Source organism: Streptomyces sp. NRRL S-920, from assembly GCF_000717945.1.
Taxonomy (GTDB): domain Bacteria; phylum Actinomycetota; class Actinomycetes; order Streptomycetales; family Streptomycetaceae; genus Streptomyces; species Streptomyces alboniger.
Genome location: NZ_JODF01000010.1, coordinates 57,672 through 170,658, shown reverse-complemented (window position 1 = coordinate 170,658; position 112,987 = coordinate 57,672). Strand labels below are relative to the sequence as shown.

The following is a 112,987-nucleotide window of genomic DNA, read 5'->3' as shown; positions in this document are numbered from 1 at the left end:
CGCGTCGGCGACCCGGTCTCGTCTCATCGCAGCATGGAAGCACAGCGGGGCTTACGGGGAGGGGCGAACAGACGAGTCGAACAGGCGAGCCGAGCAGGCGGAGTCCCGCGCCCCCGAAAATCCCGCCCGCGCCCAGCCCCGCGCCCCCGAAAGCCCCGCCCCTCAGGCCAGCCCCACCAACCCCCGATAATCGGCGCTCCACAAGTCCTCGGCCCCGTCGGGGAGCAGCAGGACGCGGTCCGGCCGGAGCGCGTCGATCGCGCCCTCGTCGTGCGTGACCATCACGATGGCCCCGGGATACGTGCCGACCGCCGCGAGCACCTCGTCCCGGGACGCCGGGTCGAGGTTGTTGGTGGGCTCGTCGAGCAGCAGGACGTTCGCGCCCGAGTGCACGAGCCCGGCCAGCGCCAGCCGCGTCTTCTCGCCGCCCGAGAGGACCGCGGCGGGTTTGTCCGCGTCGTCCCCGCCGAACAGGAACGACCCCAGGACGCGCCGCACCTCGCCGTCGGTCAGGTGCGGGGCCGCGCCCGCGAGGTTCTCGCGGACGGTCTTCGCGGCCTCCAGGGTGTCGTGCTCCTGCGCGAAGTAGCCGAGCCGCAGCCCGGGCCCCGCCACGACGCACCCCGCATCGGGCTGCTCACGCCCGGCGAGCAGGCGCAGCAGTGTCGTCTTCCCCGCGCCGTTGAGCCCGAGGACGACCAGGCGGCTGCCCCGGTCGACGGCCAGGTCGACGCCCGTGAGGACGGGCTGGGACCCGTACGCCTTGCTGAGGCTGATCGCGCCGAGCGGCATCCGGCCGCACGGCGCGGGCTCGGGCAGCCTGATCCGCGCGACCTTCTCGCCCTGCCGCACCGGCTCCGTCCCGGCGAGCATGCGCTCGGCACGCCGGTCCATGTTCTTCGCGGCGGTGGCGGTGGAGACGTGCGAGCGCATCTTGTCGGCCTGGGCGCGCAGCGAGGCGGCCTTGCGCTCGGCGTTGGCGCGTTCGCGGGTACGCCGTCGCTCGTCCGCCGCGCGCTGGGCGAGGTAGGTGTGCCAGCCGGTGTTGTGTACGTCGATGGCCGCGCGCCGCGGGTCGAGGTGGAAGACGCGGTTCACGGTGTCGGCGAGGAGCCCGGTGTCGTGGCTGATGAGTACGAGACCGCCGGGATACGACGACAGGTACCCGCGCAGCCAGCCGACCGAGTCGGCGTCGAGGTGGTTGGTCGGCTCGTCGAGCAGCAGCGTGTCGTGCTGCGAGAACAGGATCCGGGCCAGCTCGACGCGGCGCCGCTGGCCGCCCGACAGTTCGCCGACGGGCCGGTGCAGGGCCCGCTCGGGCAGCCCGAGCCCGGCGGCGACACGGGCGGCCTCCGCCTCGGCGGCGTAACCGCCGCGCGCTTGGAAACGGTCGTCCGCGCGCGCGTAGGCGGCCATGGCCCGCTCCTGCGCGGCCGGACTCGTGGCGCCCGCCATGGCGGCCTCGGCGGCGCGCAGCGCGGTGACGGCCTCGTCCAGGCCGCGGGCGGAGAGGATGCGGTCGGTGACGGTGAGGGCGGGGTCGGCGGCGCCGGGGTCCTGGGCGAGGTGGCCGACGGAGCCGGACCGGGTGACGGTGCCGGCGGCGGGGGCCGCGGCGCCCGCCAGGATCTTCATCAGGGTGGTCTTGCCGGCGCCGTTGCGGCCGACCAGGCCGATGCGGTCGCCGGGGGCGATGTGGAAGTCGACGCCGGACAGCAGGAGCCGGGCGCCGACGCGTACGTCGATGCCTCGTACGGTGATCATGGGGTAACGCTCCGCAATAGCGAATGGACACACGGGTGACGTGAGAGCGGGTGTCCTGGCTAGGAGATGCGGGGCGTAGACATGCGGGCGAGGTTACCGGCGCGGCCCCGCCCGACGCACGGCCTTTTCCTCGCACCCGGCGCCGCCGAGTTGCCCGCCGCCCCTCCAGCTCCTGGGGCGGCTGCGGCTGCGGCACCCCCGAGGACGCGAGACCATCGGCCCATGAACGACATGGACGACCACGTCACCCTCCACCTCGCCCAGCACCCCGAGGCCGACGAACTGCTGGGGCGCAGTCCGCTGGCCGCGCTGGTCGGGATGCTGCTCGACCAGCAGGTGCCGATGGAGTGGGCGTTCGCCGGTCCGTACACGATCGCCCAGCGGCTGAACGCGGCCGACCTCGACGCGCACGAGATCGCGGCGTACGACCCCGAGGACTTCGCCACGCTCCTCTCGACCAAGCCGGCGGTCCACCGCTACCCCGGCTCGATGGCCAAGCGCATCCAGCAGCTCTGCCAGTACCTGGTGGACCACTACGAGGGTGACGCCACCGCCCTCTGGCAGGACGCCGACACCGGCGAGGAACTCCTCCAGCGCCTCAACGACCTGCCCGGGTTCGGCAAACAGAAGGCCCAGATCTTCCTGGCCCTCCTCGGCAAACAACTCGGCGTACGCCCCAGGGGCTGGCAGGAGGCCGCGGGCGACTACGGGGCGCCCGAGGCGTACCGCTCCGTCGCGGACATCACGGGCCCGGACTCCCTCCACAAGGTCCGCGCCCACAAACAGGAACTCAAGGCCAAGGCCAAGGCGGCCGAGCCAGGCAAGACAGCCAAGGCAGCCAAGGACCCGAAGCCCGAATAGGGCCCGCCGACACCCCGGAACCCACTCGTTCGGGCGTTTCCCGCCCCCCGGCGTGGACGGCATCGACCGACTCACGCTCGCCTCGGCCCCTGCTCCCAGCGCGCGCGTTTCCGGTTTGCCCCGTTTTCCGGTGGCATTTCCCAGGGGCGTACTCCGTCGCCATGGCTGCGCCCGGAGAGTCTTGACCGGTAGGCTTTCCGTGTGATCTTCAAGCGCATCGGAAACGGCCGGCCGTACCCCGACCACGGCCGGGAAAGCACCCGGCAGTGGGCGGACGTCGCGCCGCGCCCGGTCCGCCTCGATCAGCTCGTGACGACCAAGGGGCAGCTCGACCTCGAGACCCTGCTCGCCGAGGACTCGACGTTCTACGGCGACCTCTTCGCGCACGTCGTGAAGTGGCAGGGCGACCTCTACCTGGAAGACGGGCTGCACCGCGCGGTCCGCGCCGCGCTCCAGCAGCGCCAGGTGCTCCACGCGCGCGTACTCGAACTGGACTGACGGCGGCGGGCCCCCGTTGGCCCTTTCGGGTTGGACTGGGCCCCGGTCAATGATCATTTAGTAGGCATCGCCGCCACGCCGCACTACGCTGCGCCCATGAGCATGCTCACTCCCCCCGGCATGGGCGGCGAATACCGCATCACGGGGGACAAATATCCGCGCATGCGCCGCACCGGCGGCCGCCGCAGGCTCGTGCTCGCGATCATCGCGTCCGCCGCGGCCGTGGGTCTGATCGGGTGGGGCACGTTGCAGCTCATCCACGTCTTCTCGGGCGGTGACAAGGCGTCGGCCACGGGCCCGGTCACTCCGGACTGCGCCGACGAGCCGGACAAGCCCGCGGCGGAGGACAAGACGAAGGCCGGCACCAAGGCCGCGGCCAAACCGCTGCCCAAGCCCGGCCAGATCACCGTCAACGTCTTCAACGCCACGCCCCGTGGCGGCCTCGCCAAGAAAACCGCCGACGAGCTGAAGAAGCGCGGCTTCGCCATCGGCGAGGTGGGCAACGCGACGAAGCAGTTCGACAAGAAGGTCAAGGGCACCGGGATACTGCTCGGCGCCAAGGCGGCCGCCGGCACCGCGCTTCCCGTACTCGGCACGCAGCTCGTGGGCGCCGAGCACAGGACCGACACCCGCGAGGGCGGCGAGGTCGACCTGATCCTCGGCACGCGGTTCAAGGACCTGGCCAAAAAAGAGGACGCCGACAAGGCCCTGGCGGAACTCACCAAGCCCGAGCCGGCGCCCAAGCCGTCCAGCGGCGCGAAGAACTGCTGACCGCTACCACTACCGATCCGGCGGAAGCCGGAAACGGGCAGGCTTCGCTACTCCGCCGCCCCGTACATCCGGTCCCCCGCGTCGCCGAGCCCGGGCACGATGTAGCCCTGCTCGTTGAGCCGCTCGTCGACCGAGGCCGTCACGACCGTCACCGGCGTGCCCGCCAGCTCGCGCTCCATGACCTCGACGCCCTCGGGGGCGGCGAGCAGCACCACGGCGGTCACATCGTCGGCGCCGCGCTTGATCAGCTCCCGGATCGCCGCGACGAGCGTGCCGCCCGTGGCGAGCATCGGGTCCAGGACGTACACCTGGCGCCCGGAGAGGTCCTCGGGCATGCGCGTCGCGTACGTGGAGGCCTCCAGGGTCTCCTCGTTGCGGATCATGCCGAGGAAGCCGACCTCGGCGGTCGGGAGCAGCCGCACCATGCCGTCGAGCATGCCGAGGCCCGCCCGCAGGATCGGCACGACCAGCGGACGCGGGTACGAGAGCTTGACGCCCGTCGTCCTCGTCACCGGGGTTTCGATGTCGACCTGCTCGGTGCGCACGTCCCGGGTGGCCTCGTACGCGAGCAGGGTGACCAGCTCGTCGGCGAGGCGCCGGAAGGTCGGGGAGTCGGTGCGCTTGTCGCGCAGCGTGGTGAGTTTGTGCGCCACCAGCGGGTGGTCGACGACGTGGATCCGCATGACGTCAACAGTAACCGGGCCCGGACCCTGTACGGCGCTGGCATCAACACCGCCGACCGGGGGAAGGTGGGGACGTACGAACCGAGGTGGTGTGGCTCATGGCGGAACGCAAGCCGGACGACGAGACCGATGCCGAGCGCCGCAGGCGGCGTGCCCAGTTCCTGCGGGAGCGTGCCGAGGCCATCGAGCTCCGCGACCGCGTGAAGCCGCGCCGCGCCCGGGCGGCACGGATGCGTCAGCAGATGCGTATGCGTACGTTCCGCTGGTGACCGCCCCGGCGTGCGGCGGGCCCCACGGGGGCACCGGATGAACGCGACGCGGACACAGCGGCCCGAAGACCTCTCCTGACGGCGCGGTTTCTGCCACGATTCCGAATGGGCGGGGCTCGACACAGCACTCCCCGCTCCCCGACCTCGCCGGGGGGACCCCAAACCGCCAACCGGCACTGCCTATGACCAGTGGGAGAGTCACGGTGTACTTCGCCGCACTGCTCGCGCGCACCGAAGACGGGTGGGAAGCGAGCGACACGGAGCTCGACGATGTGGAGACCCTGGCGGATCTGGCCGATCTGGCCCGTGAAGCCACGGCCGACTACGACGACGACACAGTGCTCGTCTTCATCGAACAGGAAGAAGCGTGGTTCGGCGTCGTCCGTGTGGACGGCGAGGAGGACCCGCGTATCTACGTCTCGGACGCGGCCGCGGCCGCCCGCAGCTCGTACGGGGAGATCCTGCTCACCGACGAGATGCTCGGCCGCGACCCGGGGGCCGACGACACGGTCGCCGACCTCGACGCACTCGACCTCGACGGTACGGAGGACGGAGAACCGGAGGATTCCGCCGACGACGGGGACGAGGGGCCCGTCGAATCCGGTGACGCGGTGCCCGCGGGCCCGCTCGGCGACACGGAACTCCTCGCCGACCTCGGTGTACCGCGCAAGGACCTGCTCGGCCTGGAGGCCGGGGACGCCCTGAACTCGATCGCCGACATCCTCGGCGCGGCGGAGGTGCTGGAGGCCGTCCGCTAGCTTCCGGGGGGTGGACTAGGTTCCGGGTGTGGACCACCTCACCGAACACGACCCCGTACGCGACCGCTGGCGGGCGCCCATGCGGCTGGCTCTGGCCGAGGCCGAGCTGGCCGGCAGGGGCGGTGACGTACCCGTCGGCGCCGTCGTGCTGTCCCCGGACGGCACGACGGTGCTCGGCGCGGGGCACAACGAACGCGAACTGACCGGCGACCCCACCGCGCACGCGGAGGTGCTCGCCCTGCGCAGGGCCGCCGCCGAACTGGGGCAGTGGCGACTGACCGGCTGCACGCTCGTCGTGACGCTGGAGCCCTGCACGATGTGCGCGGGCGCGCTCGTCCAGTCCCGCGTCGACCGGGTCGTCTACGGCGCGCGGGACGACAAGGCCGGAGCCGCGGGCTCACTCTGGGACGTCGTACGCGACCGGAGGCTCAACCACCGCCCCGAGGTCGTCCAGGGGGTCCTCGCGGAGGAGTGCGCCACCCCGCTGACGGACTTCTTCCGGAACCGGTGATACAGAGACCTGCCCAACGGATTTCAGAACACGGGCCACCTTGGGCTAGAGTTCCTCTCGGTAGCGTGTCCGAGCGGCCGAAGGAGCTCGCCTCGAAAGCGAGTGAAGGGTAACCCCCTTCCGTGGGTTCAAATCCCACCGCTACCGCTTCTCAGCACGAAGGGCCCGTCCATTGGACGGGCCCTTCGTCGTGCAGCCAGAGGCCTGGGGAAGAGGCTGAGGGAAGAGGACGGGGGAAGCGGCATCGGGGGGACAAGCCGCTTCCCCCGATGGGGGCCGGCCCTCAAGTCCGCGCCGTCGTCGGGGGGAAGCGCACGGCGCGGACCCCGCAGTGGGGTCGGTCCCTCGCCCGTGGATTCCTGCCAGATCCGCCGGGCTCACTCTCCATCCTGCGCCCCGCGCGGGCCGGGCAGGGCAGGCAAAGGGCCTCTGCCGTCGGGCCGTTGGTCCCTAAAAGCCCGGTGAATACGGGCCGGGTTAGACTCACCGCGGTCACAGGGGTCACACGGGGCGCGGGTAAGGGGAGGCCAGATCGTGGCGGTGCAGTGGAAGAAGATCGGCCTCTTCGTGGTGGTCGTCTTCGTGCTCTACGTGATCATCACCGACCCCGCCAAGGCCGCCGACTACGTGCAGATAGGGTTCGAAGGCATTTCGAGCGCCGCTCAGAGCATCGGTGACTTCATGACCTGGGTCGCCAACGGAGGCAAGGACTGAGCGGCCGCCCAGGCCGCCGGCGCCGCCCGGCCCCAGCCCTCTCCAAGGAGTGCCCGTGATCCGCCATCTGGTCCTCTTCAAGCTCAACGACGGTGTGCGGCGCGACGAGCCGCGCGTGGTCGAGGGCGTCAAGGCCTTCCGCGCCCTCGGCGAGCAGATCCCGGAGCTGACGTTCTGGGAGTGCGACTGGAACATCACCGACCGCCCCATCGCCTACGACTTCGCCATCAACTCGGCGGTCGAGGACACCGATGCGCTGAAGCGGTACATCGAGCACCCGGCCCACCAGGCGGGCGTCGCGCTGTGGCGGGAGTTCGCCACGTGGGTGATCGCCGACTACGAGTTCTGAACCACCGGGCGGACCCTGTACCCGAGGCTTCCCGAACGGCCCCGCACCACGATGGTGCGGGGCCGTTCGGCATCCCCGGCCCCAACTTCGCCCTCAACACGTAGTTATCGGGTGCTTGCACACAGTGCACATGTCTTGTGATGCTATGACCGCTTTTGACGGATGAGTTGACCGAGGTCGATCGACGAAGTGGCCAAGGTCGATCGAGCTTGACTGGGCTTGACTGAGAAGGGGTGGCGTTGACCGTGCCGGCCAGTACTGCGCCTGAGGCTCCACCCGCGAAGACGGCTCCGCCCACCACGTCCGCCGCGACCGCCACGCCCGCCGCGACCAGTCCCCCCGCCAAGGCCGCCCCGAGCACCGGAAGCACCGGAAGCACCCGTGGAGCCGACACCCGGGCCCTCACCCAGGTCCTCTTCGGCCAGCTCAAGGAGCTGGAGCCGGGCAGCCCCGAGCACGGCCGGGTGCGCGGCGCCCTCATCGAGGCCAACCTGCCGCTCGTGCGGTACGCGGCGGCCCGCTTCCGCAGCCGCAACGAGCCGATGGAGGACGTCGTCCAGGTCGGCACCATCGGGCTCATCAACGCCATCGACCGGTTCGACCCGGACCGCGGGGTGCAGTTCCCCACCTTCGCGATGCCGACGGTCGTCGGCGAGATCAAGCGGTACTTCCGCGACAACGTACGTACGGTCCACGTGCCGCGGCGGCTGCACGAGCTGTGGGTCCAGGTGACCGGGGCGACCGAGGACCTCACCACCGCCTTCGGGCGCTCCCCGACGACCGCGGAGATCGCCGAGCGGCTGCGCATCACCGAGGAGGAGGTGCTCGCCTGCATCGAGGCGGGGCGGTCGTACCACGCGACCTCACTGGAGGCCGCCCAGGAGGGCGACGGGCTGCCCGGCCTGCTCGACCGGCTCGGCTACGAGGACCCCGCGCTCGACGGCGTCGAGCACCGCGATCTCGTACGCCACCTCCTCGTCCAACTGCCCGAGCGGGAGCAGCGGATCCTGCTGCTCCGCTACTACAGCAATCTGACGCAATCACAGATCAGCGCCGAATTGGGCGTTTCCCAGATGCATGTGTCGAGACTGCTGGCCAGGAGCTTCGCACGACTTCGATCCGCAAATCGGATCGAGGCGTAACCGTATCGAGTGGAGTGCCGTCGGGGCTGTTCCCGACGGCACTGCTTGCTGAAAAGCCCCAGACCCCCTCTTTCCTGCACGGATGTCACCCTTGTTTGTCGACAAGTAACTACAGCGTGTTGCCGACATGTGACATTCTGCTGGAACCGCGTTTGCCGTAGCCCCACCTCCGGTATTCAGGTGGAGGCTGCGTTCCTCCGACGGGAGCGTCCGCCGCGACCGTCCGCGACCTCAAGGGGGTGGCATGTCCGCAGACCAGGGCAGCTCGAAGGTGCTCACGCTCACGCTCACGAAGAGCCCGAGCGAATCCGCACCCGCCGACGCGCTTCCGAGCGCACCCGACGCTCTCCAGAGCGCACCCGAAGCTCTCCAGAGCGCAACGGCCCCGGAAGCCATCGACACCCGGACCCTGTCCCGCTCCCTGTTCCTGCGGCTCGCCACGCTCGACCAGGACAGCCCGGAGCGTGTCTACGTACGCGACACGCTCATCGAGCTGAACCTCCCGCTCGTGCGGTACGCGGCGGCCCGCTTCCGCAGCCGCAACGAACCGATGGAGGACATCGTCCAGGTCGGCACGATCGGCCTGATCAAGGCGATCGACCGTTTCGACTGCGAACGGGGCGTGGAATTCCCGACGTTCGCGATGCCGACGGTCGTCGGTGAGATCAAGCGCTTCTTCCGCGACACCAGTTGGTCGGTGCGCGTCCCGCGCCGCCTCCAGGAGCTGCGGCTCGCCCTGACGAAGACGAGCGACGAGCTGGCCCAGCGGCTCGACCGCTCGCCGACCGTGCCCGAACTGGCCCTGGCGCTCGGGGTGTCGGAGGAGGACGTCGTCGACGGCCTCGCGGTGGGCAACGCCTACACCGCCTCCTCACTCGACTCCCCCGCCCCCGAGGACGACGGCGGCGAGGGCTCCCTCGCGGACCGCCTCGGGTACGAGGACACGGCCCTGGAGGGCGTCGAGTACCGCGAGTCGCTCAAGCCGCTGCTCGCCAAGCTGCCGCCGCGCGAGCGCCGCATCATCATGCTGCGCTTCTTCGCCAACATGACGCAGTCGCAGATCGGCGAGGAGGTCGGCATCTCGCAGATGCACGTTTCGCGGCTGCTCACGCGGACGCTGGCGCAGCTGCGCGACGGCCTCATCTCGGACTGACGCGGTCCCTCAACCCGCCGTGTCGTGACCGGAGTTGCTGACGGGGTTCCTAAGTGACGGGCCGTCAGCCACACTGACCCGATGCGACGTGGTGTTCGGAACGTGCTGCTCGGTGCGTCCGTGGCCGTGACGTGCCTCGGTGGGTTCCTCGCGGAGTGCGGGGGCGAGAGCGACGGCGGCTATGCGGCGTCCGGAGTGCCGGATTCCTCGCCGGACCGGGCTGCGGGCCCGACGGGTGGCGTCAGGCTGATCCCGCTCGACGGAAGTGGCGGCAAGGGTGACTCGGAGGGGAAGTCACCTGCCGACAGCGGCAGTTCAGCTCCTTCTGCCGGGGGCGGCCGTCCGGACGGGGCCCCTGGGGCTTCTGCCACTCCCGAAGCTTCCCGATCCCCTGAGACCGCCGAAGCTCCTCGAACTCCTGAAGCCCCGGAGACTTCTGAAGGCCCTGAGGCCGGCCCCTCTGGCGAACCGTCCCCGTCGGAGCCGGGCCCGGCAGGCCCCGCCGAGCTGCGCGTCGGCGACCCGGAGCGCGCGCCCGCGGACAGGCGCTGGTGCGAGAAAGTGACGGTCACCTTCCGCAACACCGGGGGCTCCCCGGTCCGTTCGGGGACGGTCACCTTCGGTACGCACATCATCGGCGCGCTGGGTATCGACTGGGGCACGGTCGAGTCGACCGTGCCATTGCCGGTGCCGGTCGCCTCCGGCGGGGAGAGGCGGAGGACCTGGCTGGTGTGCGTGGACGCGTGGCGCGTGCCGCTGGGCATGCGGGTGGAGACGCGTGACGTCTCCACGAAGTGGACCTAGCGCCTGCCCTCCGGGGGCCGGTTCTTTGTGTGCGGGCGCGTCGTGCCCGCTCGCGCAGTTCCCCGCGCCCCTATCGGGGCGCTCCTCATGACGGGCGTGGCGGGATGCGCCCCGTCAGGGGCGCGGGGAACTGCGCGCCCAGCCACAGCGAGCCCGCAGGCAGAAGACGCCCCACCCCCGCCAAAGCGCCGCCACCGCGACCGCGAGGACCGCCGACCCGCGGGTCGGAACAAGCGTGACGGGACGCGCCCCGTCAGGGGCGCGAGGAACTGCGCGACCGGCCACAGCGGACCCGCAGACAACAGAAGCCCTACCCCCGCCAAAGCGCCGCCGCTACTTAAGCGCGAGCCACGCCACCGCCGCCACCACCGCGACCGCGAGGACCACGCCGAGGATCAGGCCGACCCGCGGGCCGGAGGAAGAAGCCGCCGCCTGCTGGCGGCCCCGCGGCGCCTCGTCGACGAAGGCGCGGAACATCTGCGTGCTGCCGGCGGGATCGGGGTTGCCCTGGGATCCCTGGGGGTTGTGTGCCATGGGTCAGGACCCTAGCGAATGCACTGCTCCCGGCCCAACCCCTGCCCGCCTGGGACTTTACGACCGTACCCCCAGACCTTTGCCGACTCTTTAGGGCGTTGGTCCGATTTTAGTTTGCCTGCGGCAACCAACTGCTTCTATCGTTGCCCTAAGCAACAAATACCCAGGAGGTGCCGTGGCCGCGCAGCGTCAGTACGAGGAGCTGGCCCGACAGCTCAGCGCCATCGGTGCCGTCAAGCGGGGCCTCGGGCGGGGTCTGCCCCACGACTGCCCCGGCGGGTCCGCCGCCGTCCTCGTGCTGCTGGAGCGCCACGGCGCCGTGCGGATGAGCCGGCTCGCGGAGCTGCTCGCCGTCGACATGTCGGTCACCAGCCGCCACGTCGCGCACGTCGCGGAGCGGCAGTGGATCGTCCGCGACCCCGACCCCGCCGACAAGCGCTCCCGCATCCTGCGGCTCACGCCCGAGGGCAAGGCCAAGGTCGACGAGCTGTCCGAGCTGTCCATCCGGACGCTCACCCACTACTTGCACGACTGGACCGACGACGAGGTCGTCCAGCTCAGCACGCTGCTCGCGCGTCTGCGCGACAGCTTCGGGGACTGCCGCGCGGCTTCGGCCCGGCTGCCCGACGCACAGACCACCCCAGAGACCACCCGTACACCCGCGTAAGAAAAGGAAACCCATGGCAACAACCACACCAGCCGGTGTGCGGGGCAGCCATGCCAAGCACGGAGCCCACCACGGTCACACCGACGCGAACGCTCCGATGACGCACCGGCAGATCATGGAAGCGCTGTCCGGGCTGCTGCTCGGCATGTTCGTGGCGATCCTGTCGTCCACGATCGTCTCCAACGCCCTGCCCGAAATCATCGGCGACCTCGGCGGCGGCCAGTCCGCCTACACCTGGGTCGTCACCGCCTCGCTCCTCGCGATGACGGCGACCACCCCGCTGTGGGGCAAGCTGTCGGACCTCTTCAGCAAGAAGGCCCTGGTCCAGATAGCCCTGATCATCTACGTCGGCGGGTCGATCGTCGCCGGTCTCTCGCAGAGCGCGGGCATGCTGATCGCCTGCCGCGTCGTGCAGGGCATCGGCGTCGGCGGTCTCTCCGCCCTGGCGCAGATCGTCATGGCCGCGATGATCTCCCCGCGTGAGCGCGGGCGTTACTCCGGTTACCTCGGCGCGACCTTCGCCGTCGCCACCGTGGGCGGGCCGCTGCTCGGCGGCGTCATCACCGACACCTCGTGGCTCGGCTGGCGCTGGTGCTTCTACGTCGGCGTACCCTTCGCGATCATCGCGCTGATCGTCCTCCAGAAGACCCTGAAGCTCCCCGTCGTCAAGCGCGACGTGAAGGTCGACTGGGCCGGTGCCTTCTTCATCAGCGCCGCCGTCTGCCTGCTGCTCGTCTGGGTCACCTTCGCCGGTGACAAGTACGACTGGATGTCGTGGCAGACCGGCGCCATGGTCGGCGGTTCGATCGTCCTCGGGCTGCTCTTCGTCCTCGTCGAGTCCAAGGCCAGCGAGCCGATCATTCCGCTGCGGCTCTTCCGCAACCGCACCATCACGCTCGCCTCGCTCGCCTCGCTCTTCGTGGGCGTCGCGATGTTCGTGGGCACGGTCTTCTTCAGCCAGTACTTCCAGCTGGCGCGGGGGGAGTCCCCGACGATGTCCGGCGTCATGACGATCCCGATGATCGGTGGTCTGTTCATCTCGTCCACCGTCTCGGGCCAGGTCATCACCAAGACGGGCAAGTGGAAGGCCTGGCTGGTCAGCGGTGGTCTGCTGGTGACGGCGGGCCTCGGTCTGCTCGGCACCATCCGGTACGACACCGAGTACTGGCACATCGCGATCTACATGGCCCTGATGGGTCTCGGCATCGGCATGATGATGCAGAACCTGGTGCTCTGCACGCAGAACCAGGTCGAGCCGCAGGACCTCGGTGCCGCCTCCTCCGTCGTCACCTTCTTCCGCTCGCTGGGCGGTGCGATGGGTGTCTCGGCGCTCGGCGCCGTCATGGCCACGCGCATCACCGACTATGTGAAGGACGGCATCACCGACCTCGGCCCGAAGGCCGCCGCGCAGTTCGGCCACGGCGGCACCGGTGGCGGTGGCATCCCCGACCTGGACAAGATCCCCGAGCCGTTCCGCACGGTGATGGAGAGCGCGTACGGGCACGGCATCGCCGATGTCTTCCTGATCGCCGCGCCGATGGCACTGATCGCCTTCCTGATCACGCTGTTCATCAAGGAGGTCCCGCTGCGGACGTCGGGCGCGCTCGCCCAGGCCGCGTCGGGCCCCGCGGACTCCACGGCCTCCGCTAGCTCCCCGAGCGGCGCCGCACCGGCTGCCGCGGCCGTCGCCGACGAGCCCGTGCTCGCCTCCGTCGCCGCGCGCACCGAGACCGGGCCCGAGGGCACGCAGCGGCTCACCGCCGTGGCGTCCGCCGCCGAGGCATCGGCCGGGGGGCTTCCGCCGGTCACCAACGGCATCGCGGTGCACGGTTACGTCCGCGGCGCCGAGAGCGCGCCCGTGCCGCAGGCCGCGGTCACGCTGATCTCCCTCGGCGGACGTCAGCTGGGCCGCGCGGTCGCCCAGGGCGACGGGGCCTACGCCCTCGACGCCCCCGGCGCCGGTTCGTACGTGCTCATCGCCTCCGCCGACGGGTTCCAGCCGCAGGCGTCGACCGTCGTCGTCGGCGAGGACGCCCTCGCGTACGACATCCTGCTCAGCGGCACCAGCGGGCTGAGCGGGCTCGTGCGGGACGCGGACAGCAAGCTGCCGGTCTCCGGGGCCATGGTCATCGTGACCGATGTGCGCGGTGACGTCCTGGCCACCGGACTCTCCGGCGAGCAGGGCGAGTTCACCTTCGCCGAGCTGGTGCCCGGCAGTGTGACCATCGCGGTGAACGCCGCCGGTCACCGGCCCGTCGCGCTGCCGGTCGAGGTCGGCGGGACCGGGGTAACCCGGGTCGAGGTCGAGCTGAACTCCGGTGCGCGGGTGCTCGGCACGGTGCGCGCGGGCGGCTCGGCGCTGAACGACGCCCGCGTCACGCTGGTGGACGCCGCCGGAAACGTCGTCGCCACTGCGACCACCGGGGCGGACGGGGCGTACGCCTTCACCGACCTCGACAGCGGCGAGTACACGGTCATCGCGAACGGATACCCGCCGGTGGCGACCGGCCTGACGGTGACCGGCAGCGGCATCGACGGCCACGACATCGAACTGGCCCACCCGGGCGAGTGACGACCCCGGCCCGTGGCCGCGCCCCGAGCGGAGGCGCCGCCACGGGCCGGTTGCGGAAAAGGGGACCCGGGCGGCGGTGACGTTCACGGCAAGGGACGGCCGGTCACCGCGGCCCGGGGCTCTCTACACGGGCGTCGGCGCCCGACGCAGTACGAACTTTTTGAGGCCTTCCGCGCGGGAGGCCCGGCTAGGAGTAAACGGGATGGGACTCAACGCTCGGATCCGCACGCGTGACGGGTGGGCCGTGCCGCACGCCGTCGTCACGGTGACCGACATGACCGGGACGCAGGTGCTGCGGGCGGCCACGGACGGGGAGGGCGTCGTACGCGACGACACGGTGCTCGCCGCGGGGCCGTACACCGTCATCGTCACCGCCGTCGGCTACGCGCCGGTCGCCTCCACCGCGCTGGTCACCGCCAGCGGGCGGGCCGAGGTCGGCAACGTGGTCCTCGCCCGGCAGGGCGGCACCGAGCTGCCGCCGCCCGGCCCGTGGACCATCGACCCCGCGCACTCCACGGTGGGCGCCGTCGCGCAGCACCTCGGGATCACGAGCGTGCACGGGCGGTTCCTGGAGTTCGGAGGCCGGGTCGAGATCGCCGAGGACGTGGCGAAGTCGCGGGTCGAGGCGGTCATCCGGGCGGCGTCGATCGACACCGGCAACGGCATGCGGGACGGGCACCTCAAGTCGCCGGACTTCCTGGACGTCGACCAGTACCCCGAGATCACCTACCGGTCGAACGGGCTCACGCCCGCGGGCCCGGACCGCTGGACGGTGCACGGGGAGCTGGGCATGCACGGTGTCGTACGCCCCGTCGACCTGGAGCTGAGCTACCTCGGCACCGGGGCGGACCCCTGGGGCGGGACCCGGGCGGCGTTCCGGGCCACGGCCGAGCTGCGCCGGGAGGACTTCGCGATGAACTACAACCAGGTGGTGCAGGCGGGGATCTCGGCGATCGGCACGACACTGCGGGTGGAGCTGGACGTGCAGGCCGTGCAGGGGGAGACGCTGCCGGGGGTGTGACGCCGCCGCCGCGCGCGGGGCCGGCGCCGCCCGGCTACTCCCGGGTGAGGAGGGACTCGATGCCCGCGATCAGGAGGTCGAGGGCGATCGTGAAGTCCCGCTCCCACATCTTCTCGACCGTGTCCGAGCCCCGCGCCGCCAGCAGCTCACTGGCGCTCTCCATGATCCCGTGCGACGCCAGTTCGATCTGGACGCTCCCGGTCGCCTCCCGGTAGTACTCGTCCTGGGTCATCCCCGCCTCCGCGCACCGCGCCATGTAGTGGCCCTCGATGGTCCCGAAGCCGTACACGAACTGGAAGACCGCCGCGATCGCGCCGTGCCGCGTATGCACGGGAAGGCCCGTCCTCCCCACCGTGCGCTGGACCGCGAGCGCGAACTCCAGCCAGTTCGGCCCGATGTTGAGGAAGCGGCCGACCAGCGGCGACACCCACGGGTGGCGGATCAGCAGCGCGCGGTACTCATCGGCGAGGGACCGGAGCTGATCGCGCCAGGCCCCGTCGGGCGCCTCGTCGCCGGGCAGGCTCATCTCGCCGCAGACCGCGTCGAGGGCCAGCTCCAGGAGGTCGTCCTTGGTGTCCACGTACCAATAGACGGACATCGCCGTCACGTTCAGCTCCGCGGCCAGCCTGCGCATGGAGAACTTGGCGAGGCCCTCCGCGTCCAGGAGCCGGACCGAGGCCTCGGTGATGCGGTCCCGGTCGAGGCCGCTCGGCTGGTCGCCCTTGCGGCCGCCGCCGCGGGGTGCCTTGCCCTCCAGCCACACGCTCGTCCGCGCCAGGTTCTTCGTGCGGCCGGCTGCCTTGACCATGGCGCACCTTCCTCGTTGGTACTGGGGCTGAAGTGGTACTGGGCCTGAATTGGTACTGGGCCTGAAGTGGAGTGATCCGCGCGCCTCGATGCTATGCCGACGCCTTCCCCACCGAGTCTGCCCTCTCCGCCCTGCGCAGCAACGCCGCCGCGAGAACACCTCCGAGGAACACCGCGGCCGCGCCGACCAGCTGACTCGTCTCAAGGCCGGAGGCGAACGCGTCGGCGATCCGCTCCCGCTCGCCCGGCGACTCGGCCGCGGCCACGGCGGCCGGGAAGGACGCCGCGGAGACCGCCACGAGCGAGGCGAAGCGGGAGTTGAGGACCGCGCCGAGGACGGCGACGCCGAGGCCGTTGCCGAACTCCGCGAGCGTGCCGTTGACGCCCGCGCCGACGCCCGCCTTCTCCACCGGAATCGCGCTCATGATGGCGTTGGCCATGGCCGGCATGGCGAACGCGATGCCCGCGCCCATGACGACGAGCCCGGCCAGCATGCCGTTGTAGTCGTCGCCGCCGAGCAGCGCGATCACCGCGAGGCCCGCGGCCAAGGCGCTCATGCCGGACAGGATCGTCGCCGGGGTGCCCAGCTTGGCGTGCAGCTTCGCGCCGACGCCCGTGAGGTTCAGGGCGACGATGGTCACCGCGAGCGGCGCCGTCCGCAGGCCCGCCTCCAACGGCTCGTACCCGAGGACGAACTGGAGGTGCTGGGTGAGGAGGAAGAGGGAGCCGGCGAGGCCGAACGCGACGAGGATCGCGCCCGCCACCGCGCCGATGAACCGCTGGTTGCGGAAGAAGTGCATGTCCAGCATCGGGTACGGGATGCGCAGCTCCCAGCGCACGAATACGCCGAGGACCAGCACACCGGCGACCGCGGCACCCAGCACCCGCGCGGACGTCCAGCCGTGTTCGGGCCCGGAGATGATCGCGTAGACCACGGCGGCCATACCGATCGTCGACAACAGCGCGCCGAGCAGGTCGGGCCGGTCGCCCCGCCGGTTCTTGGACTCGGGCACCAGCTTGGCGACCGCGACGAGACCGACCAGCGCCACGGGCAGGTTGATGAGGAAGATCGAGCCCCACCAGAAGTGGTTCAGCATGAAGCCGCCGAGCAGCGGACCGGCGGCGAATCCGAGGGAGTTGATGGTCGACCAGAGGCCGATCGCCTTGACGCGCTCGGTGTCGTCGAAGATCTGCACGACGACCGCGAGGGTGGTGGTCATCAGGAGCGCGCCGCCTATCCCCATGCCCGCGCGGGCGGCGATGAGCTGCGCGGAGGACTGCGCGAACGCCGCGACGAGCGAGCCGGTGCCGAAGAGGGCGAGGCCCGCCATGAGCATCTTCTTGCGGCCGTAGCGGTCGGCGGAGCTGCCCGCGGTGAGCAGCAGCCCGGACTGCACGAGCGAGTACGCGTTGATCATCCACTGGATGTCGGACGTGGACGCGTCCAGCTCCCGGGTGAGGGAGGGGATCGCCACGCTCAGGACGGTGTTGTCGAGCAGCACCACGAGCTGGGCGAGGCAGATGACGCCGAGGATCAGCCAGCGCTGCGGATGCCGGGGTGGGGCGGCTGATGTCTCCGCGGTCGTCGCCGTCATGCGGGCTCCTTCAGGGCGATGCCCGGCCGTGGCCGGTGGCTGGTTATACGGTGTACGAGGCTGACGTCACGTACACCGTAGAACAAACCCCATACGCCGTACAAGGCAATGGGCACGGGCCCCTCAGGCGCCCTCTCACGAGGGCGAGGCGACTCACGAAGAAGCGGCTCCCGAAGGCGAGGCGACGGGCGCGGTCAGCGCGGCCTTGATCAGGTACCCGGCCCCGCGCCGCGTGTGGATCATCGGCTCCCGCCCGGCATCGATCTTCCGGCGCAGATACGAGATGTACAGCTCGACGACGTTGGCCTGGCCGCCGAAGTCGTAGTTCCACACCCGGTCGAGGATCTGCGCCTTGCTGAGCACGCGCCGCGGATTGCGCATGAGGTAGCGCAGCAGCTCGAACTCGGTGGCGGTCAGATGGATCGAGTCCCCGCCGCGCGTCACCTCGTGGCTGTCCTCGTCCAGCGTCAGGTCCCCCACCACCAGGGTGGACGCGCCGCGCTTGTCGGCGGCCCCGGCCCGCCGGATGAGCCCGCGCAGCCGCGCCACCACCTCCTCCAGGCCGAAGGGCTTGGTCACGTAGTCGTCGCCGCCCGCGGTGAGCCCCGCGATGCGGTCCTCCAGCGCGTCCTTCGCGGTCAGGAACAGCACGGGCACGTCCGGCAGTTCCCGGCGCAGCCTGCCGAGCAGGGAGAGGCCGTCCATGTCGGGCAGCATCATGTCCAGCACCACGGCGTCGGGCCGGAACGCGCGCGCCACCCGCACCGCGCCCGCGCCGTCACCCGCGCTGCGGATCTGCCAGCCCTCGTACCGCAGGGCCAGGGACATCAACTCGGTGAGCGACTCCTCGTCGTCCACCACGAGTACACGGACGGGACTCCCGTCCGGCCGGAGCGGTTCGGTACGCGCCTGGGGCGTGGTCGTGGTCATACCCCAGAGGTTGGGCGGTGCCCCTGAGAGCACTCTTGCGCGAAGCTGTGAATTCCCTGAGAAACGGTCCCCCGCCCATCTGATCGGTTGAAGAGGGGCGTTCTTCCGAGTGAACGCGCGCCGTTTGCCCTGGTGGTCCGGGTCCGCGTTGGGACCCTCAAGTCAAGATCCGCGCAGCCCAGCTCCGCGGACCGACTCTGTGACGCAGTCCTCCCACCTCCGACCCGATCAAGGAGCCTTCGTGGCCTTCGCACGTATCCGACGCCTGGCGACCACCGCCCTCTCCGCCACCGCCCTCGCCCTCACGTCCCTGGGCGCGGTGACCGCCACCGCGGCTCCCGCGGCCGCCGACCCGTGCGGCTTCTACGAGACCCACTCCGACGCCTACTACAACCACTGCACGTCGGACGGCTCCCGGGTCGTCATCGAGGTCAGGGTCGCCCTGGCCCCCGACTACGAGCGCTGCGTCGCCCCCGGCAGGACCTGGCTGGGCTCGGCAAGCAAGATCCAGGGCGCGCACTACGTCGGCCGCACCTGCTGACGGACGACCGCCGGTGAGGGGGCGGGGCCACCCGCGGCTCGGGCGCGCGAACTCTCAGCGCACCCCGAAGACCCGGGCCCCGTTCCCGTACAGCACTCCCCGCAGCCACGCGTCCCCCAGGCCGAGCCGCTCCAGCGCCTCCAGCTGATGGACGTACGGGTACGGGATGTTGGGAAAGTCGCTCCCCAGCAGGATCCGCTCGCCCAACTCCACCAGCCGCCCCGACTCCGCCTTCGGAAACGGCATCAGCCCCTCGCTGAAGTCGGTGAACGCCATGGTCGTGTCGAGGCGCACCTCCTCGTACCGCTCGGCGAGGTCGAGGAAGTCGGCGTACTCGGGCATCCCCATGTGCGCCACGACGAGCCGCAGCCGCGGATGCCGCGCGAGCAGCCGCGCCATCACGCCGGGACCGGTGTGCTTACCGGGTTCGGGCCCGGACCCGCAGTGCGTCACCACGGGGATCCCGGCCTCGGCGAGCAGCCCCCACACGGGATCGAGCAGGACGTCATTGGGGTCGTAACCCCCCACCTGCACATGCGCCTTGAAGACCCGGGCCCCCGCCTCGACGGCGTCCCGCACGTACTCCTCGACTCCCGGCTCCGGGAAGAAGGTCGCGGTCTGGAGGCACCCGGGCGTGCGCCGCGCGAAGTCGACGGCCCAGCCGTTGAGCCACTTCGCCATCCCCGCCTTGTGCGGATAGATCATCGAGGTGAAGGCCCGCACCCCGAACTCCCCGAGCAGCTCGACCCGGCGCTCCTCCTCGTGCCGGTAGCTGATGGGCCACTCCACCCCGCCGCCGGCCGCGTAGGCGTCGAAGTAGGCCCAGACCTTCCGCAGCACCCGGTCCGGCATGAAGTGCGTGTGTACGTCGATGAGCCCGGGCAGCCCGAGCCGCCCCCAGAACTCCCGCACCCCGGCGGCCTCCGGGCCGCTCACGCCGTCCCGGCCTCCGCTACCCCCGCACATGGCCGTAACTCCGCTCGACCTTGGCGACGTGCACGGCGTACGACTCGTACCACTCCTCGCGCCCGCGCCGCTGTGCCGCACGGTGCTCGGGATCGCCCTGCCAGGCCTTGATGGCGTCCTCGTCCCGGAAGTACCCGACGGTGATGCCGACCCCGCCGGGCGTCCGCGCGGACTCGGCCCCGAGGAACCCGGGCACGGCGGCGACCAGCTCATCCATACGCTCGCCCGTCTCCTCGTACCCCTCGCCGCCCTCGGCGAGGACCGAGGTGAAGACGACGGCGTAGTAAGGCGGTTCAAAGGGCCCGACCGGCCCCACTGTATCACTCATGCCCCCACCCTCAGAGCCCCGGCTCCCCGTGTCCACCCTCCCCGGCCACTCCTTGCCCTCCGGTCACCGAGCCTTGACCTTCCGGTCAGCGAAGCCTGCGGGGCACAACGGGCCGCAAGGCCCGCGAGGCACAGCCCGGTCAGCGAAGCTGCGAGGTACAGCCCGGTCAGCGAGGCCCCGCGGGGCACAACAGGCCCCCAAGGCCCGCGGAGCACAACCCGGTCAGCGAAGCCCACGGAGCACAGCCCAGTCAGCGAGGCCCCGCGAGGCACAACAGGCCCCCAAGGCCCACGGAGCACAACCCGGTCAGCGAAGCCCGCGCAGCACAGCCCGGTCAGCGAAGCCGCGAGGCACAACAGGCCCCCAAGGCCCACGGAGCACAACCCGGTCAGCGAAGCCCACGGAGCACAGCCCAGTCAGCGAAGCCGCGAGGCACAACAGGCCCGCAAGCCCCGCGGAGCACAACCCGGTCAGCGAAGCCCACGGAGCACAACCCGGGCAGCGAAGCCCCCCCCCCCTCAGAACAGCCCGCCCTGCTCCCCCGCGCCCCTCGTCACCGGCCCCAGCCCCTCAACCGGCACGGTCACCCCCGCCTCCGCGTCGGCCCCCGCCAGCTCCCACCCCACGAGCGCCCGCGTATCGACGACAAGCAGGCCCCCGCCCCCGCTCCCGTCCTCGCCCGCGCCCGCGATCTCCAGATACAGGTCAGGTCCGGCCGCCGCGACAAGCCGCCCCGCGACCGCCCCGCCGTCGGCGACCTCCCGCACCACACCCCGCGCCGCCCCGGCACCGCCCGGCCCCAGACCGAACGCCGCCGCGTGATCGACCGCCTCGAAGGCGACCCGCTCCAACGCCTCGGCCCACCCCTCCAGTACGACGGCCCGCCGGTAAAGCTCCGCCAACTCCGCCGCCCGTTCGTCCCACCCGGGCAGCGCCCCCCGCACCGCCCGCTTGCGCGCGTACGGCACCCGGTCCGGCACCCCGAGCGCCGCCCGCAGCAGCTCCTCCGTACGCCGGGCCGCCATCAACGGCCCCCGCCCCAGCCAGCAGAACGCCACGGCCCCCTGCTCAAGCAGGCGCACGGCACCCCGCTCCTCCGCGGTGATCCCGACCTTGACGAGACCGCTCCCGAACCACGCGAGATACACCCGGTACGTCCGCGGATCGTCCGGCACCCCGTCCGCCGCCACGGAGAACACCCGGTCGAGCCGCGCGCACTCGGGACACCGCGCCTGCGCGGCCCGCGCCGGCACCACGGCCCGCAGCGGACACGGATTCCCCCGCGCCCCCACACACCGCCGCTCACCGACGGCCCGGAACCCGAGCGCCCTCCCATAGGCGAGGGCGCTGGTCCTCCCGCCCTCCCACCGCAGCACAGGCCCCCCACCCGGCCACCCGAGCCCCGCGCAACGCCACTCCATCGCCGTACCCCTCCCGGAAGGAAGCCCGCACAAACGACCAGAGGCCCTCAGGATTTCTCCTGAGGGCCTCTGGTCTGCTGTGCACTCGGCAGGATTCGAACCTGCAACCTTCTGATCCGTAGTCAGATGCTCTATCCGTTAAGCTACGAGTGCTTGTGCTTCCGGGGTTTTTTCTGCCCCGTCGGCGTTGCGAGAACAACATTACATGACCTGCGCCGTGAGGCGAAATCCGTTTCCCAAACCGGCTCTGAGCTGGGCAAACGCCCTTGGGCAGCCCCGGCCGAAGCCCGGAGACGACCGAAGCCCCGGTCGCGTACGACCGGGGCTTCGGGCTCACAGCGCGGAGGCGGAGGGATTTGAACCCTCGATGGGCTTTAAGGCCCAAACCGCATTAGCAGTGCGGCGCCATAGACCGGACTAGGCGACGCCTCCAGCTTGCACACCTGCGCGAGCGCGGGGGTGCGTGCAGATGATGACACAGCCAGGCGGGGTGTCACCAATCGCGTCCTCCACGGTACTAGTCGCGCGGCCCGCAGGGCAAAGCGATACGCGCCCCCGCAACCGCACGGGGCGGACCGCGTTAAAGGGTGTGGATCCGCCCCTGGATCCACCGGCCTCGACGCGACCATCCGCGTTGCCACCACCCGCGAGGCCACCATCCGTACCGCTGTGCCCGACCCCGTGGAGTCCTCATGCTGCGCCGTCTCGTTCTCACCGCCGCCGCCTCCGCCGCGGCGCTCTCCGCCGCCCCCTTCACCGCGCACGCCGTCACGCCCGCCGAGACCCCGACCGACCGGCTCACGATCACCGTCTCCGACTCGGAAGGTGACGGAGAGGGAACGTACGAACTGAGGTGCCACCCCACGGGTGGCAACCACCCCAAGAAGGAGGAGGCGTGCGCGCGGCTGGACGAGGTCACTGTTTATGGGAGGGACCCGTTCGCTCCGGTCCGGCCCGACGCGATGTGCACGATGCAGCACGGCGGGGACGCCACCGCGCACATCAGGGGAACCTGGCAGGGGCGGCCCGTCGACGCCACGTACTCACGCCGCAACGGCTGCGAGATCGCGCGCTGGGACGGCATGGCACCGGTGCTTCCCCGCACCTCGTAGCGACCGATGGCCCGACCTGTCACCGGTCGGCGGCCGCTACCCTCCCGTGACCAGGCGGTACTGAAAACTCACACCATCTGCGTGCGACCTCCCTCTCATCCGGCGTCGCGCGGGCAACCACTCCCCGTAGACTCCCTCCCGTGACACGCCACGGGCCGAGGGGCAAGATGGCCTGGGCGAGTCGGCAAGCAGCGGTAACCAGGGAGGAAGCGTCGTCGTGAGCAGCAGGCCATCCCGAGGCGCTGCTCGCCTCGCAGCCATACTCGACGCGCTCCCGGACGCGCTGGTGCTCGTCAACGCCAACGGCACCGTCGTGAACGCGAACGCGATCGCGCTGGAGGCGTTCGAGACACCGGGCACCGCACTCGTGGGGCGCGGTCTCCTCGATCTGCTGCCGGAGTTCGACTCCCGGCTCATCCCCGGCTCCATGCGGCGCCCGGACACCATCGACGAGCGCGGCCGCACCAAGCCCACGCGCATGACGGCGCGGCGCACGGACGGCACCGAGTTCCCCGTCGAGGTCACCAGCTCCCCGCTGGAAGACGGCAGGCACGCGTACGACAACCACGGCTACACCGGCGACGAGCTGCTGATGCTCGTCGTGCGGGACCTGTCGGGCACCGTCGACACCGAGGCCGAACTGGCCCGTTCGCAGCGGCAGACCGAGATGATCCTGCGCGCCGCGGCCGAGGGCGTCGTCGGTACGGACACCGACGGACGCGTCGTCCTCGTCAACCCCGCCGCCGCCCAGATACTGGGTTTCCGGGCGAGCGACCTCGGCGGGCAGGAGCTGCACCCGCTGGTCCTGCACTCGCGCGCCGACGGCGAACCCTTCCCCTACGAGGAGTCCCCGCTCGCCGACACCCTCCGCTCCGGGCGCAAGCACCGGGTGCGCGGACAGGTGCTGTGGTCCAAGAGCGGCGCCAAGGTACCGGTCGACCTGACGACGTCCCCGGTGCGCGACGGCGACCAACTGGTCGGCGCGGTGATGACGTTCACCGACCGCAGGCCCTACGACGAGCTGGCCGAGAAGCACGAGGCCGCCCTCGCCCGGCACGCGGAGGAGATCCGCGCCGCCGCCGAGCGGCACGCCGAGGAGATCAAGGCGGCGGAGGAGCGGCGCGCCGAGGAGATCAAGGCCGCCGAGGAGCAGCGCGCCGAGGAACTCGCCGCCGAACAGGAGCGTTACGCGGCGCTCGCCGAGCGCGAGAAGGACCGCTTCGAAGAGCTGGCCGAGCGCGAGAAGTCGCGGTACGAGACGCTGGCCGCCCGGCACGAGCAGCTGCTCGCCGTCCTCGGCTCGTCCCTGCGCGGGCCCCTCGACGAACTGCGCCGCGAACTGGCCGCGCTCGCCGCGGACGACGCGGGCCAGCTGTGGCCCGAGGCCAACCAGGTCCTGCACCATCTGTCCGCCGGGTACGCCCGGATGACCACGCTCGTCGACAACGTCCTCGGCTTCCAGCGGCTCGACGCGGGCGAGGAGCAGCTGGCCCTCACCCCGGCCCTGCTCGACGCGGTCGTCGCCGCCGGCGTGGAGGGCGCGGTCGAGCTGATCGGGCCCGGCCGGGCGCAGTTCGCCGTGCACGCGCCGCCGATAGAGATCGTGGTCGACGCGGGACGGCTCGCCACCGCGGTGGCCCATCTCGTCGCGGACGTGGCCGGGATCGACGCGACGGGCAACACGCGCGCGGGTGCCGGTTCCGGCGCCGTCGCGACGGGGGCTTACGTCGACTCGACGATCGTGGTGGCCGCTGCCCAGCGCGGCGAGGTCGTCCGCATCGAGGTCCGGGGACCCTACGCGGGCGGGGACCCGGTGCACGAGCCGATCGTGCGCGGCATCGTGCGGGCCCACGGAGGGGTGCTCCAGACGCACGAGGTGCCGGGTATGAGCGGCAGTGCGTACGTACTTGAAGTGCCGATCGTGGCGGTCGGCGAGGTTGCCACGGCAGGCGCGGTCGGGGGGGCCGGGGCGGTCGGGGCGGGTTCCTCGGCGGGTTCTACGGAGAGCGGCGGTTCGGGGACGGTCTCTACGGAGAGGGCCGGTTCGGCTGTGCCCGCGGCTGCGGGTGGCGTGGTCGCGGTGCCCGAGCAGGCGTCGCCCGCCACGGGCGGCGGGCGTCGACGGGCTCGGCGCCCCTCGGTGGACTCCTTCCTGGAGAGCGGCGTTCCGGCGGACCCTTCCGGCGGCACGGAGACGGGGACGGCCGCCGCGCCGACCGGCACGGGTCGGCGCAGGGGGCGGCGCGCGGCGGAGGCCGCCGCTGTCCCGGGAAGCCCGGACACCCTCGGCGGCGGCACGGTGGCGACCGAGCAGGGGGCGAGCCCTGCGGCCGGGCCGGCGAGCGGGCCCGGGGGCGGGCCCGCGGTCGGGCCCATGGGTGTTCCTGTGGGTGGTCCTGTGGGTGGTCCTGCGGGTGGGCCTGCGGGTGGGCCTGCGGGTGGGCCTGTGGGCGGTTCCGTGTCGGAGGCGTCGCAGGCTTCGGAGACGGCCGGTGGCGCGTCGGGGCTCCCCTCCGGTGGTACCTCGGGCGGTACCGGACGGCGGCGCGGGCGGCCGAGTGCCGCCGAGGGCGCCGTGCTGACGGCGGCCGAACACGCGGCCGGATCGGCGGCGTTGGGCCAGACCGTGCCGCCGCAGGGCGTGCCGGTCCCGGCGAGTGGAACCGGCCGTCGTGCACGGCGGGCCGGTGAGCAGCACGCGCTGCCCGCGCTGGCCTCGGGCCCTTCGGAGACTTCAGACGGCACACCGGGCACGGAACTCGCCGCGGTGGAGGCCGGTGGCGACGCCGCGCGGCCCACGGGCCGCCGGGCGCGGCGCGCGCTGGCCGCCGCCAAGGAGCGGGCCGCGGCGGAAGGGGCCAACAGCGGACGCGTCTTCGCGCTTCCCCCGGCCACGGCCGACCGTGACACGCCGGACCGCGACACGCCGGACCGCGACATGCCGGACCAGGAGATCGCGGCCCAGGGGGCCGTGGGTCCCGTAGGACCCGTAGGGCACGCAGTGGTGAATCAGGGTGCGGTCGCGGTGGGCCAAGGCGTCGTGGATCAGGGCGTCGGTGTGCCGGGGGCCTTGGGGCAGGACGTCGTGGGTCACACCCCCGCCGGGTCGGCTCCCGTAGGCCACGCCGTAGTGAATCAAGCCGCTGTGAGCCGGGGCTTCGGCGCGGGCGCGCCCGTGCCCGGGTACCCGGGCGTCCAGGGTGACACCGGGCAGCACGCCGCGGCCCCGCACGGCCCTGGCGACGACCACACCCCGCCGCAGCCGCACCCCGCGCACGCTCCGACGGGCCCCGCGCAGGCTCCGACGGGCCGCCGCCGCTCCCGGCGGCCGGTCACCGCGGACCCTGCGGCTCCGCAGAGCCCGCTGACTCCGCAGAGCCCGGTGGCTCCCACTGAGGGCCCGACGGCTGGCCCGGCTGGCCCGACCGCACCGGGCGCCCGGGTGGCCCCGCAGCCCCCAGGCGTACCGACCGCCCCCGGCGCCCCGACCGCACCGACCGCACCGACCGCACCGGGTCAGGGAACGCTCCCGCCCGGCGCCCAGCAGGGCCGTCGCGCCGCCGAGGCCGGGCAGCCGCTGCCCGCGCCGCGGCCGTGGCCGGACGGCACCACCCCCGCCGACGGCGTGCCCGCGCAGGGCAACGCGCACTCGGCGGGCGCCCCCGCACAGGGCGCTCCGACGCCCGCCCGCGGCGCGGCGCTCCCGCCCGAGCGCGGCACGCAGGCGTCGCGCGCGGCGCAGCCGCTGCCCGCCGAGGCCCCCGGTGACCCGAACTCGACGCAGGGGCGCGCGTTCAGCGTGCGTACGCTCGGCCAGGGCGTCCCGTTCGGCCAGCAGGTCTCCGAGCAGCAGGGCCGCCAGGCCGCCGCGCCCTCGCCCGACCAGGGCGGTCGTCCGACGGGCAACGTCCGGCCCCCGCGGTCCCCGATGCCGCCCCAGGGCGCGCAGCCACCGTCGGCCACGCTCCCCCAGGAAGGCACGCCCGAGCCGCAGCAGGGCCAGGCCGCCGCCCCGCAGTCGCAGACCCTCGGCGGCTCCGGACGTCGGCGCAGGCTGGGCACGCCTCCGGCACCCACGGCCGAGGAGCGCCCCGAGGCCTCAGGGCGCCCGCACCCGCAGGCCCCGCCCCCGGCGCACCCCCAGTCGCGTATCGCGGCGGCCACCGAGGGCGCCGGACGTTCGTACGCGATCGGCGCCCCGGACGAGAACGCGGCCGAGGGACCCGAGCCGCTGGACGGCCCCGGTGGCGCGGTCGAGGTCGACAACCGGCCCCAGCCCCGGCCGATGGACGACGAGCTGCCGCCCGAGCCGCTCGACAACCCGCGCCGCCTCCTGGTGTGGCCCGCGCCCGACGTCACCACGCAGCAGGCGCTCAGCGAACGCGGCTACCGTCCCGTGATCGTGCACTCGCGCGAGGAGGTCGACGCCCAGATCGCGGCGTTCCCCGCGGCCCTCTTCGTGGACCCGCTGACCGGACCGATCACGCGCACGGCGCTTCAATCGCTGCGGCAGGCCGCCGTGGCGGCCGAGGTGCCCGTGCTCGTGACGGCGGGACTCGGCCAGGCGACGCGCGAGGCGGCGTACGGCGCCGACCCCGCCGTCCTGCTGAAGGCGCTCGCGCCGCGCGACAGCGAGCAGCATCCGCCGCGCGTCCTGCTCATCGAGGAGCACGAGGAGATCGCGCTCGCCCTGACCGCGACGCTGGAGCGGCGGGGCATGCAGGTCGCGCGGGCCGAGAGCGACGCGGACGCGGTGACGCTCGCGGCGCAGATGCGGCCGAACCTCGTGGTGATGGACCTGCTCCAGGTGCGCCGCCGCCGGGCCGGAATCATCGACTGGCTGCGCGCGAACGGGCAGTTGAACCGCACTCCGCTGGTCGTCTACACCGCCGCCGTCGACGAGACGGAACTGCCGCGCCTCGCGGCGGGCGAGACGGTGCTGTTCCTCGCGGAGCGCTCCACGAGCAACGAGGTGCAGAGCCGCATCGTGGATCTGCTGGCGAAGATCGGCACCAACTGACGTACCTCGGCAGGCCTACGTCCGTGGATCGGGGTCGGTGAGGCGGCGGACGGCCGCCTTCACCGAGGCCCTGAGCTGTTCCTTGTCGGCGTCCTCGTCGCCGACGAGGATCCGCCGCATCTGCGGCACGGCCGTGGACCAGCCGGCCAGCGCGACCACCATGAAGAGCAGGTGGGGTGCGGGGATCTCGTCGCTGATCACACCGCGGGCCTGCGCGTCGGCGAGTACGGCGACCTTGCGGTCGTAGTGGTCCCGGCGCTCGCGCTCGTCGGGCAGGTCCTCCGTGCCGTACTCGATGCCCTCCCAGAAGAGCAGGCGCAGCAGTTCGGGGTGGGCGGCGTGGTAGTCGATCAGCCGGTCCATCCAGCCGTCCATGTCGTCCGCGTCGACGGGGTGGGAGACGGCCATCTCCAGCATCCGCTTCTCCAGGACCTGGGTGAACAACTCCGCCTTGTTGCCGAAATAGGCGTAGATGAGCTGCTTGTTGGCCTTGGCCTGGCTCGCGATGCGGTCGATGCGGGCGCCCGCGATGCCGTACCGCGCGAACTCGGCGACCGCCGCCTCGAAAATCCGCGCCTTGGTGGCCTCGGGGTCTCTGACTGCCATGGGGACAGAGTAGGTGAACCCGTTCGGGTAACCAACCGGTTGGTTGCTTGACAGGGCGGTTGCGACGAGCGCAGACTTTTTCCAACCAACTAGTTGGTTGCCGCGTTTTCGCGTTCCGTTGTTCTGCCGTCCTGTCGTCCTGCCGTTCATTCGTTCTCGTACTTCTGTCGTCCAGAGGAGAGACCCGCATGGCCTCAGCCCCGCCACCCCAAGCGACCTCGACCGCCTCCGCGGGCCCGGGCGCCACGGTCCGGGCACCGCGGCGGCCATCCGCGCCCGCGCTGCCCCCGCTCCCCCCGCTCCCTGTCCCGCACGGCCTCTTCCTCGTCCTCATCGCGGTCTGTACGGCCGTGACGGCCGCCAATATCTACGTCGCCGCGCCCCTGCTCCCGCTGATAGCCCGCGACTTCGGCTCGACGCCGTCGGCCGTCGCGTGGATCGCCTCGGTCGCCCAGTTCGGGTACGCGGCGGGGCTGTTGTTCTTCGCCCCGCTCGGGGACAGCGTGAACCGCCGCAGACTCGTCGCGGTGCTCTCCGTGGTCACGGCGGGAGCGCTCGCTCTGGGCGCGGCCGCCTCGGGTGCCACCGCGCTGGCCGCCGCCGTCCTGGTGGCGTCCGCCGCGACAGTCGTCCCGCAGCTGCTCGTGCCGCTGGTCGCCGAACGGGCGCCCGCGCACCGCAGGGCCAGTCATGTCGCGGCCCTCATCGCCGGGCTCTTCACGGGCATCGTCGCGGCCCGCGTGCTCGGCGGGCTCGTCGGCCAGGCCCTCGGCTGGCGTTACGTCTTCCTGGGCGCCGCCGCGCTCACCGCCCTGCTCGGCCTGGCCTCGGCCGCCGTACTGCCCGCCGAGAACCGCAAGCGGACAGGGCCGCTCTTCGCGGGCCTCGCGCGACTTCCCGGCGTGGTGCGCGGTTCCGCCGAGTTGCGCCGCGCGTGCATACGCCAGGCCGGGATGTACGGCGCGTGGAGCGCGCTGTGGACCTCGCTCGCCCTGCTCCTCACCGGCCGGGGCGGCGACGGCTATGGGATGACGACCGCGACGGCGGGCCTGTTCGGGCTCTTCGGCCTCGCCGCGAGCCTCGTCGCGCCGCTCGCGGGCGGCCTCGTGGACCGCTTCGGCGCCGCGAAGGTCGTCGCGTACGGCTACGGCCTCGCGGCGGTGTCGGTGCCGCTGTTCTGGCTGGGCGGCGAGGCTCTGTGGGCCCTGTGCGCGGCGGCGGCCGCCATCCATATGGCACTGGTGGCCAACCACGTCGCCAACCAGACCCTGGCGCTGACGACCACCAGGACCCCGGCGGTCGCCAACACCGCCTATGTGGTGGCCGGTTTCGCGGGTGGTGCGCTGGCCTCCGCGCTCGCGGGCGGCGCGTTCACCCACTGGGGCTGGACGGGCGTGTGCGCGGTCGCCGCCCTGTGGCTGGCGCTCGGGTGGGCGACGACCGCGATACCGGCCCGGTACCGGCAGGTCAGAGCCGCGTGACGACCAGCTCGCCGTCGGCGTACTGCCTGCGCAGGACCTTCTTGTCGAACTTGCCGACGCTGGTCTTCGGCACCGCGGGGATGATCGCCCAGCGCTCGGGCAGCTGCCACTTGGCGATGCTGTCCGCGAGGAAGTCGCGCAGGGTCACGTAGTCGGCGGTCGCGTTCTCCTTCAACACGACCGTGGCGAGCGGGCGTTCGCCCCACTTCTCGTCGGGGACGGCGACGACCGCGGCCTCGGCGACGTCCGGGTGGGCCATCAGGGCGTTCTCCAGCTCGACCGACGAGATCCACTCGCCGCCCGACTTGATGACGTCCTTCGCCCGGTCGGTGAGGGTCAGGAAGCCGTCGGGGCTGATCACACCGACATCGCCGGTCTTCAGCCAGCCGTCCTCGCTGAACTTGTCCTCGGGCCTGAGGGTCTCGCCGCCCGCGCCGCCGTAGTAGGCGCCCGCGATCCAGGGTCCGCGCACCTCCAGCTCACCGGCGGACTCACCGTCCCAGGGCAGGTGTTCACCGCCGGGGCCGACCAGCCGGGCCTCGACGGCGGCCGGGAAGCGGCCCTGCGTGAGCCGGTAGCCGAACTCCTCGTCGGTGCCGATCGCGTGGGCCGGCGGGCGGGCGACCGTGCCCAGCGGGGACGTCTCCGTCATGCCCCAGGCGTGGCAGACCCGCATGCCGAGGCGGTCGAACGCCTCCATCAGGGACGGCGGACACGCCGAACCGCCGATGGTGACCTGCCTGAGCGAGCTGACGTCACGCGGCTTCGCGGTGAGTTCGGCGAGCAGGCCCTGCCAGATGGTGGGGACGGCGGCCGCGTGAGTGGGCCGCTCCGCCTCGATCATCTCGGCGAGCGGGCCGGGCTGGAGAAAGCGGTCCGGCATCAGCATGTTCACGCCGGTCATCAGGGCAGCATGCGGCAAACCCCACGCATTTACATGAAATTGGGGCACAACAACCAAGGAGGTGTCCGCGTCGCTCAGGCCCATCGACTGGGCCATGTTGACCTGCATGGAGTGCAGATAGATGGAGCGGTGGGAGTAGGTGACGCCCTTGGGGTCACCGGTGGTGCCGGAGGTGTAGCACATGGCGGCAGCGGCGCGCTCGTCCAGCTCGGGCCAGTCGTAGGAGGTGGGCTTACCGGCGAGCAGTTCCTCGTACTCATGCACCCGCGCCCGCGCGTCCGCCAGGAGGGAGCGGTCGCCGGGGCCCGAGACCACGATGTGCTCGACGGTCGCCATGTGGGGGAGCAGCGGTGCGAGGAGGCCGAGGAGGGAGCCGTTGACGATGATGACGCGGTCGGCGGCGTGGTTGACGATCCACGTCAGCTGGTCGGCGGGCAGCCGCAGATTGAGGGTGTGGAGGATGGCGCCCATGCAGGGCACGGCGTAATAAGCCTCGACGTGCTCCGAGTTATTCCACATAAAGGTGGCAATTCGGTCATCGTTCGAGACACCGCAGTCCTCGCGCAGGGCGTGGGCGAGCTGCGCGGCGCGCTCACCGATCTCACGGAAGCTGCGGCGCTGCGGGGCACCCTCTCCGGTCCAGGTGATGACCTGGGACGTGCCGTACACGGTCGAGCCGTGCCGGAGGATCCGGGTGACAGTCAGCGGTACGTCCTGCATCGTGCTCAGCACGGCGTCCTCCTGGGGCGACATCGCCTACGCGGCGGTAAGGGGTGCGCTGATTCTGCGCGCATACCGCGCGGTATGTCACTACTCCAGGAGATGATCGATCATCGGACGGGCGTCAGCTCCGGGTCCTCGCGGAGTTTGCCGAGCGCCCGCGACACCGCGCTCTTCACCGTGCCGACCGAGACCCCGAGCACCTCGGCGGTCTGGACCTCGCTGAGATCCTCGTAGTACCTGAGGACGACCATCGCCCGCTGCCGGTCCGGCAGCTTCATGATCGCGCGCCACATCGCGTCGCGGAGCACCTGATGCTCGGCCGGGTCCCCGGCCGGCGTCACCTCCGGTTCCGGCAGCTCGTCGCAGGCGAACTCGTCGACCTTGCGCTTGCGCCACTGCGACGTACGCGTGTTCAGCAGGGCGCGGCGCACATAGCCGTCGAGCGCGCGATGGTCCTCGATCCGGTCCCACGCGACGTACGTCTTGGTCAGCGCGGTCTGCAACAGATCCTCGGCATCGCTCGGATTCGCGGTCAGCGAGCGGGCGGTGCGCAGCAGTACGGGCTGGCGTGCCCGTACGTAGGACGCGAACGACGGGTACGCGAAGGGCCCCGTGCCCCGCGTCGGACCCGTGCCCCGCGTCGCGGCCTTCGATGCGCTGGTGCACACGGACACCATGGATGCGGTCATGGCTCCACGCTAGGAGCACCCCCTACTTGCGCGGATCGGCCCCAAGTCCCGAAGCCGTGTCCGCCTCAGGTTGTACGAGGGGTGCCGGCCCCACCTCCTACAGGTGGAGGAGGCGGAGCGCACCCCCGAGTGGTCATCCCTGAGAACCGCCTCGGCGCACGGCCCCCGGTGGCCGGATTCCGCTAGCCGATGCGTGCCACGGGGGCGTGCATCAGATTGCGGTCGATCACCATCGTGCGTCCGCCGTGCCGCTCCTTCACATTCCCCGCGTACTGGTGGATGCGGCGTCCCGGGCTCCACGCGTCCTGCCGCAGTGAGGGCTCGCGGTACAGGTGCGGCGGGGTGTTCCAGCGCGCGAACCACATCACCGCCGGAAGGTCCCGCACGCCCGCCCGCCTGGCCAGCTCCATGTGCCGCACACCGGAGTCGGCGCTGCTGTAGAAGCCGGGGACGTAGCCGAGTCTGCGTACCTCGCGGTCCCAGGCCCGTACGAAGGACAGCGTGGTGTGGGCGCACGCCTTCTTCCGGTGGGCGTACGCCTCCATGTCCAGATAGAGCGGGCTGCCCGTCCGGATACCCATGGACTCGGCCCTGCGGACCGCGTCGCGTGCCTCCCGCGTCCCCTGGCCCCAGGGGTACCGCCCGATACGCACACCCTTCTTGTTCTTCGCGATGACGCAGGGCGACTGCGACCCCACGTACACCGGCAGCACCCGCCACCCCATGCCGTCCACCGATCGCATCCAGCTCCGGCTCAGGTTCGGCTGTTTCTTGCAGGCCCGGCCGCGTCCTCCGTAGTAGACGCCCACGGCGCCGTACTGGGAGGCCTGCCAGCGGCGCATGGTGTCGGCGGACGGCGCGATGCAGGTGTCGAACGCCCGACCACGGAAGGCCGGCGCCCTGACCGCCAGATCGGCGGCCTCCGTGAAGGTCGCCGGGACACCGGGGACGCCACCGACTGCGGGGAGTCCGGGGACGGTCGCGAGGTCGGCGGGCGAGGGGTCGGCGGAGGCGGCCGCGGCACCCGGTGGGGACGCGGTCATATCGAGGGTCAGGACCGCCAGCGCGAGGACCAGTCCAATGATCAGCTTTTGGAGACGCATACGGCGAGTGAACGTCCCCGTGGCTCGTACCCGGCCGGGACACGCACCACGTTCATCCGTCCGACCCCAGAATCAACCCCGATGTGGGAACGCCCGTGCCCGCCGTCACCAGAGTGTGGGTGACGCCCGGTATGCGGTTCACCGAGGTGCCCCGTATCTGTCGGACGGCCTCCGCCACGCCGTTCATCCCGTGCAGATACGCCTCCCCGAGCTGTCCGCCGTGGGTGTTCAGGGGCAGCCGCTCCTCGGCGACGAACCCCGCGGCCTCGCCCGGCCCGCAGAACCCGAACTCCTCCAGCTGCATCAGCACGAACGGCGTGAAGTGGTCGTAGAGGATGCCGACGTCGATATCGGCCGGTGCCAGCCCCGACGTGCGCCACAGCTGCCGGGCCACGACGTTCATCTCGGGCAGCCCGCTCAGATCGTCGCGGTAGAAGCTGGTCATCTGCTCCTGCGCCTGCCCCGCCCCCTGGGCCGCCGCCGTGATCACGGCGGGGGGACGCGGGAGGTCGCGGGCGCGCTCCCGGCTCGTGACGACCACGGCCTGCCCGCCGTCCGTCTCCTGACAACAGTCCAGGAGCCTCAGCGGTTCGACGATCCAGCGCGAGGCCGCGTGGTCCGCGAGCGTGATCGGCTTGCCGTGGAAGTACGCCGCGGGATTGGTGGCCGCGTACTTCCGGTCCGTCACGGCCACATGACCGAAGGCCTCCGGTGTCAGCCCGTACGCGTGGAGGTAGCGCCGGGCCGCCATCGCCACCCAGGAGGCGGGGGTCAGGAGGCCGAACGGCAGGGCCCAGCCGAGCGCCGCGCCCTCCGCGGACGGTTCGCGCCGCTGCACGCCGGAGCCGAATCTGCGGCCCGAACGTTCGTTGAAGGCGCGGTAGCAGACGACGACCTCGGCCACTCCGCTCGCCACCGCGAGGGCCGCCTGCTGGACGGTGGCGCAGGCCGCTCCGCCGCCGTAGTGGACGCGGGAGAAGAAGGACAGTTCGCCGATGCCGGCCGCCTGGGCGACCGTGATCTCCGGGTTGGTGTCCATGGTGAAGGTGACCATGCCGTCGACATCGGCGGGGGTGAGCCCGGCGTCCTCCAGCGCCGCCCGCACCGCCTCCACCGCCAGCTTCAGCTCACTGCGCCCGGAGTCCTTGGAGAACTCCGTCGCCCCGATCCCGACGATCGCGGCCTTCCCGCCGAGGACGTCGCGCGTACGAACGCTCATGCGAGGCCCCCCGCGGGCACGGTCACGGTCACGGTGCCCGTGACGTGCCTGCCGATGCCGTTGGCCCCGATGACCTTGACGGTGACCGTCTCGCCGCCGGGGGACGCGCCGACCTCTTCGACCGTGCCGGTCAGCACCATGGTGTCCCCGGGGTAGTTGGGCGCGCCGAGCCGTATGGCCATCTTGCGCAGGACCGCCGCGGGGCCGAAGTGGTCGGTGATGTACCGGCCGACGAGGCCGTTGGTCGTCAGGATGTTCATGAAGATGTCGGGGGAGCCCTTGGCCGCGGCCAGCTCCGCGTCGTGGTGGACGTCCTGGTAGTCGCGGGAGGCGATGGCACCGGCGACGATCAGGGTGCGGGTGATCGGGATCTCCAGCGCCGGCAGTTCCTCACCCGGCCTCATGCCCGCGCCCCCCGCGTGCTCTCCCCGGTCCCGTCATCCAGCGCCCTGAACAGCGGCAGCTCCAACTCCTCGTCCACCCGCCGGAACACGAGCCGCACCGGCATCCCGATCCGCGCCTTGTCGTACGGCACCCCGATGACGTTGCTGACGATCCGCACCCCCTCCGCCAGCTCGACGAGCCCCACCGCGTAGGGAGGGTCGAAGGCCGGGAAGGGCGGGTGGTGGATCACGACGTACGAATAGACCGTGCCCTCCCCGCTCGCCTCGACCGTGTCCCACTCGGGCGAACCGCAGGCGTTGCAGCCGGGCAGCCAGGGGAAGCGGAGTTCGCCACAGCCGACGCAGCGCTGGATCAGCAGCCGCGCGTCCTTCGCGGGCGCGTCCTTCGCGGGCGCGTCCTTCGCGGGCGCGTCCTTCGCGGGCGCGTCCTTCGCGGGCGCGTCCTTCGCGGGCGCGTACTTGAGGATCCGGAAGCGGTGCGTCCCGGCCGGTTCGCCGTCCGCCCTGACGTCCATCCGCGTAGTGATGAAGTGGCCCGTGCCGAGCTTGGTGGTCTTGCGCTCCGACACCGACTCGATCACCGCGTCGAAGGTGATCGAGTCGCCGGGGCGCAGCGCCCGCGCGTACTCCTGCTCGCAGTCGGTGGCGACCACCGCGGTGTATCCCGCGCCGTCGAGCAGCGCGAACAGAGCGTCGTACGCCTCGGAGCGCCCCTCGTGCCCGGAGAGGCCGCCCATCGTCCAGGCCTGCAACATCGTGGGCGGAGCGATGGGGTCCGCGCCCGCGTACGCGGGGTTGGTGTCGCCCATCGCCTCGCACCAGTGCCTGATCATGGGTTCGTTGACCGGGTCCTTGCCGCGCCCAGCCTCCGCCGCCACCAGCCCCTCGAACGCCTTCAACTCCGCGTACGGGATGTCTCGTACGGCACCCGCACGGCCCTCGGGGCCGCTCCCGCTCCCCCCACCACCCGCCGCACGGCTCACCCCGCCGCCCCCTCCGCCCTCGCACCTGAAAGACTTTCTGACTGTCCGTCAGAAAGCGGGCCGGTGTCAAGAGATGGCATGGACCGCACCTGCGACCGACGAAGCGGCCCCCTCCCCCCTCCCCCGGACACGACTGTGCGGCGACGCCGAAGCGCCGCCGCACAGGACCCCGTCACACCCCACTCACGAACCCCGCGGAGCCGTCCCGAGCGGCTCCAGGGGTTCTCGGCTCACCAGAGTTCGGTGAAGTTCACCGCGATGTTCTCGTTGGACTGGTCGAGCGCCGTGAACGCCGAGCCGTTCACCTGAGCGGTGTTGTTCTGGTTCGAGGCACCGCTGCCGACGGCCTGCTGCTGGGTAGTGGTCGAGTTGCCGTGGTTGTTGCCGCCGACACCGCTGCCGTTCACGGTCGCCACTCCCGCGTTCGATCCGTTGTTCGCGAAGGCGCCGTTGTCGGCCATCGCCACACCTGAGAAGAGCGCGGCGGCCAGCGGCAGGGCCGCGGCGGCAGCGATGACGCGAGCGGTGCGAGTGCTTGCCATGTCTATTCCTCCAGAACGGGAGGTACGCGCCGGCGATGAGCCGGAGGTACCAGGAAAAACGGTTTGTCCCAGGGCGGTTGGCCGACCGCTCCCGGGTGCTGCACGACGTCGCGGCCTCAGAGTTGCCCACCGAATCCCCGGCGAACCACCCCGGAAGCCCCGATTCCCTCGCAAGCGTGAGGACATATCGATAAACATTCCTCGCCCCGCGAACACCCGGATCAGCCTCACGCGACGCACTGCCGCCACGTCCCTCGCCGGGGGCGAACCCGGCCGCCACCGGCGGCGAAGCGTTTCGGCCGACGGTCAGCGACATCCTTAAGAAGGGGGCGCTTTTTCTCTTCAGGCCCTCTCCGATCACCCCATTCGGGACTCGACCCCTCTTCCCTTCTTCGAACGTGTGTACGAACATGAAGGCATGGCCACCATCGACCGCCATGCCTCCACCCTCGCGCTCGCCCACGCCCTGTCCGCCGCCGAGCGGGGCCTCGCGGTGATCCCGCTCGCCCGCACCAAGCTGCCCGCCCTGCGTTCCCCCCATCACGACGACCCCGGCACGGCGGCGCCCTGCCACGGCGCGTGCGGCCGCCTCGGCCACGGGGTGTACGACGCGTCGACCGACCCGCGCCGCATCCGCGAACTCTTCGCCGCCGCTCCCTGGGCCACCGGTTACGGCATCGCCTGCGGGCTGCCCCCGCACCACCTGATCGGCGTCGACCTGGACACCAAGTCCGGCGCGGACGCCTCCGCGGCCCTGCGCGAACTGGCGCTGCGCCACCTCTTCACGATCCCCGAGACCGTCGTCGTGACCACGCCCAGCGGCGGCCGGCACATCTGGCTGGCGGGCCCGCCCGACACCGTGGTCCCCAACTCGGCGGGCCGACTCGCCCCCGGCATCGACATCCGGGGCGCGGGCGGCTACCTCGTCGGCCCCGGCTCCCGCACCGAACACGGCGTCTACGGCACGGTCCCCGGCACCGCCCAGCTACCGCCCGCCCCCTGCCCGCCCGCGCTGCTGCGCCTGCTCACGCCCCCACCCCGCGCCCGCCACGCGGCGCCCTCGCAGACGGCGCCCGAACCGGCCCGACAGGGCCACGGCCTCGTACAGTTCGTCCTCGCGGCGCACGAGGGCCAGCGCAACACCCGCCTCTTCTGGGCAGCTTGCCGCGCCTACGAGAACGGCATCGGCGAGACCCTGGCCCCCCACCTCACGGACGCCGCCCTCCAAGTGGGCCTCACCCACCGCGAGGCCCACTCCACCATCGCCTCGGCGGCACGCCTCACGGGCCACGCGTAAGCACCTCAGGGCCCACAGCCCACAGCCCTTGCTCCCCCGGTCCGTGCACTACCTGATCGCTCAGGAGAACAGGGAGCCCACGACTATCGCCCCGTAGTGCACGCATTGGTGCCACCGCTTGCAGTACCGCTTCGCCCGCCACAACGAACGCCGCGTGAACTGTTTCTCACACCAAACACACTTGCGAGTCGCCCTATCCCCCATGACCACGACCCTATCGGCCAACGCCGATGCCCCGAACAGGAGCCAGCCGACCGTGTTCCGTGGCGGAGCTTGCTCGCAGAGTCCGAAGCGGACTCGTCCCTGGCCGGCGTGCCGTACTCGCTGTGGCACGCGGGCGTCTACCTCTGGCTGAGGTCGCTCGGCGTGCGGGCCACAGCGTCGCGGTGATCTTCAGCTTCTACGCGAAGGCGATCCACCGCAGCCAACAACGCTCTGATCCAGACGGATTCAGCCAAGGTCACTGCCGCCACCTCGCTCGCCATGCCGAGTGAACCTTGGCATCGCAAGCTTCCCAGCCTTCTGGTATGCGCTCACATGCTTGTAAATGCGCCAACATCGGTGCCTTGAGGGTGATCTGAGGCGGAATCATGGCTTCCGTCACAGCTCGCCCGTTTGAGGCGTGATGAAGTCGATCTTGTCACCGAGGTCGGTTAACAACCCTTTCCCCCAAAAAAAGTTGGGTTGCAAGCCATGCCCTCAAGCAAACACTGCATGTATTCAAAGGAGTACGGCGCGTGCAGAACAGCACTCAGCGACGCAGGCTCAGCACGGCAGTTGCCGGTCTTGTCGCCGTAGCAATTGTTGGCACGGGACTGTCTGGAGCGGCAGTTGCTGCCGACCGCGGCCACGAGGACGCGGCACGGCCCTCGATATCCACTGTCACCATGCAGGCTCCGGCCGGCGCCTCGCCCGCTGAGGCCGACCCCAGGCTGGCCGGGGTCAGTGATGAGGAAGGCGAAGCCGCGGTCAAGCGCGCTTTCGATCTCATCGGTTCGATCCCCGAGCCGCTGATCAAGAGAGTCGAAGCTGGCGACCAGGACGCACTCCGTGAGGTCAGCGACTTCCTGAACCAGAAGCAGCATGCCCAGGGCGCGGTAGTGGCGTTTGGTTGGTTCGGATGTGCGGCCGGGGTGGCGAAGTTCGCCGCCGAGAACGGAATCGGTATCGCCAAGGCATGGAAGCTCGTCAAGAATGGCAAGAAGGTGTGGAAAGCCGTCTGGTCGTTCATCAAGCACCGCACCTACCCGAAGGGCATTGACGAGGAAATCGTGAACCTCATCGTCAATTCCACGGGGCTCCCCGGCCTGGCCCACGCATGCATGTAGGCACCACAGGGAAGGGGACCGCCCGTGAAGCAGAACCTGGACTCAGCCGCGCAGGATTCGACTGACGACGAACTCGGCAACTTGGGCAGCGGTGTTCTCAGCACCCTTACGTTCCTGCTCATTGCGTACATCCCGGCCACCTTCATCGGCGAACTCTTCGGCAACCGCGGCATGCCCGCGTCGCCCTGGTTGATCGCTCCGGCCGTGGCGTTCGTAGTAGCCGTGATGATGGCGGTTCAGTCATATCTTGAGAACCGTTCGTGGTGGGAGCGGGTTGACGACGCATGGGGCGCGCTCTTGATCGGCGTGACCGTCGTGGCTCCGATCGTCGTCGCTGTGGTGTGGCCCATACCGATGTGGTCGGGACTGCCGCCACTGGTTCCCACGGTGCTGTCCTTCGTACCCCTCGTGTTCGCCTGGTGGTGCGTCAGGCAGTGGCATCGACATCTGGCGAAGCAACAGCGGCCCCAGTTTGGTCCGTTCAAGTCCGTCCCGCGGATCAACAAGCCGGATTCCGGAGAGCAGGACTAACAGGTCTGCCAGGAGCGAACCTCGTCCACAACCCAGGCGTCACCTCAACCCCCATCGGGGAAGGGGTGGCGCCTCTTCGCGCCGCCCGGAACCTGGCCGGCCCTGGTCAACGGCGTGACAGGGGCGGATCAAGATGAGACCACGACCATGTAGAAGGGGCGCCCCTGAACGGAGCGCCCCTTCTGACCAGCCAATACGCTGACCTGCTGCGGTGGGTGTGGGATTTGAACCCACGGTGACATCGCTGCCACGACGGTTTTCAAGACCGTAGAGCTTTCACCCCATGCGCCCAGGTCAGAGGCCATATAAGCCGCGCGCGCGGGCCCGCTGGCCCGCGTGTGGCCCATACGCTGCGAAAACGCGGGTACCACAGGCTCGCTCGGGTGGTGTGTCACCCTGACAATGTGGCGTTGACGGACACGCTTCAGCGTCTCCCGTATGGCGGTACGGGATGCCCTCGCCCAGCTCCAGGGGCGTGGGCTCCTGGAGTCCCAGGCGGGCGCTCCGCGAGTGGTCGAGTGCTCTACCTGCGGCGGAGCGGGGAGGTCGCGGCCGGCATTCCGTCGTCATTTGTCGTCTGTGGCCGTCGCTGGTGGTCCTCTACCGGCCCACAACCGGCCCCGAGGCGGGGCCGCATCCCTCTGCCGACCACCGCCCCGCTACGGCCCATTCGCTGCGAAGGGGCCGTCATTCAATAGATCCACGATGCCCTGCTTCGACCAGTGTCCAGACGCGCCGGGGCAGGCTGCGACATACGAAGCGACCGCTTCCAGGTCCCACGCGTCGGCCGACAGGAGTCCTGAAGCCAGAAAGCGTACATAGGCAGGAGACGGTGGTACCCATTGGACCTCGTCCATGTCCCAGGGGGCCGTGAAGGTCAGAACGGGCGTGCGGTCAACTTGGCCAGCGCACACCAGCGTTTCGTACCGGCCGTCTCCCAGGACATCACGTCCTCGCGTGAGCGCGTTCGTTAGGTCCAGGTCGGCCCCCGGCTCCCGGTACATCTCTTGAGCGGCGATATCGGCGAACTGCTCAGCAGTCACCAGGTGGGCCCTGGCCAAGACGCGCCCGCTCGCGCCGGGATCGTAGAAGGCCCTCCCACCTCCCCATACGGGTGACTCGGTCGCAAAGTAGAGCGCTCCGGTCAGTTCCACGGGGATGGACTGAGCGGGCATGGCGGGGTTGCGGCACCCCGGATAGTGCTTCGCTGCACCCGCGGGCCGACCGCCTTGGATATAGGCGGCGAGCCGATCTAGATGCATGTTCGAGCCGTAGGACGTGTACCAAACCCGCTCAGGGTGCCGATCACTCGGCAGCGTCGAGTCGATACTCCGCAGGGCCTTCAAGCTGACTCTCTCCTGTGTGGCGCGCTCACTCTGCCGAAACGTCGTAGCTGATGACATGGCGGTCTCCTGGGAGGATGGTGACCATGACCCGGAGGGGCTTGTCGTTCTCGTCGTAACCCGTGCGCATATGCACAGCGACGGGCGTAGCCGAGGGCAGAGACAACTTCTCGATCTCGGCTCGCGTCGGCATCCGTACTGTGATCTCGTCTCGATAGCGGGCTTGAACAAGGCCGACGCTGGCGAGTACCCCACCGGGCGCGGACACATCTTCCGGCAGCATGAGAGGCGTGCCGCGGACCAGTTCCTCTGGGAAGTAGGAGTCAGCCAGCGCGTACGGATCCTGGTCCACTATGCGCACTCGCTCCCGAACCACGGTCAGTGCCGTCTCAGGGTCCAGCTCCAACCGTTCAGCGATCTCAGCGGACGGGCGGCGGATGGAGACCCGAACTTCCTGCCGGGGTTCACGACCACTTTCGGCCACGATGCTGGCCCATTGGTCACCTTGCTCGTCTGACTTGTGACGAGCCCGGGACTCCAGAACGGACCAGTCCCAGACTGCTGGTGTCAAGCGGCGGCGAACGAAGCTGCCCCGCCCCTGACCAGCAATGATTAGCCCCTCCTCCGTCAGGCGCCGCAGGGCTAGGCGGACCGTGTTGCGGCTCGCTTGGTAGCGATCTACCAGCTCGTACTCCGTCGGGAGTTGCTCACCGGCCTGTAGCTCACCCCGCTCGATCTGTCCTCGCAGGTCATCAGCGATTCGGTGGTACCTCGGGCGCTGCTCCCTCACGGTGCCTCCTGCCAGTTGGCCGACTTGTGCCAACAAGATACGCCGCTTCTCTTGACGGCCCCAACGCCGTGGTGCAATCTCATGGCATCGAGTTGTTGGTACAACACCACCAACACCGATGAGTCAGTCTTTATGCCGGGCTGAGTGACTGCGGTTTTGCCGTAAGCCTCTGAACTGGTGGTTCTTTGAAAACTCCATAGGTGGGCCCCGTCTCCCCGAGTCGAAAAGACGGACCGCGCGGCCACGGGTCGCGCACTCATCGCCCCCGCCTGGCCGAACCCGGGCCTACGCCTCGAACGCAGGCAGGGGCACGCACCACCGACCCGCTTCATCAACGGCGCGAGCCCCCGGTGCGCGAACACCGGGGGCTCTGTCAGGGCCGCTGCCACCTACTAGGGAGAGACACGACCCATGAACCACATCGTCACTGTTCAAGACGCTGTTACCGCCTTCGAGCCGTGGATGGAGCCCACGGCCGCTGAACTGGACGCGATCGAGCACGAGATGCCCGTCATTCTGGCGGACGTTGAGCTGCTGGACGCGCAGATCATCACGTTGGACCGCACGGCGAATGAGCTGGACGCACGGCGCCTGCGCCGGGCCCGCCGCAAGGCCCTCGCGGCCCGAATGATGCTCGCCAACACCAACACCGCCATCGGTGTCTCGGGGGTGGGCGCGTGAGTGCCATCGAGTCGAACCTGGCGGCCGCGCACGCTGAGGTGAAGGCGGAGATTGCCCGCACCGACACCAAGACCAGCCTGCTGCTCGCCTTCATCGGCGCGCTGCTCGCCGGTACCTGGACGGTCGCCAAGGACACGCCCCTTCCGCTGCCCGCCTACGTGGTCGGTGGCCTGGGGACGGCCCTGCTGATCGCTGCGGCCGGTCTGCTGCTGTCCTCGGTCCGCCCGAACCTGAGCGGCCGGCACGGTTTCCCGCTGTGGGCGACGCTGAGCGCCGAGGAGATCACCGCTCACCTCTCCGAGGACCGGCGGGCGCAGGACATCGCTGGACTGGCCCGCATCGCGGTGGCCAAGTTCACCGCCCTGAAGCGGGCGGTCGACCTGACCCGCGCGGGCGGGGCCCTGCTCATCGTCGCCGCGCTCATCGCGGTCGGAGGTGGGCTGGTATGAACGAGCAGCCTTGGTGCGGCCTGAACTGGGTTCTGTTCGTGGTCGGCTCGCTCTTGGCCATCGCCACTTCGATCGGCTCCCTGGTGTGGGACCTGCCGTGGCTTGCGGCACTGGCCTCTGTCGGCTTTGCCGCGCAGTTCCTCGGCTGGCGTCGCCATGCCCGCCGGACGGGCGGTGGGGCATGAGCGCGCTGCCGGAGGACTGGGACCGTGACAACCAGGGCAACCCCAAACGCCTCGCATCTTGGGGTTCGCGGCTGGACTGCGATCAGATCGCCTACCTGGCGGCCGTGCACGAAGCGGCGCACGTGCTGGTGGGTTGGCAGCATGGCATGCGGGTCCAGCGGGTGTGGAGCCGCGAAGTACCTGCCGAGACGGGCCGATCGTGGACCGGCTGCGTGACCTGGGATCTGAGCAACACCACAAATCTTGGGTTTGCCACGATGTGCGCGGCCGGTGAGCGGGCCTCTGCCCGCTACGTCAAGGAATTGGGCCTGTGGGAGCCCGAGGACGTCGACCTTGTCCGGGCAGACCATGACCGCCTGTCGGCCGTGGAGGGTTGCGGACAGTTCGGTTTCGTCGTCGCCGTGGACGGCCCCGTCCCGCACGGCGCTTTTGGCATGCGCTGGTCGCAGATCATTGAGCATGCCGATGTGGCCGTGGACGCTCTGTGGGCGGACATCACGACCCTCAGCGCCGTTCTCCTGGAACGCGAGGACATGACGGGTCAGGAGGTGGCCGACCTGTTCGGCCGCATCCTTCCGCCCATGGCAGTCGCAGAGCAGGGGGCGGAAGCATGAACCGCGTCGGCAAGACCCTGCTCGTGCTCGCTCTGGTCGCGGTCGTCGGTATGGCCTTCCGCGTCTCGTGGAACGCGTTGCGGGACATCGCGAACGCGGTCGGCGCGGACGCCACCGCGGCGACGCTGTACCCGTTCGTCGTCGACGGCCTGATGGCGCTCGCCCTGGTCGCCACCCTCGTCCTCGCCGGAAACAACCGGACCTTTGCCCTGCGGGTGCTGGGCACCTACACCGGCGCCTCGCTGATCCTCAACTACGTCCACGGCCTGGTTCCCGAGCTGCACGGCCGCACGGTCGACTGGGGACGGCTGGCCGACTGGGACCCCGCCAACTGGGCCCTCGTGCTGCTCGCCACGAGCCTGCCGGTCGGCTCGATCTACTTCGGGTCCGATCTGGTCGCCAAGGTGCTCCACCACCGCGCCCCGGTCGAGCAGTCGACCACACAGGCAAATACGGAGGAATCTACCGAGACCATCATGAAACGGTCTACGGCTGACCTGCCGGTATCGACCCCGGCGCCCGTGCCTGCGAACGTGGTGGCGCTGCCCCGGCCGGTGCCGGTCGGCTTCCTGAAGTCGACCCTCCCAACGAAGCCACTCCCCTCGATCGATCCGGCCCCGGCCGTGCCGATCGAGCAGCGCACGGCGGCGGCCGAGTCGACCCGACCGCGCCGCGCCACCGGCCGTGTCCCGGACGTGGCGAAGTCGACCCGCCCCAAGCGCACTCCGCAACAGTTGCTGGCCGAAGCACGGGCGGCCACGGCCGATTGGCCGGATGCGAAGGTGACCGGCGAAGGCATCCGCCGCGCCATCCATACCTCACCGGCCAACGCCCGGACACTGCGAGACACGATCCTCGCCGAACGCACCGCATCAGCGGCTGAGGCCGCCTGATGGCCGCGCTGCCGGTCTTCCGGTGGCGCCTGGCCCCGGACGGCTACGCCACTCGTCGCCAGCTCCGTGCGCGCGGTCTGCGCCCTGGCGGTCAGGGTGTGGCCGCGCAGCTCGAACGGCCGCGCCGCCGCCGGGGCCCGCTGGTCGCCTACCTCTACCGCGTCGAACTCGCCAAGCCGGTGCGACCGATGACCCAGGCTCGCTGGCGGGCGCTGGCCAAGGCCAACGCCGCCCGCCGCCGCTGCCCCGCCTGCCGCTGCGATGCCGGTTACGTCATCCCCACCTCGCTCGGCACGTGCGTGCCCTGCGCCTACCCCGAACCTTCCGAATCCGTGAGGAGTGCTTGCCATGGGTAAGCCCGACACGCGTCGACTCGATCGCGAGATCCAGCAGACGGCCCGCAAGCTGGCCGCCGTGCAGAACCGCGAGATGTGGCCGCTGGACGGCCGCGAACGCCGCGCCATCCTCTCCGCGGTCGCCAGCAGCTCCGTCAAGGTCGTGCGCCACAGGAGCACCACCCGTGACGAGAGCAGGGCAGACACCGCCTGGGGTGCTGCCGAGATGCGGCTGAACGCGGAGATCCTCGCCTTGCAGGCCGAGCGGCAGCGCATCGTCAACGAGAACGCCAAGGTCAAGGCCGCCAAGAAGTCCTCTGGCTGGTGGTGAGCGCATGGGTGATCGCGTTTGAGGTCCTCAAACGCGATCACTGTCCGTCCGCGTGATCACCGGCGAGGTCCTGAACCGCGATCACCTGCACTTGTCACACCGCGTCGGGACGGCCATTCCCTGGCCGGACTGCCGTCCCGACGCTCCACATCCCTTCCGCCCCGCGGGGGCAGTCAGGAGCCCTGCCAGCATGACGGAGAACGTCGTTCACCTCCATAAGGCCACCGACCCGCCCGCCGCCCCGTCGGTGACCACGCTGACCGTGGTCCCCGACGCGCCACCGGCGCCGCCCGTGCCGTTGTGGGTGCGCTCCGGGCACGCCGTGCGCCGTATCGCCACCGATGAGCGGACCCGTGAGGCGGGCCGGTTGGCCGTGCGTCACAGCATGTACGTCATCGGCGGGACCCGGATCGTGGCCCGCCGCACCTGGGACGGCCGCACCGGCTCCCGCTACGAACGCATGCTCCGCGCCGCCGAAGCGGCCGGCAACTACGAGGTTGCCGAGGAATGGGAGGAACGCCTCCAGCGCTTCCGCGACGCCCGCCACCGCCGCCGCATGGACCTGCTCCACTCCCCCGTCGACGCCGCCAAAAGCGCCGTGGTCGGCACCGGGATGGGCATCGGCACTCTGGTCGCGCTCGGTGTGGCGATGGCCATCAACAACGGCGACGTGAAGGACGTCATCACCCCGCTCTCCGCGGTCATCGACTTCATCGCCCTGCTGATGAGGATCGTGCAAGTCGTCTGGGGGCCCGCCCTCACCATCGGCCCCTTCCTCGCCCTGCTCGCCCTGTGGGGCGTGGGCCGCAAGCAGCAAGCGGCACCGAATTGGGCGCTGCCCGCCAGCGTCTGCTCCGGTGAGGGTGAGCCCATCACACCCTCGATCGTGGTCAAGGCCCTGCGCGACCTCGGGGTACCCGCACTGCGCAACGCCATCAAGGAGATGGGCGATGCCGGTGCTGCCATGCTCGGCCCGATCCGCATCGCCGGATGCGGCGTCGAGGTCGACGTCACCCTGCCCTCCGGGGTCTCCACGGTCGAAGTCCAGCAGCGGCGCCGCAAGCTCGCGGAGAACCTGACCCGCCATGAGCACGAGGTGTTCATCACCATCCCCCAGGCCGCCCGCACCGTGCGGCTGTGGGTCGCGGACTCGGGTGCGTTGGACGAGCCGATCGGCCCGTCCCCGCTGGTCACCGACGAGACGATGACCGCCGACTACGCCAAGGGCCGCGCTCCCTGGGGTCAGGACCTGCGCGGCGACGCGGCGGCGCTGAGCCTCTACCAGCGGCACCTGTTGGTGACGGGTCTGTCCAATCAGGGCAAGACCGCCGCGCTGCGGGCGCTGGCGCTGTGGCTGGCGCTGGACCGGTCGGTGCAGTTCTGGATCGCCGATCTGAAGGGTATCGGCGACTGGGCCATGTTCGACGGGATCGCCAGCGTGCTGATCGAGGGCCCCTCCGACGACCACGTCATCCAGGCCACCGAGATGGTTGAAGACGCGGTAGAGGAGATGAACCGCCGCATCGAGGCACGCCGCAACGATCCGACCATCGTGTTCTCTCCGCTCATCGTGACGGTGGATGAGGCGCAATTGGCGTTCATGTGCCCGGTCATCGGCGACGACAGGCGCCCCTACGGCGGGGCCAAGGCCACCTCCCGGTACTTCATGGCCGTCCGCAAAATCCACAACCAAGGCCGCGCGGTCGACGTGCTTATGTGGCAGGGCACCCAGGACCCCACCGACCAGAACCTCCCCAAGCTGGTCCGCGAGGGCGCCCACACCCGTGCCTCCCTCGTGCTGGGCACCGAGTCCCAAGCCCGCATGGCGCTGGGGGACAAGGCCGTGGACGGCGGCGCGGCCCCGCACCTGCTGCGGCAGGGCCTGGACAAGGGCACCCTCGTGGTCGCCTCCGACGGCATCGCGATCCCCGCCGGTCAGGCATCCATCACGGTGCGCACGCACTTCATCGACGACGAGGCGGCCGCCGAGATCGCCGCGCGGGCCAAGGCCCTGCGCGACGGCGTCACCACCCTGAAAGTCGTTGACCGCGGCGAGGAGCGCGACGCGCTTGCCGATGTCGCCGCGGTCCTTGGCGACGCGGCCAAGCTGCGCACCACCGAAGTGCTGAAGCGGCTGCATGCACTGGACTCCAAGGTCTACTGCAACCAGTGGACCAACGACCGGTTGAAGCGGCTGCTGGAGGAGCACGGCGAGGAGCCGAAGAAGTCCCACGGGGTCATGGTCGTCCACCGCGATCACGTCCTGCGGGCCCTCGCCAACCGCGACAACAACGGTTCCGCTTCCACCGCTGGATAGCGGGGAGCGACCACCGGCCGGTCCGGGGAGGCGGGGAGAACTCCCCAAACGCCTCCCCGGACCGCCTCCCCCACTCTGATCAGCGAAAACAACCTTTCGGGGAGGCGGGGAGGCGCGCAGGTCAGCGCCCCTGACACCCCCTCCACAGCGCCCCCGGAAGGGGGTGCATCTGCCTCCCCCACCACTGCCGTGAAGGGATTCCGTATGTACCCCGACACCACCCGCGAGACGGGCGCCACGGGCGCGGGTCTGAGCGAGGCGCAGGCCGAAACGGAGGCGCGGCGGATCATCGCCGACGCCTACCGCGACCCCTCCCCCGTCGCTCAGCCCGGACGCCCGCCGATGAGTCAGGGCGCCACCGACGCCAGCGTGCTCCTGCTCGCCGGTGGCACCACCACCGTCATGGTCGGCGGCACGGCGAGCGTGCTCATGTACGTCTCGCAATTCGCCGACCCCATCGTCTGCGGCCTCGTCTTCGGCGCCCCCACCGCCCTCCTGCTCGCCCTCGCCCGACTCGCCAAGCGCGCCAAGCCCGCCCCGGACATCCACCACCACTACCAAGGCCCCGTGCACCAGGACCGGCGCACCGTCCACAGCCGCACCACCGGCATGTGGGCCAAGACGAACAACGAGCAGTAACGCCAAGGGCGGCCCCCGTCTCGGCAAAGTCCGGGGCCGCCCTTGTCTCCAGTCCTCAACAGACTTGATGGAGGTCTCCAGCATGACGCAACACACCCTCGTTCGGCGAGACGGCCTAAGTGAGCACCTGCGCACCGCGCTCGACCTCGCGGCCTCACGCATCCCGGTCCTGCCGCTGCGAGCGGGCAAGGTGCCGTTCGCCAACTGCCGACGCTGCACGGACAACGCCTGTGGCGGGCGGCCCAACATGAAGACCCCTGGGCCATGCACCTGCCCTGCTCCCTGCCACGCATGGGCCGCTGCGACCACCGACCCGGACGTCATCACCTCCGGTGTCTGGCGCCGCGCATGGCTGCGCGCGGGCGCGGTCGCCTACCACCCGGGCGGGGCGGGGCTGACGGTCGTGGACCTGGACAACGATGACGCCATCACGTGGGCCCGCAAGAACCTGCCCGCCACACAGACCGTGCCCACCACACGCGGTGAGCACTGGCTCTACCTCGGCCGGATGCAGTCCGCCAACGGGGTCCGCCCCGGCGTGGACATCAAGTCCACCATGTCCTACGCCCGTTGGCTCGGGTTCGGCACCGGCACCATGGCGGCCCTGCCCGATGCCGTGCGCGAGCTGGCCGCGAGCAAGCCCGCGGCGGCCCGGCCCGTCCCGCACGCGGTCGCCGCGTCGGCACTGGCCGCGGGCGGGGAGTGCCCCCACCGCACGCCCGCCTACCTGGAACGCGGTATCGCCATGGCCGAGCAGCGCATCACCGAGGCCACCACCGGCGTGCACCACGCCGTCTACCGCACCTTCCTGGCGGTGCTCTCCACGCACGGCCGGTGCGGCTGCCTGACCGACGCCCACATCGGGCGGCTGTTCACCGCCGCGCAGGCCAAGGGCGAGTCCCCGCGGCACTGCGCCGACGCGTGGACCAACGCCCGCACCGCCTTGGGGCTGTGACATGGCCGAGGACGACAAGAACCCTGCCCGCGAGGTCATCACCGACTACGCGCAGTCCCACTTCCGGTACTTCCGTACCGCCGACGGGACCGTGTACGCGCAGAAGAACGGCCACCCCGTGGCCCGCCCCATCCGCTCGCAGGGCACCACCGGCAGCCACCGCCAGGAACTCATGGTCGGTCTCTACCGGGACGGCTGCGGCGTGTTCAACGGGAGTGCGCTCAAGGAGGCGTTGGACTTGATCGAAGCACTCGCACTGACCGAGGACGTACAGGCCGTGCACATCCGCGTCGCCCCCGGATTCGACGGGGCGACGTGGTTGGACCTGGGACGCGATGACGGGCAGTCCGTCCGCATCCACCCCACCGGGTGGGACATCACCGTCCCCGACCCGCGCGAGGTGTCGTGGCGGCGCACCCAGCTCACCGGGGAACTGCCGCTGCCCGCCAAGGACACCAACGGCAAGGGCCTCGATTTGTTGATGCGGTTGTGCAACTTCGCCACCGCTGAAACCGAATGCCTGGCCCTCGCCTGGCTGATCGGATGCCTCGGCCCGACCGTGCCCGTCCCCGCCCCGTTCCTCACCGGACCGCAGGGCGCCGGCAAATCCACTGCGGGCCGCATGCTCATGCGGATCGTCGAGGGCATGAGCGGGGACCTGCGCCGCGCCCCGAAGGACGAGGAGAACCTGCTCGCGGCAGTGGCGGCCGGTTGGGTCACCGCCCTGGACAATCTCTCCTACATGACGCCGGACCTGTCGGATGCGATGTGCTGCATCGTCACCGGGGCCGAGAACGTCAAGCGGGCCCTGTTCACCGACGGGGACGTGTTCCGCGTCGGCTACCGCCGCCCCCTGCTCATGACGGGCATCGATGTGGGCGTCATCCGGCCCGACCTCGCCGAACGGCTCCTGCCGCTGCGGCTGGTGCGGCCCCGGGTGCGGCGCACCGAGGCGGAGCTGTGGGCGGAGTACGCCGAAGTCCTGCCCGTCGTCCTGGGCTCGCTCCTGGACCTCACCGTCAAAGTCCGGGCTGCCGAGGCGGAGACGCCCACCGATCTGCGGATGGCGGACTTCGCGCACCTGTGCGCACAGCTCGACGCCGCCACCGGCCTCGGAGCGCTCCCCGCCTACCGGGCCAGCCTGGACGACCTGAACGACGACGTCATCGAGGGTGACCTGCTCGCGCAGACCGTCCTGAAGCACGCCGAGAGCATCGAGCCGGGCGCGGCGCAGCGGATGACTTCCACCGAGTGGCTGCACTGCCTCAGCGGCCTCTACAGCGGCGAGGACTTCCGCCCCCTGCCTAAAGGGTGGCCGACCACCGGAAAGGTGCTCTCCGACCGCCTCAAGCGCCTCCAGCCGACCCTGGCCGCCCGTGGCGTCCTCATCGACTCCGGGCGCACCAGCGAAGGCCGCTACCTCGAAATGACCCGCACGGCAGCCGCGGTGCCCCACGAGCAGCAGCGGGCCTTCTGACCCGCCGCGCGACTCGCTCGGACAAGCAAGAAGAGCAACCGTCGCCCCTGGGTGTGCTCCTCTTGCTGTTCGGCGGCCTGCCGCCGCTCAAAGGACGCGCCGCGAAGCGGCCCCTTCTTCACGCTCGAAGCGGCACCGCAGCACCACAACAGACACCACCCCCTCTTTGACCTAAGAGGGAAACGCTGCGTCATCTGCGTCATGCCAGCGCAAAAACGGCCCCCGAGCTGCGCATACAGCCATGACGCAGACGGCCGCCTCTGCGTCATCCCGCGTCATCTGCGTCATGGACCGCGTCACGCATGACGCAGCCCATGACGCGCCGATGACGCACCCCCACACCACTGCGTCACCCAAAACCGCAGGTCAGCGGCCCGAATGACGCTGATGACGCAATGACGCAGAAATCCGCACCTCGGACAGACTGCGCCCGCCCCCGTTCGGCCACCCACCTGAAGGTGCGGTGAAGCCTGGAAGCCAAAGACGAGGAGTCGAAACGATGGCTCGCCCGAAGATGCTGAAGCTCCCCGAAGTCCTCGAAGAGATCGCCATGAGCCGCGCCGCCTTCTACCGCATGCGCGCTCGCGGCCAGGCCCCGCGCCTCCGCAAGCTCCCCAACGGCCAGCTCCGAGTCAGCCGCGCCGACTTGGACCACTGGTGGGAGTCCTGCGAGCAGAACGCTGCCTGACCGCCACACGCGCCCATGCCCGCCCCCGGCCTCCGGGGGCGGGCATGGCTTCACCTGGAGAGACATGCTCACGTACGACGTCGTCTTTTGGTCCATCCGTAAGCGCTCTGGTCGGCCGAAGCCGTGGGAACTCCGGTGGCGGGTCGGGACCGAGGGGCATTCCAAGAGCTTTTTGCTAAAGCCCCAAGCTGACGGGCGCCTTTCTGAGCTGATGACGGCCCTGCGGGAAGGGCAGCAGTTCGACGTGGAAACGGGTTTGCCTGCCCGGGAGTTGGCTGCCCGCGCCATGCCCACATGGTTCGAGCACGCCAAGGATTACGCCGTCATGAAGTGGCCTGGCGCTGCGGCAAAGCACCGGGCAAGCATCGCGGAATCCCTCGCCGTCGTGACTCCGGTCTTCGTCAGCACGACCAAGGGACGCCCGGACCCCAGAGTTCTACGCGCCGCCCTCTACCGGTGGGCGTTCAGGGCAGCTCTGTCCGATGAGGGCGAGCACGTCGCACGCTTCGAGGCCAAGGACGCTCCTGAGGAGATCGAGCGCGCCCTGGACTGGGTCGCGAAGAACTCATTGAAGGTCGACGAGGCAGCTCAGCCCGAGCGCGTGCGCGCTGCCTTCGCGGCGCTCTCGAAGCTGCTCAACGGGAAACCGGCGGCGGAGAACACCTTCAAACGCAAGCGCATGGTCCTGAGCAACGCCTTTCGATACGCCGTCGAAGAGCGTGCCCTCCTGACCCGTCACCCGTTCCTTGCCGTCGACTGGTCTGCTCCCACTTCCTCGGACGAGGTGGACTTCCGCTATGTCCCGGGGCCCAAGCTCGCTCGCAAACTGCTCGATGCAGTTGCGCAACAAGGGGCGCGTGGACGGCACCTACTGGCGTTCTTCGGCAGCATCTACTACGTGGCCACGCGCCCCGGGGAGGCTGTGACGCTCCGGGAAAAGGACTTCGTCCTTCCTCCCGAAAGCGAGCCGGATGCCTGGGGTGAAGTCCTCGTCTCAGAGAGCCACCCGGAGGTGGGCTCAGGCTGGACGGACGCCGGGAAGTCGCACGACGAGCGCGGCCTCAAGCACCGCGCCCGCAATTCCGTTCGCTCGGTTCCGATGCCTCCGGTGTACGTGCGCATGATCCGGGACCACATCGAGGAGTTCGGCGTCGCTGATGATGGCCGCCTCTTCCGCGCCGCCCGCGCCGGGCGCGTGACCTCGAACGAGTACTGCGAGGTGTGGAGCAAGGCACGCGAGCAGGTCCTCAGCGCTGAAGAGGTCAAGGCAGGCATGGCCGATGTGCCGTACTGCCTGAGGCACGCGGCGGTCTCGTTCTGGATCAAGAGTGGCGTGGACCCGGTAGAGGTCGCCTACCGCGCCGGTCACAGCGTCGCCGTGCTCTACCGCTTCTACGCCAAGATCCTCAAGGGCGCTTCGGAGCACGCGAACCGGTTGATCCAGAAGGCGTTCGATGCGGAGGAGAGTGGGTGATCCTGGCCCGCAGATGGCCCACACGCACTGGTCAAAGGCGGTACACCCCCGACTCGGGGTGAGACAGGATGAACAGAGAGAGCGCGACCCCGACGGGATTCGCGCTCTCTGACCTGCTCGTTCTCTGACCTGGCGGTGGGTGTGGGATTTGAACCCACGGTGACATCGCTGCCACGACGGTTTTCAAGACCGTTCCCTTAGGCCGCTCGGGCAACCCACCCCGCGCCGGCCACCGGAAACCGGTACGGCGCGGGGACAAGACTAGCGGGTGGGGACGGCGGCGGAGCAGGGGATCAGCTGTCGCCCTTGCGCTGGCCCAGGGTTACGTCGACCGTGTGCTCCTCGCCGTCGCGCTCGTAGGTGATCTTGACGGTGTCGCCCGGCTTGTGGGTCCAGATCTGGCCGATCAGGGTGGGGCCGCTGTCGATCACCGTGTCGTCCAGCTTCGTGATGACGTCGCCGGGCTTGAGGCCCGCCTTGTCCGCGGGGCCGTTCGGAGTGACCGGTTCCGAACCGCCCACGCCCTCTCGGGAAATCGTCGCGCCGTCCGAGGAGTCCTGCTGGAGCGAGACCGAGGCGCCGATCACGGGGTAGACCGGCTTACCGGTCTTGATCAGCTGCTGCGCGACGTACTTCGCCTGGTTCACCGGGATCGCGAAGCCGAGGCCGATGGAGCCCGACTGGCCCGAACCGCCGAGGCCGCCGCTGTCGGCGGGCTTGATCGCGGAGTTGATGCCGATGACCGCGCCGCGCCCGTCCAGGAGCGGGCCACCGGAGTTGCCGGGGTTGATGGACGCGTCGGTCTGGAGGGCACTCATGTACGAACTCTTGCCGCTCTGCCCGCCGTCGCTGGAGGTCACCGGGCGGTTCTTGGCGCTGATGATGCCCGTCGTGACGGTGTTCGAGAGGCCGAAGGGGGCGCCGATCGCGATCGTCGAGTCACCGACGGCCACGCGGTCGGAGTTGCCGAGGGGGAGCGGCTTCAGGTCGCCCGGGGGGTTCTTGAGCTTCAGGACGGCCACGTCGTAGCCCTCGGCGCGGCCGATGACCTCGGCGGCGTACTTCTTGCCGTTGGAGAACGTCACCTGGAGCTTCCCGCCCTCGGCCGCCGACGCCACCACGTGGTTGTTGGTGAGGATGTGGCCCTGCTTGTCGTAGACGAAGCCGGTGCCCGTGCCGCCCTCGCCGCTGCCGCTCTGCGCCTCGATGGTGACCACGCTCGGCAGCGCGTCGTTCGCGATCTTGGCGACCGAGCCCGGCTCGCGCTTCAGATCGGCGGGCGTGTCGGCCGCGGAGACCGTGGTCGAGCCGGTGTCGTTGTCGTTCCGCTCGGCTGCCCAGTAGCCGACGCCGCCGCCGACGCCGCCCGCGATCAGGGCGGCCGCGAGCATCCCGGCGAGGAGACCACCGCGCCGGCGGCCGGGCTTCGGGTCCTGCGACTGGTACGAGGCGCCCCAGCCGGAGCCCGCGCCCCCACCGGAGGCGTACGACGGCACGGCGGGCGGCGGCGGAGGCGGCCACGCGCCGGATCCGGTGGCGGTGGCGGTGGTCGTAGTGGCAGTGGTGGCGGCATCAGGACCGGCGCCAGGACCGGCGCCCGTGCCCGGACCGACACCCGCACCGGCACCCGTACCGGCCGAAGCGTGCTGGGACGTGGCAGAAGGGACGGAGTGCGCGGCGTCGGCGGAAACAGCGGGAGCGTCCACCGGCACGGGAGGTGCGGACGGGGCCTTGGGTACCTCGTTGCCCTCGTTCTCGGTGCTCACAGCTCTTCTCCTCGGTCCATGCTGTCGTGGGTGGCGTTCTCGGTCACGGCCTGGCTGCGCCGACTGTGCATCTGTCCGCAGTCAGCTTTTCCCATCGGCTGTCAGGGCACCATAAGCCGAGCCTGTGCGTCCGGCGCTCTGGGACGCGACCCTCCGGCGAGCCTTCGGGTACCCCGTGATGGCACCATGACGCGGTGACCCTCGCACGACAGCACCAGATCCAGGTCGTCGCCCACCGCGGAGCCTCCGAGGACGCCCCCGAGCACACGCTGGCCGCCTACCAGAAGGCGGTCGACGACGGGGCCGACGCCCTCGAATGCGATGTGCGGCTCACCGCGGACGGCCACCTCGTCTGCGTCCACGACCGCCGCGTCAACCGCACCTCGAACGGCCGCGGAGCCGTCTCGGCCCTCGAACTGGCCGATCTGGCCGCCCTCGACTTCGGCTCCTGGAAGCGGCACCACAACGAAGCCGAGGAGGGGGAGGGCCCGGACTGGGAGGGCTCGGAGGGCTTGGAGGGCTCGGTCGGCTCACCGGGCTCGGGCCTCAGCGCGGACACCTCCGTGCTGACCCTGGAGCGGCTCCTCGAACTGGTCGCCGACAGCAACGCCTCGGGCCGCCAGGTACGGCTGGCCATCGAGACCAAGCACCCGACGCGCTGGGCGGGCCAGGTGGAGGAGCGTCTGCTCATGCTCCTCAAGCGCTTCGGTCTGGACGCGCCGCCCGCCGACGGGCCCTCCCCGGTGCGGGTCATGAGCTTCTCGGCGCGTTCGCTGCACCGCGTGCGGGCCGCGTCCCCGACGCTGCCGACCGTCTATCTGATGCAGTTCGTCCTGCCCCGCCACCGCGACGGGCGCCTCCCGGGGGGCGTGCGCATCGCGGGCCCCGCGCTGCGGATCGTACGCAACCACCCCGGCTACGTGGCCAAACTGAAACGCGCGGGGCACCAGGTGCACGTCTGGACCGTGAACGAACCCGAGGACGTCGAACTGTGCGCCGAACTCGGCGTCGACGCGATCATCACCAACCGCCCCAAGCAGGTGCTGACCCAACTGGACCAGCTGGGACTCCGGTAACTCCCGTTACAGGGAGTGCACCGGCGCGTTCGGTCCGTATTCGATCGTGACGAGTGCGTCACCGGAGGGGGATTGGCCGGTTTCCGGTCCAGTCCATTGGGGCATCCACACCGTGGCGTGGGGCGAAGGAGGTCTCGGGGGTGGCGTTGGTGGTGGCACGGGAGGTGCCCACGTCGTCGAGCATGGCCGTTCCCCATGGCCCTGCGGGCGTGGGGGAAGCAAGGCACCGGATGCGTGATCAGTTGCGCGTCGGCGGAGTGTCCGAGTCGGTCATCGACGATGCCGTACTGATCCTGTCCGAGTTGCTCAGCAATGCCTGCCGGCACGGCAGGCCGCTGGGGCGCGGGATGGTCGGCGACGGTGACGTGCGAGCGGCATGGCACGTCGACAAGACAGGGCGGCTGACGGTCGAGGTGACGGACGGCGGCGGCCCGACCCGCCCGACTCCGGCCACGCCGTCGGTGACGGCGCACGGCGGCCGCGGGCTCAACATCATCTCGGCGCTCGCCGACACCTGGGGCGTGCGCGACGACGTGCACGGCGAGGTCACGGTCTGGGTCGTCGTCCAAGCGGGGCACCGCCACGAGGATTTCGCTACGCGCGTCGCCGCCCCGTCGGCGGCCGCCCTGTCGGACCTCGCCTTCGCGGACCCCTTCGACGATATGGACTGACGACTCCGGCTGATGACATCGGTTGCCGACACCGGCTGACGGCCTCGGCTGACGGCCTTGACTGCCGACACCGGCTGCCGACACCGGCTGCCGAGACCGGCTGATGACATTGGCTGACGGCCTCGGCTGACCACAGGCTGACCACACCGGCTGACGTGCCTCAGCTGACGGCCTCGACTGACGACGTCGGCTGAGCACATCCGCTGGCCACCACATCGGCTGTCGGCCTCCGCTGACGACGTCAGCTGACCCTAGGCCGACACATCGCCTGACCACCCCATCGACCGACCACATCGGCTGTCGACTGAGGCGCGGCCCCGCCGCGGGCGGCACGCCACCACCCGGCGGGGAGAAGGCCGCCCGCCGCGGGCGGCACGGCGCCACCCCGCGAGGAGAAGGCCGCCGCATGTGAATCCCGGCGGCCCTGCCGCCAACGGCTAGGCTCGCGCCCGTACGCAAGTGAGCACGAGAGCCGCAGCCGGGAGACACCCAAGATGGCCAAGAAGCGCCCCCAGACCAAGGGCAAGCAGCAGCCGCAGCTCAAGGGCGGAGCCGACGAGAACTATCCGGCCGTCGGCGCCCGCGAACCCTGCCCCTGCGGCTCGGGCCGCCGCTACAAGGCCTGTCACGGCCGGGCCGCGTCGCACGCGGTGTCCGAGCTGGTGCAGCGCCCCTTCGAGGGGCTGCCCGGCGAGTGCGACTGGGTCGCGCTGCGCGAGCTGGTGCCCGCCGCCACCGTCGAGTTGACGCTCAAGGACGGCCTGCCCGAGGGCGTCCCCTCGGTCACGCTGGCGACCGTGCTGCCGATGGCGTGGCCCGCGCTGCGCCGCGACGACGGCTCGGTCCTGCTCGGCCTCCAGAACGACACCTCGTCCGGCGACATCAGCCGCGACCTGGCCGACACCCTGCGCCGCGCTCTGGAGGCCGAGCCCGGCACGCCGGTACAGGGCCGCCGCGCCCCCGCGGACGGGCCGCGCCTCCAGGACCTGCTCGCCCCCGAGGCGCCGTTCGAGCCGGAGGTGCACGCCGGCTTCGAGTTCTGGGTGCCGGACTCGGAGAACGCGACCCCGGAGGTCGCCGCCTCCCTGGAGCGGGCGAACGCCGCCGCCGTCCCGACCGTGAAGCTCACCGGCGTGGACGCCGCGTACTGGTGCGAGACCCCGGAGAAGAACCACCTGCGCTGGGTCATGCCGCACCCCGAGGAGCAGCTGCTCGACGCGCTGGCCCGGCTGCACGCGGCCGGCACGTCGAGTCTCGGCGAGGGCACCCGCCTCGTCGGCTCCTTCCGGGCCCACGGTGTGATCGTGCCGGTGTGGGACCTGCCGAGCGGTGTCGGCGCCGACGACGTCGAGAAGCCCGCGGCCGAGTTCGCCGAGCGGCTCGCGGCGGCGCTCGCCTCGGACGCCCCGCTGACCGCGGACGAGCGTCGGGCGCGCGGTGGCCTCACCAACCGCCAGGTCACGCTCAGCTGAGGCGATCGGGCCACGAACGGCTGACCCACCAGTCAGTCGGAAGGGACGCGTGACTCCTGTCACAACTCCCCGTACCCGCAGGTAAATCCCTGTCCGGATAACTGAGATCGAATTTGCCATGAGCCGATCTCTTGTTACCGTTCAGATAGCCCGGTTGCTGGTGCATCCCCCGTCGCCAGCAACCGGGCCCTTCCATGTCCGGGCCCAGCCCGGGGCTCAACTGCCTTGCGTGGGCGCCGAGTTGCTCCCCGAGCGCAGCAGCAGTCCCTCGGACTCCCGCGCCGCGAACTCCGCCACCGCCGAGTACGCGGCCGCCTCGCCCGCAGACCGCTCGCGCGGCGTCTCGCACACCCCCGGCTCGTCCCCCGCGTCCACCGCGCAGTGCATCTGTACGGTGCGTCCTCGCGGCCCCATCTGGGTCAGTACGCCCTTCAGGTCCTCGCCGGTGGCGTTGCGGTAGTAGGTACGGGCCCAGGTCTCGCGGCCCTGGGTGAGGACACAGGTCTGGGCTTCGATGCCCTCGGGGGAGGAGAGTTCGGGACCGCACAGCTGCCGCTCCGCCTGCGGATCCGCTTGCGACTTCGCGCCCGAGCCCGAGCGCGCGTCCGGAGAACTGTTCGAAGGGGTGCCCGCGGGGGCGGGTAGGGGCGACTTCGCGTCACCGTCGCCGACCGGCCCCGCGGATGCGCCGGCGAGCGGCAGAACTACCGTGGCGGCCACGACGCCCACGAGCACGATCAGGCGGGGTTGCATGGGCCGAACATAACGACAGTTGGCGCGCGGCCCGTTCGCCGCGCGCCCATTTCCCCTACAACTCGGGCGCGCTCACACCCGTACGAGTGAGAGCGTCGACGACGGCGTCCACGACCGCCTCGACGTCGGGCACCCAGGGGGCCGCCGAACCGGGCAGCGGGGCACGCTCCCAGCGGACAGGACCCTCGCCCGTCCCGGAGGGGGGCAGCGCGAGATAGCCGCCCTCTCCGTGGAAGCGGAGCGAGCCGGGGACATAGTCCTTGGCGTACAGAAGCTCGCCCAACTGGGCGAGGGAGTAAGGGGCGACGAGCACGTAGAAGCGGCTTGCGGTGGCGACCACGGGGCCGAGCCTGATGCCCGCCTCGTCGAGTGCGGCCAGCGCGCGCCCGCCCGCGTCGACGGGGAGGCTGACGGCGCACGGGGCGCGGCCTCCGGTGGCGAGCACCACGGGGGCGCCCGGGCGGTTGCCCCACCACCAGCGGATCATCCGCTCGTCGGTGGTCGCCGCGAGGAGTCCGGGGTCGAGGGGGTGCGCGCCGGGCACCACGCAGTCGGGGTCCGGGCAGGCGCACCGGCTGCCGTCGCGCCGGTCGAGGCCGACTCCTGGCAGTACGGGCCACCGCCACTCGGTCGCGAAGGTCAGGGCCGCGCCGAGCTGTCCGGTACCCCGGCCGGGCTTCCTCCCCATTCGCCAGGACAGGAGCCTGCGTCGCCTTCCGAGGATCTCGCGCATGAGCGCTCGTTCCTTTCCGTTGCACGCCGGCGTTTGACGCCGGGGAGACTGCGGGCCACATCACACCATGCGTGGATCTCTTCACCCAGGTGTGGATCACTTCGCTGTACGTACGAGCTGGCACATCCGACCCCAGCTTGCGGCATGGGGAACCACTCTGAACCGAGCGTTGACGTGGCGTGGGGTGGCGGCGCCTGGCGTTTGCCGTCCCGCGATATTGCTTGCCGCCTCCCCCACGGGAGGATGGGGCACGGTCGTCGTGAGGTAGGACGCCCGGGTCCTCCGCGAGGTTCCGGGCGGGCCCCAACTGCCCCTGGTCATCACTGAGTACGTACCCAGGACGACCACTGCAACGCTCTACCGAACAACGTCAGTCGACCGCAATATGCCCTAACCCTGCACGGTTTTAGGCCAACTTATCAAGATCGTTAATGGTGCTCGGAATGCACACGGACACCAGGAATCCCCGCAGGACAATGCTGGACATCCCCTCACCAGGGCGTGTACATCTGGAGACATTGCTAGCGGCGCATAATGACATGGGGGTTTGCGATGCTATTGAGCATTACGCACCGGCCGGAAAGCCGTCAGCCATGAACGCCCCGCACCTTCCGAAAGTGGCCGGAATCGATTCCACTGTTCCGCCACCAGCCCACACTGTCGCGCCCACCGCGCCCGCCCCGCCCGCATCCACGGGCTCCTGCGTCCCCGGCGCCCCCGGCGCCGTGCTCCAGGACCGCCTCGCGGGCTGGGTCTCCGACCTCACCACGCTGCACGAACTCACCGAGCGGCTCGCCCGCACGCAGACCGTCGACGAGGCCCTGCGGGAGCTGCTGCGAGCCGGTGCCGCCCTCGTCGGCGCCCGGCGAGGGCTCGCCGTCCTCGAGCCGTCCGACGGGCTCGGCCCCGACAGCACGACCGGTCTGGGGCTCACCCGCGCGGAACTGGGACACCTCGAGACCGTGCCGCGCGGCGCCACGTCGTACGGCCAGCTCCTCGACGCGCCGGCGGTCGGCGCCCCGGGACCCGGCACCGAGATCGTCCGGCCCGACCTGCTCGCCGACGACGGCCTCGACCCGCGCCACCGCGAGGTCGCCACCCGCATCGGCTACGCCGCGAGCTACGCCCTGCCCCTGGCCAGCGACGGGGCGGGCCGCGTCGGCGCCGCCGTCTGGCTGTACGACGAGCCCGCCGAGCCGACCGAGCGCAGACGCCACCTCGCCGGGCTCTACGCGGCCTACGCCACCGAACACCTCGCACGGCTGCTCGAACTGGACCGCGCCCGCACGACCGCCGCGACCCTCCGCGAAGAACTCATGCCCTCGCGGCTGCCGCGGGTCGCCGGGGTGCAGCTCGCCGCACGGCAGCGCACCGGGCCGCGCGGCGGAGGCGACTGGCACGACGCGCTGCCGCTGCCGGACGCCGCCCTCGGCCTCGCGGTCGGGTCCGTCACCGGATCGGGGCCCAGCGCGGTGGCCGCGATGGGTCGGCTGCGGGCCTCCTTGCGGGCGTACGCCGTGATGGAGGGCGAGGACCCCGTCGCCGTACTCTCCGATCTGGAGCTGCTGCTGCGCCTCACCGAACCGGCACGGTCCGCCACGGCCCTCTTCGCCTATTGCGAGCCCGCCCTGCGCAAGATCGTGCTCGCCGGGGCAGGACACAGCCCCCCGCTCATCGTCGGCGAGCGGCGCACGGAGTTCGTCGAGACCTCCCTGTCCGCGCCGCTCGGGATGCTCGCCTGCTGGGAGGCGCCGAGCGTGGAGATCTCCCCGGAGCCCGGAGAAACGGTGCTTCTCTATACGGACGGCCTGCTGCACCGCACCGGGGACCCGATGGACCGGGCGTTCGCGCGCCTGCACGCGGCGGCGGCGAGCGTACCCAAGACCATCAGGGGCGACCCCGGGGCGATCGCCGACCACGTCCTGCGGACCGTCCTGCCGGACGGGCTCGACACGGTGGACAGCGACGAGGACGTGGTGCTTCTGGCGGCCCGCTTCGAGTGAGGGCGCCGATGCGCCTCCACGCGCGCGTGGCCGACGTTTTCGCGTGAGGCCACGGGCACGCGCGGTAAGCGGTCCAAGGGCCCTGTGCCCCCTTCCGTACGCCCGTACGATGGAGGGTGGCCCAGTGTCGTACCTAGGAGGCAGACCGTGTCGGACGCTCTCAACCCGGAGACTTCGGAAGAGACCGAAGAAGAGCCGATCAAGCAGCGCAAGAACGGCCTGTACCCGGGCGTTTCCGACGAGCTTGCCGAGAGCATGAAGTCCGGCTGGGCCGATACGGAGCTGCACGAACTGGAGCCGATCGCGCAGGCCGCGAACACCGCGGCACGCCGCGCCGCGCTCTCCGCGCGCTTCCCGGGCGAGCGCCTGGTCATCCCCGCGGGCAACCTCAAGACCCGCTCGAACGACACCGAGTACGCCTTCCGGGCCTCCGTCGAGTACGCCTACCTCACCGGCAACCAGACCGAGGACGGCGTCCTGGTCCTGGAGCCCACCAAGAGCGGCCACGACGCGACGATCTACCTGCTGCCGCGCTCCAACCGTGAGAACGGCGAGTTCTGGCTGGACGGCCAGGGCGAGCTGTGGGTCGGCCGCCGCCACTCCCTCACCGAGGCCGAGAAGCTGTACGGCATCCCGGCCTCCGACGTGCGAGAGCTGGCCGAGGCGCTGCGCGAGGCGACCGGGCCCGTGCGGGTCGTCCGCGGTTACGACGCCGGCATCGAGGCCGCGCTGACCGACAAGGTCACCGCCGAGCGCGACGAGGAGCTGCGCGTCTTCCTCTCCGAGGCCCGCCTGGTCAAGGACGAGTTCGAGATCGGCGAACTCCAGAAGGCGTGCGACTCGACCGCGCGCGGCTTCGAGGACGTCGTGAAGATCCTCGACAAGGCCGAGGCGACGAGCGAGCGCTACATCGAAGGCACGTTCTTCCTGCGCGCCCGCGTCGAGGGCAACGACATCGGCTACGGATCCATCTGCGCCGCGGGCCCGCACGCCACCACCCTGCACTGGGTGCGCAACGACGGGCCCGTGCGCTCCGGAGAGCTGCTGCTGCTCGACGCGGGCGTGGAGACGCACACGTACTACACCGCGGACATCACCCGCACCCTGCCGATCAACGGCCGCTTCAACGAGTTGCAGAAGAAGATCTACGACGCCGTGTACGAGGCCCAGGAGGCCGGCATCGCGGCCGTGAAGCCGGGCGCCAAGTACCGCGACTTCCACGACGCCTCGCAGCGCGTGCTCGCCGAGAAGCTGGTCGAGTGGGGCCTCGTCGAGGGTCCCGTCGAGCGCGTCCTGGAGCTGGGTCTCCAGCGCCGCTGGACGCTGCACGGCACCGGTCACATGCTCGGCATGGACGTCCACGACTGCGCCGCCGCGCGCCGTGAGTCGTACGTCGACGGCACGCTGGAGCCCGGCATGTGCCTGACCGTCGAGCCCGGCCTGTACTTCCAGGCGGACGACCTGACCGTGCCCGAGGAGTACCGCGGCATCGGCGTCCGGATCGAGGACGACATCCTCGTGACGGAGGACGGCAACAGGAACCTCTCGGACTCGCTGCCGCGGCGTTCGGACGAGGTCGAGGCGTGGATGGCTCGGCTCAAGGGCTGAGCGGTCCTGTCAGGGGGCTGAGCGGCTCCGTCAGGGAGTCGCCTCCCGCTCGTCCTCGCCCGCGACCTTGGACGTGCTCAGGGCGATGCGGTTCCAGGTGTTGATGGTGAAGATCAGGGCGAGGACGCGGGCCAGCTCCGCCTCGTCGAAGTGCTCGGCGGCGCGCGCGTAGACGTCGTCGGGCACGCCGCCCTGGGCGACCAGCGTGACCGCCTCGGTCAGGGCGAGGGCCGCCTGCTCCTTCTCGGTGAAGAAGTTCCTGGCCTCGCGCCACACGCCGATCATGTGCAGACGGGCCTCGTCCTCGCCCGCCTTGCGGGCGTCCGAGGTGTGCATGTGGAGGCAGTAGGCGCAGCCGTTGAGGAGCGAGGCGCGGATCTGGATCAGCTCGACCAGCGCCGGGTCGAGACCGTCGCGGGCGGCGGCGTCGAACCCGATGAGGGCCTTGAAGGCCTTGGGGGCGGCCTTGGCGAAGTTGAGGCGGGGGGTCTGGGTCTCCTGGGCGGGGGTGGTCGCGGCCGTCGGGCTCGTCTGGTTCATCTCGCTCCTCTGGTTCATCTGGCTCGTCTGCTTGATCTGCTTCGGGTGCGCTTCAGTCGTCATGGCTTTGAATCTAGGCGTGTGAAAGACCTCGGTTAAGGTGCATTCCCATGGCTGAACCATGGGTCAATTCCGCGGAGCGCATCGGCAGTGACCTGCATCTGGACCTGTCGGGCGCGGGCAGCCGCCGCGCCGTCCTCATCCGGGCCCTGCGGGACGCCGTACGCGACGGAAGGCTCGCCCCCGGCACCCGGCTGCCGCCCTACCGCTCGCTCGCCGCGGACCTCGGCCTCGCCCGCAACACGGTCGCCGACGCCTATGCCGAGTTGGTCGCCGAGGGGTGGCTGACCGCCCGGCAGGGCTCGGGGACGCGGGTCGCCGAGCGGGCGGCGCCGCCCTCACCCACCCGCACCCCGAAGCCCGCTCCCGCGCGGCACGCCGCTCCCGCCCACGACCTCCGCCAGGGCCGGCCCGACCCCGCCTCCTTTCCCCGCACGGCCTGGCTCGCGGCGGCCCGACGCGCCGTCAACTCCGCGCCGGGCGACGCCTTCGGGCCCGGTGACCCGCGCGGCCGCGTCGAGCTGCGGCAGGCGCTCACCGACTATCTGCGGCGGGCCCGCGGGGTACGCGTCGACCCCGACCGGCTCATCGTCTGCTCCGGCTTCGCGCACGCGCTGCGGCTGCTGTACGGGGGCTCCCACGGCGCGGGCGGCGCGGTGCTGCGCGGCCCGCTCGCCGTGGAGTCGTACGGCCTGGACTTCCACCGCGAGATCCTGGAGAGCGCAGGCGTACGGACGGTCCCGCTGGAGCTGGACGAGCAGGGCGCCCGGGTCGAGGAACTGACCGGCAGTCAAGGCGTACGAGGTGTGCTGCTCACGCCCGCACACCAGTTCCCGACCGGCGGGCCGCTGCACCCGGCCCGGCGCGCGGCGGTGGTCGACTGGGCCCGCACGAGCGGCGGGCTGGTCCTGGAGGACGACTACGACGGGGAGTTCCGCTACGACCGCGAGCCCATCGGCGCACTGCAAGGCCTGGGCCCCGAACGGGTCGTCTACCTCGGCTCGGTCAGCAAGAGCCTGTCCCCCGCGGTGCGCCTCGGCTGGATGGTGCTGCCGGCACACCTCGTCGACAGCGTGCTCGCGGCGAAGGGGGAGCGGGAGGCGTGGGCGGGCGTACTCGACCAGCTCACGCTCGCCGACTTCATCGCCTCCGGGCAGTACGACCGCCACATCCGCCGGATGCGTCAGCGCTATCGGCGCCGCCGCGACCGGCTGGTGTCCGCCCTCGCCGAGCACGCCCCGCACATCACGGCCACCGGTGTCGCGGCCGGGCTGCACGCGGTGCTGCGGCTGCCGCCGGGGACGGAGGTCTCCGCGGCCAAGGCGGCGGCCTGGCAGGGGATCGCCCTGGACGGCCTGGCGGCGTTCCGCCATCCGCGGGCCACGGGAGCGGAGGCGGAGGGCCTCGTCGTCGGCTACTCCACGCCGTCGGAGCATGCCTATGGGGCGGCGGTGGAGGCGCTGCTGCGGGCGCTGCCGCCGGCCGGGGCGGAGGGGGGTCCGGGGGCTTGAGGAGGTGGATGCGGGGTCCGGGATCAACCGCGTGAGCGGCGGGCTGCTCCGGACGGCTCCAGCGGTCCGAGCCCCGCACGTGATCCCGGTGATCCCGGTGATCGTACTGACGCGCGAACGCGTCAGGCCGTCATGAGCGGCGCCCCCTCACGCCACTTCAGCTTCCGGTCGAAGCTGATCACCGCTCCGCCCCGGCCCGGCTTGTTGCCGAGGTGGACGTGGTCGGCCAGCTCCCTGATCAGGCACAGGCCGCGGCCGTGCTCGTCGCTCTCCGCGGCGGACGGCCGGGGCGCCTGCGCCGGGCAGCCGCGCGAGGCGCCGGGGAAGCCGGGGCCCGAGTCGGCCACCTCGATGCGGCACTTCTCGCCGTCCAGATAGGCCGTCACCCGATACGCGCCGGCGGTACCGCCGGGAGCGCTCGCGCCCCCGTGCTCCACGGCGTTGGCACAGGCTTCGCTGAGAGCGACCGACAAGTCGAAGGAGACGTCGGGATCCACACCCGCGGTCTCCATGGTGCCGATCAACAGGCGGCGGGCGAGCGGAACGCTCGCAGCTTCGCGCCGCAAATGGAGAGACCACCAGATGCTCATGCTCCAGCCTCCTGGCTGCGGCTCGACATACCGATACGTATTGCCGCAAGCGCGCGCGGATAAGCACACGGGCCGCGTGAAGCCGCCCATACGGCGGACGCGCGCCCCGCGCGGCTCGTGTAGGGCGCACAGTCGCCTCCTCCGGCGCAGTCACCCCCTGCGGCGCAGCCGCCCCCTCCGGCGCAGTCGCCCACCCCTCCTCTGGAACCGGACCTTCCGGACCTGCCGCACGCGCCGGACGGGCCCAGTGCGATGATGACCCCGCCATGACTGCCCCCCACCAGCGCCAGCCGCGTGACGGAGTCGATCTCCGGCTGCTCAGGGCCGCGGTGTTCGCCGCGGTCTGCGTCGTGCTGTCCGCCGGGGGCCATGTGCTCGCTTCCTGCGTCGCCGTCCCGCTGTGGACCCTCGGCGCGGGCTTCCTCGCCGTCCTCGCGGTCGCGCTGCCGCTCGCCGGGCGGGCGCGTTCGCTGCCCGGCATCGCCGCGCTCCTCGCGGTGGGCCAGCTCGGGCTGCACGCCCTGTTCGGCCTCGGCCAGCACGGCACGACGGCCGCCGCCCAGGTGAGCGCCGACGCGTCCCTGGTGGAGCGGGCCGCGCGCCTGGTCTGCGGGGCGGGCGCCGCGACGATCACTCCCGCCCAGGCCCATCGCATCCTCGCCACGGCCGGGCTCGGCCCCGGCGGGGGCGCGGACCACCCGGCCGCGCACCACCACAGTCAGTCCGCCGCCGCCGCGGACTCCGCGCTGGATTCCATGTCCACGGCGGGTGCCACGGGATCGGCGGGCCCGATGGGCGCCATGGGGCTCATGCCGTCCCTGCCCATGCTCGTCGCCCACGTCCTCGCGGCCCTCGCCGCGGGGTGGCTGCTGCGCCGCGGGGACCTCGCGCTGCTACGGCTCGTCCGGCTCGCGCACGGGGCGCAGGGGGTCGCCGAAGGGGCGCTCGTACGTTCGTTGCGCTCGGCCCTCACGCTCGTACGCGCTCTGCGGGCCGGTCTGCCCGGGGCGCCCGAGACGACAGGACCCCGGGTTCCGCGCGCCGCGCTGCCCGCGCCGCCTCGGCCGCGCACCGTCGCGCTGGAGGACGCGGTGATCCGGCGCGGGCCGCCGCTCCGCGCCCCCCACGTCGGACTCGCTGCCTGACGCGACGCACTCCATTAGCCGTACGGAGGGGTCGCTCGGCACGCACGCGCGCGTGTCCGCCAACCAGACCGCGCGCATCCCCCTCGTACTGAGTAGTGAACGGTGAGTACGGAGCACCGCGCCACGCGTATCGCATCGTGCACCGCACGCCGCCTTGTGTTGCCGCACCCCCCGTGCAGCGCACGCCGCTCGCGCGTACCGCTCGCCGCGCCACTGCTCGCCCCTGCCATAAGTGGAGTGTTCCTTCATGAAGAAGTCCCGTATCGCCGCCGTCGGTACCGTCGCCGCATCCGCCGTTCTCGTCCTCTCCGCGCCCGCGTTCGCGCACGTCAGCGTCTCGCCGGAAGGCGCGGCCGCCAAGGGCGGATACGCGACGGTCAACTTCAAGGTGCCGAACGAGATGGACGACGCCGCGACCACCAAGCTCGAGGTCTCCTTCCCCGGCGACCACCCCCTCGCCTCCGTGATGACGCAGCCCGTCCCCGGCTGGACCGCGAAGGTCACCAAGTCCAAGCTCGACAAGCCGCTCGAGATCCACGGCAAGAAGATCGACGAGGCCGTCACCAAGGTCACCTGGACCGCCGACGGCAAGGGCATCCAGCCCGGCACCTTCCAGAAGTTCCCGGTCTCCATGGGCCAGCTGCCGACGGACACCGACGCGCTCGTCTTCAAGGCGGTCCAGACGTACGACAACAAGGAAGTCGTCCGCTGGATCGAGCCGCAGCAGAAGGGCCAGGAGGAGCCGGAGCACCCGGCGCCCACCCTCCAGCTGACCGCGGCCTCCGACGACCACCACGGCGGTGCCGCGTCCGACGACGCGAAGTCGGACGCGAAGTCGGACGCCAAGGCCGAGAGCGCGGCCGCGGACTCCTCCGACAGCAGTGACACCACCGCCCGTGTCCTCGGCGTCGTCGGCATCGTCGTGGGCGCCGCGGGCGTCGCGTTCGGCGTCGTCGCCACGCGCCGCCGCGTCACCGGCTGAGCCGTCGCCGGGCCATCCCTCGGGGTGCGCCGCGGCGGCGAAACGCCTGCCCCGGTGCACCCCGGCCTCCTCACATCTGGGACATTTTCATATGCGCACGAAGAGCATGAACAGCACGAAAAGTACGAAGAGCACGGCGAGCACGCAGAGCACGCACAAGAAGCTCGCCGCCGCTGCCCTGCTGGCCGCGGCCGCACTCACCCTGACCGCCTGCGGCGGCGATGACGGCAAGAAGCCCGTCGCCGACGTCTCCGTGGAGAGCGACTCGGGCAAGGCGGCGACCGTCCTCGACAAGTCGTTCGAGAAGCCGGACCTCGTCCTGACCGACACCCGCGGCAAGAAGTACGACCTGCGCGAGGAGACCAAGGGCAAGCCGACGCTGATCTACTTCGGCTACACGCACTGCCCCGACGTCTGCCCGCTGACGATGAACAACATCGCGGTCGCCAAGAAGGCCCTGCCCAAGGCCGACCAGGACAAGCTGAAGGTCGTGTTCGTCACCACCGACCCCCAGCGCGACACCCCCGGTGAACTGGGCAAGTGGCTCAAGGGCGTGGACGCCGACTTCACCGGCCTGACCGGCGACTTCGCGACCATCCAGGCCGGGGCCCGCCAGATGGGCATCACCGTCGTGCCGCCCAAGAAGGACAAGAACGGCAAGATCGTCTCGATGCACGGCAAGCAGGTCATGGCGTTCTCGCCGAAGACCGACGGCGGATACGTCCTGTACAACGAGGACGCCACCGCCGCCGACTACACCAAGGACCTCCCCAAGCTCGTCAAGGGAGAGACCCCGTGACCCACCGCACCGCCACCCGCCGCCGCGCGCTCGCGGGCGGGGCCCTCGCGCTGGCCGCCGCGCTCACCCTGGCGGGCTGCGGCGACGACTCGGGGCCCGACGCCGAGAAGACCGCGCAGAAGCCCGACCTCAAGGTCGGCGGGGCCTATATCCCCGAGCCCACCATGGACGACATGGCGGCGGGCTTCTTCACCGTCACCAACAGGGGCGGCGCCGACAAGCTCACCTCCGCCACCAGTGACATCGCGGGATCCGTCACGCTGCACAGCTCGAAGGGGGGCGTGATGAAGGAGCAGAAGTCCTTCGACGTGCCCGCGGGCGGCAAGCTCGAACTCGCGAGCGGCGGCAACCACCTGATGCTCGAAAAGCTCAAGCGCAAGCCGAAGCGGGGCGAGAAGGTCGCCGTGACGCTGCACTTCCGGACGGCGGACCCGATCACGATCGAGGTGCCGGTCAAGGAGGCGACGTACAGCCCGAAGAAGGGCCACGCCACCTCGGACGCCTCCCACGCCTCCCACGCCTCGCACGCTTCGCACACCTCGAACGCTTCGCACACGCCGCAGACGTCGCACTCGTCGCACTGAGGGACGGACCGTTGATGCAGACCATCGCTCCCCGCCTCTGGCGGCTCCTCCTCGTGCTCGTCGCCGCGAGCGCCGCCTTTCTCGGCGGCGCCGCGCCGGCCTCCGCGCACGCCGCGCTGACCGGCAGCGACCCGAAGCAGGGAGCGGTGGTCGACAAGGCCCCCGCCCAGGTGAAGCTCACCTTCTCGGAGAAGGTCGCCATGTCGGACGGCTCGGTACGGGTCCTCGACCCGTCCGGCAAGCGGGCCGACACCAACAGGACCACCGACCTGGGCGCCAACACGTACGGCGTCAAACTCCGCAAGAACCTGCCCGACGGCACCTTCACCGTCGCCTACCAAGTGGTCTCCGCCGACAGCCACCCGGTCGCCGGCGCCTTCACCTTCTCCATCGGCGCACCCTCCGACACCAAGGCCGTCCTGCCCGCCCAGGAGGCGGGCGGCGGCCTCGTCGGCGTGCTCTACGACATCGCGCGCTATCTGTCCTACGCCGGGTTCATCCTGGTCGTCGGCGGCGGCGCCTTCGTACTCGGCTGCTGGCCGCGCGGCGCGGGGGTGCGGCCCGTGCAGCGGCTCGTGACGTACGGCTGGGTCACGCTCACCGGATCCACGCTCGCCCTGCTCATGCTGCGCGCCCCCTACACCGGCTCCGGGAAGCTCGCCGACGCCTTCGACATGGGCAAGCTCGGCGATGTCCTCAACACCAAGACGGGCGCGGCCCTGGTCTCCCGGCTGCTGCTGCTCGCCGCGGCCGCGCTGTTCATCGCGGTGCTCTTCGGGGCGTACGACAAGCGCGAGGACCCGAAGGAGAAGAAGGACCTCACCTTCGGGCTCGCGATCGGCGGCACGGTCGTCGCCATCGGCATCGCGGCGACCTGGGCGATGGCCGAGCACGCCTCGACCGGCATCCAGGCGGGCATCGCGATGCCCGTCGACGTGCTGCACCTGCTGGCCGTCGCCGCCTGGCTGGGCGGCCTCGCCGCGCTGGTCGTCGCGCTGTACCGCACCTCTTCAGTAGAAGCGGTAGCCGTACGCCGCTTCTCACGGGTGGCGTTCGCGAGCGTCGTCGTCCTGGCCGCGACGGGGCTCTACCAGTCGTGGCGGCAGGTCGGTTCGTGGTCGGCGCTGACCGGTACGTCGTACGGGCAGCTGCTCCTCGTCAAGATCGGCCTGGTCGTCGTCCTGGTGGGCGTCGCCTCCATCTCGCGGCGCTGGACCGGCCGCATCGCCTCCGGAGCGGGCGAGGCCCCCGCGGAGACCGCCGCCGTGATCGGCGAGCAGCGCGCGGAGAAGACGTCGACGACCGCCGGGAAGGCATCGGGGAACGCGGAGAAGGCATCGGCGAACGCCGAGAAGAAGGCGGCGAACAAGACCGCGGGTGTCAGGAAGCCGGTCACCGTGCCGGCTCCCTCCGGAGGCGCGGACGACACCGAGCGCTCCGCGCAGCTCGCGCGCCAGCGGGTCGCCATGGCCACCGCGCGCGAGAAGCGCGTCCGCGACGCCGACCCACACCGCGCCGGGCTGCGCCGCTCGGTGCTCACCGAGGCGGGCATCGCCGTCGTCCTGCTCGCCGTCACCACGGCCCTGACGACCACCGAGCCGGGCCGCACCGAGGAGGAGGCCGCCAGGGCCACCTCCGCCGCGGCCGCCGCCCAGCGCTCGGGCCCGCTCGCCCTCAAGGTGCCCTTCGACACGGGCAGCCAGGACGGCAAGGGCACCGTGCGCATCGAACTGGACCCGGGGCGCACCGGCAGCAACGACCTGCACGTCTACGTGAAGCGGCCCAACGGCAGCGCCTTCGACGTCCCCGAGGTGAAGGTCTCCTTCACCCTCAAGGCGAAGGACGTGGGCCCGCTGCCCGTCGCCCCGGACCACATCGCCACCGGACACTGGACGGCGAGCGGGGTGCAGATCCCGATGGCCGGGAACTGGAAGATCGCGGTCACGGTCCGGACCTCCGACATCGACCAAGTGACCGTGAACAAGAACACGCAGATCGGCTGAACGAGCATGACGGACCACGGGATTTCCAGGCGGCGGCTGCTCGGCACCGCCGGCGTGACCGGCCTCGCGCTGGGGGCGGCGGGCGGTGCGGCCGGGTACGCCGCGGCGTCCTCGTCGGGCGCGTCCGACCCCTCCGGCACGTCCGGCGCGGCGAAGGACGCCCTGGCCTCCCTCGGCACGGGCGAGGTGATGTTTCACGGGAAACATCAGCCCGGCATCACCACGCCCATGCAGTCCCGCGGCCATCTGATCGCCTTCGACCTGACGGCGGGTACGAGCCGCAAGGAGGCGGCCGCCCTGCTGCGCCGCTGGTCGACCACGGCCGCGCGGCTGATGGCGGGCGAGCCGGTCGGTGGCGACGACACGGCGGTCGCCCGCGACGCGGGTCCCTCCTCGCTCTCCGTCACCTTCGGCTTCGGTGCCTCCTTCTTCTCCCGCACGGGCCTGGAGAAGCAGCGCCCGAGCGCGCTGGAACCGCTGCCCGACTTCTCCTCGGACCGCCTCGACAAGGCGCGCAGCAACGGCGACCTGTGGGTGCAGATCGGCGCGAACGACCCGCTCGTCGCCTTCCACGCGCTGCGCGCCCTCCAGAAGGAGGCGGCCGGGACCGCGCGCGTGCGCTGGCAGATGAACGGCTTCAACCGTTCGCCGGGCGCCACGGCCCGCCCGATGACGACCCGCAACCTCATGGGCCAGATCGACGGGACGAACAACCCGAAGCCGTCGGAGAAGGACTTCGACGAGCGGATCTTCGTGCCCGCCGACGGTGACCCGGCGTGGATGGCGGGCGGTTCCTACGTCGTCGTACGCCGCATCCGGATGCTCCTCGACGACTGGGAGAAGCTCGGTCTGAAGGCGCAGGAAGCGGTGATCGGGCGGCACAAGTCGGACGGCTCGCCACTGACCGGCGGCACGGAGACGACCGAACCCAAGCTGGAGGAGATGGGGGCGGACGGCAAGGTCGTGATCCCCGTCAACGCGCACGCCCGCATCACACGGCCCGACCAGAACGGCGGCGCCGCGATGCTGCGCAGGCCGTTCTCGTACCACGACGGCTTCGACGCGCACGGCGAGCCGGACGCGGGGCTGCTCTTCGTCTGCTGGCAGGCGGACCCGATGCGCGGCTTCGTACCGGTACAGCGCAAGCTCGACCGGGGCGACGCGCTCTCGGAGTTCATCCGCCACGAGGCGAGCGGGCTCTACGCGGTGCCGGGTGGGGCGGCGAAGGGCGAGTACGTGGGGCAGCGGCTGCTGGAGGGGTAGTCCCCCGGGGCAGGCCCCCGGGGTGCGGTCTTCGCGGGGGCAGTCCCGGGGGGCGTGAGAGGCGGGTGCCGCTCTGTGAGATGCGACAGCCATGCCACCTCGGCCCCATTAGGGTGACGGTATGTCGGCGACGCGCTACACCTATCTCGGCCCCGAGGGCACCTTCACCGAGGCCGCCCTCCGCACGCTGCCCGAAGCGGCCGCCCGTGAACTGGTCCCGATGGTGTCCGTACCGGCCGCGCTGGACGCGGTCCGCAGCGGCCAGGCGGCGGCGGCGCTCGTGCCGATCGAGAACTCGGTCGAGGGCGGTGTCACCACCACCGTCGACGAACTCGCCAAGGGCGAGCCGCTGATGATCTACCGCGAGGTGGTCCTGCCGATCACCTTCGCCCTGCTCGTGCGCCCCGGCACGAAGCTGAAGGACATCAAGACGGTGACCGGTCACCCCGTGGCCCAGCCCCAGGTGCGCAACTGGCTGGCCGCCCATCTCCCGGACGCCGTGTGGGAGTCGGCGGCGTCGAACGCCGACGGCGCGCGCCTGGTCCAGGAGGGCCGCTTCGACGCCGCCTTCGCGGGCGAGTTCGCGGCGGCCACCTACGGCCTCGAACCGCTGGTCACCGAGATCCACGACGCGGCGAACGCCGCGACCCGCTTCGTCCTGGTGGGCCGCCCGGCCCGCCCGGCCGCGCCGACCGGCGCCGACAAGACCTCCGTCGTCATCTGGCTGGGCGACGACCACCCCGGCGCCCTGCTCGAACTGCTCCAGGAGTTCGCCGTACGCGGCGTCAACCTCATGCGGATCGAATCGCGCCCGACCGGCCAGGGCATCGGCAACTACTGCTTCTCGGTCGACGCCGAGGGCCACATCACGGACCGCCGGGTCGGCGAGGCCCTGATGGGGCTCAAGCGGATCTGCCCGCAGGTGCGCTTCCTCGGCTCGTATCCGCGCGCCGGGGTGGCCCTGGACGAGGTACGGGAGCTGCGGCCCGGCACGTCGGACGGCGAGTTCGCGGCGGCCTCGGACTGGTTGGCGCGCTGCCAGGACGGCCGTTTCTAGCCACTGATGGCCATCAGGCGCCCTGGGAGACCCTCCGGGCGCCATTCCTACCTGCACATTTACGTTGTCCACAGAAGTTATCCACAGGCTCGCATCTCGACCTGGGGACAAGTCGACAACGAAGCGTGACATGGTCGACAAATCGGCCCACAGCCCCCAACTCCGTCCACAGTCCCGCACGTCACCCCTCGTCCACCCTTTTCCATTGATCAACTCTTTGGAGCGAACCATTTCCACTCGAAAGTGGGTGACGGGATGGTTTGGGAAGGGAATCCTTCGCGCGTCTCGCGGCTTTCGGAACGACTACTTCCGGCATCCACAGATCTTTCGCACACCCTGTGGATAACTTTTCGGAAGTGCCCATTCCTGTGGACAACCGGCGCGGACGAAGCCCTCAAGTCCCGCTCCCCGCAAGGGGTTCGGGTCAAGGCCATGCGCACACTCTGCCCCATTTCGGGGAGGGGCGCCCCATTTATTGACCGGGCGTCACCGTGAACGTGAGCGGACTTTTCCGGCCGCGCGAGCCTTCTTCGATCTTCACCCCGGCCCCTTGAATTCATTCCGGCAAAACGGTCATAACGTGCTCAATGGAATACGAGTCGTAGGCCGGAACCGCTCGACGGTAGCCTTGAGGGGTGATTGACCTTCGCCTGCTCCGTGAGGACCCCGACCGTGTTCGCGCCTCCCAGCGCGCCCGTGGAGAGGACGTCGCGCTCGTCGACGCCCTGCTCTCCGCCGATGAGCGGCGCAGGTCGTCCGGCGCCCGCTTCGACGAGCTGCGCTCCGAGCAGAAGGCGCTCGGCAAGCTGATCCCTAAGGCGTCGCCCGAGGAGAAGCAGGACCTCCTGAAGAAGGCGGGCGAGCTGTCCGCCGCGGTCAAGGCGGCCGACGCCGAGCAGGACGAGGCCGACGACGAGGCCAAGCGCCTCCTCCAGCAGCTCGGGAACATCGTCCACCCCGACGTCCCGGTCGGCGGCGAGGAGGACTTCGTCGTCCTCGACACGATCGGCACCCCGCGCGACTTCGCGGCCGAGGGCTTCGAGCCGAAGGACCACCTGGAGCTGGGCGAGATGCTCGGCGCCATCGACGTCGAGCGCGGCGCGAAGGTCTCGGGCTCGCGCTTCTACTACCTGACCGGCGTCGGCGCGCTCCTCGAACTGGCCCTGGTGAACGCGGCGATCGCCCAGGCGACGGAGGCCGGGTTCATCCCGATGCTGACGCCCGCCCTGGTCCGCCCGCGTGCCATGGAGGGCACGGGCTTCCTCGGCCAGGCCGCGGAGAACGTGTACCACCTGGAGAAGGACGACTACTACCTGGTCGGCACCTCCGAGGTCGCGCTCGCCGGTTACCACATGGACGAGATCATCGACGCCGACAAGCTGCCCCTGCGGTACGCGGGCTTCTCGCCCTGCTTCCGCCGCGAGGCGGGCACGTACGGCAAGGACACCCGCGGCATCTTCCGCGTGCACCAGTTCGACAAGGTCGAGATGTTCTCGTACGTCGACCCGGCCGACGCGGAGAACGAGCACAAGCGCCTCCTGGAGTGGGAGAAGCAGTGGCTGACCGGCCTCGGCCTGCCCTTCCAGGTGATCGACGTGGCGACCGGTGACCTCGGCGCCTCGGCCTCGCGCAAGTTCGACTGCGAGGCGTGGATCCCCACCCAGGGCAAGTACCGCGAGCTGACCTCCGCCTCGAACTGCGACGGCTTCCAGGCCCGCCGCCTGTCGATCCGGATGCGCGACAACCGCGACGGCAAGAAGGTCATGCAGCCGCTCGCGACGCTGAACGGCACGCTGTGCGCCGTCCCGCGCACGATCGTGGCCCTCCTGGAGAACCACCAGCAGGCGGACGGCTCCGTGTGGGTGCCCGAGGTGCTGCGCCCCTACCTCGGGGGACGAGAGATTCTGGAGCCCATCGCCAAGTGAGCCACCCAGCTCCGGTCACGCCGTCCTTCCCTTACAAGCTGGTCGCGACCGACCTCGACGGGACGCTGCTGCGCCCCGACGGCACGGTCTCGGGACGTACGCGCGACGCGCTCACCGCGGCCACCGCGGCGGGCGCCGCGCACATCATCGTCACCGGCCGTGCCGTGCCGTGGACCCGGCACATCCTCGACGACCTCGGTTACGACGGGATAGCCGTCTGCGGGCAGGGCGCGCAGGTCTACCACGCGGGGGAACACCGGCTGCTCACCTCGGTGACGCTCGACCGGCAGCTCGCGGGGCTGGCACTGGCGAAGATCGAGGCGGAGATCGGCCCGCTCGCGCTGGCCGCGAGCCGTGACGGGCTGGACGGCGAGATCCTGGTCGGCCCCGGGTACGCGGTCCAGGACGGGCCGCTGCCGACCGTTCCGTTCACGGACGTGTCCGACCTGTGGGCCGCGCCGCTGAACAAGGTGTACATCCAGCACCCCGGCTTCGGGGACGACGCGCTGACGGACGTGGCGCGCCGGGTGGCGGGCGATCTGGTCGGCGTGACCATGGCGGGCGAGGGCGTCGTCGAGCTGCTCCCGCTCGGCCTCTCCAAGGCCACGGGCCTCTCGCTGGCGGCCCGCCGCCTGGGCGCGAAGGCCGTGGACACGATCGCCTTCGGCGATATGCCGAACGACATCCCCATGTTCGGCTGGGCGGCCCACGGCGTGGCCATGGCCAACGCACACGAGGAACTCAAGGCGGTCGCGGACGAGGTGACCACGTCGAACGAGGCGGACGGCATCGCGGTGGTCCTTGAGCGGTTGCTGGGCTGAGCGGATCCCTACTCCTCCCCGGCCAGCTTCAGGGAGCGGAGCTTCTGTCCCGCGTACCAGGTCGTGATCACTGTGACGGCGACCAGCAGGATCGTCGCCGTCGGCAGACCGACGTCCGAGGTGATCAGGTCGCCGTCGCCGACCTTCTGGGCCACGGCGAGGGACCACTGCTGGACGCTGAGCGTGCGCGCCCCCGCGACGAGCGACCCGAAGAGGGCCTCCCACACCAGGGCGTAGACGAGCCCGAAGACCACGGCGTGCCGGGTGATCGTGCCGAGGAGCAGGAAGATCGCGGCGTACGTGATGGAGGCGACCAGGGCCGCGATCGTGTACGCGATGGCGATCTGCTGGCCGTTGCCATTGAGGATCATGCCCGCGATGAAGGTGGGGATCGCGGAGAAGGCCATGGTGACGGCGATGGCGACGATCAGCTTGGTGAATATGATCGTGGGCCGCTTCACCGGCTTGGAGAGGAGATACACGACCGAGCCGTCGTCGATCTCGGGGCCGATGGCGCCCGTGCCCGCGATGACGCCGATGATCGGCACCATCGTGGCGAGCGCGAAGCCGCCGAGGAGGTCGACGGCCACTTGGTCGTCGGCGCCGGTGAGGCCGCGTACCGCACCGGCGATGACGATCAGCAGGACGGGCAGGGCGAAGAGGATGAGGGCCCGGCGGCGGCCGAGCAGGGCCCGGTAGGTGAGCCGGGCGACTGTGGGGTCGTACATGATGCTCCCTTTCAGGCCGCGACGAGGTAGGAGAAGACCGACTCGAGGGACTCGTCCGAGGGCGAGACCGTCAGCAGCCGGATGCCGTGCTCACGGGCGACCCGGGGCAGCAGTGTCGTGAACCGGCCGAAGTCGACCGCCTGAATGCGCAACGCGCCCTCCTTGAGGTCGACTTCGATACCGGCCGTCGAGGGGTCGGCGATCAGCGCGGCGGCCAGGGCGCGGTCGTCGCTGGAGCGGATCAGATAGCGGTGGGGCCGGTCGGTCATCAGGCGGCGGATCTTGCGGAAGTCACCGCTCGCCGCGTGCCGCCCGGCGACGATGACCTCGATGTGCGAGGCCAACTGCTCGACCTCTTCGAGGATGTGGGACGAGAAGAGAACCGTGCGGCCCTGGGCGCCCATGGTCCGCAGAAGCTCCATCAGCTGCATGCGCTGGCGCGGGTCCATGCCGTTGAACGGCTCGTCGAGCAGGAGCACCGACGGGTCGTGGACCAGGGCGGATGCCATCTTCACGCGCTGGCGCATGCCCTTGCTGTACGTGGAGATCTTCCGGTCCTGCGCGTACTCCATCTCGACCGTGGCGAGGGCCTTCTTGGCTGCCCGCTCGTCCAGGCCGTGCAACTCGGCGTTGGCGACGACGAATTCACGCCCGGTGAGGAAGTCGTACATCGCCTCGCGCTCGGGGACGATGCCGATGTCCTTGTAGATCTGTTCGTTGCGCCAGATCGGCTTGCCGTCGAGCGTGACACTGCCCGTGGAGGGGGCGAGGAATCCGCCCATCATGTTGATGAGCGTGGACTTGCCCGCGCCGTTCGGACCGAGGAGCCCCGTGACTCCCGGGCCGATGTTCATGGTGATGTCGTTGACGGCCACGACGTTGCCGAACCAGCGGGACGTGTGGTCGATGTTGATCGTGGTCATCAGAGGCCGACCTTTCGGTAGCGGCGCATCATCGCGCCGTAGCAGCCCGCGATGAGGCCGAGGACGACGAGTACGTAGATGGCGCCGATGCCGGACGAGGGGCCCTCGCCGCCGGGGAAGGCGGATGTCGCGCCGAGGAAGGCGGTCTGTACTCCGTCGATGAGCGTGATCGGCGAGAAGAGGCCGAGCCAGGCGATGGCTTCGGTGCTGCCCTGTTCGTAGGCGATGGCCTGGACCGTGGACACCGCGCCGTACGTGATGGTCATGACGGCGATGACGGCGGCGATGCCGAAGCCGCGGCGGGGTGTGATCGCGGAGATCACCAGCGCGATGCCGGAGAAGAACAGGGAGAGCAGTGCCACGGAGACCAGGCCCTGGGCGAAGCCCTTCGTCTGGTCGGCGAAGTCGAGCTTGGCGAGCAGGGCTCCTCCGTAGAGCACCAGCAGCGGCGCGGCCGTCAGGACGAAGAGGGCGGAGGACATCGCGGCGAGCTTCGCGAGGACGTAGTCACCGCGCTCGATGGGCCGGGAGAAGTAGAGCGGCACGGTCTTGAAGCGCAGGTCGCGGGAGACGGTCTGCGGGGCCTGGGCGGCCAGGAACAGGCTGATGACGGCTTGCAGGAAGATCGCGTAGCGCGTGTAGTCGACGGGGAGGTCCTTGGCCTTGGTGGTCACGGCGACCGCCACCATGATCGCGGCGGGCACGCACATCACCGCGAAGAGGATCATCGGCAGGACCTTGGACTTGGCGGAGCGCCCGAGGCCGTACGCGCCGCGCAGGCTTTGGGAGAAGAGCGAGCGGCGGGCGTAGGCACGGCCGAGGCGCGGGCCGTCGTAATTCCTGTACCCGATGTTGTGGATCTGGGTGGACTCAGCGCTCATCGCGTCCGCCTCCCGTCTGCTGTGCGGTGGCGGCCCCCGCGGCGGCGCGCTCGGGGACGGGCGCCGGCCGGGCCTCGCCCTGGTCCTCGAAGACCTCGGCGATGTGGTGCCTGCGCTGCTCCATCCTGATCAGGCCGAGGCCGAGGTCGGCGACGAGATCCCGCACGAGGTCGTATGTCTCCTCGCCCTCGGCGGTGAGCAGGATCGTGTGGCCCGCGCCGGGCAGTTCGCCGCCGGTCTCCGTCTCGATGCCGCGCCCGCGCAGCGCGTCGCGCAGCGCGTGCGTGCCGTCGGGGTGTTCGTCGGTGTCGGTGACCTCGACGGCCAGGGTCGTGGTGATCTGGGTGAAGTCCGTGGTGGAGCTGGACCGCAGGAGCTTGCCGCCGTCGATGACGACGACGTGGTCGCAGGTGCGCTCCAGCTCGCCCAGGAGGTGTGAGGTGACGAGGACGGAGATGCCGAAGTCGGTGTGGACGCGCCGGATCAGGCCGAGCATCTCGTCGCGGCCGACGGGGTCCAGGCCGTTCGTCGGCTCGTCCAGGAAGACCAGCTGAGGGTCGTGGACGAGGGCCTGGGCGAGCTTCACGCGCTGCTTCATGCCTGTCGAATAGCCACCGATGGGGCGGTACCGCTCCTCGTAGAGCCCGACGTGCCGCAGGGTGTCCGCGGTGCGCTCGCGGGCCGCTGTGGGCGGGAGTCCGGACATGCGCGCCATGTGGACGACGAACTCGGTGGCCGAGACGTCGGGTGGCAGGCAGTCGTGCTCGGGCATGTACCCCACGCGCTCGCGGATCTGGCCGCCGCTGGTGGCGACGTCGAGGCCGAGCACGGCGGCGCGGCCCTCCGTGGCGGGGGACAGACCCAGCAGGATCTTGATCAGTGTGGACTTGCCGGCTCCATTGGACCCGACGAGTCCGGTCACACCGGGCCCGATATCCATGGAGAGCCGGTCAAGCGCGGTCACCCTCGGGAACCGCTTGCTCAGGCTTTCGGTCGCGATCACAGTCACGCTTCGAAGGTAGTGGCGCAGACCACACGAGTCGTCAGACCACGGGCTTGGCCTTGACTCACTCTGGAGTATTACGGGCCCGTAGGGGTCGTTCGGAAGTCTTCCCCTGGGGGATCTCCCGGACCTGTCCCGCGGGGTTGGGCAGAACTATTGACGCAGCCGCCAGGCATTGTCACATTCGTCAGTGTCAAGTTACGACCGCGTACGGCGATCAGCCGGACACGGGATGGACCGGACTCGGGACGGACGGTGGCATGACCTCAGCAGGTGCAGACGAACTCTCCGCGGAACTGCGGGGGTTCAGGGAAGTGCAGACCCTCGCGTATGAATGCGCGGAGGCGGTCGCGGCGCAGCTCAAGCCGGGTGTGACGGAGCGCGAGGCCGCGAGGATGCAGCGCGAGTGGCTGCGGGAGCGGGGTGTGCGGGACTGGTTCCACCTCCCCTTCGCCTGGTTCGGCGACCGCACGGCGTTCGTGAACTTCCGCATACCGCTGGAGTTCTTCCCCACTCAGCGCAGGCTGGAGCCGGGGATGCCTTTCATCCTCGACATGGCCCCGATCTACAAGGGCTTTACGGCCGACATCGGCTACTCGGGCTGCCTGGGCCTCAATCCCGTGCACGACAAGCTGCTCGCCGACCTGGAGGCCCACCGCGAGCTGATCCTGCGCGAGGTGCGCGAGCGCCGTCCGCTGCGCGAGATATACGAGGACGTGGACCGCCTCATGGTCCGCCAGGGCTACGCCAACCGCCATCGCGCGTACCCCTTCGGCGTCATCGCGCACAAGGTCGGCCGGGTCAAGGAGCGCCGGCTGACACCGCACCTCTTCGGGTTCGGCACGCAGTCGCTCAAGGGCCTGGTGAGCGACGCGATCCACGGCCATCGGGACGGCTGGTCACCGCTGTGGTCCCCCTACAAATTCTCCGACCACCCGCCCCGGAAGGGGCTCTGGGCGGTCGAACCGCACCTCGGATTCAGGGGTACGGGCGCGAAGTTCGAGGAGATCCTGGTCGTCACCGACTCCAAGGATCCCGAACAGAGCGCGTTCTGGCTGGACGACGACCTGCCGCATGTGCGGCGCTGGGCTGAGGAGAGGGCCGCCGTATGACGACCGGAGCAGTCGCCGTGAGGATGAAGGACGCGCGCGAGCGCTGGGTGCGCACGGGCGGGGTGGAGCTGTGCGTCGCCGAGCTGGGCGATCCCGAGCGGCCGACGGTCCTGCTCGTGCACGGCTACCCGGACTCCAAGGAGGTGTGGTCCGAGGTCGCCGAGCGTCTCGCGGACCGCTTCCACGTCGTGCTGTACGACGTGCGCGGGCACGGCAGGTCGACGGCCCCGCGGCCGCTTCGGGGCGGCTTCACCCTGGAGAAGCTGACCGACGACTTCGTGGCGGTGATCGACGCGGTCAGCCCGGACGAGCCGGTGCACGTGGTGGGGCACGACTGGGGCTCGGTGCAGTCCTGGGAGTTCGTCACGGTGAAGCGGACCGAGGGGCGGATCGCGTCCTTCACCTCGATGTCGGGGCCCTCGCTCGACCACTTCGGACACTGGATCAAGAAGCGGGTGTCCCGGCCCACGCCCCGCAAGGTCGGCCAGCTCCTCGGCCAGGGCGCCAAGTCCTGGTACGTGTACATGCTGCATACCCCCGTCCTCCCCGAGCTGGCCTGGCGCGGCCCGCTCGGCAAGCGCTGGCCGAGCATCCTCCAGCGCGTGGAGAAAGTCCCCGCCGGGGACTACCCGACGCCCTCACTGCCCCAGGACGCCGCGCACGGAGCCTGGCTCTACCGCGACAACATCCGGGCGAGGCTGCGCAGGCCCCGCGCGGACGCTTACGCCCACGCGCCCGTGCAGCTCATCACGCCCTCCGGTGACGCCTTTCTGTCCGAGCGGCTCTACGACGACCTGGAGTTGTGGGCGCCGCAGCTGGTCCGGCGCACCCTGCCGGCCAAGCACTGGGTCCCGCGCACCCGCCCCGACCAGCTGGCCGCGTGGATCGGCGAGTTCGTGACGAGCAACGAGGACGGCAGGCCGGCGAAGGAGAGCGTGGCCACGGGGAGGTACGCCGACCGGTTCGGCGGCCAGCTCGTGCTGGTCACCGGCGCGGGCAGCGGCATCGGGCGGGCCACCGCCTTCGCGTTCGCCGAGGCGGGCGCGCGCGTGGTGGCCGTCGACAGGGACGCGGAGAGCGCGGCGCGTACGGCGGAGATGTCCCGCCTGATCGGCGCCCCCGAGGCCTGGGGCGAGACGGTCGACGTCGCCGACGAGCAGGCCATGGAGAAGCTCGCCGAGAAGGTCGCCAGGGAGTACGGCGTCGTGGACGTCCTGGTGAACAACGCGGGCATCGGCCTCTCCGGTTCCTTCCTCGACACCAGCTCCGAGGACTGGAAGAAGGTCCTCGACGTCAATCTGTGGGGCGTGATCCACGGCTGCCGTCTCTTCGGCGGGCAGATGGCCGAGCGCGGACAAGGCGGCCACATCGTCAACACCGCGTCGGCGGCGGCATACCAGCCCTCCAAGGCGCTGCCCGCCTACAGCACCTCCAAGGCCGCGGTCCTGATGCTCAGCGAGTGCCTGCGCGCGGAGCTGGCGGGCCGGGGCATCGGGGTCTCCGCGATCTGCCCGGGCTTCGTGAACACCAACATCACATCGACGTCCCGTTTCGTCGGGGTCGACGCCGCCGAGGAGCAGCGCCGCCAGAAGCGCACCTCCCGGCTCTACGGCCTGCGCAACTACCCGCCGGAAAAGGTCGCCGACGCTGTCCTGCGCGCGGTCGTCAGGAATCAGGCGGTCGTCCCGGTCACCCCCGAGGCCCGCGGCGCCCACCTCATGTCCCGCTTCACGCCCAGGGCACTGCGCGCGATCGCCCGATTGGAGCCGCCGCTGTGAGCGAGGAGAAAAGCCCCGGCACGGGCGTCGAGGAGCGCCCGGCCGCCGAGGGGCACTACGCGATCGTGCCACGCCGGGTCTCGTTCGACTGGGACGAGACGCCGCTGCACTGGATACCGGACGAGCCGACCGCCACCCATGTCATCAACGTCCTGCATCTGCTGCTCCCTGCGGGGGAGCGGTGGTTCGTGAAGGTCTTCAAGGAAGGTCTGCCGCTCGTCACCGATCCGGTGCTGCGCGGGGACGTCAAGGGGTTCATGGGCCAGGAGGCCACGCACAGCGTGCAGCACGCGCATGTGCTCGACCACCTGGCGGCGCAGCGGCTCGACACCGCCGCGTTCACCCAGTACGTCGACTTCCTCTTCGAGAAACTCCTCGGCGAGAAGCCGCCGTGGGGAGCCCCCGTGCCGACGCAGGAGTGGCTGCGCTTCCGGCTGTCGATCGTCGCCGCGATAGAGCAGTTCACGGCGGTCCTCGGGAACTGGGTGCTGCACGCCGACGGCCTCGACCGCGCCGGTGCCGACGAGGTGATGCTCGACCTGCTGCGCTGGCACGGCGCGGAGGAGGTCGAGCACCGCGCGGTCGCCTTCGACATGTACCAGCACTGCGGCGGCGAGGGCCTGCCCCGGTACGCCCGCCGCATCGCCGGCATGACGGTCACGGCCCCCGTGATGCTGTACCTGTGGGTGTGGGGCACGGCCTATCTGATGCGCCACGATCCCCAACTGGCGGGCCGCTTGCGGTACTCACTGGCGGAGCACAACAGGGCGGTCGCCAAGGGCCTGCTGCCCACCTGGCGTGAGATCGGCACGGCGATACCCCGCTATCTGCGGCGGTCGTACCATCCCTCGCAGGAGGGCTCGCTGCGCAAGGCCGTCGAGTACCTGGCGCAGTCGCCCGCGGCACGGGCCGCGGCGGGCGCGGTGGGCCGCGCCGCCCTCGCCTAGCCGCGAGTCGATCCAGGCGGCCACCCGCCCAAGCACGAGGGCACACGCACAAGGCAACACGCACGAGGCAACACGGAGGTCGGTCAGCGTGGAGTACCGCATCGAGGACCTGGCGCACCACAGCGGCGCGACGGTGCGCACGATCCGCGCCTATCAGGACCGCGGGCTGCTCCCCCGCCCGGAGCGGCGCGGCCGGTCCAACGTATACGGGGAGGCGCATCTGGCCCGGCTGCGGCAGATCGCCGACCTGCTGGACCGTGGCTACACCCTGGCCTCCATCAAGGAACTCCTGGAGGCCTGGGACGCCGGCCGGGGCCTCGGCGGGGTACTCGGTCTGGCCGCCGAGGTCGACGGCCCCTGGACGGACGAGAAGGCGGACCGGATCACCCGGGCGGAGCTGGACGCCGCGTTCGGGGGCGTGCAGGACGAGGCGGCGGTGGCCGACGCGATCGCGCTCGGCGTGCTGGAGCCGCTGCCGGGACGTGACGACGAGTTTCTGGTGCCGAGCCCTCAAGAGCTATCCGTGGCTGTCGAGTTGCATGCGGCGGGCGTCCCACTGTCGGCAATATCAGGCCATTTGCGGGAGTTGAGGGGGCAGGTCGAGCACATAGCGTCGCGTTTCCTGGAGTTCACCACGGAGCACGTCTTTGGCCGTTATCTCGGGAACAGTCCGCCGACCGAGGCGGATGCCGCCGAGGCCGCTTCTCTCGTACGCAGGCTCAGGCCGCTCGCGCAGCAGTCCGTCGACGCTGAACTGGCGCGTGCCATGCGCATCTTCGCAACCCGGCACCTCCGTCAGCGCCTCGATCCGGAGCAGGCGAGTCGACGCACAGAGGAGCCGCAGATGGTGGCTGTCCCGGCGTCCACAATGCGCGCTGTGCAGGCGTTGGTTGGCGAGGCGGGTGCTGGGGCGTTCATCGTGGCGGCCGCCGAACGCGAGGTGCAGGCACGGACATTGGACTCACTAACAGCAACCCATAAGAAAGAGACCATAGTTACACAAATGCCCTCCGATCCCTAGGAGTTGTCCACAGAATCGCCAACTAGCCTGTGGATAACTCGACTTGGCTGTGGATCAAACCTGTGGACACCCACGGGTCGATGAAAAGTGGGTGGACGAAAATCGAGTGCGCGAAGAACGGATCACCCCGACGCTGAAAGCATGCCCAACACTGAAAACAAGCCCGCCGCTGAAAACATGAAAGAAGGACCCTCTGAACAACGCACCGTGAAGGTCTCCAAATACCTGTCGAAACACCTACGGCATCAACCGGACCGGATCGGCCTCGCCCTCGACGAGAACGGCTGGGTGGAGATCGACGCGCTGCTCGCCGCGGCCGCCGCGCACCGCTTCGGCATCACCCGGGCCGAACTCGACCACGTGGTCGCCGTCAACGACAAACGGCGCTTCGCCATCGAGGGCGGCCGGATCCGCGCCAACCAGGGCCACTCCGTGGACGTCGACCTGGACCTGCCCCCTGCGTCCCCGCCCGCGTACCTCTTCCACGGCACCGTGGCCGCTCACCTGGCCGCGATCCGCGCCGAAGGGCTGCGCCCCATGAACCGGCACGCCGTGCATCTCTCGCCCGACCGCGAGACCGCGACGCGTGTCGGCGCGCGCCGGGGGCGGCCTGTCGTCCTGTCCGTCGACGCGGGCGCGATGCACCGCGACGGCCACGTCTTCCAGGTCAGCGCCAACGGCGTCTGGCTCACGACCGCGGTCCCGCCCGGCTACATTCGCTTCCCCGGCCCCCGCTGAGCGGGCCCCGCACGGAGCCGGGCTCCCAATGGAACCGGGCCCGCGTCTGGACGATCAGTTCAGCTGGGAGAGCGTCTCGGTCGCGATCTGCTCGAAAACGGCCTGGTCGGTGGCGAAGGCCGAGTCCGGGATCGGGGCGTGGACGACGATCTCGGTGAAGCCCAGTTCGATGTGCTTGCCCGCGAAGTCCACAAAGGCGTCGAGGGACTCCAGGGGGCGGTTGCGGTCCGGGGTGAAGCCGGTCAGCAGGATCTTGTCCAGCTCGTCCGCGTCCCGGCCGACGTCCGCGCACGCCTTGCCAAGCTTCTCGATCTGCCCCCGGAGCGCCTCGCGGGACTCCTCGGGCGTGCCCTTCTCGAAGAGCTTCGGGTCTCCCGTGGTCACCCACGCCTGGCCGTGCCGGGCCGCGAGCCGCAGACCGCGCGGGCCGGTCGCCGCCACCGCGAAGGGGAGCCTCGGCCGCTGCACGCACCCGGGGATGTTGCGCGCCTCGGTCGCCGAGTAGAAAGCCCCCTCGTACGTCACCGAGTCCTCGGTCAGCAGCCGGTCGAGCAGCGGTACGAACTCGCCGAACCGGTCGGCGCGCTCTCGCGGGGTCCAGGGTTCCTGGTCCGCCTTCAGCAGCGTCGTGGCGTCGAAGCCGTTGCCGCCCGCGCCGATACCGAGCGTGATCCGCCCGCCGGAGATGTCGTCGAGCGAGATGAGTTCCTTGGCGAGCGTCACGGGGTGGCGGAAGTTGGGTGACGTCACGAGCGTGCCGAGACGCAGCCGCTCGGTGGCGGCCGCGGCGGCCGTCAGCGTCGGCACCGCCCCGAACCACGGGCCGTCGCGGAAGGAGCGCCAGGCGAGGTGGTCGTACGTGTACGCGGTGTGGAAGCCCAGTTCCTCGGCGCGCAGCCACTGGTCGCGGCCGCCTTCGTGCCAGCGGCGGACAGGAAGAATCACAGTGCTCAGACGCAGGCTCATGCCTCAGAGCTTACGACCGTCCCCTTCAGCCCCAGGAGTCACGCTGGGTGCTCTGCGAGCGCACTCAGATGTGCGCCCCAGCGCACGGTCGTGCGGGCATATGCGGGACAATCGATGACGTGACCTCCGCTACCCCGGGGCATCAGACCCCGGCCGCCGCCCCAGCCGCCACCGCCCCGGCCACCCTCGCCAAGACCGGTTCGCGCCCGCGGCCCCGGCTGATCGCGACGGACCTGGACGGCACGCTGCTGCGCGACGACAAGTCGGTCTCCGCCCGCACGGTCGCCGCGCTCGCCGCGGCCGAGGAGGCCGGGATCGAGGTCTTCTTCGTGACCGGCCGCCCGGCCCGCTGGATGGATGTCGTCAGCGCCCACGTCCACGGTCACGGCCTGGCCATCTGCGGGAACGGCGCGGCGGTGGTCGATCTGCACGGCGGCCCCGGCACGCACAGCTTCGTGAAGATCCGCGAGCTGGAGAGGGCGTGCGCGCTCGACGTCGTCCGCAGATTGCGCGCGGCCTCGCCGGGTACGTCCTTCGCGGTCGAGCGGACCGGGGGACTGCACCACGAGGAAACGTATCCGCCGCTCCACATGGAGCCCGGCGAGAGCGTCGCGCCCGCCGAGAAGCTCCTCGCCGAGGACCCCGGTGACCCCGCCGTCGCCGAGCAGCCCGTTCTGAAGGTCCTCGCCTTCCACCCCGAGGTCGCGCCCGACGACTTCCTGGTGACGGCCCGCGCGGCCATCGGCGACCGCGCCACGGTCACCCGCTCCAGTCCCAGCGCCCTTCTGGAGATCAGCGGCCCCGGCATCTCCAAGGCCAGCACCCTGGAGCTGTGCTGCGCCGAGCGCGGGATCACCCCCGACCAGGTCGTCGCCTTCGGAGACATGCCCAACGACATCGAGATGCTGACCTGGGCGGGTACGTCGTACGCGATGGGCAATGCCCACCCGGACGTCATCGCCGCCGCCTCCGGGCGCACGGTGGCGAACAACGAGGACGGTGTCGCGGTCGTGATCGAGCGGATCCTGGCAGAACACGCGGACGACGACCGGACTTCGTAGACCTGAGCCGCGCCTGATCGCAGCCCTGAGGCGTACTTAGAGCTTGACGCCGCGCTCCGCCAGCCACTTCCTCGGGTCGACCCCCGACCCGAGATCGGGCGTGAGCCGCGTCTCGAAGTGCAGGTGCGGCCCGGTCGAGTTGCCCGTGGTGCCTGCCTGACCGATCCATTGGCCCGTGCGCACCTTGTCGCCCTGGTCCACGGTGACGGCCGCGAGATGCGCGTACTGCGTGAAGTAACCGCCGCGGTGGCGCACCACGACCTCGATGCCGAAGCCGCCGCCGCACGACACGCTCTCCACCCGGCCCGCGCCGACCGACCGCACCGGCGCCCCGATGTCGACCGCGAAGTCCTGTCCGGTGTGCCGCCGCGCCCAGCGCTCACCGACGCTGTCGAAGCCCGCGGAGAGTTCGTACGTCTTGACGGGCGTGACCCACGCGCGCGTGGAGGACGATTTCGGCTGCTTCAGGCGCACCGCGCCCCGGCACTTGCCCGCGGCGACCGAGCGGTCGGCCTCGCCCTGCAAGGCCCACTGTGCCGTTTCCAGCTTCCGTTCGATGCCGCGCTTCAGCTTCGCGAGGCGTGCGTTGCGGCGGTCCAGGCCGCGCTTGGCCCGGTCCGCGTCGCGCTGGGCGACCGCGAGCCGGGCCGCCGCCCGCTGCGTCTTGGCGACAGCGCTGTTGACGGCCAGGTCGGCCTGCCACATGGCCTGCTTGCCCCGCACCAGGTCCTCGGGGTCGTCGGCCAGGAGCAGCTGCGCGGTATAGGGGAGCCCGCCGCCGGTGCGGTACTGCGCACTGGCCAGACGGCCGAGGTCGTCGTGCAGGACGGCCACGTGGCGCCGCTTCTTGGAGAGGAGTCGGTCCAGTTTCCGGACCTTCACCTTCTGGAGACGTGCCGCCCGCCGCCCCTCTTCGTATCGGGCGGTCGCAAGAGAGGCCTCTTCGTAGAGACGCGCTACGGCGGCGCTCGCACTCGGCCCCTCGGAGGCCCCGGCGGGAGTCGTGAGCCCGAGCAGCGCGCACAGCAGCACCGGCACGGTCAGGAGCGGGCACGGACGACGGAGGCTCAGGCGCATGTCACGGATGGTTGCCCCGCGCGGCGGCACGGTCCCTCCGGAACTCCTGCACTCGGGGGGCACCATGCCCCCGTACAGACCAGGCACGTACCGCCGAACAGGGCTCCCCGGCTGTCAGTACGACACCTGCCACGCAGACACCTGCCACACCACGGCCTCGGTCCGGCGCCCGTCACGCCACCGCCTCAGTAAGGCGCCTGCCACACCACCCTCGTGCCGCCGCCGTCCTCGCCGATTCCGGGCCCGTACCAGCTGTCGCCGCCCAGCGACTCGGCCCGCCGCTTGAGGTTCTTCAGGCCGCTGCGCCGACCGCCCTCCGCGATGCCCACGCCGTCGTCGGCGACGGTCAGGCGTACGCCCCGCTGTCCATCGGGCAACGACACCGTCGCGTCGACGACGACGTCGATACGGGCGGCGTGCGCGTGCCGGAAGGCGTTGGAGAGGGCCTCGCGCAGAGCCGCGATGAGGTTCTTCCCCGCCAGCTCACCGACCACGGTGTCGACGGGCCCCACGAAGTGGTGGGTGGGCTTGAAGCCGAGCGGGACAGCGGCCATGTTGATCTCCCGGAGCACGCGTGTGCGCAGCCCCGAGGGGGCCTCGGCCGGGCCCTGCTGGAGAGCGAAGATCGCCGTGCGGATCTCCTGGATCGTCACGTCCAGCTCGTCGACGGCCTTGCCGACACCGTCCTGCACCTCCGGTACGACGGACCTGCGCTGGGCGCTCTCCAGCATCATCCCGGTGGCGAAGAGCCGCTGGATGACGAGGTCGTGGAGGTCCCTGGCGATCCGGTCGCGGTCCTCGTACACCGCGAGCCGTTCCCGGTCCCGCTGCGCCTCGGCCATCATCAGGGCGAGCGCGGCCTGCGAGGCGAACTGGGCGGCCAGCGTCCGCTCGGCCTCACTGAAAGGACGCGCCCCACGCGCGCGGGGCGTGACGAGCGTCCCGAGGACCCGGCCGTCGCTGTGCAGCGGCAGCATCATGACGGGGCCGTAGCGGCGGGCGAGGTCGGTCACAGTGCGGGGGTCGGTCGCCGCGTCGTCCATGAACACGGCCTCGCCTTCGAGCAGTTGCTCGACGATGCGGCTCTCCGGAGGAATGACCATGCCGAGCGCCCCTGCGGGCCCCTCCGAGGAGACGGCGACGATCTCCATGCCGCCCTCGTCGTCGGGCAGCAGCACGATCCCGGCGGCCGAGTCCGCGAGGTGCCTGGCCTGCTCGGCGACGACGGCGAGGGCTTCCTCCGCGTCGCTGCCCGCGAGCAGGGCGGTGGTGACCGCGACGGAACCGTCGATCCAGCGTTCGCGCTGCTTGGCGGCTTCGTACAGGCGTGCGTTGCCGATGGCGATACCGGCCTCCGTGGCGAGCACGCGGACCATCTGCACGTCGTAGTCGTTGAACTCGGCCCCGTCCCGCTTCTCGGTCAGGTAGAGGTTGCCGAAGATCTCCCCCTGGACGCGGATGGGGACGCCGAGGAAGCTCCGCATCGGCGGGTGGTGGGCCGGGAAGCCGCAGGACCGCGGATCGGCGGAGAGATCGGCGAGGCGGAGCGTCCTCGGTTGGTGGATGAGGGCGCCGAGCAGGCCCTTGTGGCCGTCGGGCAGCCGCCCGATCCGCTCGGCGGTGTCCTTGTCGATGCCGCGGTAGACGAACTCGGAGAGCCCCTTGCCGTCTTCGGAGACCACGCCGATCGCGGCGTAGCGGGCGTCGGCCAGCTCGGCGGCGGTCTCGCAGATGCGGTCGAGGGTGGTGTGGAGTTCGAGCCCGGTGCCGACCGACCGCATGGCTTCGAGCAGCTGCGGCACCCGCGAGGTCAGTTCCGGCGGGAGCCCGTGCAGGCCGCCGCTGGTCGGCCGCGCCGCCGAGCCTCCCGAGCCCCCAGAGCCTCCCGAGCCCTCCGGGTCCGGTGTGCCGTCGGGGAGCGGGGAGTCGGCGGAGGCCGAAGGTACTGACATGACTTTGAGCCTAGTAAGTCCTATTTGCAGGGGAAAGTCGAGGCCGCCCAGCGGGACAGTCGCAGCGCCCCAGCGGGAAGGTCGAGGCCCTCCAGCGGGGATGGCGGGCTTCCTCGCCGCACCTCAACCCACCGCCAGCAGATCCGCCGCCCGCTCCACCTCCAGCATCCTCCGCAACGGCCCTTCCACCGCGGCCAGTTCCTCGTACGTGCCGCGCTGCGCCACCCGCCCCGCGTCGAGCACGAGCACCTCGTCCACCGCGTCGAGCCCGGCGAGACGGTGTGTGATGAGCAGCGTCGTACGGCCCTCCGTCGCGGCGAGGAGGTCGGCCGTGAGGGCGTCGGCGGTCGGCAGGTCGAGGTGCTCGGCGGGCTCGTCGAGCACCAGGACGGGGAAGTCCGCGAGCAGCGCGCGGGCGAGCGCGAGGCGCTGACGCTGCCCTCCGGAGAGCCGCGCGCCGTGCTCGCCGACGAGTGTGCCGAGCCCGTCGGGCAGCGAATCGACCCAGCCGTCGAGCCGCGCCCGCTCCAGGGCGTACCGCAGCTCCCCCTCCGTGGCGTCCTTCTTGGCGAGCAGCAGGTTCTCCCGCACGGAGCTGTCGAAGATGTGCGCGTCCTGGGCGCACAGCCCGACCAGGCCGCGCACGGTGTCACCGTCCAGCGTGGCCGTGTCCGTGCCGCCGAGCGTGTACGTCCCCTCGTACGGCCCGAGGAACCGCAGCAGCACCTGCGCGAGCGTCGTCTTGCCGGAACCGGAGGGGCCGACCACGGCGATCCGCCGCCCCCGCTCCAGCGTCAGATCGACACCCGCCAGCGCCGGCGCGTCGGTGCCCTGACCTTCGTATCGAGCACGCAGCCCCTCGACGCGCAGCGGGAAGGGCGAGCGCGGCGCCTCGGCGGGCGTGGCGGGCTCCGGTACGGGCTCGGGCGCGTCGAGGACCTCGTAGACGCGCTCGGCGCTCTTCCTGACCCGCTGGCGGTACTGCACGGCGAGCGGCAGACCCAGGACCGCCTCGAAGGCGGCGAGCGGCGTGAGGACGACCACGGCGAGGGCGATCCCGCCGAGCCGCCCGTCCTGTACCGCCTGCACTCCGACGAGCGCGGCGGCCGCGACGGTGAGCCCGGTGGTGAGCGCGCCCAGGCCGGCGCCGAGCGCGGTGGCGGTGGCGCCCCGGGAGGCGATCCGCGTCAGCTCGGCGTCGGCCTCCCCGGCCTTGGCCCTGCGCCCCTTCAACGCACCGGCGACGGTCAACTCCGCGGTGCCGGTGAGCAGATCCGCCACGCGCGTGGCGAGCGCCCCGCGCGCGGGAGCCAGCTTTCGCTCCGCACGACGCGCCACGGCACCGCTCAGCAGCGGGACCCCGACACCCGCGACGAACAGCCCGGCAGCGAGCACCGCGCCCGCCTCGGGCAGCAGCCAGGCGGTGAAGCCGACGGCTCCCGCGCTCACCACGGCCGCGGCGGACGCGGGCAGCAGCCAGCGCAGCCAGTAGTCCTGAAAGGCGTCGACATCGGCGACCAGACGGGAGAGGAGGTCACCGCGGCGGGTCGTGCGCAGGCCCGCCGGGGCGAGCCGCTCCAGGCGCCGGTAGACGGCGACGCGAGTGTCGGCGAGCATCCGCAGCACGGCGTCGTGCGAGACCAGGCGCTCGGCGTAGCGGAAGACGGCACGGCCGATGCCGAAGGCACGCGTAGCCGTCACGGCGATCATCAGGTACATCACCGGGGGCTGCTGCGAGGCCCGCGAGATGAGCCAGCCGGACGTGGCCATGAGCCCCACGGCACTGCCCAGCGCGAGGCTGCCGAGCAGCAGCGCGAGCGCCAACTGCCCGCGCCGGGCCCGCGCGGCCTCCCGTACGCGGGCCAGAACGCCGCGACCCGCACCAGCACCGCCCGCCCCCGTGCCGCCCTCCCAGTCGCCCGGCAGCACGTCAGAACCGGCTTCCTGGCTCTCCCGGGCCGGCGTACCGACAGACTCTCCGAGGGTCCGCGGCCCCGACCGCACGCCCCCGTCACGCGAGGCCTCCAGCCGCACCACCCGGTCCGCGACCGCCAGCAACGCCGGCCTGTGCACGACGAGCAGCACGGTCCGGCCGACGGCCAGCCGCCGGACCGCCTCGACGACCTCGGCCTCGGTCCCGCCGTCCAGCGCCGCCGTCGGCTCGTCGAGCAGCACCACGGGCCGGTCGGCGAGGAACGCCCGCGCCAGCGCGAGCCGTTGCCGCTGCCCCGCCGAGAGCCCGGAGCCGTCCTCCCCGAGCACCGTCCCGGCCCCGCCGGGCAGCGCGTCCACGAACTCCAGCGCCCCCGCGTCCCGAAGGGCCTCCCGCAGTTGCGCCTCGGACGCCTCGGGCCGCGCCAGGGTTACGTTCTCGGCGATGGTCCCGGCGAAGAGGTGCGGCCGCTGCGGCACCCACGCGATCCGCTCCCGCCACCGCTCGGGGGAGACCTCCGCGAGGTCGACGCCCCCGACGCACACCCGCCCCTCGGTGGGCCGCACGAACCCGAGCACCACGTTCAGGAGCGTCGACTTGCCCACTCCGCTGGGCCCGACGAGCGCCACGGTCTCGCCGGGCGCCACCTCGAAGGCCACGCCGGACACCGCGTCCGACGTCCGCCCCGGGTACCGGACCGTCACGCTCTCCACGCTCAGCACTCCCGAGGGCGCCGCCCCCGACCCCGCGGCCGGTACCGGAGCCTCGAGCACCTCGAAGATCTCTTCGGCGGCGGCCAGTCCCTCCGCCGCCGCGTGATACTGCGCCCCGACCTGGCGCAGCGGCAGATAGGCCTCCGGCGCGAGGATGAGGATGACGAGACCGTCGTACAGATCCATCTCGCCGTGGACGAGCCGCATGCCGATGGTCACCGCGACCAGCGCGACCGAGATCGTGGCGAGGAGTTCCAGGGCGAAGGAGGACAGGAAGGCGATGCGCAGCGTCCGCATCGTCGCCTGGCGGTACTCATCGGTGATCTTCCGGATCGACTCGGCCTGCGCCTTGGCGCGCCCGAACACCTTGAGGGTGGGCAGGCCCGCCACGACGTCGAGGAAGTGCCCCGAGAGCCGTGAGAGCAGCCGCCACTGACGGTCCATCCGGTTCTGCGTCGCCCAGCCGATCAGGATCATGAAGACCGGGATCAGGGGGAGCGTCACGACGATGATCGCCGCCGAGACCCAGTCCTCGGTGACGATGCGGGCCAGCACCGCCACCGGCACCACCACCGCGAGCCCCAGCTGCGGCAGATAGCGAGAGAAGTAGTCGTCGAGCGCGTCCACACCCCGCGTCGCGAGCGAGACCAGCGAACCGGTCCGCTGCCCGCCCAACCACTCGGGCCCCAGCTCCCCCGCCCGTTCGAGCAGCCGTCCCCGCAGCTCGGACTTGACCGCCGCGCTCGCCCGGTGCGCGGCGAGTTCGGTCAGCCAGGAGACCAGGCCCCGGCCCGCCGCGACCAGGGCGAGCAGCAGCAGCGGCCCGCCCAGGTCGGCGACGGAGAGGTCCTTCTGGAAGGCGCCCACCACGATCTCGGCGATGAGCATCGCCTGACCGATGACCAGAGCCGCCCCGACCAGCCCCAGGGCCACCACCGCGACCAGGAAGAAGCGAGTGGCGCGGGCGTACCGGAGCAGACGCGGATCGATTGGTTTCACGTGAAACACACCTTCCCGAAGGCCACAGGAACGTCAGGACCTAGTGCGCGGCGTCGGCGATGTGCTGTGTGCCGATCCGCTTGCGGAACACCCAGTACGTCCACCCCTGGTAGAGCATCACCACCGGCGCCGCGATGACCGCGCACCAGGTCATGATCTTCAGGGTGTAGGGACTGGACGAGGCGTTGGTGACCGTGAGGCTCCACTCGTCGTTCAGCGAGGACGGCATGACGTTCGGGAAGAGCGTCAGGAAGAGCATCGCGACGGACGCCGCGATGGTGATCCCCGACAGGGCGAAGGACCAGCCCTCGCGCCCCGCCTTGATCGCCCCGATGGCGCCGACCAGCGCGAGGACCGCCACGACCATCGCGACCAGGCTCTTGCCGTCGCCGTTGTCCGCCTGGGTCCACGTCAGGAACCCGAGTGCCAGCACAGCTGTGACGAGGCCGAGGCCGAGGGCCAGCTTGCGCGCCCGCACCCGGATGTCGCCCACCGTCTTGAGCGAGGCGAACACCGCGCCGTGGAAGGTGAACAGCGTCAGGGTGACCAGGCCGCCCAGGATCGCGTACGGGTTGAGCAGGTCCCAGAAGGTGCCCACGTACTCCTTGTGGGCGTCGATCTTGACGCCGCGCGTGATGTTGCCGAAGGCCACGCCCCACATCACCGCCGGGATCAGCGAGGACCAGAAGATCGCGTGCTCCCAGTTGGTCTGCCACCGCTCCTCGGGCCGCTTGGCGCGGTACTCGAAGGCGACACCGCGCACGATCAGGCAGAGCAGGATGACGAGCAGCGGCAGGTAGAAGCCGGAGAAGAGCGTCGCGTACCACTCGGGGAAGGCGGCGAAGGTCGCTCCGCCCGCCGTGAGCAGCCACACCTCGTTGCCGTCCCAGACGGGGCCGATGGTGTTGATGAGGACCCGCTTCTCGACCCGGTCGCGGGCGAGCAGCTTGGTCAGGACCCCTATCCCGAAGTCGAAGCCCTCCAGGAAGAAGTAGCCGATCCACAGAACGGCGATCAGTACGAACCAGATGTCGTGGAGTTCCATGTCCTGAGCGCTCCTTCCTTCAGTACGAGAAGGCCATGGGCCGGTCGGCATCGTCGTCGGAGTCCGCGCCGCCCGACCCCGGGCCCGGTCCGCCGATCTTGGTGGGCGGGTTGAGGTCCGCCTCGGTCAGCTCGGGCGGCCCCTTGCGGACGTACTTGAGGAGCAGCTTCACCTCGATCACGGCGAGGATCGCGTAGATGAGCGTGAAGCCGATCAGCGAAGTGAGCACCTCGCCCTGCGAGACGCCCGGCGAGACCGCGTCCCTGGTGCGCAGCACTCCGTAGACCACCCAGGGCTGACGGCCCGTCTCGGTGAATATCCAGCCCCAGGCGGTGCCGATGAGGGGGAAGATCAGCGTCCACTGCGAGAGCCGCCACCACCAGTCGCCGAGCTTCGGCGACAGCTCCTTGTTCTTGGTGAGCATGAGCTTGGGGATGTCGTCCGCGCCGGTGCGGTGCTCCGGAGCGAGCCAGAACTTCTTCCGCGTCAGCCACAGGCCCGCCGTGCACAGGGCCATGGAGACCCCGCCGAAGCCGATCATCCAGCGGTACGACCAGTAGGCGGTGGGGATGTTGGGCCGGTAGTCGCCGGGCCCGAACTTGTCCTGCGCCTCCTTGTTGAGGTCGTTGATGCCGGGGATCTCGGCGCTGAAGTTGTTCTTGGCGAGGAAGGACAGGACTCCGGGGACCTCGATGGCGACCTTGTTGTGCCCCTCGGCGACATCGCCGTACGCGAAGATCGAGAAGGGCGCCGGCTTCTCGGACTCCCACAGCGCCTCGGCCGCCGACATCTTCATCGGCTGCTGCTCGTACATGACCTTGCCGAGGGTGTCGGCGCTGACCACGGTGAGCAGGGTGCCGACGAAGGCGGTGACCAGGCCGAGCCGCAGCGACATGCGCATGGTGCGGATGTGCCGCTTCTTGCGCAGGTGGACGATGGCGATGCCGGTCATGAAGGCGCCGCCGACCAGGATGGCCGCCGAGATGACGTGGAAGAAGTTGACCAGCGTCGTCTCCTGGAAGAGCACCTTGGCGAAGTCGGTGAGTTCCGCCCGCTTGGTGCCGTCCCGCTCCACGATCTTGTAGCCGACCGGGTGCTGCATAAAGGCGTTCGCGGCGATGATGAAGTACGCCGACAGGATCGTGCCGATGGAGACGATCCAGATCGTCGCGCAGTGCAGCTTCTTCGGCAGCTTGTCCCAGCCGAAGATCCACAGGCCGATGAAGGTCGACTCGAAGAAGAAGGCGATCAGGGCCTCGAAGGCGAGGGGAGCGCCGAAGACGTCACCGACGAAGCGCGAGTAGTCGGACCAGTTCATGCCGAACTGGAACTCCTGGACGATGCCGGTGACGACACCCATCGCGATGTTGATCAGGAACAGCTTCCCCCAGAACTTGGTCGCCCTGAGGTAGTGCTCCTTGCCCGTCCGCACCCACGCCGTCTCGAGGATCGCCGTCAGGGCGGCCAGCGAGATCGTCAGGGGGACGAACAGGAAGTGGTAGACGGTCGTGATGCCGAACTGCCATCGCGCCAGAGTCTCCGGCGCCAGAGCCAGGTCCACTGCGTCTCTCCTTACTCGCCGTGGTCATCGCGGCAATTACCCCGGTCTGTCCCACCGATCTCCGGAGGAACCGGGACGCGCTTGTGAACGCGTTCACATTCACAAGCATTATGTCGTACTGGCGATCGGCACCCAAACGGGGGTCCCCTCTTACCGCCGGAAACGCGAGTGCGCCCCGGCATCGCACGCCGGGGCCCACTCGGAGTTGCCGGGTCCCACCCGGAGTCACGGGACGTCCGCGCTACAGCTCCTTGCGGAACGCCTCCGCCGCCGCCAGGAAGATGTCGTTGGCCTCGGTCTCGCCGATCGTGGCCCGCATCCCCTCGCCGGCGAACGGCCGCACGACCACGCCGGCCCGCTCACAGGCCGCCGCGAAGTCGGTCGTACGGTCCCCGAGCCGCAGCCACACGAAGTTCGCCTGCGTCTCGGGCACCGTCCAGCCCTGCCCGCGCAGCGCCTCGACCACCCGCGTGCGCTCGGCGACCAGTGAGCCGACGCGGCCCATCAGCTCGTCCTCGGCCCGCAACGAGGCCACCGCGGCGTCCTGCGCGAGCTGGCTCACCCCGAAGGGCACCGCCGTCTTGCGCAGCGCGGCGGCCACCGGCTCATGGGCCACCGCGAAGCCGACGCGCAGCCCCGCGAGCCCGTACGCCTTGGAGAACGTCCGAAGGACACAGACGTTCGGGCGATCGCGGTAGATCTCGATGCCGTCCGGAACCTCGGGATCACGGATGAACTCGCGGTACGCCTCATCGAGCACGACCAGGACGTCGCTCGGCACCCGGTCCAGGAAGCGCTCGAGTTCGGCCCTGCGGACCACGGTGCCGGTGGGGTTGTTGGGGTTGCAGACAAAGATGAGGCGGGTGCGGTCCGTGATGGCGTCGGCCATCGCGTCCAGGTCGTGGACCTCGCCCTCCGTCAACGGCACCCGCACCGACGTCGCCCCGCTGACCTGCGTGATGATCGGGTACGCCTCGAAGGACCGCCAGGCGTAGACGACCTCGTCACCCGGGCCCGAGGTGGCCTGAAGGAGCTGCTGGGCCACGCCGACCGAGCCGGTACCGGTGGCGATGTGCGAGACGGGCACCCCGAAGCGCTCCGCCAGCTCACTCATCAGGCCCGTGCACGCCATGTCGGGGTAGCGGTTGAAGGACCCGGCCGCGGCGAGCGCGGTCTCCAGGACGCCGGGGAGCGGCGGATAGGGGTTCTCGTTGGAGGACAGCTTGTAGGCCACCGGGCCGTCGGCCGCGGCGGGCTTGCCCGGCTTGTAGGTGGGAATACCCTCCAGCTCGGCGCGCAGCCTCGGGCTCGTCTCGCTCACCGCAGTCCTCCTCGTACCAGTGCCAGAACAGTTCGAATACTGCTCACCTTATGAGGATTCGCCGCCGGTGCGAATGGCCTCGGGATATCCGCGTACGAAGGTCCGGACCACCGCCCCACGAAGGCGCGCGGAGCCGGTGGGGCGCCTCGTGCTCCCCCGTGCGCCGGTGGCCCGCGCCGTGGCGCGCGTCACCCGTGAAGGTGAGTTGAGACCTCTTCGAGACCTACCGCATTCGACAGGCCCGCACGCGACGATCAGCGGCACCCACCGTCCACCTCGTCAACTACCTTGCTTTCCATGGTCATTGAGGAGTCGACGCCATGCAGAAACGTGCCTGTCAACGAGTGAATATGCGCCCGCGCTACCCACCCCAATGAGCCCTACTATCGGCTCGCCATGACAGCAGCAGGGAAGCACCAGGTGAGCCGAGCGGAGACCGCCCGCCGGGGCAACCGGCAGAGCAGAGCGGGCATCAGAGACGTCGCCGCCGCCGCCGGTGTCTCCATCACGACGGTCTCCGACGCCCTCAACGGCAAGGGACGGCTGCCCGATGCCACCCGACGCCATGTCCGAGAAGTCGCCGAGAGACTGGGTTACCGCCCGTCCGCGGCGGCCCGAACCCTCCGTACCGGCAAGTCCGGCCTCATCGGCCTGACCGTGACGACGTACGGGGATGAACCTTTCACCTTCACCGAGTTCGCCTATTTCGCGGAGATGGCCAGAGCCGCCACCTCCGCCGCCCTCGCCCGGGGTTACGCCCTGGTCATCCTCCCCGCCACCTCGCGCCGCAGCCCGGTCGACGTGTGGTCCAACGTCGCGCTCGACGGCACCGTCGTCGTCGACCCCTCCGACCACGACCCCGTCGTCACCGAGCTGGTCAGACAGGGTCTTCCGGTGGTCTCCGACGGCCGCCCGGCGGGCTCGCTGCCCGTCACCGCCTGGGTCGACAACGACCACGAGGCCGCGGTCCTGGAGATCCTCGACCACCTCGCGGCCGCGGGCGCCCGCCGGATCGGCCTGCTCACCGGCACCACCACGGACACCTACACCCATCTGTCGACGACCGCGTATCTGCGCTGGTGCGAGCGCGTGGGCCAGGACCCGGTCTACGAGTCCTACCCCGCCCACGATCCATGCGCGGGCGCCGTCGCCGCCGACCGGCTGCTCGCCAGGCCCGACCGGCCCGACGCCGTCTACGGCCTCTTCGACCCCAACGGCACCGACCTGCTCGCCGCCGCCCGGCGGTACGGCCTGCGCGTCCCCGACGACCTGCTGCTCGTCTGCTGTAGCGAGTCGATGGTGTACGCCACCACGGAACCGCCCATCACCACACTCTCCCTCAAACCGCGCCGCATCGGCACGGCCGTCGTGCAGCTCCTCATCGACGCCATCGAGGGCCTCGACTCGGGGCGGCCCGTCGAGCAGGTGATACCGACCGAACTGATCGTGCGCACCTCGTCCGAGCGACGTCCGCCGCGCACGACGGTCAGCCCGCCGCGCTCCTCGGGCTCCGGCTGACCCGCACGATGACGGGCAGAGGCCTGCTCCCACCCCGCTACCAACAGGGAAACCTCTGCCCAATTCGGGATAAATCCTCGGTGAACACGTGCCGGGGGCCGATTCACCACCCCTGGTGCACCACACAGCGGGAGCCGCATTCCTATGATGGGCGGACGACACCGCGGGCGCTGCGACCAGGCAGTCCGTTCTCGGTGCAGATGCGGCGCAATGGTGGTGGAGGGGTCGATGACTCAGGGGGCCGGTCAGGGACCCGATGTGCGGACGGCGACGCTGCGCGACTTCCGCGTACCGGCGTACGTCCATGAGACAGCCGGCCCCGCCGAGGTGAGCCCCGCGCCCCCGGTCCCGGCGCCGGGTGAGGTGCGGGGCGACGGCTACACGCCGACCCAGCGCGACCTGCCGGTCATCAACCGCGGGGACACCGTCCAGGTGCAGGTCATGCCGGAGCCCCCGCAGCCGCGGCCGGGCGACGAGCACGGCCCCCTGTTCGTCGTCGGCGACGTCCACGGCTATCTGGACGAGCTGCTCGCGGCCCTCCAGGAGCAGGGCCTCATCGACGCCGACGGCAACTGGTCCGCGGGCAACGCACGCCTGTGGTTCCTCGGCGACTTCACCGACCGCGGGCCCGACGGCATCGGCGTGATCGACCTCGTGATGCGGCTGTCCGCCGAGGCCGCGGCCGCCGGTGGCTACTGCAAGGCGCTGATGGGCAACCACGAGCTGCTCCTGCTCGGCGCCAAGCGCTTCGGCGACACCCCCGTCAACTCCGGGGCGGGCACCGCCACCTTCCAGGCCGCCTGGCTGCTCAACGGCGGCCAGAAGACCGACATGGAGCGCCTGGAGGACCACCACCTCCAGTGGATGGCCCGCCTGGACGCGATGGAGGAGGCCGACGGCCATCTCCTCGTGCACTCCGACACGACCGCCTATCTGGATTACGGCGACTCGATCGAGGCAGTGAACGACACCATCCGCGAGACCCTCACCCGCAACGACGCCAACGAATGCTGGGACCTCTTCCGCAAGTTCACCAAGCGCTTCGCCTTCCGCGACGAGTCCGGCCCCTCGGCCGTACGTGAACTCCTGGACATGTACGGCGGCACACGCATCGTCCACGGCCACAGCCCCATCCCCTACCTCCTGGGTGACGTCGGCTCCGAGGACGAGTCGGACGGGGGCGGCCCGGTCATCGAGGGGCCGCACGTGTACGCCGACGGCCTGGCCATCGCGATGGACGGCGGAGTGACCATGGCCGGAAAGCTACTGGTCTGCCAACTCCCCCTGGGTATCTGAGCGTTCGCTGGGCAGGCGCCCCTCTACAGGATCACGCTGGCCAGGGGGGCCAATTCTGGAAACCCCCTGTCACCGCGTGCTGTCACGGCTCTACCATCGGCTTATCCGTAGCAGGCTCCCCTCCGTTTCTGCCCGACGGCTCGTAGCCATGCGAGCCTTAGCCCTACGGAGCATCGGGGGATGCACATGAACAGCGCTCCACACCTGCTCAATGAGGACCGCCCCGAATACGAGCGGATCCTCGACGAGGCGCTGCGCACCGCACCTGACCGTCCTGAACTCGCCGCAGTGGGCCAGCGGCTCAACACCGAACAACTGCGCACCATGGCCCTGAACGCGACAGCACTGATCACGGCCGCCGCCGCGGCCGAGTACGCGCACTACGTGAAGGTTCGCGAGGAGTTGCGCGAACCTCGACCGTCCTCCACCTCGATTCGCGAAGGGAGCGGAGAGAGCGCCGCGGAGTCGGGCCCCGGCGGCATCGGCCTCGCCACGGCGATGGGCGAGGTCGCCGAACCGGCAGCGGTGGCGGGAGCCGGGGCGGCTGCCGTCGTCGCGGTCCTCGCGCCCGTCCTCGCGGGCACGGCCGCCGCGATCTTCCTGCTCGTCGGCTACATCCTGAAGATGCTCAACCCCGAGCCCGCCTTCGCGGACACCCTGCTCACCGCGGGCTGGCTGTTCGGCGCGCTCACCGCCGCGGGCATCCTGGTCGGCGCGGTCGGCCTGCTCCTGACGGCCCTGCGCAACGGCTCCACCTCGCTCCAGGCGGGACGGCTCCACGGCGAGCGGTACGAGGAGGTGTCCCGAGCCAGGGAGGCCTGGGGACAGGCCCTCCTGGAGCAGGGGGTCGTGCCGTTCCTCCGGGAGGCCCTGGCGGATCCCGGGGCGGTACGCACCGCTCGCGCGCACGTTTCCGAAGCCCCCGGAGGGGGCGGCCGCATGCCGCAGCTGGGCTACGACCGGCCGGGGTTCAGCAGCCCCGACGGCGGCCCGGCCGCCGGATCACGGCCGAGCTTCTCCAGCCCGGACTTCTCCAGCCCGGACTTCGGCGGGCCCGATCACAAGCCGGAGTAGGCCGGGGTGTCCGCAGAGCTGCCACGGTGCTCTGCGGACACCCCGTCCACAGCCGCCGGCTCAGTCGGCGATGGGCAGATAGACGCGGTTGCCCGCCGCGGCGAACTCCTTGGACTTCTGCTCCATGCCCGCCTCGATCTCCTTCTCCTCCAGGTCACCGCCGTGCCGACGGCGGATGTCCTGGGAGATCTTCATCGAACAGAACTTCGGCCCGCACATCGAGCAGAAGTGTGCCGTCTTCGCGGGCTCGGCGGGCAGCGTCTCGTCGTGGAACTCCCGTGCGGTGACCGGGTCCAGGGCGAGGTTGAACTGGTCCTCCCAGCGGAATTCGAAGCGCGCGTCCGAGAGCGCGTCGTCCCAGTCCTGCGCGCCCGGGTGGCCCTTGGCGAGGTCCGCCGCGTGCGCCGCGATCTTGTACGTGATGACGCCGGTCTTCACGTCGTCGCGGTTGGGCAGGCCCAGGTGCTCCTTGGGCGTGACGTAGCAGAGCATGGCCGTGCCCCACCAGCCGATCATCGCGGCGCCGATGCCGGAGGTGATGTGGTCATAGGCGGGCGCGATGTCCGTGGTCAGCGGGCCGAGGGTGTAGAACGGCGCCTCCTCGCAGATCTCCTGCTGAAGGTCGATGTTCTCCTTGATCTTGTGCATCGGGACGTGACCGGGGCCCTCGATCATCGTCTGTACGTTGTGACGCTTGGCGATCGTGTTGAGTTCCCCGAGCGTGCGCAACTCCGCGAACTGCGCCTCGTCATTGGCGTCCGCGATCGAACCGGGCCGCAGACCGTCGCCGAGCGAGTACGTCACGTCGTACGCCGCGAGGATTTCGCACAGCTCCTCGAAGTGCTCGTAGAGGAAGCTCTCCTTGTGGTGCGCCAGACACCAGGCGGCCATGATCGAACCGCCGCGCGAGACGATGCCGGTCTTGCGGTTGGCGGTCAGCGGGACGTACGGCAGGCGCACACCCGCGTGCACCGTCATGTAGTCCACGCCCTGCTCGGCCTGCTCGATGACCGTGTCCTTGTAGATCTCCCAGGTCAGCGCCTCGGCCTGGCCGTCGACCTTCTCCAGGGCCTGGTAGAGCGGCACGGTGCCGATGGGGACGGGGGAGTTGCGCAGGACCCACTCGCGGGTGGTGTGGATGTTGCGGCCGGTGGAGAGGTCCATGACCGTGTCGGCGCCCCACTTCGTCGCCCAGGTCATCTTGTCCACCTCCTCCTCGATGGAGGAGGTGACCGCGGAGTTGCCGATGTTGGCGTTCACCTTCACCAGGAACTTCTTGCCGATGATCATTGGCTCGATCTCCGGGTGGTTGACGTTCGCGGGAATCACGGCCCGGCCCGCGGCGACCTCCGCCCGCACGATCTCGGGGTCGATGTTCTCGCGGATCCCGATGAACTCCATCTCGGGCGTGATCTCGCCGCGCCGGGCGTACGCGAGCTGCGTCACCGCCTGCCCCGGGCGGCCGCGGCGCGGCTGGCGGGGGCGGCCGGGGAAGACCGCGTCGAGGTTCTTGAGGCCGCCACGGGGCGAGGTGTGCTTGATGCCGTCGTCCTCGGGGCGCGGCGGGCGGCCCACGTACTCCTCGGTGTCGCCGCGGGCGATGATCCAGTTCTCCCGCAGCGGCGGCAGTCCGCGGCGGACGTCGGTCTCGGCGTTCGGGTCGGTGTACGGACCCGACGTGTCGTACAGGGTGACGGCCTTGCCATTGGTGAGGTGCACCTGGCGGACCGGCACGCGCAGGTCGGGGCGCGAGCCCTCGACGTACGCCTTGTGCCAGCCGATGGACTTCCCGGCCTCGTTCAGGGACTCGCCCTGGCTGGAGGCAGGCGTGCGTGCGTCCGATGTGGTCATGAGACCTACTCCCTACGCCGGCATTACCCGGTAACAGGTTCGGCGGTCGACGCAGCGGATCCCGTACGGCTCGTGCACGAATTGTGCCGTTTCGTACGGAGGTCAGCGCCCTCTCAGCCCGGTGCTCCGAGCTCCCGCGATTGCAAAGGTGGCTCCACGCTAGCGTCATCTCGGGCGCGCTGAACAGAGGGCCCCCTCCGTTCTTGCGATGATCGGCCAGTGACCACCACAGCGCCGCCGCCGCCTCCGCCCGCGCAACCGCCCCACTCCGGCCCGCCCCCGGACGGCCCCGGGCATGACCACGGGCACGGCCACGGGCACGCCCACAGCCACGGTCCGGCCGCTCCCGTCTCCCAGCATCTGCGCAAGGTCATCGCCGCGGTGCTGATCCCCTTCGCCGCCGCGGTCGTCGTGGGCCTGGTGGTGCTCTGGCCCGGTGGCGCCCCCTCGCACGAGCGGACCGGCGTCGGCTTCGACCGGCAGACGCAGTCGGCGAAGGTCACGAAGGTGCAGGAGCTGCCCTGCAAGGACCTCAGTCCCTCGCAGCCCCAGCCGAACGGCGACACCTCCACCCCCGAGGGCCGGTCCGCCCAGTCCTCGGCGACGGGCACCTGCAAGAAGGCGCTGATCGAGGTGAGCAGCGGCAAGGACAAGGGCCGCACGTTCACCGAGATCATCCAGCCGGACTCGCCCCGGCAACTCCACAAGGGCCAAGAGGTGGTGGTCGCCTACGAGCCCAAGGCGCCCGAGGGGTTGCAGTATTCGGTCACCGACGTGAACCGCAAGCTCCCGATGGCGCTGCTCGCCGGCATCTTCGCGCTCGCCGTCGTCGTGGTGGGACGGCTGCGCGGCGTGATGGCCCTGGTCGCCCTCGCCATCAGCTTCCTGGTCCTGACCTTCTTCATCCTGCCGGCCATCCTCCAAGGCTCGAACCCGCTGGTCGTGGCAGTGATCGGCGCGAGCGCCATCATGCTGGCCGCGCTCTATCTCTGCCACGGCCTCACGGCCCGTACGTCGGTCGCGGTGCTCGGCACTCTGATCTCCCTCCTGCTGATCGGCCTGCTCGGCTCGCTCTTCATCGGCTGGGCCGCGCTGACCGGCAACACCGACGACAACACCGGCCTCATCCACGGCCTGTACCCGTCCATCGACATGAGCGGCCTGCTGCTCGCGGGCGTCATCATCGGCTCGCTCGGCGTCCTCGACGACGTGACGGTCACCCAGACCTCGGCCGTGTGGGAACTGCACCAGGCCAACCCGAACATGGGCTGGCGCGGCCTGTACCGCGCGGGCATCCGCATCGGCCGCGACCACATCGCCTCGGTCGTCAACACCCTCGTCCTCGCCTACGCGGGCGCCGCCCTGCCCCTGCTCCTCCTCTTCTCCATCGCGCAGTCCAGCGTGGGCACGGTCGCCAACAGCGAGTTGGTCGCCGAGGAGATCGTGCGGACCCTGATCGGCTCGATCGGCCTGGTCGCCTCCGTGCCGGTGACGACCGCGCTGGCCGCCCTGGTCGTCTCCGCCGACCGCTCCACCGGCCCCGGCGCCCCGGCCCCGGCCACCGGCACCCCGCCGCGCCGCTCCTCCCGCGGCGGAAAGGGCCGACGCCGCAAGGCCTGACGGTCTGACGGTCTGGCGGTCTGGCGGTCTGGCGGTCTGGCAGCTTGACGGTCTGACGGTCTGACCCCGGAACGGTCCCGAAGGCGCAGACGGCACCCCGGTGGCCGTGGCGGTGCCCTGGCGATGCCCTCAAATGCACCAATCTGCCATTGGCATAGGCACATTGAGCCCGGGTCTCATCCCGCGTTCTGTTCCTCCGCCAGGATCCGGTCGAGCGTCTCGTCCAGATGCGCATCGAAGTCGGCGAGCGCGCGCTCCTGTCCGAGCGGCACCAACTTGTCCGTACGGTCCAGGAAGGCGAGCAGCGGCGGAATGCCCACGCGGAACAGCGCCTGGTCAGCGCCGACCTGAAGCTTGATCAGGGCCTCGTCGAGCAGATCGGGATCGGTGGGCTCGATGCGCACGTCCCCGACCCCACACGGCCTGCCCACCCCGTCGATCAGCAACTCCCTCCCGAAGGTCCAGGTCACCGGCGCGTCGCCAGGCAGATGGAACGTCAGCTGCACGGCATAAGGATCATCGGTCTCATAGCGCAACTCCACCGGGATACGAAACGACAGCTCCTCGGAAACAAGGAAGCTCATCATGACCTCTGCCTGAACCGACTCGTCCATCGCGCCGCCCTACCCCGTCACTTAGTCATCAAGGGGCCAGGAACCCACTCCCTGACACTTATGGCATCTTGCTTAACGTGCACACCAGATCACAAGGAGTGAGTTTTCAGATGCTGATAGAGAAGGCGAGTGTCCCTAGTAGCTTTCCGATCTCACGTTGCAACCTCTCCGCCGCGGGCAGCAACCGGTCGGCCTGACCGACGGGCACGGAAATGGCCAGGGTCGCCGCGGTGTCGCCCGCCAGGATCGGAACCGCGGCACAGACCGTCCCGAGTGCGTACTCCTGGCGCTCCACGACGGGCCGCATCCGCTCCATCGCGTCGAGGCGGCGCAGGAACGTTCGGTCGTCGCGGACCGAGTAACGCGTGATCGACTGAACCGGATAGCGGTCGAGGTGGTCCCGCCGTGCCTCGCCGTCGAGTTGGGACAGCAGGCACTGACCGATGGCGTGGGCGTGGCCCGTCTCGCGAAAGTCCGCCCACTCCTCCACGGCGGGGTTGCCCGGAGTGTCGGAGACCGCCACGATCTCGATCTCGCCCGCGCGGTAGACAGCGAAGTACACCGGCACTCCGATGGCGTCGCGGCAGTGCGCCAGGACGTCGCCGACCGTGCCGCGACGCTTCTGCTGTGCCCCGCTGCTGCTGAGCCGCTCGGCCGCCTCGCCGAGCACGAATACTCCTTTCTCTCGGCGCAGATAACCCTCGTGGGTCAGCGTGCGCAACAGGTGGTAGGCGGTAGGGAGCGCCAAACCCGCCTCGCGGGCCAACTGCTTGGCGGGCGCCCCGTACTGATGTGTGGCGGCGGCTTCCAGCAGCCGCATCGCACGCTGCACGGAGCCGATGAGGGTGGGGGTGACGGGGGCGGCGCCCGGTGCGGTGGCGTCGCCCGCCGGGCCTGCGTCGTTCGTTTGGCCTGCGCCGCCTGTCGGACCTGGATCGCCCGGTGGGCCAGCGCCACTCGTCGGATCAGCGGCACTGGCGGTAACTGGTGAAGTGGCGCCGACCGGTGAGGTGGAGGTGTCGACCGCGGCCAAGGTTCACTCCCGAAGCGCGTGGGGGGCCGCCCGTGCCCGGAGCAACACGGGTGGGCAGTGCGCCCGTCCGCGGGGAACGGCCCCGCGTCGGTTTTCGGACTCTAACCCTTGGCCACCGCTCTACGGCCGTTTGCCAGGAAACTTCCCCCGGCCGAGGGAATCGGTTCGAAAAGTCACCTCTCGGCAGTAACCACTCGTCGTTACGGTCGACCACCGCTCGGTACGGTCGATCACCGATCGGGACGGTCGATCACCAAACAGTGCGGACGATCACCAATCGGTGCGCGACGAGGACGATCCGGATATGAACTTCCGTACGACATAGATGAGTCCACCGACCAAGGCAACGAATAGCAGCGCCTTGAAAAGCAGGGCGATCACGAACCCGACAACGGCCGCTATCACGCTGCCGAACACGACCAAGGCGATGACGGGCACAGCCACCCACTTCACCCACCACGGCATTCCCGCAAAGATCTCCTTCGCTGCCATCGTCCTTACCTCTCTCCGCACACATCGCGTCGACGGGTTCCTGAATGTCCGCAGGCTCCCGGCTTGTTGCATTCGATGCTAGGTCGCCAAAGGGCGCGGTGGGGGCCTCGCAGCCCTTGTCCTCCCCTGATCCGCCCCCTAGGGGTCAGCCGGGTCAGGCCTCCGGCGGGGAGAAGACGACCAGGACGCGCAGGTCCTCGCTGATGTGGTGGAACTTGTGGGGCACCCCGGCCGGCACATAGACGACGCTGCCGCGCGCGACCGATGTGGTCTCCATGCCGACCGTGATCGAGGCGCGGCCGCTCACGACCATGTAGACCTCGTCCTGCCCGTGCGGCTGCTGCGGATCCGACTCCCCGGCGTTGAGCGCGTAGAGCCCGACCGACATGTTCCGCTCCCGCAGAAACTGTAGATACGCCCCGTCGTTCGCCGCGCGCTCCGCCTCCAGATCGTCCAGCCGGAATGCCTTCATCGCCCTCGTACGCCCCTCGCTGATACTCGCCCCGCGGAATCCCGCCGGTGCGCGTGGCCCGACCGCTCTCGTTCCACGTCTGCCACGATCAGACACATGAAGAATTTCGTAGTCAAGACGATCGCCAACGCCGCGGCCCTGGCCGTCGCCGTGTGGCTGTTCGACAAGATCACGCTGACCGGCGGCAGCACCGGCAAGAAGGTCGGCACCCTCATCGTCGTCGCCCTGCTCTTCGGCCTGGTGAACTTCCTGGTCAAGCCGGTGGTGAAGGTCCTGACGTTCCCGCTGTTCATCCTGACCCTCGGCCTGATCACCCTCGTGGTCAACGCCCTGATGCTGCTGCTCACCTCGTGGCTGGCCGACAAGTTCGACGTCAGCTTCCATGTGGAGGGCTTCTGGACCGCCGTCCTGGGCGGCCTGATCATCTCGATCGTTTCCTGGGCCATGAACGTGGTGCTCCCCGACGAGAAGGACTGAACGGCATGACGGACTCTGCTGCCATAGGCCTCGGGGACGGCACGCGGGCGGTGCGGGCCGGCCTGCCCGAGCCGGTGAAGCACGAACCCACCCTCCCCGGCCCGGTGTTCGCCGCGCACTTCCACCTGCCCGGCGACCCCACGGGCGGATACGCCTACGCGCGCGACGAGAACCCCACCTGGACGCACCTGGAGCGCGCCATCGGCGAGCTGGAGGCGCCGGGCTCGGCGGTCACCGGGGACGACGTCGAGACGCTCGTCTTCGCCTCGGGCATGGCCGCCATCTCGGCGGTGCTGTTCTCCCAGCTGCGCGCCGGGGACACGGTGGTCCTGCCGGACGACGGCTACCAGGTGCTCCCGCTGGTCCGCGAGCAGCTCACGGCGTACGGCATCGAGGTGCGCACCGCCCCGACCGCCGGTGACGCCCAGCTCGACGCCCTGGACGGTGCCAAGCTGCTGTGGCTCGAGACCCCGTCCAACCCGGGCCTCGACGTGTGCGACGTGCGTCGCCTCTCCGACGCGGCACGCGCGCGTGGCGCCCTGGTGGCGGTCGACAACACTCTGGCCACACCTCTCGGCCAGCGGCCCCTGGAACTCGGTGCGGACTTCGCGGTCGCCAGCGGTACGAAGATGCTCACCGGCCACGGTGACCTGCTCCTGGGATACGTGGCATGCCGCGACGCGGACCTGGCTGCCTCGGTGCGACGGTGGCGCAAGATCGTCGGGGCGATCCCGGGGCCGATGGAGGCCTGGCTCGCCCACCGCTCGCTCGCCACGCTCCAGCTGCGCGCCGACCGGCAGAACGCGAACGCCCTGGCCCTCGCCGAAGCCCTGCGGGACCGGTCCGAGGTGGCGGGGCTGCGTTATCCCGGGCTGCCCGATGACCCCTCGTATACGGTCGCCTCGCGGCAGATGCGGCGCTTCGGGTGCGTGGTCTCCTTCACGCTGCCCACCCGCGCGCGTGCCGAGCGTTTCCTGGAGGCGCTGCGTCTCGTCGACGACGCGACGAGCTTCGGCGGTGTGCGGTCCACGGCCGAACGGCGCGGGCGCTGGGGTGGTGACGACGTCCCGGAGGGCTTCATCCGCTTCTCCGCGGGCGCCGAGGACCCCGATGACCTGGTGGCGGACGTACTGCGCGCGCTGGACGAGTCGGCCGGGTGACCGCTGCCGACCGGCCCGGACTCCACTGCGCCGATGTTCCGAATGGCCCGGCCTCAACTCCGCCGACGCCGCCGATTTTCGGGACCGTTCATTGCGCGTAGCCGGGAGGCTGCCCCGAACGTCGACTGGGCTTGATGGCGGTCCCGGCTGGTGCGCGATGTTTCACGTGGAACAGTCCGGGCCACATTTCCCCCATGACCGTCCGACCCGTGGTCAAGCGCACCGCACGCGCCGTCCTGCTGGACGGAGACGACCTGATCCTCATCAAGCGGACCAAGCCCGGTGTCGATCCGTACTGGATCACCCCTGGCGGTGGCGTGGAGCCGGACGACGCCACCGTCATCGACGCGCTCCACCGCGAGGTGCACGAGGAACTCGGCGCCAAGATCACCGACGTCGTGCCCTGCTTCGTCGACACCGTGGAGCACATCGGCGAGGACGGCGGCGCGACCGGAGTGAAGGTGCAGCACTTCTTCGTCTGCCGCCTGGAATCCATGGACACCGGGCAGCGGCACGGCCCCGAGATCGAGGAGCCGTGCGGCGAGTACGAGATCGTGCATGTGCCGTTCACCCGGGTCGGTATCGCCTCGGTCCATCTCGTACCGCTGTCACTGCGGCACTACTTGGACGGCAACATCGAGGGCGTACGCGCGATGCACGCCCCTGACCTCGGTTAATCCCCCGCTGCCGCCGCTACGAGTTCCTCGACGGAGTCGTGGCGGATACGGCCCTCGGGGATGCCCGCGTCCCTGAGGACGTCCACGCCGCTGCGGATCATGCCGGGCGGCCCGGAGAGGTACGCGTCGTACTCGTTCCAGGGGCCGTACTCGCGCACGGCGTCCGGCAGTTGGACCCCCTGGTCGACGATCGGGCGTACGGCGAGCCAGGGGTGGGTCTGCTGGAGTCGCAGCATGGTGTCGATGTCGTACAGGTCGTGGTCGGTGCGGGCACCGTAGAACACCTCGACCGGCCGCCTTCTGCCGTGCTCGGCGACGTCCTCGACCAGGGCTTTGATGGGTGCGATGCCCGTGCCGCCGCCCAGGCAGAGCAGGCCGCTGTCGGTGGTGTGGTCGACGGTCATCGAACCCGCGGGCGGGCCGAGGCGCAGTACGTCGCCGGGGCGGGCGTGGTGCACCAGGGCGTTGGAGACCCAGCCCGCCGGAACCGCCTTGACGTGGAAGGACAGCAGGCCGTCGGAGCGCGGCGCCGACGCGAAGGAGTAGTGCCGCCAGATCCGCGGCCACCAGGGCGTCTCCAGGCTGGTGTACTGCCCGGCGAGGAAGGGATAGGGCTGGTCCGGGCGGACGGTGACCACGGCTATGTCCGGGGTCCTGAGGTCGTGCGAGACGACCTCCGCGAACCACCAGGCGGGAGCGCGCAGTTCGTCCTCCGCGGCCGCGTCGATCATGACCTGGGAGATCGTCGTATACGTGCGGACCCAGGCGGCCTCGGTCTCCGCGTCCCAGATCGCGCTCGCGTACCGGCTCAGCGAAGCGATCAGACACTCGCCGACGGCCGGATAGTGCTCGGGCCGGGTGCCGTACTTGCGGTGTCCGCGGCCGAGGTTCTTCAGGTACGAGACGAGCACGTCGGTGTGGTCGATGTGCTCCGCCGCTGTCAGCAGCGCCTTGAGGAGGCGGTCCCGCTGGGTGTCCATCGCGGCGGGGAACAGGGCGCGCAGATCGGGGTGGCGGGTGAAGAGCAGTGCGTAGAAGTACGAGGTGACCTGGTCGGCGACCGGGCCGATCTCCGCCATCGTGCGCTGCACCAGGGCGGCGTCGGGGGACGCGGGCTTCGACGGCTTCGCCAACTTCGCCGACTGCGCGAGGGCTTCGGCCTCCGGCTCGGCTGTTTCCGGTGACAGCTGGGGCTCGGGGGGCCCAGGGGACGGCTGCGGCTCGGCGTCGGCGGATGGGTCCCGCTCCAGTACGGAGGGGGCGGTCGCGAGGGCCTGGCTTGTCGCGGCGGGAGCAGTTGGGGCGGGAGCGGTCGTAGCGGGAGCAGTTGGGGCGGGAGCGGTCGCAGCGGGAGCAGTTGCAGCGGGGGTTGTGGTAGCGGTTTGGGAGGCGGTCGTAGCGGCATGGGCGGTCGAGGCCGCAGGGGCGTTGACGGCTGCACGGGCCGCCGGTATTCGCTCAACCACGGACGCGGCGGGCTCCGGAGCGGGCGCGGACTCGGCGGCGGACACCGGCTCAGCCCTGGACGCGGGGTCGGCCGTGGGCATGGAGGCGGCCGTGGACGCGGACTCGGCGCCGGGCGCAGGAGCGGGCGCTGTGGCCTCAGGCCTGCCCAGGGGGCGTATCGCGGTCGGTCGGCGCGCCTCGGCGGCCGCCTCCGGGGCGTCGGCGCCGGGCTGCTGCTGCCGTTCCTCCGGCCGCTTGGGCGGCCTGCGCGGGGTGAACCAGCCGCTCCCAGCGCCGGAAGTGCCGTCGTCCCCCGACGTGGTGGTCGGAGCGTCCATACTGTGCCTCGCCTCGAACATCTCTCGGTCGGTCTGTGCGCTTCCTGCCGGAAGTCGTTTCTTTCCCCGCTCTGTCTTGTCGGCTGATCCGGCCACATTGAACCTTGGATTCCCGCACTACGGACAAGTAGGTCAAGAATGTGACATTGGCCGCAGTCATCTCACCGCAGCATCCCATTCACAGCCGCCGCGTCGGCCGCATAACGAGAAGGACCGACTCTCGATCTCCGCGCCCCGATAGGCTTCTCCGCCCGCGTGCGTGCCCCGCAGGATGTGAAGAAGCACACCCGGCACGAACCGGAGTCGACCATACCGGCAGCCGTCCGACACACAAGCCCCCTTCCCATCCTCGGGAAATCAACGCCTCCGCCTGCCAATTGCGTCAATTAGCGGGCTTGCCGCACCAATTCGTACGCCTTACGCAGGTCCCGCCCGACATAGGAGTGGGTGGCCAGGTTCACCAGTCGCGGATCGGCGTTGACCGCGAGGGAAACCGGCACGATCCGGTCCCAGGTGTCCTGGTTGCCCGAGAGCCGGTGCCGCTGGAGTCGTGCCATGTACGCCGAGGCTAGTACCCGCGGTTACTCCCGCTGTCAGACGCCCCGGCCCCGCTTGGTCGGCATCGTGTTTCACGTGAAACTAAGCCGCCCCGCCCGTCGGGCCACCCTGGTTGTCCATGTCGTCGGTGCCGCCTGCTGGCTCGGGCTCACGCTCGGGCTCGTCGCTCTCGCCCTCACCGCGATCACAACCGACTCGGCCGTGGCCGTGGAGGCCGCCGTCCGTTCGATGAAGGTCTTCGCGGACTGGCTGGTGCTCCCGCTCGCTCTGCTCACCCTGGGGAGCGGCCTCCTGCTGTCCCTGGGTACGCAGTGGGGGCTGGCCAGGCACCGGTGGGTCTATACGAAGTTCTGGCTGACCCTGGCCACCACGACGGCCTCGGCCTTCGCGCTGCGCCCGGGGGTCGACGACTCGGTCAGGACGGTGGCCTCGGGCCACCCGGTGGCCGATACGACGGGCTTGCTCGCC

General features: G+C 70.6%; 104 protein-coding genes, 5 tRNA genes, 4 pseudogenes and 1 riboswitch (2 of these 114 only partly in view). Of the genes and pseudogenes, 65 read left to right on the top strand and 48 right to left on the bottom strand.

The genetic code is table 11. The annotated features are described in order from the left end of the window. Together IG54_RS37845 and IG54_RS0110440 are read right to left on the bottom strand one after the other, a co-directional pair. Nucleotides 1-27, bottom strand: a pseudogene (locus IG54_RS37845) (GNAT family N-acetyltransferase); it reaches 643 nt to the left of the window's first position. A gap of 135 nt (nucleotides 28-162) precedes the next feature. Continuing rightward, nucleotides 163-1,764: an ABC-F family ATP-binding cassette domain-containing protein gene (locus tag IG54_RS0110440; protein WP_030780433.1), complete on the bottom strand. Its 1,602-nt coding sequence runs from the start codon at nucleotides 1,762-1,764 to the stop codon at nucleotides 163-165. A gap of 222 nt (nucleotides 1,765-1,986) precedes the next feature. On the opposite strand from IG54_RS0110440, the gene IG54_RS0110435 reads away from it, so the two are divergent. From IG54_RS0110435 to IG54_RS0110425, 3 genes are all read left to right on the top strand, one after another. Next, nucleotides 1,987-2,625: an HhH-GPD-type base excision DNA repair protein gene (locus IG54_RS0110435; protein ID WP_420712237.1), complete on the top strand. Its 639-nt coding sequence runs from the start codon at nucleotides 1,987-1,989 to the stop codon at nucleotides 2,623-2,625. A gap of 201 nt (nucleotides 2,626-2,826) precedes the next feature. Next, complete coding sequence (locus IG54_RS0110430) at nucleotides 2,827-3,123, top strand: type II toxin-antitoxin system VapB family antitoxin (protein ID WP_003999914.1); 297 nt, start codon at nucleotides 2,827-2,829, stop codon at nucleotides 3,121-3,123. A 96-nt stretch (nucleotides 3,124-3,219) separates the two neighbouring features. Beyond that, nucleotides 3,220-3,894, top strand: coding sequence for a LytR C-terminal domain-containing protein (locus tag IG54_RS0110425; RefSeq protein WP_030780418.1), 675 nt, complete (start codon nucleotides 3,220-3,222; stop codon nucleotides 3,892-3,894). A gap of 47 nt (nucleotides 3,895-3,941) precedes the next feature. Here the strand turns inward: IG54_RS0110425 and upp are convergent, their stop codons facing one another. Next, nucleotides 3,942-4,577, bottom strand: coding sequence for a uracil phosphoribosyltransferase (upp, locus tag IG54_RS0110420; RefSeq protein ID WP_030780415.1), 636 nt, complete (start codon nucleotides 4,575-4,577; stop codon nucleotides 3,942-3,944). Nucleotides 4,578-4,663: 86 nt separating this feature from the next. On the opposite strand from upp, the gene IG54_RS42490 reads away from it, so the two are divergent. The 9 genes from IG54_RS42490 to IG54_RS42880 all read left to right on the top strand — a co-directional run bounded on the left by IG54_RS42490 (nucleotide 4,664) and on the right by IG54_RS42880 (nucleotide 10,277). Then, on the top strand, nucleotides 4,664-4,846 hold the full coding sequence (locus IG54_RS42490) for a hypothetical protein (RefSeq protein ID WP_030780412.1): 183 nt from the start codon (nucleotides 4,664-4,666) through the stop codon (nucleotides 4,844-4,846). A 203-nt stretch (nucleotides 4,847-5,049) separates the two neighbouring features. Beyond that, nucleotides 5,050-5,604: a hypothetical protein gene (locus IG54_RS0110410; protein WP_030780409.1), complete on the top strand. Its 555-nt coding sequence runs from the start codon at nucleotides 5,050-5,052 to the stop codon at nucleotides 5,602-5,604. 79 nt (nucleotides 5,605-5,683) lie between these two features. Further along, on the top strand, nucleotides 5,684-6,115 hold the full coding sequence (gene tadA / locus IG54_RS0110405; RefSeq protein ID WP_030780406.1) for a tRNA adenosine(34) deaminase TadA: 432 nt from the start codon (nucleotides 5,684-5,686) through the stop codon (nucleotides 6,113-6,115). A gap of 59 nt (nucleotides 6,116-6,174) precedes the next feature. Next, nucleotides 6,175-6,262, top strand: a tRNA-Ser gene (locus IG54_RS0110400). A gap of 387 nt (nucleotides 6,263-6,649) precedes the next feature. Next, nucleotides 6,650-6,829 carry a hypothetical protein gene (locus tag IG54_RS0110395; protein WP_030780404.1) on the top strand — a complete coding sequence of 60 codons (180 nt, stop codon included), beginning with the start codon at nucleotides 6,650-6,652 and terminating at the stop codon, nucleotides 6,827-6,829. Between the two features lie 55 nt (nucleotides 6,830-6,884). Continuing rightward, entirely contained in the window at nucleotides 6,885-7,178 is a 294-nt protein-coding gene (locus IG54_RS0110390; RefSeq protein ID WP_030780402.1) for a Dabb family protein, read from the top strand. A gap of 233 nt (nucleotides 7,179-7,411) precedes the next feature. Further along, nucleotides 7,412-8,320: an RNA polymerase sigma factor SigF gene (locus tag IG54_RS0110385; protein WP_030780400.1), complete on the top strand. Its 909-nt coding sequence runs from the start codon at nucleotides 7,412-7,414 to the stop codon at nucleotides 8,318-8,320. Between the two features lie 244 nt (nucleotides 8,321-8,564). After that, nucleotides 8,565-9,473 carry an RNA polymerase sigma factor SigF gene (locus tag IG54_RS0110380; protein ID WP_030780399.1) on the top strand — a complete coding sequence of 303 codons (909 nt, stop codon included), beginning with the start codon at nucleotides 8,565-8,567 and terminating at the stop codon, nucleotides 9,471-9,473. Nucleotides 9,474-10,034: 561 nt separating this feature from the next. After that, nucleotides 10,035-10,277 (top strand): hypothetical protein, encoded by a 243-nt coding sequence (locus tag IG54_RS42880; protein WP_030780397.1) that lies wholly within the window; start codon nucleotides 10,035-10,037, stop codon nucleotides 10,275-10,277. A gap of 333 nt (nucleotides 10,278-10,610) precedes the next feature. Here the strand turns inward: IG54_RS42880 and IG54_RS0110370 are convergent, their stop codons facing one another. Continuing rightward, nucleotides 10,611-10,811 (bottom strand): hypothetical protein, encoded by a 201-nt coding sequence (locus IG54_RS0110370; protein ID WP_030780393.1) that lies wholly within the window; start codon nucleotides 10,809-10,811, stop codon nucleotides 10,611-10,613. A 175-nt stretch (nucleotides 10,812-10,986) separates the two neighbouring features. Between IG54_RS0110370 and IG54_RS0110365 the strand changes: the two genes are divergently transcribed. The 3 genes from IG54_RS0110365 to IG54_RS0110355 all read left to right on the top strand — a co-directional run bounded on the left by IG54_RS0110365 (nucleotide 10,987) and on the right by IG54_RS0110355 (nucleotide 15,071). Continuing rightward, nucleotides 10,987-11,478 carry a MarR family winged helix-turn-helix transcriptional regulator gene (locus IG54_RS0110365; protein ID WP_030780390.1) on the top strand — a complete coding sequence of 164 codons (492 nt, stop codon included), beginning with the start codon at nucleotides 10,987-10,989 and terminating at the stop codon, nucleotides 11,476-11,478. Between the two features lie 13 nt (nucleotides 11,479-11,491). Next, a complete protein-coding gene (locus IG54_RS0110360) occupies nucleotides 11,492-14,050 on the top strand; it encodes an MFS transporter (RefSeq protein ID WP_030780387.1) in 2,559 nt (852 codons plus the stop codon). Between the two features lie 202 nt (nucleotides 14,051-14,252). Next, on the top strand, nucleotides 14,253-15,071 hold the full coding sequence (locus tag IG54_RS0110355) for a YceI family protein (RefSeq protein ID WP_030780384.1): 819 nt from the start codon (nucleotides 14,253-14,255) through the stop codon (nucleotides 15,069-15,071). Nucleotides 15,072-15,105: 34 nt separating this feature from the next. Here the strand turns inward: IG54_RS0110355 and IG54_RS0110350 are convergent, their stop codons facing one another. From IG54_RS0110350 to IG54_RS0110340, 3 genes are all read right to left on the bottom strand, one after another. Continuing rightward, on the bottom strand, nucleotides 15,106-15,879 hold the full coding sequence (locus IG54_RS0110350; RefSeq protein ID WP_030780380.1) for a TetR/AcrR family transcriptional regulator: 774 nt from the start codon (nucleotides 15,877-15,879) through the stop codon (nucleotides 15,106-15,108). A gap of 91 nt (nucleotides 15,880-15,970) precedes the next feature. Then, on the bottom strand, nucleotides 15,971-17,473 hold the full coding sequence (locus IG54_RS0110345) for an MFS transporter (RefSeq protein ID WP_030780377.1): 1,503 nt from the start codon (nucleotides 17,471-17,473) through the stop codon (nucleotides 15,971-15,973). 153 nt (nucleotides 17,474-17,626) lie between these two features. Beyond that, the gene (locus tag IG54_RS0110340; RefSeq protein WP_051819411.1) at nucleotides 17,627-18,403 is read right to left on the bottom strand and encodes a response regulator transcription factor; all 777 of its coding nucleotides are present in this window, start codon (nucleotides 18,401-18,403) and stop codon (nucleotides 17,627-17,629) included. 241 nt (nucleotides 18,404-18,644) lie between these two features. Between IG54_RS0110340 and IG54_RS0110335 the strand changes: the two genes are divergently transcribed. Beyond that, nucleotides 18,645-18,944: a DUF6355 family natural product biosynthesis protein gene (locus tag IG54_RS0110335; RefSeq protein ID WP_030780372.1), complete on the top strand. Its 300-nt coding sequence runs from the start codon at nucleotides 18,645-18,647 to the stop codon at nucleotides 18,942-18,944. Between the two features lie 54 nt (nucleotides 18,945-18,998). Here IG54_RS0110335 and IG54_RS0110330 read toward each other — a convergent pair whose 3' ends face one another. The 5 genes from IG54_RS0110330 to IG54_RS0110310 all read right to left on the bottom strand — a co-directional run bounded on the left by IG54_RS0110330 (nucleotide 18,999) and on the right by IG54_RS0110310 (nucleotide 22,091). Next, a complete protein-coding gene (locus IG54_RS0110330; RefSeq protein WP_051819410.1) occupies nucleotides 18,999-19,910 on the bottom strand; it encodes an amidohydrolase family protein in 912 nt (303 codons plus the stop codon). Further along, nucleotides 19,897-20,238, bottom strand: coding sequence for an antibiotic biosynthesis monooxygenase family protein (locus IG54_RS0110325; RefSeq protein WP_030780366.1), 342 nt, complete (start codon nucleotides 20,236-20,238; stop codon nucleotides 19,897-19,899). The genes IG54_RS0110330 and IG54_RS0110325 overlap by 14 nt, the downstream gene beginning before the upstream one ends. Before the next feature lie 518 nt (nucleotides 20,239-20,756). Next, nucleotides 20,757-21,659 (bottom strand): DUF2797 domain-containing protein, encoded by a 903-nt coding sequence (locus IG54_RS0110320; protein WP_030780363.1) that lies wholly within the window; start codon nucleotides 21,657-21,659, stop codon nucleotides 20,757-20,759. A gap of 80 nt (nucleotides 21,660-21,739) precedes the next feature. Continuing rightward, a tRNA-Arg gene (locus IG54_RS0110315) sits at nucleotides 21,740-21,812 on the bottom strand. 188 nt (nucleotides 21,813-22,000) lie between these two features. Further along, nucleotides 22,001-22,091: transfer RNA gene (locus tag IG54_RS0110310), tRNA-Ser, on the bottom strand. Nucleotides 22,092-22,351: 260 nt separating this feature from the next. Here IG54_RS0110310 and IG54_RS0110305 point away from each other — a divergent pair. Both IG54_RS0110305 and IG54_RS0110300 read left to right on the top strand, forming a co-directional pair. Next, entirely contained in the window at nucleotides 22,352-22,771 is a 420-nt protein-coding gene (locus IG54_RS0110305; RefSeq protein WP_030780361.1) for an SSI family serine proteinase inhibitor, read from the top strand. Nucleotides 22,772-22,988: 217 nt separating this feature from the next. Further along, a complete protein-coding gene (locus tag IG54_RS0110300; RefSeq protein ID WP_078593935.1) occupies nucleotides 22,989-27,791 on the top strand; it encodes a PAS domain-containing protein in 4,803 nt (1,600 codons plus the stop codon). 15 nt (nucleotides 27,792-27,806) lie between these two features. Here the strand turns inward: IG54_RS0110300 and IG54_RS0110295 are convergent, their stop codons facing one another. Beyond that, nucleotides 27,807-28,397 carry a TetR family transcriptional regulator gene (locus IG54_RS0110295; protein ID WP_030780355.1) on the bottom strand — a complete coding sequence of 197 codons (591 nt, stop codon included), beginning with the start codon at nucleotides 28,395-28,397 and terminating at the stop codon, nucleotides 27,807-27,809. Between the two features lie 188 nt (nucleotides 28,398-28,585). On the opposite strand from IG54_RS0110295, the gene IG54_RS0110290 reads away from it, so the two are divergent. Further along, nucleotides 28,586-29,878, top strand: a complete 1,293-nt coding sequence (locus tag IG54_RS0110290; protein WP_030780353.1) for an MFS transporter — start codon at nucleotides 28,586-28,588, stop codon at nucleotides 29,876-29,878. Here IG54_RS0110290 and IG54_RS0110285 read toward each other — a convergent pair. From IG54_RS0110285 to IG54_RS43765, 6 genes are all read right to left on the bottom strand, one after another. Further along, complete coding sequence (locus IG54_RS0110285; RefSeq protein ID WP_030780350.1) at nucleotides 29,865-31,514, bottom strand: long-chain fatty acid--CoA ligase; 1,650 nt, start codon at nucleotides 31,512-31,514, stop codon at nucleotides 29,865-29,867. The genes IG54_RS0110290 and IG54_RS0110285 overlap by 14 nt on opposite strands. 98 nt (nucleotides 31,515-31,612) lie before the next feature. Beyond that, entirely contained in the window at nucleotides 31,613-32,194 is a 582-nt protein-coding gene (locus tag IG54_RS0110280; protein WP_030780347.1) for a SigE family RNA polymerase sigma factor, read from the bottom strand. 182 nt (nucleotides 32,195-32,376) lie between these two features. Beyond that, nucleotides 32,377-33,297, bottom strand: coding sequence for a DUF1906 domain-containing protein (locus IG54_RS37840; protein ID WP_078593933.1), 921 nt, complete (start codon nucleotides 33,295-33,297; stop codon nucleotides 32,377-32,379). 52 nt (nucleotides 33,298-33,349) lie between these two features. Then, the gene (locus tag IG54_RS0110270; protein WP_030780344.1) at nucleotides 33,350-34,516 is read right to left on the bottom strand and encodes a lipid-transfer protein; all 1,167 of its coding nucleotides are present in this window, start codon (nucleotides 34,514-34,516) and stop codon (nucleotides 33,350-33,352) included. Next, complete coding sequence (locus IG54_RS0110265) at nucleotides 34,513-34,920, bottom strand: MaoC family dehydratase (RefSeq protein ID WP_030780341.1); 408 nt, start codon at nucleotides 34,918-34,920, stop codon at nucleotides 34,513-34,515. The genes IG54_RS0110270 and IG54_RS0110265 overlap by 4 nt, the downstream gene beginning before the upstream one ends. Then, nucleotides 34,917-35,273 carry a Zn-ribbon domain-containing OB-fold protein gene (locus IG54_RS43765; protein WP_420712238.1) on the bottom strand — a complete coding sequence of 119 codons (357 nt, stop codon included), beginning with the start codon at nucleotides 35,271-35,273 and terminating at the stop codon, nucleotides 34,917-34,919. Before IG54_RS43765 ends, IG54_RS0110265 begins: the two co-directional genes overlap by 4 nt. Between IG54_RS43765 and IG54_RS43760 the strand changes: the two are divergent. Beyond that, nucleotides 35,218-35,337: pseudogene (locus tag IG54_RS43760) on the top strand (hypothetical protein); the annotation flags it as partial. The gene IG54_RS43765 and the pseudogene IG54_RS43760 sit on opposite strands and share 56 nt — an antisense overlap. A 128-nt stretch (nucleotides 35,338-35,465) precedes the next feature. Here IG54_RS43760 and IG54_RS43755 read toward each other — a convergent pair. Continuing rightward, nucleotides 35,466-35,729 (bottom strand): annotated as a pseudogene (locus IG54_RS43755) (FAS1-like dehydratase domain-containing protein); the annotation flags it as partial. Between the two features lie 404 nt (nucleotides 35,730-36,133). Beyond that, complete coding sequence (locus IG54_RS0110255; RefSeq protein WP_030780335.1) at nucleotides 36,134-36,445, bottom strand: hypothetical protein; 312 nt, start codon at nucleotides 36,443-36,445, stop codon at nucleotides 36,134-36,136. A 418-nt stretch (nucleotides 36,446-36,863) separates the two neighbouring features. Here IG54_RS0110255 and IG54_RS0110250 point away from each other — a divergent pair, with 418 nt between their 5' ends. From IG54_RS0110250 to IG54_RS0110235, 3 genes are all read left to right on the top strand, one after another. Beyond that, nucleotides 36,864-37,742, top strand: coding sequence for a bifunctional DNA primase/polymerase (locus IG54_RS0110250; RefSeq protein WP_030780332.1), 879 nt, complete (start codon nucleotides 36,864-36,866; stop codon nucleotides 37,740-37,742). A gap of 737 nt (nucleotides 37,743-38,479) precedes the next feature. Then, nucleotides 38,480-39,070: a hypothetical protein gene (locus IG54_RS0110240; RefSeq protein WP_158708848.1), complete on the top strand. Its 591-nt coding sequence runs from the start codon at nucleotides 38,480-38,482 to the stop codon at nucleotides 39,068-39,070. A 24-nt stretch (nucleotides 39,071-39,094) separates the two neighbouring features. Then, the gene (locus tag IG54_RS0110235) at nucleotides 39,095-39,601 is read left to right on the top strand and encodes a hypothetical protein (RefSeq protein ID WP_030780327.1); all 507 of its coding nucleotides are present in this window, start codon (nucleotides 39,095-39,097) and stop codon (nucleotides 39,599-39,601) included. A gap of 212 nt (nucleotides 39,602-39,813) precedes the next feature. Here IG54_RS0110235 and IG54_RS41955 read toward each other — a convergent pair. The 3 genes from IG54_RS41955 to IG54_RS0110225 form a co-directional block, all read right to left on the bottom strand. Further along, a tRNA-Ser gene (locus tag IG54_RS41955) sits at nucleotides 39,814-39,891 on the bottom strand. A gap of 369 nt (nucleotides 39,892-40,260) precedes the next feature. Beyond that, a complete protein-coding gene (locus tag IG54_RS0110230) occupies nucleotides 40,261-40,947 on the bottom strand; it encodes a hypothetical protein (protein WP_030780324.1) in 687 nt (228 codons plus the stop codon). Between the two features lie 25 nt (nucleotides 40,948-40,972). Next, nucleotides 40,973-41,734 carry a GntR family transcriptional regulator gene (locus tag IG54_RS0110225; RefSeq protein WP_030780321.1) on the bottom strand — a complete coding sequence of 254 codons (762 nt, stop codon included), beginning with the start codon at nucleotides 41,732-41,734 and terminating at the stop codon, nucleotides 40,973-40,975. A gap of 411 nt (nucleotides 41,735-42,145) precedes the next feature. Between IG54_RS0110225 and IG54_RS0110220 the strand changes: the two genes are divergently transcribed. The 13 genes from IG54_RS0110220 (at nucleotide 42,146) to IG54_RS0110160 (ending at nucleotide 52,772) form a co-directional block, all read left to right on the top strand. Next, nucleotides 42,146-42,415 carry a DUF6284 family protein gene (locus IG54_RS0110220; protein ID WP_030780318.1) on the top strand — a complete coding sequence of 90 codons (270 nt, stop codon included), beginning with the start codon at nucleotides 42,146-42,148 and terminating at the stop codon, nucleotides 42,413-42,415. Beyond that, nucleotides 42,412-42,864, top strand: coding sequence for a Pycsar system effector family protein (locus IG54_RS0110215; RefSeq protein ID WP_030780316.1), 453 nt, complete (start codon nucleotides 42,412-42,414; stop codon nucleotides 42,862-42,864). The genes IG54_RS0110220 and IG54_RS0110215 overlap by 4 nt, the downstream gene beginning before the upstream one ends. Then, nucleotides 42,861-43,049, top strand: coding sequence for a hypothetical protein (locus tag IG54_RS0110210; protein ID WP_030780314.1), 189 nt, complete (start codon nucleotides 42,861-42,863; stop codon nucleotides 43,047-43,049). Before IG54_RS0110215 ends, IG54_RS0110210 begins: the two co-directional genes overlap by 4 nt. Then, complete coding sequence (locus IG54_RS0110205) at nucleotides 43,046-43,663, top strand: hypothetical protein (RefSeq protein WP_030780312.1); 618 nt, start codon at nucleotides 43,046-43,048, stop codon at nucleotides 43,661-43,663. Before IG54_RS0110210 ends, IG54_RS0110205 begins: the two co-directional genes overlap by 4 nt. Further along, nucleotides 43,660-44,556 carry a DUF2637 domain-containing protein gene (locus tag IG54_RS0110200; protein WP_030780310.1) on the top strand — a complete coding sequence of 299 codons (897 nt, stop codon included), beginning with the start codon at nucleotides 43,660-43,662 and terminating at the stop codon, nucleotides 44,554-44,556. The genes IG54_RS0110205 and IG54_RS0110200 overlap by 4 nt, the downstream gene beginning before the upstream one ends. Further along, the gene (locus IG54_RS0110195) at nucleotides 44,556-44,912 is read left to right on the top strand and encodes an RRQRL motif-containing zinc-binding protein (protein ID WP_030780308.1); all 357 of its coding nucleotides are present in this window, start codon (nucleotides 44,556-44,558) and stop codon (nucleotides 44,910-44,912) included. Before IG54_RS0110200 ends, IG54_RS0110195 begins: the two co-directional genes overlap by 1 nt. Beyond that, nucleotides 44,905-45,222 (top strand): hypothetical protein, encoded by a 318-nt coding sequence (locus IG54_RS0110190; protein WP_030780305.1) that lies wholly within the window; start codon nucleotides 44,905-44,907, stop codon nucleotides 45,220-45,222. The genes IG54_RS0110195 and IG54_RS0110190 overlap by 8 nt, the downstream gene beginning before the upstream one ends. Before the next feature lie 190 nt (nucleotides 45,223-45,412). Then, entirely contained in the window at nucleotides 45,413-47,539 is a 2,127-nt protein-coding gene (locus IG54_RS0110185) for an FtsK/SpoIIIE domain-containing protein (protein WP_030780303.1), read from the top strand. 204 nt (nucleotides 47,540-47,743) lie between these two features. Beyond that, on the top strand, nucleotides 47,744-48,178 hold the full coding sequence (locus tag IG54_RS0110180; protein WP_030780300.1) for a hypothetical protein: 435 nt from the start codon (nucleotides 47,744-47,746) through the stop codon (nucleotides 48,176-48,178). Between the two features lie 82 nt (nucleotides 48,179-48,260). Then, nucleotides 48,261-49,133, top strand: coding sequence for a bifunctional DNA primase/polymerase (locus IG54_RS0110175; RefSeq protein ID WP_030780297.1), 873 nt, complete (start codon nucleotides 48,261-48,263; stop codon nucleotides 49,131-49,133). 1 nt (nucleotide 49,134) lies between these two features. Beyond that, complete coding sequence (locus IG54_RS0110170) at nucleotides 49,135-50,610, top strand: ATP-binding protein (protein ID WP_030780294.1); 1,476 nt, start codon at nucleotides 49,135-49,137, stop codon at nucleotides 50,608-50,610. Between the two features lie 499 nt (nucleotides 50,611-51,109). Continuing rightward, complete coding sequence (locus IG54_RS0110165) at nucleotides 51,110-51,298, top strand: helix-turn-helix transcriptional regulator (protein WP_030780291.1); 189 nt, start codon at nucleotides 51,110-51,112, stop codon at nucleotides 51,296-51,298. Nucleotides 51,299-51,362: 64 nt separating this feature from the next. Continuing rightward, on the top strand, nucleotides 51,363-52,772 hold the full coding sequence (locus IG54_RS0110160) for a tyrosine-type recombinase/integrase (RefSeq protein WP_030780289.1): 1,410 nt from the start codon (nucleotides 51,363-51,365) through the stop codon (nucleotides 52,770-52,772). Nucleotides 52,773-52,902: 130 nt separating this feature from the next. Here the strand turns inward: IG54_RS0110160 and IG54_RS0110155 are convergent. Both IG54_RS0110155 and IG54_RS0110150 read right to left on the bottom strand, forming a co-directional pair. Further along, nucleotides 52,903-52,992 (bottom strand) — tRNA-Ser (locus IG54_RS0110155). A 73-nt stretch (nucleotides 52,993-53,065) separates the two neighbouring features. After that, nucleotides 53,066-54,538, bottom strand: coding sequence for a S1C family serine protease (locus IG54_RS0110150; protein WP_030780286.1), 1,473 nt, complete (start codon nucleotides 54,536-54,538; stop codon nucleotides 53,066-53,068). A gap of 194 nt (nucleotides 54,539-54,732) precedes the next feature. Here IG54_RS0110150 and IG54_RS0110145 point away from each other — a divergent pair, with 194 nt between their 5' ends. From IG54_RS0110145 to IG54_RS0110135, 3 genes are all read left to right on the top strand, one after another. Further along, entirely contained in the window at nucleotides 54,733-55,614 is an 882-nt protein-coding gene (locus tag IG54_RS0110145; RefSeq protein ID WP_030780272.1) for a glycerophosphodiester phosphodiesterase, read from the top strand. 53 nt (nucleotides 55,615-55,667) lie between these two features. Then, nucleotides 55,668-56,285, top strand: coding sequence for an ATP-binding protein (locus IG54_RS0110140; RefSeq protein ID WP_078593929.1), 618 nt, complete (start codon nucleotides 55,668-55,670; stop codon nucleotides 56,283-56,285). A gap of 494 nt (nucleotides 56,286-56,779) precedes the next feature. Then, complete coding sequence (locus tag IG54_RS0110135; RefSeq protein WP_030780266.1) at nucleotides 56,780-57,757, top strand: DUF5926 family protein; 978 nt, start codon at nucleotides 56,780-56,782, stop codon at nucleotides 57,755-57,757. A gap of 216 nt (nucleotides 57,758-57,973) precedes the next feature. Here the strand turns inward: IG54_RS0110135 and IG54_RS0110130 are convergent, their stop codons facing one another. Further along, entirely contained in the window at nucleotides 57,974-58,510 is a 537-nt protein-coding gene (locus tag IG54_RS0110130) for a hypothetical protein (RefSeq protein WP_030780263.1), read from the bottom strand. Nucleotides 58,511-58,565: 55 nt separating this feature from the next. Next, complete coding sequence (locus IG54_RS0110125) at nucleotides 58,566-59,243, bottom strand: bifunctional DNA primase/polymerase (protein ID WP_030780260.1); 678 nt, start codon at nucleotides 59,241-59,243, stop codon at nucleotides 58,566-58,568. Between the two features lie 476 nt (nucleotides 59,244-59,719). Between IG54_RS0110125 and IG54_RS0110120 the strand changes: the two genes are divergently transcribed. Both IG54_RS0110120 and IG54_RS0110115 read left to right on the top strand, forming a co-directional pair. Beyond that, on the top strand, nucleotides 59,720-61,246 hold the full coding sequence (locus IG54_RS0110120; RefSeq protein ID WP_078593927.1) for a PP2C family protein-serine/threonine phosphatase: 1,527 nt from the start codon (nucleotides 59,720-59,722) through the stop codon (nucleotides 61,244-61,246). Between the two features lie 147 nt (nucleotides 61,247-61,393). After that, nucleotides 61,394-62,854, top strand: a complete 1,461-nt coding sequence (locus IG54_RS0110115) for an aminopeptidase P family protein (RefSeq protein WP_030780256.1) — start codon at nucleotides 61,394-61,396, stop codon at nucleotides 62,852-62,854. 30 nt (nucleotides 62,855-62,884) lie between these two features. Here IG54_RS0110115 and IG54_RS0110110 read toward each other — a convergent pair whose 3' ends face one another. Then, nucleotides 62,885-63,394 (bottom strand): carboxymuconolactone decarboxylase family protein, encoded by a 510-nt coding sequence (locus IG54_RS0110110; protein ID WP_030780254.1) that lies wholly within the window; start codon nucleotides 63,392-63,394, stop codon nucleotides 62,885-62,887. 110 nt (nucleotides 63,395-63,504) lie between these two features. Between IG54_RS0110110 and IG54_RS0110105 the strand changes: the two genes are divergently transcribed. After that, nucleotides 63,505-64,965, top strand: a complete 1,461-nt coding sequence (locus IG54_RS0110105) for a PLP-dependent aminotransferase family protein (RefSeq protein WP_030780252.1) — start codon at nucleotides 63,505-63,507, stop codon at nucleotides 64,963-64,965. A gap of 122 nt (nucleotides 64,966-65,087) precedes the next feature. On the opposite strand, the gene IG54_RS0110100 is transcribed toward IG54_RS0110105, so the two are convergent. After that, nucleotides 65,088-65,555, bottom strand: a complete 468-nt coding sequence (locus IG54_RS0110100) for an ATP-binding protein (protein ID WP_030780251.1) — start codon at nucleotides 65,553-65,555, stop codon at nucleotides 65,088-65,090. A gap of 266 nt (nucleotides 65,556-65,821) precedes the next feature. On the opposite strand from IG54_RS0110100, the gene IG54_RS0110095 reads away from it, so the two are divergent. From IG54_RS0110095 to IG54_RS0110055, 9 genes are all read left to right on the top strand, one after another. Continuing rightward, nucleotides 65,822-66,700 carry a hypothetical protein gene (locus IG54_RS0110095; RefSeq protein WP_030780247.1) on the top strand — a complete coding sequence of 293 codons (879 nt, stop codon included), beginning with the start codon at nucleotides 65,822-65,824 and terminating at the stop codon, nucleotides 66,698-66,700. A 247-nt stretch (nucleotides 66,701-66,947) separates the two neighbouring features. Further along, nucleotides 66,948-67,682 (top strand): YcnI family protein, encoded by a 735-nt coding sequence (locus IG54_RS0110090; protein ID WP_030780245.1) that lies wholly within the window; start codon nucleotides 66,948-66,950, stop codon nucleotides 67,680-67,682. Between the two features lie 106 nt (nucleotides 67,683-67,788). Continuing rightward, nucleotides 67,789-68,481 (top strand): SCO family protein, encoded by a 693-nt coding sequence (locus IG54_RS0110085; protein WP_051819417.1) that lies wholly within the window; start codon nucleotides 67,789-67,791, stop codon nucleotides 68,479-68,481. Beyond that, a complete protein-coding gene (locus IG54_RS0110080; protein ID WP_051819409.1) occupies nucleotides 68,478-69,065 on the top strand; it encodes a copper chaperone PCu(A)C in 588 nt (195 codons plus the stop codon). Before IG54_RS0110085 ends, IG54_RS0110080 begins: the two co-directional genes overlap by 4 nt. Nucleotides 69,066-69,079: 14 nt before the next feature. Further along, nucleotides 69,080-71,068 (top strand): copper resistance CopC/CopD family protein, encoded by a 1,989-nt coding sequence (locus tag IG54_RS0110075; protein WP_037896817.1) that lies wholly within the window; start codon nucleotides 69,080-69,082, stop codon nucleotides 71,066-71,068. A 6-nt stretch (nucleotides 71,069-71,074) separates the two neighbouring features. Continuing rightward, nucleotides 71,075-72,331, top strand: coding sequence for an iron uptake transporter deferrochelatase/peroxidase subunit (gene efeB / locus IG54_RS0110070; protein WP_030780236.1), 1,257 nt, complete (start codon nucleotides 71,075-71,077; stop codon nucleotides 72,329-72,331). 121 nt (nucleotides 72,332-72,452) lie between these two features. After that, nucleotides 72,453-73,388, top strand: a complete 936-nt coding sequence (gene pheA, locus IG54_RS0110065) for a prephenate dehydratase (protein ID WP_030780233.1) — start codon at nucleotides 72,453-72,455, stop codon at nucleotides 73,386-73,388. A gap of 635 nt (nucleotides 73,389-74,023) precedes the next feature. Further along, the gene (gene serS / locus IG54_RS0110060; RefSeq protein WP_030780229.1) at nucleotides 74,024-75,313 is read left to right on the top strand and encodes a serine--tRNA ligase; all 1,290 of its coding nucleotides are present in this window, start codon (nucleotides 74,024-74,026) and stop codon (nucleotides 75,311-75,313) included. After that, entirely contained in the window at nucleotides 75,310-76,134 is an 825-nt protein-coding gene (locus IG54_RS0110055; protein ID WP_030780227.1) for an HAD family hydrolase, read from the top strand. The genes serS and IG54_RS0110055 overlap by 4 nt, the downstream gene beginning before the upstream one ends. A gap of 8 nt (nucleotides 76,135-76,142) precedes the next feature. Here the strand turns inward: IG54_RS0110055 and IG54_RS0110050 are convergent, their stop codons facing one another. The 4 genes from IG54_RS0110050 to IG54_RS0110035 are packed head-to-tail and all read right to left on the bottom strand — an operon-like array spanning nucleotide 76,143 to nucleotide 79,669. Continuing rightward, nucleotides 76,143-76,862, bottom strand: coding sequence for an ABC transporter permease (locus tag IG54_RS0110050; protein ID WP_030780222.1), 720 nt, complete (start codon nucleotides 76,860-76,862; stop codon nucleotides 76,143-76,145). 11 nt (nucleotides 76,863-76,873) lie between these two features. After that, on the bottom strand, nucleotides 76,874-77,785 hold the full coding sequence (locus tag IG54_RS0110045) for an ABC transporter ATP-binding protein (protein WP_030780219.1): 912 nt from the start codon (nucleotides 77,783-77,785) through the stop codon (nucleotides 76,874-76,876). Next, nucleotides 77,785-78,666 carry an ABC transporter permease gene (locus IG54_RS0110040; RefSeq protein ID WP_030780217.1) on the bottom strand — a complete coding sequence of 294 codons (882 nt, stop codon included), beginning with the start codon at nucleotides 78,664-78,666 and terminating at the stop codon, nucleotides 77,785-77,787. The genes IG54_RS0110045 and IG54_RS0110040 overlap by 1 nt, the downstream gene beginning before the upstream one ends. Continuing rightward, nucleotides 78,656-79,669, bottom strand: coding sequence for an ABC transporter ATP-binding protein (locus IG54_RS0110035; RefSeq protein WP_030780214.1), 1,014 nt, complete (start codon nucleotides 79,667-79,669; stop codon nucleotides 78,656-78,658). The genes IG54_RS0110040 and IG54_RS0110035 overlap by 11 nt, the downstream gene beginning before the upstream one ends. Nucleotides 79,670-79,929: 260 nt before the next feature. Between IG54_RS0110035 and IG54_RS0110030 the strand changes: the two genes are divergently transcribed. From IG54_RS0110030 to IG54_RS0110010, 5 genes are all read left to right on the top strand, one after another. Further along, complete coding sequence (locus tag IG54_RS0110030) at nucleotides 79,930-80,781, top strand: M24 family metallopeptidase (RefSeq protein ID WP_030780211.1); 852 nt, start codon at nucleotides 79,930-79,932, stop codon at nucleotides 80,779-80,781. After that, on the top strand, nucleotides 80,778-82,559 hold the full coding sequence (locus IG54_RS0110025; protein WP_030780208.1) for an SDR family oxidoreductase: 1,782 nt from the start codon (nucleotides 80,778-80,780) through the stop codon (nucleotides 82,557-82,559). The genes IG54_RS0110030 and IG54_RS0110025 overlap by 4 nt, the downstream gene beginning before the upstream one ends. Beyond that, the gene (locus IG54_RS0110020; protein WP_051819408.1) at nucleotides 82,556-83,506 is read left to right on the top strand and encodes a metal-dependent hydrolase; all 951 of its coding nucleotides are present in this window, start codon (nucleotides 82,556-82,558) and stop codon (nucleotides 83,504-83,506) included. Before IG54_RS0110025 ends, IG54_RS0110020 begins: the two co-directional genes overlap by 4 nt. 88 nt (nucleotides 83,507-83,594) lie before the next feature. Continuing rightward, nucleotides 83,595-84,527 carry a MerR family transcriptional regulator gene (locus IG54_RS0110015; RefSeq protein ID WP_037896814.1) on the top strand — a complete coding sequence of 311 codons (933 nt, stop codon included), beginning with the start codon at nucleotides 83,595-83,597 and terminating at the stop codon, nucleotides 84,525-84,527. A 177-nt stretch (nucleotides 84,528-84,704) separates the two neighbouring features. Continuing rightward, nucleotides 84,705-85,265: an RNA 2'-phosphotransferase gene (locus tag IG54_RS0110010; RefSeq protein WP_030780200.1), complete on the top strand. Its 561-nt coding sequence runs from the start codon at nucleotides 84,705-84,707 to the stop codon at nucleotides 85,263-85,265. 54 nt (nucleotides 85,266-85,319) lie between these two features. Here IG54_RS0110010 and IG54_RS0110005 read toward each other — a convergent pair whose 3' ends face one another. Further along, nucleotides 85,320-86,231, bottom strand: a complete 912-nt coding sequence (locus IG54_RS0110005) for an LLM class flavin-dependent oxidoreductase (RefSeq protein WP_030780198.1) — start codon at nucleotides 86,229-86,231, stop codon at nucleotides 85,320-85,322. 119 nt (nucleotides 86,232-86,350) lie between these two features. On the opposite strand from IG54_RS0110005, the gene IG54_RS0110000 reads away from it, so the two are divergent. After that, on the top strand, nucleotides 86,351-87,292 hold the full coding sequence (locus IG54_RS0110000; RefSeq protein ID WP_030780196.1) for a Cof-type HAD-IIB family hydrolase: 942 nt from the start codon (nucleotides 86,351-86,353) through the stop codon (nucleotides 87,290-87,292). Between the two features lie 36 nt (nucleotides 87,293-87,328). Here the strand turns inward: IG54_RS0110000 and IG54_RS0109995 are convergent, their stop codons facing one another. The 6 genes from IG54_RS0109995 to hisC all read right to left on the bottom strand — a co-directional run bounded on the left by IG54_RS0109995 (nucleotide 87,329) and on the right by hisC (nucleotide 97,893). Continuing rightward, entirely contained in the window at nucleotides 87,329-88,369 is a 1,041-nt protein-coding gene (locus IG54_RS0109995) for a M23 family metallopeptidase (RefSeq protein ID WP_030780194.1), read from the bottom strand. Nucleotides 88,370-88,554: 185 nt separating this feature from the next. After that, nucleotides 88,555-90,321, bottom strand: a complete 1,767-nt coding sequence (locus IG54_RS0109990; RefSeq protein WP_030780192.1) for a GAF domain-containing sensor histidine kinase — start codon at nucleotides 90,319-90,321, stop codon at nucleotides 88,555-88,557. Between the two features lie 123 nt (nucleotides 90,322-90,444). Continuing rightward, nucleotides 90,445-93,966: a thiol reductant ABC exporter subunit CydD gene (gene cydD, locus IG54_RS0109985; RefSeq protein WP_030780190.1), complete on the bottom strand. Its 3,522-nt coding sequence runs from the start codon at nucleotides 93,964-93,966 to the stop codon at nucleotides 90,445-90,447. A 40-nt stretch (nucleotides 93,967-94,006) separates the two neighbouring features. After that, nucleotides 94,007-95,011 carry a cytochrome d ubiquinol oxidase subunit II gene (cydB, locus tag IG54_RS0109980; protein ID WP_030780186.1) on the bottom strand — a complete coding sequence of 335 codons (1,005 nt, stop codon included), beginning with the start codon at nucleotides 95,009-95,011 and terminating at the stop codon, nucleotides 94,007-94,009. A 19-nt stretch (nucleotides 95,012-95,030) separates the two neighbouring features. Further along, nucleotides 95,031-96,572, bottom strand: coding sequence for a cytochrome ubiquinol oxidase subunit I (locus IG54_RS0109975; RefSeq protein WP_030780182.1), 1,542 nt, complete (start codon nucleotides 96,570-96,572; stop codon nucleotides 95,031-95,033). 241 nt (nucleotides 96,573-96,813) lie between these two features. Then, on the bottom strand, nucleotides 96,814-97,893 hold the full coding sequence (hisC, locus tag IG54_RS0109970; RefSeq protein WP_030780179.1) for a histidinol-phosphate transaminase: 1,080 nt from the start codon (nucleotides 97,891-97,893) through the stop codon (nucleotides 96,814-96,816). Between the two features lie 396 nt (nucleotides 97,894-98,289). Here hisC and IG54_RS0109965 point away from each other — a divergent pair, with 396 nt between their 5' ends. The 3 genes from IG54_RS0109965 to IG54_RS0109955 all read left to right on the top strand — a co-directional run bounded on the left by IG54_RS0109965 (nucleotide 98,290) and on the right by IG54_RS0109955 (nucleotide 101,781). Then, nucleotides 98,290-99,411 (top strand): LacI family DNA-binding transcriptional regulator, encoded by a 1,122-nt coding sequence (locus IG54_RS0109965; protein WP_030780176.1) that lies wholly within the window; start codon nucleotides 98,290-98,292, stop codon nucleotides 99,409-99,411. Between the two features lie 213 nt (nucleotides 99,412-99,624). Further along, nucleotides 99,625-100,707: a metallophosphoesterase gene (locus IG54_RS0109960; RefSeq protein ID WP_267883635.1), complete on the top strand. Its 1,083-nt coding sequence runs from the start codon at nucleotides 99,625-99,627 to the stop codon at nucleotides 100,705-100,707. Between the two features lie 180 nt (nucleotides 100,708-100,887). After that, on the top strand, nucleotides 100,888-101,781 hold the full coding sequence (locus tag IG54_RS0109955) for a hypothetical protein (protein ID WP_030780168.1): 894 nt from the start codon (nucleotides 100,888-100,890) through the stop codon (nucleotides 101,779-101,781). A gap of 60 nt (nucleotides 101,782-101,841) precedes the next feature. On the opposite strand, the gene thiC is transcribed toward IG54_RS0109955, so the two are convergent. Beyond that, nucleotides 101,842-103,632, bottom strand: coding sequence for a phosphomethylpyrimidine synthase ThiC (gene thiC / locus IG54_RS0109950; RefSeq protein ID WP_030780164.1), 1,791 nt, complete (start codon nucleotides 103,630-103,632; stop codon nucleotides 101,842-101,844). After that, nucleotides 103,625-103,780: riboswitch (TPP riboswitch) on the bottom strand. It overlaps the preceding gene by 8 nt. A 71-nt stretch (nucleotides 103,781-103,851) precedes the next feature. Here thiC and IG54_RS0109945 point away from each other — a divergent pair. Next, a complete protein-coding gene (locus IG54_RS0109945) occupies nucleotides 103,852-105,252 on the top strand; it encodes a YibE/F family protein (RefSeq protein WP_030780161.1) in 1,401 nt (466 codons plus the stop codon). A gap of 176 nt (nucleotides 105,253-105,428) precedes the next feature. Here IG54_RS0109945 and IG54_RS0109940 read toward each other — a convergent pair whose 3' ends face one another. The 4 genes from IG54_RS0109940 to IG54_RS0109925 form a co-directional block, all read right to left on the bottom strand. Then, nucleotides 105,429-105,866 (bottom strand): SsgA family sporulation/cell division regulator, encoded by a 438-nt coding sequence (locus tag IG54_RS0109940; protein WP_030780158.1) that lies wholly within the window; start codon nucleotides 105,864-105,866, stop codon nucleotides 105,429-105,431. A gap of 106 nt (nucleotides 105,867-105,972) precedes the next feature. Continuing rightward, the gene (locus IG54_RS0109935) at nucleotides 105,973-106,698 is read right to left on the bottom strand and encodes an IclR family transcriptional regulator (RefSeq protein ID WP_037896808.1); all 726 of its coding nucleotides are present in this window, start codon (nucleotides 106,696-106,698) and stop codon (nucleotides 105,973-105,975) included. A gap of 471 nt (nucleotides 106,699-107,169) precedes the next feature. Continuing rightward, on the bottom strand, nucleotides 107,170-107,391 hold the full coding sequence (locus IG54_RS0109930) for a DUF5326 family protein (RefSeq protein WP_030780152.1): 222 nt from the start codon (nucleotides 107,389-107,391) through the stop codon (nucleotides 107,170-107,172). A gap of 154 nt (nucleotides 107,392-107,545) precedes the next feature. Continuing rightward, nucleotides 107,546-107,863: a cupin domain-containing protein gene (locus tag IG54_RS0109925; protein WP_030780149.1), complete on the bottom strand. Its 318-nt coding sequence runs from the start codon at nucleotides 107,861-107,863 to the stop codon at nucleotides 107,546-107,548. 96 nt (nucleotides 107,864-107,959) lie between these two features. On the opposite strand from IG54_RS0109925, the gene IG54_RS0109920 reads away from it, so the two are divergent. The 3 genes from IG54_RS0109920 to IG54_RS0109910 all read left to right on the top strand — a co-directional run bounded on the left by IG54_RS0109920 (nucleotide 107,960) and on the right by IG54_RS0109910 (nucleotide 110,177). Next, on the top strand, nucleotides 107,960-108,340 hold the full coding sequence (locus IG54_RS0109920) for a phage holin family protein (protein ID WP_030780146.1): 381 nt from the start codon (nucleotides 107,960-107,962) through the stop codon (nucleotides 108,338-108,340). A gap of 5 nt (nucleotides 108,341-108,345) precedes the next feature. Further along, nucleotides 108,346-109,500, top strand: a complete 1,155-nt coding sequence (locus IG54_RS0109915) for a cystathionine gamma-lyase (protein ID WP_030780143.1) — start codon at nucleotides 108,346-108,348, stop codon at nucleotides 109,498-109,500. A gap of 194 nt (nucleotides 109,501-109,694) precedes the next feature. After that, the gene (locus IG54_RS0109910) at nucleotides 109,695-110,177 is read left to right on the top strand and encodes an NUDIX domain-containing protein (protein ID WP_030780131.1); all 483 of its coding nucleotides are present in this window, start codon (nucleotides 109,695-109,697) and stop codon (nucleotides 110,175-110,177) included. Here the strand turns inward: IG54_RS0109910 and IG54_RS40120 are convergent. After that, on the bottom strand, nucleotides 110,174-111,961 hold the full coding sequence (locus IG54_RS40120; RefSeq protein WP_199809522.1) for a globin domain-containing protein: 1,788 nt from the start codon (nucleotides 111,959-111,961) through the stop codon (nucleotides 110,174-110,176). The genes IG54_RS0109910 and IG54_RS40120 overlap by 4 nt on opposite strands. A gap of 386 nt (nucleotides 111,962-112,347) precedes the next feature. Then, a pseudogene (locus IG54_RS40115) lies at nucleotides 112,348-112,461 on the bottom strand (hydrolase); the annotation flags it as partial. A 133-nt stretch (nucleotides 112,462-112,594) separates the two neighbouring features. Here IG54_RS40115 and IG54_RS0109895 point away from each other — a divergent pair. After that, a protein-coding gene (locus tag IG54_RS0109895) for a hypothetical protein (protein ID WP_030780126.1) crosses the window boundary here: on the top strand, nucleotides 112,595-112,987 show its 5' portion. Its footprint extends 189 nt past the window's final position; only the first 393 of its 582 coding nucleotides appear in the window; it begins with the start codon at nucleotides 112,595-112,597; the stop codon falls past the right edge of the window.

Coding starts and splice junctions, on each gene's coding strand:
- IG54_RS0110440 (WP_030780433.1), bottom strand. CDS start 1,764: ATGATCACCGTACGAGGCATCGACGTACGCGTCGGCGCCCGGCTCCTG.
- IG54_RS0110435 (WP_420712237.1), top strand. CDS start 1,987: ATGAACGACATGGACGACCACGTCACCCTCCACCTCGCCCAGCACCCC.
- IG54_RS0110425 (WP_030780418.1), top strand. CDS start 3,220: ATGAGCATGCTCACTCCCCCCGGCATGGGCGGCGAATACCGCATCACG.
- upp (WP_030780415.1), bottom strand. CDS start 4,577: ATGCGGATCCACGTCGTCGACCACCCGCTGGTGGCGCACAAACTCACC.
- tadA (WP_030780406.1), top strand. CDS start 5,684: ATGCGGCTGGCTCTGGCCGAGGCCGAGCTGGCCGGCAGGGGCGGTGAC.
- IG54_RS0110380 (WP_030780399.1), top strand. CDS start 8,565: ATGTCCGCAGACCAGGGCAGCTCGAAGGTGCTCACGCTCACGCTCACG.
- IG54_RS0110370 (WP_030780393.1), bottom strand. CDS start 10,811: ATGGCACACAACCCCCAGGGATCCCAGGGCAACCCCGATCCCGCCGGC.
- IG54_RS0110360 (WP_030780387.1), top strand. CDS start 11,492: ATGGCAACAACCACACCAGCCGGTGTGCGGGGCAGCCATGCCAAGCAC.
- IG54_RS0110355 (WP_030780384.1), top strand. CDS start 14,253: ATGGGACTCAACGCTCGGATCCGCACGCGTGACGGGTGGGCCGTGCCG.
- IG54_RS0110350 (WP_030780380.1), bottom strand. CDS start 15,879: ATGGTCAAGGCAGCCGGCCGCACGAAGAACCTGGCGCGGACGAGCGTG.
- IG54_RS0110345 (WP_030780377.1), bottom strand. CDS start 17,473: ATGACGGCGACGACCGCGGAGACATCAGCCGCCCCACCCCGGCATCCG.
- IG54_RS0110340 (WP_051819411.1), bottom strand. CDS start 18,403: ATGACCACGACCACGCCCCAGGCGCGTACCGAACCGCTCCGGCCGGAC.
- IG54_RS0110330 (WP_051819410.1), bottom strand. CDS start 19,910: ATGTGCGGGGGTAGCGGAGGCCGGGACGGCGTGAGCGGCCCGGAGGCC.
- IG54_RS0110325 (WP_030780366.1), bottom strand. CDS start 20,238: ATGAGTGATACAGTGGGGCCGGTCGGGCCCTTTGAACCGCCTTACTAC.
- IG54_RS0110320 (WP_030780363.1), bottom strand. CDS start 21,659: ATGGAGTGGCGTTGCGCGGGGCTCGGGTGGCCGGGTGGGGGGCCTGTG.
- IG54_RS0110305 (WP_030780361.1), top strand. CDS start 22,352: ATGCTGCGCCGTCTCGTTCTCACCGCCGCCGCCTCCGCCGCGGCGCTC.
- IG54_RS0110295 (WP_030780355.1), bottom strand. CDS start 28,397: ATGGCAGTCAGAGACCCCGAGGCCACCAAGGCGCGGATTTTCGAGGCG.
- IG54_RS0110290 (WP_030780353.1), top strand. CDS start 28,586: ATGGCCTCAGCCCCGCCACCCCAAGCGACCTCGACCGCCTCCGCGGGC.
- IG54_RS0110280 (WP_030780347.1), bottom strand. CDS start 32,194: ATGACCGCATCCATGGTGTCCGTGTGCACCAGCGCATCGAAGGCCGCG.
- IG54_RS37840 (WP_078593933.1), bottom strand. CDS start 33,297: ATGCGTCTCCAAAAGCTGATCATTGGACTGGTCCTCGCGCTGGCGGTC.
- IG54_RS0110270 (WP_030780344.1), bottom strand. CDS start 34,516: ATGAGCGTTCGTACGCGCGACGTCCTCGGCGGGAAGGCCGCGATCGTC.
- IG54_RS0110265 (WP_030780341.1), bottom strand. CDS start 34,920: ATGAGGCCGGGTGAGGAACTGCCGGCGCTGGAGATCCCGATCACCCGC.
- IG54_RS0110255 (WP_030780335.1), bottom strand. CDS start 36,445: ATGGCAAGCACTCGCACCGCTCGCGTCATCGCTGCCGCCGCGGCCCTG.
- IG54_RS0110250 (WP_030780332.1), top strand. CDS start 36,864: ATGGCCACCATCGACCGCCATGCCTCCACCCTCGCGCTCGCCCACGCC.
- IG54_RS0110220 (WP_030780318.1), top strand. CDS start 42,146: ATGAACCACATCGTCACTGTTCAAGACGCTGTTACCGCCTTCGAGCCG.
- IG54_RS0110210 (WP_030780314.1), top strand. CDS start 42,861: ATGAACGAGCAGCCTTGGTGCGGCCTGAACTGGGTTCTGTTCGTGGTC.
- IG54_RS0110205 (WP_030780312.1), top strand. CDS start 43,046: ATGAGCGCGCTGCCGGAGGACTGGGACCGTGACAACCAGGGCAACCCC.
- IG54_RS0110200 (WP_030780310.1), top strand. CDS start 43,660: ATGAACCGCGTCGGCAAGACCCTGCTCGTGCTCGCTCTGGTCGCGGTC.
- IG54_RS0110195 (WP_030780308.1), top strand. CDS start 44,556: ATGGCCGCGCTGCCGGTCTTCCGGTGGCGCCTGGCCCCGGACGGCTAC.
- IG54_RS0110190 (WP_030780305.1), top strand. CDS start 44,905: ATGGGTAAGCCCGACACGCGTCGACTCGATCGCGAGATCCAGCAGACG.
- IG54_RS0110185 (WP_030780303.1), top strand. CDS start 45,413: ATGACGGAGAACGTCGTTCACCTCCATAAGGCCACCGACCCGCCCGCC.
- IG54_RS0110180 (WP_030780300.1), top strand. CDS start 47,744: ATGTACCCCGACACCACCCGCGAGACGGGCGCCACGGGCGCGGGTCTG.
- IG54_RS0110175 (WP_030780297.1), top strand. CDS start 48,261: ATGACGCAACACACCCTCGTTCGGCGAGACGGCCTAAGTGAGCACCTG.
- IG54_RS0110170 (WP_030780294.1), top strand. CDS start 49,135: ATGGCCGAGGACGACAAGAACCCTGCCCGCGAGGTCATCACCGACTAC.
- IG54_RS0110165 (WP_030780291.1), top strand. CDS start 51,110: ATGGCTCGCCCGAAGATGCTGAAGCTCCCCGAAGTCCTCGAAGAGATC.
- IG54_RS0110160 (WP_030780289.1), top strand. CDS start 51,363: ATGCTCACGTACGACGTCGTCTTTTGGTCCATCCGTAAGCGCTCTGGT.
- IG54_RS0110135 (WP_030780266.1), top strand. CDS start 56,780: ATGGCCAAGAAGCGCCCCCAGACCAAGGGCAAGCAGCAGCCGCAGCTC.
- IG54_RS0110130 (WP_030780263.1), bottom strand. CDS start 58,510: ATGCAACCCCGCCTGATCGTGCTCGTGGGCGTCGTGGCCGCCACGGTA.
- IG54_RS0110125 (WP_030780260.1), bottom strand. CDS start 59,243: ATGCGCGAGATCCTCGGAAGGCGACGCAGGCTCCTGTCCTGGCGAATG.
- IG54_RS0110120 (WP_078593927.1), top strand. CDS start 59,720: ATGCTGGACATCCCCTCACCAGGGCGTGTACATCTGGAGACATTGCTA.
- IG54_RS0110110 (WP_030780254.1), bottom strand. CDS start 63,394: ATGAACCAGACGAGCCCGACGGCCGCGACCACCCCCGCCCAGGAGACC.
- IG54_RS0110105 (WP_030780252.1), top strand. CDS start 63,505: ATGGCTGAACCATGGGTCAATTCCGCGGAGCGCATCGGCAGTGACCTG.
- IG54_RS0110100 (WP_030780251.1), bottom strand. CDS start 65,555: ATGAGCATCTGGTGGTCTCTCCATTTGCGGCGCGAAGCTGCGAGCGTT.
- IG54_RS0110095 (WP_030780247.1), top strand. CDS start 65,822: ATGACTGCCCCCCACCAGCGCCAGCCGCGTGACGGAGTCGATCTCCGG.
- IG54_RS0110090 (WP_030780245.1), top strand. CDS start 66,948: ATGAAGAAGTCCCGTATCGCCGCCGTCGGTACCGTCGCCGCATCCGCC.
- IG54_RS0110085 (WP_051819417.1), top strand. CDS start 67,789: ATGAACAGCACGAAAAGTACGAAGAGCACGGCGAGCACGCAGAGCACG.
- IG54_RS0110075 (WP_037896817.1), top strand. CDS start 69,080: ATGCAGACCATCGCTCCCCGCCTCTGGCGGCTCCTCCTCGTGCTCGTC.
- efeB (WP_030780236.1), top strand. CDS start 71,075: ATGACGGACCACGGGATTTCCAGGCGGCGGCTGCTCGGCACCGCCGGC.
- pheA (WP_030780233.1), top strand. CDS start 72,453: ATGTCGGCGACGCGCTACACCTATCTCGGCCCCGAGGGCACCTTCACC.
- IG54_RS0110050 (WP_030780222.1), bottom strand. CDS start 76,862: ATGTACGACCCCACAGTCGCCCGGCTCACCTACCGGGCCCTGCTCGGC.
- IG54_RS0110045 (WP_030780219.1), bottom strand. CDS start 77,785: ATGACCACGATCAACATCGACCACACGTCCCGCTGGTTCGGCAACGTC.
- IG54_RS0110040 (WP_030780217.1), bottom strand. CDS start 78,666: ATGAGCGCTGAGTCCACCCAGATCCACAACATCGGGTACAGGAATTAC.
- IG54_RS0110030 (WP_030780211.1), top strand. CDS start 79,930: ATGACCTCAGCAGGTGCAGACGAACTCTCCGCGGAACTGCGGGGGTTC.
- IG54_RS0110025 (WP_030780208.1), top strand. CDS start 80,778: ATGACGACCGGAGCAGTCGCCGTGAGGATGAAGGACGCGCGCGAGCGC.
- IG54_RS0110010 (WP_030780200.1), top strand. CDS start 84,705: ATGAAAGAAGGACCCTCTGAACAACGCACCGTGAAGGTCTCCAAATAC.
- IG54_RS0110005 (WP_030780198.1), bottom strand. CDS start 86,231: ATGAGCCTGCGTCTGAGCACTGTGATTCTTCCTGTCCGCCGCTGGCAC.
- IG54_RS0109995 (WP_030780194.1), bottom strand. CDS start 88,369: ATGCGCCTGAGCCTCCGTCGTCCGTGCCCGCTCCTGACCGTGCCGGTG.
- IG54_RS0109990 (WP_030780192.1), bottom strand. CDS start 90,321: ATGTCAGTACCTTCGGCCTCCGCCGACTCCCCGCTCCCCGACGGCACA.
- cydB (WP_030780186.1), bottom strand. CDS start 95,011: ATGGAACTCCACGACATCTGGTTCGTACTGATCGCCGTTCTGTGGATC.
- IG54_RS0109965 (WP_030780176.1), top strand. CDS start 98,290: ATGACAGCAGCAGGGAAGCACCAGGTGAGCCGAGCGGAGACCGCCCGC.
- IG54_RS0109955 (WP_030780168.1), top strand. CDS start 100,888: ATGCACATGAACAGCGCTCCACACCTGCTCAATGAGGACCGCCCCGAA.
- thiC (WP_030780164.1), bottom strand. CDS start 103,632: ATGACCACATCGGACGCACGCACGCCTGCCTCCAGCCAGGGCGAGTCC.
- IG54_RS0109940 (WP_030780158.1), bottom strand. CDS start 105,866: ATGGACGAGTCGGTTCAGGCAGAGGTCATGATGAGCTTCCTTGTTTCC.
- IG54_RS0109930 (WP_030780152.1), bottom strand. CDS start 107,391: ATGGCAGCGAAGGAGATCTTTGCGGGAATGCCGTGGTGGGTGAAGTGG.
- IG54_RS0109925 (WP_030780149.1), bottom strand. CDS start 107,863: ATGAAGGCATTCCGGCTGGACGATCTGGAGGCGGAGCGCGCGGCGAAC.
- IG54_RS0109920 (WP_030780146.1), top strand. CDS start 107,960: ATGAAGAATTTCGTAGTCAAGACGATCGCCAACGCCGCGGCCCTGGCC.
- IG54_RS0109915 (WP_030780143.1), top strand. CDS start 108,346: ATGACGGACTCTGCTGCCATAGGCCTCGGGGACGGCACGCGGGCGGTG.
- IG54_RS0109910 (WP_030780131.1), top strand. CDS start 109,695: ATGACCGTCCGACCCGTGGTCAAGCGCACCGCACGCGCCGTCCTGCTG.
- IG54_RS40120 (WP_199809522.1), bottom strand. CDS start 111,961: ATGGACGCTCCGACCACCACGTCGGGGGACGACGGCACTTCCGGCGCT.